Source organism: Methylobacterium sp. NEAU K (genome assembly GCF_030700285.1).
In the GTDB taxonomy this organism is placed as follows: domain Bacteria; phylum Pseudomonadota; class Alphaproteobacteria; order Rhizobiales; family Beijerinckiaceae; genus Methylobacterium.
On sequence record NZ_JAUYZJ010000004.1, the window covers coordinates 1 to 115,343 of the forward strand.

The window sequence follows — 115,343 nt, forward strand, 5'->3', positions numbered from 1 at the left end:
CGCCATCGTCGTCGAGAGTGATGGGCCGGGCACCTCGATCAGCGCGGTGGCACGCCGACACGGACTGAGCGCCTCGCAACTGTTCACGTGGCGGCGCCTGGCGCGTCAGGCTGGGAGGCACGACGACCAGACCCCACTGCAGTTCGTGCCGGCCGTGCTGAGTGTGGGCCGGCAAGAGCCGGCGTCAGCGCAGACGAGCTCCGCGCTGCGTGAGCCGCGCGGCTGTCACGGTATCGAAGTTGAGATCGCAGGCGCCACGGTCCGCATCGCTCAGGGCGCGAGCGCGGCTCAGATCGCCGCGGTGATCCGGGCGCTGAAGGCTCCCCTGTGATCGGGCCCTCCGGCGCGGTGCGCGTGATGCTGGCCACACGGCCGGTGGACTTCCGCAAGGGCATGGACGGACTGGCCGCTCTGGTCCGGGACGCGATGGGCGCGGATCCGTTCTCCGGCACGGTCTACGTGTTCCGCTCGAAGCGGGCCGACCGGGTGAAGCTCCTGGTCTGGGATGGAAGCGGGCTGGTCCTCGCGACCAAGCGTTTGGAGGCTGGTCAGTTCTGCTGGCCGAAGATCGAGGACGGCGTGGTTCGGCTGAGCGCGGCGCAGCTCGCGGCGCTCGTCGAAGGCTTGGACTGGAAGCGCGTCCATGCAGCGCGTCCCGTGAGCACGCCGGCGGTTGCAGGCTGAGCAAAAAGCCCGGCGGACGGGCTTCGTCGCGGTGGTAAGTCACTGGCGGATCTGCTCTAATCCGCTTCATGGTGGCGCCTGCTTCGCCCTCGTCCGACGACCCCGAGACGCTCAAGGCGCTGCTCGCCGAGGAGCGCGCCGAGAACGAGCGGCTGCGACAGATCATCCTGGCCATGCAGCGCCACCGCTTCGGCCGCCGCGCCGAGAGCCTGCCTGAGGATCAACTCCTGCTCGGGCTGGAGGAGGCCGAGCAGGTCGAGGCTGCGGGCTTTGCCGCCGAGGAGGGCGAGCCCGCCAGGAAGGAGGCCCGGAGGGTCAAGCGGCGCACGAACCGTGGGGCGCTGCCCGCCCATCTGCCGCGGGTCGAGTGCCTCGTCGACATCGACCGCACCGCCTGTCCGTGCTGCTCGGGTGCCCTGCACCGGATCGGCGAGGACGTGTCCGAGCGCCTCGACGTGGTGCCGGTGCAGTTCCGGGTGCTGGTGATCCGCCGTCCGCGCTACGCTTGCCGCGCCTGCGGGGACGCGATCGTGCAGGCCCCGGCACCGGCGCGGCTGATCGAGGGCGGTCTACCGACCGACGCTCTCGTCGCGCAGGTCCTCGTCTCCAAATACGCCGACCATCTGCCGCTGTATCGACAGACGCAGATCTTCGCCCGCCAGGGCGTCAGCCTCGACCGCTCGACGCTGGCCGACTGGGTCGGGCGCGCCGCCTTCCTTCTCCGGCCCGTCCACGGGCGGCTGCTGGAGACGCTGAAGCGCTCGGGCAATCTGTTTGCCGACGAGACCACGGCACCGGTGCTCGATCCGGGTCGCGGCCGCACCAAGACCGGCCAGCTCTGGGCGTATGCGCGCGACGACCGGCCCTGGGGCGGGACTGATCCGCCGGGAGTTGCCTACGTCTACGCCCCGGATCGCACGGCCGGACGGCCGATCGCGCATCTCAGTGGGTTTGCAGGCGTGCTCCAGGTTGACGGCTACGCAGCCTACGAGACGCTGGCCAAGGGCGGCGCGGTGCGGCTGGCCTACTGCTGGAGCCATGTGCGTCGGCAATTCTACGACCTAGCCGCGGCCTCGCCGATCGCGACGGAGACGCTGTCGCGCATCGCCATGCTCTACCGGATCGAGGCCGAGATCCGCGGTCGCCCGGCCGAGGAGCGACGGGCGGCCCGGCAGGAACGAAGCCGGCCCGTGGTCGAGGCGCTGGAGCCGTGGCTGCGCGAGAAGCTCGGCCTCCTGAGCCGCAAGAGCAACCTGGCGGATGCGATCCGCTACGCCCTGAGCCGCTGGGCGGGGCTGAGCCTGTTCCTCGACGACGGGCGCGTGGAGATCGACTCCAACACCGTCGAGCGCGCGATCCGGCCCCTGGCCTTGAATCGGAAGAATGCCCTGTTTGCTGGTTCGGACGGCGGGGGCGAGCACTGGGCGGTGATCGCCTCGTTGGTCGAGACCTGCAAACTCGTTGGCGTCGAGCCGCAGGCCTACCTGGCCGACGTCATCACCCGCATCGTCGACGGCCATCCGCAGCGGCGCCTCGACGAGCTTCTGCCCTGGGCCTACCCGAGCACACCCACGCTCCAAGCCGTGGCCTGAGAACGCCACGGCCCTGACGCGTCAGTCAGGGCGTGTGAACAGGCTCCGGAACAGCGCCTCGGATTGGCGCAATCCCTCGTCTGTCAGCACCACCGACTTGGCGCGTCCGACCGGATCGGCGATGAGCCCCTTGGCGTGGAGACGGCCAAGTACAGCCCAGTCGAAGCCCTTCCAGGCCCGACGCCCATCGTGGAGCGTCAGCCACAAAAGGGCGAGCACCGCCTCGTCGATGCGCTCCTCGTCGACCGCCATCTGAGCAGATTAGCACGCCGCGCTCAGACCGGGCGTGGTGCCAGCCGATCGGTTACGAACCACCGCCACGTCTTGCACCAAACGGGCGCGAAGGCCCTCCTGCTCCGACGCCACAGCGAGCAAGATAGTCGGGCAGACGGTGATCACGGCTGCGCTGCGGAGATGGGCCGACGTTCCTCTCGCCGCCATCCGTCACCGATCGTATGAGCAGGGAGCTGTTTGAGCTCATGCAAATTGGCCGACCGTGCGGGCGATTTGGCCCGCATGTATCTCACCGTGAAGAACATCGTTCATCATTTTACAATCCGAATGACTCAAAAGATCATTGGCCACATACCAGTCGCTAAGTGGGACGAGATGCGTCTGCAGCGACATGTCGGAAATATCATGGTACGCGGCGATAAAAGGTTTCGACCGCCCCTGAAAATGCAAAGTACGAACATTTACAGAGTTATCGCTGCCCTTCATGCGGTAGTACAATCCTGCCTCTCCCCGGTGAATTTCTTGTATGAAAGGACAACGTTGGGGAGGAACGACGTTATCTACAAGTGAGAAGCGCTCGCTAAAGCCAAGAAAAGTCCCTACCGCGGATAATGGTGCTACGACGTGCTGATTCAACGCAGCATATTCGAAGAAACAGTGCATATCAGACAGATGTGGTGTCCCATTGATCGCGTACTTCTGAGCTAATTCAACGAAACCTCTTTTGGCGTATAAACGCAAGAGATAATCACAGAACGCCTCTAAAACCGTGTAATTCCGGAAAAAATTAAACCAAGCCGTATCGAACATGACGAATCTGGACTCAAAGTCGGCATCGAATGCACCTGGAAATACGAGCAAGTCTGAGTCTGCGTAGTAGAAATTGGAAAGATTCCTCTCTTTTGCGATCTGAAGTATTACAAACCATCTTTCAAAACAAAATCTTTCATAATCTGGGTGATTAATCGAAGCATGCCTGTAAACTTCTCTGAACGAATTTGTAGCAGATGCATATTGCGCGACGTCAAAGAAAGTTATCCCAGGGACGGAAGCCCAACTTTTATCGCTTACCACATTAACATCGAGCCCTAAGCTCACTGCCTGGAGAACTGCATATCTGGCGACTTCAGACGAGCCTATATGAACGAAAAAGATCGATCTTTTCACTTGCATCTCCACTGTCTTATATTAAATAAAATTCAGCGCCTACTTGCCAGGCCTGACGGGATTTTATTTTCGAAACTGAACCTTGAACGGCCTAACAATGTTTCGTATTATCGACCACACTCTCGTTGAGCCATTGATCAAAGGCGGCATAAATTAAGCCATGGTAGTAGTTTTTATACTCGGCATCTGGCCGATCTACATACGAAATGCCGCCTTCACTGAGGCAGTAATAATCCACCGGATAGTAGCCGGGCAGTCCAGCATAGTTGGCGTCTAGCCCTTTAATAATCTGATCCCATTCCTCGTCGAACTTGACACCAAGCCGGTTCAATGGCTGGCTCGCAATATGACCAAATACGGTTGAGGTAGGGTGATTTTGGGTAAATAGCATCTGCGTATCTCGGTAGGTGTCGATCATATAATTGGCTATTTTTACATCGGTGCTCGCCTCCCTTTCCTTGAGGATAGAAAAGCTCGACCTCGTTCGTTCTAAAATGTCGAAAAACAACTTCCTGCTTTCATATGCCTGGATGGCGTCTAGAGCATTGCCTCCGGCATCATAGATTTCGCGGAAGGCCTGCATATTGTGGAAGCCACCTTCTCGGTAATAAGGCCAAAAACCGTTGTTGTAGACATACGGTATAGATATAGATTGGCAATCTATCGAGAGCTCTTCAGTTAGATTATTTCCGCCCCTCTCGGTGCAAAACCACTCGTGGCTGGTGCCAATGGGTTGGTATACAAACAGATCTGCGCGTCGCAGGTTAATCTTAAATTCGTCGAGATCTCCAGTGCCTGCAATAAGTTTGTAGTTCTCATGAACGCTAAATTCCATTTTGATTCTACCGCCGCAAAGTACCTTTAAAAGTTTGGCAACTCCGATTCCCTGACAGTTGGCATATATACATATGTGCATAGCTAATCCTCTCAACCGCTCCGAAATTGCTAATATGTCGTAAACAGCCGTCTATGAGATCCCGACTGCAACGAGGCTGAGTAGATTTGCGGATCTGCTAAATTGTCATGATCCAGAATATTTCCTCTGACTTACTGGCAGAATCTGGAAATCCTCCTGAGACAGAGGTACAGAGTGCCAGTTTAACATCATATGACCGGCAGCGAAGATTGTGCCGTCGTATCCATGGCAGATTTCCGTCACTATGCTTTCTTCGTGCATTGAGTCTATTGTATTATCAGATATTTCGAATTTATAATAATCATCGCTGGCGACAAAAATTGCATTTGTGATCGTTGTTGCAATTAGCTCGTACCCCTTCAATTTACCTAATTCAATTAAAGCGAGGAGCGAGCAACCCTGATTTATTTCAGGGTTCGCATCTTGGACGAAATACATGGTATTCGACGCGGTTGGATTAAATTCTATCACTACGACTCTCGGCCGGTAATCCTGAAGAGCGTTCCAAACGTGCCAATCATTCCCGTCGATATCTATTGATACCAAATCAAAGTCGTGCGGCGTCGGAGTCCTGGCAAGTATGGCATCAAGCCTCTGGTCCCCCTCCCAACCTACGGTTCCGCATTCAACAAAGACGGACCCAGACCTTGTCATATATTCATTCCGAAGTTCGCTAGATCGTTCCGGATTCGCTTCGATTAAAACCCCAGACCATTGCTCTTCGTTAATTAACGCCCACGTATTTGAAAGATACTTGCCGTCCCATGCGCCAAATTCAACGCACCATTTGTTGCGAGGTTGCATAATTTCAAAGATGCGTTTTATGATGCCGTCTTCGCCAAATTGCGACGTCACGTTTCCCGAGTGCTCGGAAAGATATGTGCTGCTGGGGTTAGTCGACTTCCGAGATTTTCTACTAATTACTGCCATGGCGTGATCCTTCGTTGCTGACGATGATTAGACTAAATAAATATTATAGAACTTGCGTATAACTTAACAGTGGGTATCGCATTCAAAGATCTGGAATATATTGACTCGTGCTTAATGTTTTCTCTAGTTTTACATCACTCAAATTCTCCTCTAAGCCGCTTGATTTCCTGTGTTAATGTGAGCACATCAGAGAGTCGTTGAGCTCGGTCGCGTTCTATTGCCTCAATGTGCCGGTTAAGCTGATTGATTTCTCCGCGAAGAGATCTGATTACCTCCGGGTATGAAAGATTCACTCGCTCTGGCGCATGTATTTCCTGTCTCGAGATTTTTCCGAATGTCTCTTCTCTTTTCTCCAGCCACACGTCTAAGGAAGAGCCGCGCAATTTTAGAGTCTGTATTTTCTGAGCCGGTTGCGGATTAGCGATAACGCAGCATCCGCGACGCGCTCCTGACTCTTGATGCCCTGGCAGTGTAGGGAAAAACAATTCCGTTCCAATCGGTACCTTTCCAGCTAACATTCGGACATCTAAAGATTTTCCCTCCCCATAATCATCCCATCCGTAATCAACATCATCCGGGACCATAAAGTCGTCGATGATTACAACTGATCTATAATGACGACGATAGATGATCTCTAACTCTTCGACCAGGGGGAGATCGTTCTCCCAGTGCGCATCCAAATAGAAAATTACCGAGCTGTCGGGATTTATTCTTTCAAGCACGCTGATGAGAAATTTCCTGGAATCCTCAATGCTGACAGTGACATTTTGGAATTGTTTGGTATTCTGGATCGCTTGCAATGCATGCATTCGCTCAATCTCACATGTGTAAATGGGTTTTTGAAAATTCCTCGCTAGCCAAGCCGTGGAAACTCCTCGAAAGCTCCCCGTCTCTATAATGCAGTCGGGATCAATTTCGTTTATTAAGTCAGAAATGATATCTATTCTTCCTTCTTGACCATTGAACGGACCACCCCAGCATTCCTGGAGCTCGCTTGAAGAAAGCTCTATTTCTGCGGCAAGGAGGGTGTATTTTTCGCTCTGGAAGAAATCGCCGTTCTCATCAAACGCCTTTGCGAGCCGATTTAAACTTTGTGACGCGTCTAGATAGGTTTCCTTGTCGACGTTCATTTGCTTTCTCCGTTCAGTGTTCTGATTTATTTGTGTGTTCGGTCTTGTAACTGATACTGACGTCGGGCACTTCGCCGCAGCATTTTGATATTTTCGGGCTTCTTAGCGGCTTGGCGGAATAAATGAGACATTTTAGATCTGCTTCCCTTCATTTCTGCGGCGGTCTCCGTTGGCGAAGTTGAAGGTGTTCCAAGGTAGTTAGCATTGCGGCAGACTCGCCGGTTTGTCGACGCTCCAATTTTGTCTCCGACACGCGCTAGCTGGTGCAAGAGAGCGAACTGATATGGATAGGGCAGTTTGGGTGCAATCGCAGAAAGTTGCGCCGTCTTCCACCCTGGACGTCAGGACGGCGCGCGGGAGACGCAGCGCTGGCTGGTGATTGTCCGTCGGGGCCTAGTGCGTCGAACGCCCCCGCGGATACGTTTGCGAGGCGCTCGGTGCGCGTTGGCGCGTGACAGCGCTGAGCGAGGTATTCGGTTTTTGGTCTCGCCGGCAATGACCATCTTCTCATCCGCCGACTTCTGGTGTTGGTGACCAGCATCAAGCTGTGGATCGGATGCGACATTCACGTGCGCTCTTCCGTCGTCCTGTGGCCGGACTCGCAATTTGCTCCAGACATCTCCTTCGGGCGCCATTACGATGGGTTGGCAGGCGACAAGCTTGGGCGGCTAGCAAGGAATTTGGCACGGACGAAATGGGCTGGGGTCTACCGCTGAGAAGGCGCCGGCAGCACACAGCCCTCGCGAGGGGCGGTACGATGGATGGACAGAGCCGGTCATGCGCCCACACCGCGCCACGCAGGACGCGAAAAGGCAGACTTCGGGTTATAACCCAAGCCTTTTTACTCAAGGAATCTCTCTGTGCCTTTTCCCGTATGAGTCGAAGTAATCGTGAGCTGCTGAGTCACAAGGAGCAGAACAGACCTGTTCTGCGGTCAAGCTGCTCAGGAAATAGGTGGCCGACCTCGTCAACACTTTCTGTCAGGGATAATAAAGATCGGCGCGAGACAAGTCGGCCGTTGTCAAGTCGGGATACAAGATTCATAGCGGTACGCCAAGCGACAATCCCGATATTGTCGTCGATCACTCTCGCGGCCGGTACTCATGCTGCGGCTGTACCCTGCGCCTAGTTGGACAGTGTCACTGGGGCTGAGGAGCCCCAGCAGATATCGGCGCACATTCAACACGATTTCTGACGTTGTGCTTGAATCTGGATGGAATATCATTTACCTAATAGAGCAAAAATCTTTAAGACCAAGTAAAATTTGTTTGGGTGTCACGCTGTAATTGGCGTGAAACGGGTGTGTTTTTTCGTCCGCGACCGTAGAGCCCCGAATGAAAAGGAGTTTTGTCCCGCTCGACTCGATCATACTGGCGTAGCCACGGAAATTGAATGAGCGGTTCTCGTGGATCAACGCGATAACCCGGGCGTTGGAATTGCAGAAGATACAATTGGTGAGTGCGGAACTCGCCGATCCGACGATCGTGTCCGCCGTATGGTAGAGCTCGACCTGCTCGGCGAACGACAGCTTCTCGGGATAGACCACCTCGAAGCCCTTCCCTGCCAGGACGTCGATGATCTCCGCCTCGTTGAGGAGCTGGCGCTGGACGAAGCCGCGCCGCGACAGGACGATCCTGCGGCCGGTCGGGCGCAGGTCGACGCCGCGCGCGGCGAGGCGCTTCAGCACGAGGCTGCGCATGCCGGCGAGCACGTCCTGGGGCCAGATGGCATCGTAGACCGGCCGGCCCAACTTGCTGTCGAACGGGAAGAAGGTCGGGACGGGAGCGACCCCGAGTTCGCCGAAGCGCGTCGCCTGGGGCGGCAGCGGCACGATCGCCCTGCCGCGCGCGTCGAGCAACTCGACGATCTGCCGGTGGGTCTCCGGCATGTGATCGTCGATACAGATCGGGAAGTCCGACGGACAGGCCTGATCATTGAAGCACAGCATGCGCGGCACGAATTCGAGGAGCCAGTGTCCGTAGTTCTTGCTCTGGAGCCCGAACATCATCAGCCCGGCATCCAGGGTCTGCGTCTCCGCCGGCTCCTCGACTAGGGCCCGCTTCGCCCCGTAGACCGCCGTCATGATCTGATCGGGATTCACGCCGTCCTTGATGTCGGCGATGCCGCTGAGCGGGTGGGCGGCGAGGTCATAGATCAGGCGGCTGCCCTGAAGCACGAGGTTGCTGCGCGGGAAGATCAGGCAATCCTTGAACCGGGCGACGTATTGGGGCGGCGCGTCTAGGCTGCCGCATGTCGAAGTGAGCGCCACCGGGCCTTCGAGGAAGGTGATCTCCGGCTCCGCGATCCGGCGGGGGCCGAGCAGCTCGCGGTACTCGCCCTCCCCCTCCGTCGCGGCCTGGCGGGCGGAAACGATGTCGTAGATCCGCAGCTCTCCGAGCCCGAGGACGAGCCGCGTCCGCTCGTGGAGCGCTTGCGCCTCCTCGTGCCGGCCGTCTTCGGCCAGCGCGTTCATCTGCAGGATGCGCAGGTTCCGGATCTTGCGTTCGAGCGTGTCGCCGTCGATCGTCAGCGCATCACCGCCCAGCTGATCCCGGGCGATCCGAGCGAGCAGGTAGCTGCGCACCGCGCTCTCGGCGTCGCCGGCGAGCTCATACTCCCAGGCGATGTGGATCAGCGACGGGTCGGTTTGCCCGCGGTCCCGGGCCGCCACATTGGCTTGGCGCAGCTCCTCCAGGAGTTCCTCAACGCCGTCGAACGCCTGGCGCCGGCACAGGTCGACGATTCGCGTCCGGATGGCGGCCAGATGGTACTGGGTGGCGCGGGACCGCGAAGTCCGGGCCGCCAGCCCATAGGCGCGGGCGGCGAGGTCGAGGCTGTCCTCCCCTTGAAACTTGAAGCCCAGCGTCGCGAGGTGCTGCGCGGCGGTTTCGGCCCGGTCATCCGCCAGGGTGGCGAGGGCGCCCTCGATCGCGTCGAGCGCGGCCATGCCGTTTGACCGATGGGCCTGCGTAAGGATGCGCCGAAAGTCCGCCTGCATCGTCCTCGACCGTTCCCTCTCGCGCGCCGGAAGGACGCGCGTTCCGAGCCGCCTCAACGGGCAGCCAGCGCCCGCTCCGCGCAGCCGCAGACCTCAGCGATCTGCTCCTGGGTAATTGCCGGGAAGAACGGCAGCCCGATCGCCCCGGCGGCGACGCTCTCGGTCCGCGCGAGGCCGTCGTGCCGGCACGAAGCGAAGGCAGGATGCGCTTGGCAGCCGGTCCCGTACCAGCGCCGCCACTGGATCCCGGCCGCGTCGAAACCGGCCGTCACCGCTCCGGCCGCTGCGGGTTCGAACAGCGCGCTGATCGTCATGGTCAACCACTCCGTCCCGAAGCCCGGCTGCATCCGCACGCCGATCCGGTCGAAGCCCTCGACATAGGCGAGTGACGCCTCACGCAACCGGCGGATGCGCTCTTCAAGGCCGTCGAACACCGCTAGCCCAACGGCGGCCGCGTACTCGGAGATTCGGTAATTCCCACCCCGCACCTCCGAGACGCGGCTGCTCGCCGAGAAGCCGAAGCCGGTCATGGCGGTGGTCTGCGCCACCAGATCGGTGTCGGTGGTGAGGATCGCCCCACCCTCCCCGATCCCGAGCGCCTTGGTGGCGTGCAGGCTGACGCAGATCGGCTGCGCGCCGACGCGGTGCAGGTTCAGCGTCGCGGCCGCTGCGTCGAACACCACCGGGATCCCGTGCGCCGCCTCGAACGCCTCCCAGGCCGCGACGTCGATCGGAGCCCCATAGGGGCTGACGACCACCACGGCGGCGACTTCGCCCTGGGCTACCGACAGGGCCCGCTCGGCGATCGCCGGCGTCAGCGACAACGTCTCGGGATCCACGTCCGCGAAGAACGGCTCCAAGCCGACATTGACCGCCGCGTGCGCCGTGGCGACGAACGTGTAGGCCGGCATCACGCAGAGCCGGCCGGGCCGGCCCGCGATTCGGTAGCGCAGGGCGAGCTCGATGGCCGTCGTCCCGCTGCCGGTGATCGTCGCCGCCACCGACGCGCCGCCGGCGCGCTCCGAGACGAAGCGGCAGAGCCGGTCAGTGAACTCGCGGGAGAGCGGCCCATAATTGCTGTAGATGTGCGTTTGATCGATCCGGCGCAGATACGGGACGATCGCATCCGTCTCCGGCAAACTTGGAATGAGCACGGGGATCATGGTCGAGATACGTCCTGACTGTCGGCCGCCACCATCCTCATCCGCACGCCCGGTGACGGCGTTCGCTATACATGGCCCGGCATGAGCGCAAAAGGCGCCCGCCCGAGCCTCTGCGGCAGCCTTCGGTCCGGCTAGGTCCGCCGCAGAGGCCGCGCCGGATTCCCGAACACCGTCTGGCCTGGCGCCACGTTCCGGATCACCACAGCGCCGGCGCCGACCACGGCGCGCGCGCCGATCCGGATCTTCGGTATCACGCAGGCGCCTGTCCCGAGGAACGCGCCCGCCCCTACAGCAACGTGCCCGGCCAGATGGACCCCGGGGCTCAGCGTGGCGAAATCCCCCAGCACATCGTCATGGGCGACGGTGCAGCCTGGATTGACCAACACGTGCTCTCCCAGCTGCGCATCCGTCGTGATGGAGGAATGGCCGAGGATCACCGCGCCGGTACCGATGCGGCTGCTCGCGCCCACCAGCACCCCCGGATCGATGATCGAGGTGAATCGCGCGCCGATCTCGGTCCGCAGATGCGCGGCCGCCCGGGCCCGGGGCTCGGGCTCGCCGAGGGCGACGACGAAGCGCAGGCTGTCGTCGCCCGCGAAGCTGCGCACATCCCGCACGACCGGCCGCCCGCGGAATGTCTCCGGCGCGTCGATGCCGGGATCGACGATGCTCGCCTGCAGGTCCACCGGGGAGCCGTGCGCATTCAGGCGAACAAGAGCATCCACGATCTCGCGTGCCAGGGCGCCTGCACCGTATAGGACGAGGCGGATCGTCATCGCGGCGGTACCCGTAAGCGGCTCGGAGAGCAGCCCAACCCTGGCGGCCTTTCGCTGGGGTGATCGTCCATGCGCGGGATTCCCTGCCTGTCCGGCGCTCCGCCCTACACGAGTCCCCGCGAGCCCTCCAGCGTCGGCGACCTCGCTGGTCGGCCTGTTCCGGATCCGAAAGGGCCGGGTACCTCGTCACGGAGCGTGCGTTCCAGTACACCGCCCGCGACGGCGCGCCGCCCGACGAGCGCGCCCAGGAGCGAGTGCGTGCCAAGCGCGGGACGGACATGAGGCCGACGGAGACCTTCATCGACCTGATCCGGACGGTCAATCGCGACAACGCCTCGGATGCGGTCGGACGGCTTCGCGCCCTGATCGCGGCCGAGGATCGCGCCGGCGCCGGGAGCGCCGCAATGCGGCGGCAGCTGGAGGCGCTCGCATTCCGCCTTGAAGGCGATGACCAACTTGGCCCGGCCGCCGACACCTACGATCTGATCGGCTCGTTCGTCACGGGCGGTCGTGAGCGCTGGACGAGCGCCGCCGCCGCCGCGCGCTTGCGCGACCTCTGCGGGCGCGGCCGCTTCGACGAGGCCAGCGCCTATGTCGCCCGCCTTCGCGCCGATGGCGACGCCCCCGCGCTGATCCGCGCCGGTGTCGCCACCTTGCTGCGGATCGGATGGGCCTACGAGTGCCGAAACGAGCCTGAGGCCTGCCTCCAAAGCTATCGCCTAGCCTATGAGCTGAATGGCGGCGACGACGGCGTGACGACGGAGGACGGCGACCGGCTCAGCACCAAGGTCAAGAACCTGCGCCGCCTGAGGCTCGACGCCTTGCTGGAGGGCGGACGCTTCGATCAGGCGATCGCCCTTCATGCGGGGACGCGCCACGTCACCGGTTCCGGCCCCCTGGCCGGCTACGACATGGTGTCCGTGAAAACTCTCGCGGAGGCCGGCGGCGCCCGGTACACCGAAGTGCAGCCCGCGCGCCGCATCGCGGCACCCGAACTGCGCTTCTGGGAGCCGCCCCCCGCCCTCCGCTCCGAGGCGGGCGGGCTCGACATGCCGGCCCAGTATCTCGCCTTCCTCGACCGCTGTCGCGCGTTTCCGCGCAGCAACGTCGTCATCGCCGGCGACAAGCTCGTCTACGATCTCGCCGCGCATCCGCGCCGCCCGGACATCCTGCTGCAGGACGGACTCAATCCGGATCAGATCATGACGGCCGCCTTCGGCGCGACGCGCGCCCTCGTGGAGGTGCCCGAAGATATGCACGCGGTGGAAGCCGGGCTGATGATGTTCGGCCTGCAGAGCCGGAACTACGGGCACTGGTTCTGCGAGTTCGTGCCGCGGATGCTCTGCTACAACGACCCGCGCTGCCCGGACGGCATCCCGCTCTGCATCGACGACCACATACCCGCCTCGCACGAGGAGATCCTGCGCCTGCTCGATACGCGCGACCGGCCGGTGATCAAGCTGCCGCCCAAACCGGTCGAGTTCGGGCTCCTCGGCGTGGCGCCGGTTCCAGCCTTCTTCCCCTTCGACATGAAGCCCGGCCGCCCGTTCTACGACACCGTCTGGCCGGCCGATATCTTCGCGGCGGTCCGCCAACAGATCCTCGATCGCGCCCGCGAGCGCGGCATCCTCTCGGGCCGGACCGACCGGCGCCTGTTCATCTCGCGCGAGGCCTTCACCCAGCGCGCCCTCGTGAACGAGGCGGAGATCGCCGAGCGGCTGGGTCCCTTGGGCTTCGAGGTGATCTATCCCGAGACGATGTCGTTCCTCGAACAGGTCGAGGCGTTCCACTCGGCTGCCCTGGTGGTCGGCTCATCGAGCTCGGCCCTGAGCAACGCCCTGTTCTGCAGGCCCAGGTGCCGGATCCTCGGCCTGATCCACGAGGAACTGTCCTTCAACTTCCGGGGCTATACGAGCTTCATCGAGGCTGGGGGTGCGCAGATCCTGTTCCTGCGCGGTCGCACCCTCCCGCGCCCCGGGGTGCATGCCTTCCACGTGAGCTACACGGTCGATCCAAGGAAGGTCGTGGCGGCCGTGGCAGCCCTCGAGGACGAAGTCGCCACCGGGGTACCGGCCGGGTTCCCGGTGGCGGAAGCCGTCGACCGGCCGATCCGGGTGCGGGATCACGGCGCGACCCGGCCTCAGGACACCTCCGAGGCCGCTGAGCCTGCGCGCGTCGACCCCGACCGGCTCGCGCGCGTCCGGACGCTCGCGGCCGGCCCGCATGCGGGCGCGGACGCTGGTCTGTGCGCCATGGAGGCGGTGGCCTACCTCGCCGGCGAACCCCATACGGATCGGCCCGCCTGCGCGTCCCCGAGCCTCGCCGCCTTCCTCCGCACCTGGAGCGACGGCCTGCCGCAGGACGTGCGCGACACCCTGATCCTCCCGCTCGTCCCGCGCTGCGTCGGGACGCGCGGCTCGGAGGCGCTGGAGCGCCGGCGGGTTGGCATGGTCGCCGATTGGCTCGTCCGTACCCACGTGCCGGCGTGGTTCCGCCTGGCCAAGCTGAACGTCGAGGGGGATGAACTCGCCGACTTGCCGGAGCTCGAGGATATCGCCGACCTCGCTTCCCTGTGCGATCACCTGAGGCGCGCGCGGAAGCGTGCCGCGGTGGCGAACCTCACCCTGCGGCAGACCGGTTCCGCGGTCCGAGCCGCGGCCTGGGACGCGGCCCAGCGGGCCGCCTGGATCACCGTCCAAGACGCGCTGGACGCCGAGGGGCCGCCGGTCCTCGCCGCCGGCTGGGACGCCGCCTATGCGGCCGCCTACGCGACGGCCCGCGCCTGTGGCAAGGCCCCCCTCGAGCCGACGCGGCAGGCGCTTCAGCGATCCGCCCTGACTCTGGTCGAGCGCATGATCGAGACCCGCGAGCCGGGTTCGACCGCTCCGGACCGGCTGCCGGAGGACGCCGCGCCGGTCCGCGCACCGGTCCAGGACGGCGCCGAACTCTGCCCATGAGCGAGGGTCCGCAGAGCCCGCAGACGGTCGATCCCGCCGGATCCGGCCAGCCCGCGCCGTCCCTTGCGGGAACTCGCTGCCTCGTGCTGGGCGGCGGCGGCTTCCTCGGGCTGAACCTGTGCAACCGGCTCGCGCGCGCGGGCGCCGAGGTCACCTGTTTCAGCCGCAGCCATCCGCAGCTCGACGTGCTCGACCGGCGTGTCGCTCGGTTGACCGGCCAGTTCGCCGACCGTCTCGCCATCGCCAACGCGGTCGAGCGTCAGGACGTCGTCTTCCACCTGATCGCCGGATCGATCCCGGAGAGCTCGAACCGGGACCCGTCCGCGGAACTCGCCGCCGCGCCGATCGCCACTCTGCACCTGCTCGACATCTGCCGCTCGGCCCGGATCAAGAAGGTCGTGTTCGCGTCCTCCGGCGGCGCGATCTACGGGATCCCGCGCGCCATCCCGATCCCCGAGCAGGCGCCGACCGACCCGATCTCGGCCTACGGCATCAGCAAGCTGATGATCGAGAAGTCATTGCATCTGTACCGGCATCTCCACGGGATCGATTACCAGATCCTCCGGATCGCCAATCCGTACGGCCGGTTTCAGCTCGGCACCAAGCATCAGGGCCTGATCGGGAGCTACATCCACCGGGTCCTGGCGGACCTGCCGCTTGAGGTCTGGGGGACCGGGGAGGTCGTGCGCGACTTCCTGCACGTCGACGATGTCAGCGACGCGTTCCTCGCCGCGGTGGCCTATGACGGGCCCCACAAGCTGATGAACGTCGGCAGCGGCATGGGCCTGAGCGTCAACCAGATCATCGCCGAACTGGAGGTGGCCTTCGGCCGCGAAAGCCTGCGCCGCGTGAACAAGCCGAGCCGCGCGGCCGACGTTCCGGCCAACGTGCTCGATACCGCGCTGGCCCGTGCCGAATTGGGATGGCAGCCGCGCGTGGCCCTGCGCGCGGGGCTCACCAGCACGATCGCCTGGATGCGGGCCCATTTGGCGCAGGCCCAGACGGCGGAAGCCCACGTGGGCGGCGTCGCTCCGCGTCCCACCCGAGACAGGTAAGTCCGTCGTGAACTCAGTCGCTCTGCTCACGATGGCGGGTGCCGCCCTGGGGTGGATCGTCCTGGCAGGAGGCGCCCTCCTCGCCGGGCGTATTCCGACCTTTGTGTTCCTCACGCTGACGGTGGTGGGGCTGTTCCTCTACGTGCCCTGGGTGCGGCTGCGGGCCAGCGGGCTCGACGGCTCCAGTCGTCCTGTGCGGTTCTGGACCAACTTCGCGATGCTCGCCGTCACGATAGCGGCGTTCGTCGCGTTCGGATGGATGGTGGCCCGCCGGACCGGCCTATTCTAGGCGCCCTGTGACTGCTGCAATCCTGTAAGCGGATCCCCGATGCCGGTGCGACCGCGGGAAAATCATGCCGGATCCGATGCCTGCGCCCGCGGCTCGGACCCGCGCGCGGCGGCGGCGTGCGCCGGGCATGTCTTTCGCGCGCCCTGTGTCCCACACCGCCCCTGAGCTGCCACGTTCGTAGTCGACAGGGCGGGTCTCCAATTCGCCAGGGAGACCGCATGTCTTTCCTACACGACCTACCGATTGCCGACCTCATCGCGCATTACGGCTACGTCGCGATCTTCCTGATCATCACCCTGGAAAGCGCCGGCCTGCCGCTGCCCGGTGAGACGGTCCTGTTGACCTCAGCGGCCTATGCCGGCAGCACCGGCAACATCAACATCGCCGTGGTGGTGGCGATCGCCGCGACCGCCGCCATCCTGGGCGACAACGCCGGCTACTGGGTCGGCCGCCGCTGGGGCTTGCCCCTGCTCCTGCGCAAGGGGCACCTGATCGGCCTGGATCACGGCCGGCTCAAGCTCGGCCAGTACCTGTTTCGCCGCCACGGCGGGAAGATCGTGTTCTTCGGCCGCTTCACCGCGATGCTGCGCGCCTACGCGGCGGTCCTAGCCGGCGTCAACAAGCTCGACGCGCGCCGCTTCATGCTCTTTAACGCCGTCGGCGGCATGGCCTGGGCCTCGATCATGGGCTTCGGCGCGTATCTCTGCGGACGCTCGATTGAGAACGTGATGGGGCCGGTCGGCCTCGGGTTGCTGGCCTTCGTCCTGTTCGGCGCCGTCGCCCTGTGGCTGTTCATGCGCCGCCACGAAGCGCGCCTGATGGTCGATGCCGAAGCCGCGATCCCGGGGCCGCTGGTCGAGGTTACGGCGGCTCGCCGCCCGGCCGCGGGGTAGGCACGGCCGCCCCACTATGCGAGAAGCCACGCCGCGCGATGGCTCGGCGGAACTTGAGCGCACCGACCCGGACGGTCGCACGCCCCGCCTGAGCCGAACCGGCGCGGGCGCGCGTCGCGCGACGACGGCTCTGCCCGGGCGCGCCGAGAGGGGCGGACCACGGCATGCATCCGGATCTGGCTGGTTTGTTCGACGCGGGCTACGTCGCCCGGCGCTACGGCGGTTCGCACGGTATCGGCTCGGTAGACGCCTACGCGGCTGAAGGCTGGCTCTCCGACCTCGACCCGAATGCCCTGTTCGACGCCGACTATTACCGGGCGCAAGTCGACCGGGCGCACGGCGCACAGGCGGCCCCGTTCGGGCGCAGCCCGGCCGAGCATTACGTCCTCCACGGCGCCGCGTCCGGCCTCGATCCCGCGCCGCTGTTCAGCACCCGCACCTACCTGACGCTCTACCCCGATATCGCCGAGGCCGGGGTCAATCCCCTCGGCCACTACCTCAATTACGGTGCCGCGGAGGGGCGGCTGCCCAACCTCCTCGAGGGGCGCGCGCTCGCCGAGGCCGCCGCCGCGGCGCTGGCACGCGATCCGGGAAATCCCTACGCGCGGGTCCAGGCGTCGGCGGAGCGGCTGCATGCCAACGCGGCCGACGAGGCCCTCGCAATCCTGGACGGTGGTCCGGTCGCCGGGCTCCAGGCCCTGCTCGTGCGCGTCGGGGCGCTGCTCGCCTCGGGGCGACGCGACGCGGCGATCGAGGCGGCCCACGCCGCCGCGCAACAGGAGGGGGAAGGCCTGATCGCCCGGTGCGGTCTGGCCGCCTATCAGGCTGAGACGCTGGGCCGGCTGGGGACCGCCGCCGCGGCCTACGAGGTCGCCCTGGCGGTCGGGTGCGAGGATCCGGCTTTGTTCCGCTTCCGCCTGGCGGTGATATTCCGGATGTGGGGCCGGCTCGCGGAGTCCGAGGAGCAGGCGCGTCTCGCCCTCGAACTCGGCGATACCAGCCCGCACACCCGGGCCCTGCACAGCTTGCTCGAGCGTGACCGGACGCAGGCCGAGCGGCTCTACGCAGAGAGCCGCGCTGTGGCGGACTTCGCGCCTGAGGCTTGGCTGGCCGCCAACCAGGCTTGGGCCGTCTATCCGCAGGTCACCGGTCCGGCCCGCCCGGCCGTGGTCCGGGGCAGGGGGACCGGGCTGCTGCTGCTCGATTCGAGCTTTCCGTCCCGGTTCTCGGCGTTCCGCTACGGCGAGCTGCTCACCTACCTGTCCGCGATTCCCGACAGCCGGGCCGCCTCGTCGCTGCGCGACATCGACCGCTACCGGCCGGACCGGACATTCCTCGACGAGCTGCGCCAGTTCGAGGCGGAGCATCCGACCCTGGCGGGTCGGGTGCGCGCCCTGAACACGGGTCACGACCTCAGCGCGAAGGTCCTACACACGACCTTCCTGCACGGCGCGGCCGTCCTGCTGGCCTCGAACCCAGATCTGCGCGCCGAGCGGTTCGTCTTCACCCTCTATCCGGGGGGCGGTTTCGCGCCGAACGATCCGGTGTCGGACGCCAAGCTCAGGCGCGTGCTCGGCGATCGCCGCTTCGCCAAGGTGCTCACGACCCACACCCTGCAATATCGCTACCTGCTCGATCGCGGCTGGTGCGATCCGGACCAGATCGCCTTCATCTTCGGTGCCGTCTCGCCCGATTGCTGGGACGTCGCGGGCAGCGCCCGCTGTTCGCGCGTCGGGCGCGCGATCCACGACACGATCCGGATCTGCTTCGTCGCCCAGCGCTACACGGAGCGCGGTGTCGAGAAAGGCTGCGACGTGTTCACCGAACTCGTCCGCCGCTACGCCGACGACCCGCGCTTCGAGTGGCACTATGTCGGCGACTGGACGCCGGAGCTGCTCGGGCTCACGCAGGTCGAGCGGGTGCGCTTCCACGGCGTGCAGCCGGCCTCGTTCTTCCCGGACTTCTACCCCGGCATGGACATCGTCATCTCACCGAACCTGTCCCAGATGGAGAGCGAGGGCGGCCGCGGATCGTTCGACGGGTTCCCCACCACCTCCTGCGTCGAGGCCGGCCTGCGCGGCGTGGCGATGTTCCTCTCCGACTCGCTTGAGCTCAACCGCCGGCTCGACGGGACCCCCGCCCTCGTGCCCGGCGAGGAATTCGAGCTGATCACCCGCGACGTCGACGGGATCGCCGCCAAGATCGCGTTCTACGCAGCTGACCGCGAGGCGCTGCGACGGCTCAGCGAGCGCGGCCGGCTCGCGATCCTGCGGGAATACAGCTTCGAGCGGCAGATGCGGCCGCGCCTCGCCCTGCTTCGGGCGCAGCTCGATGCCGCGTGATGGCGCGTCGCGGCGTGCGAATGGTCGCTGAAAAGGTCATGGATCCAAAAGGTCTTCGACCTTTTGCGGATCCAGCGCGGAGCCCTGCCCTAGGGCAGAGCCCCATGAGTCCCGGGGCTTTGCCCCACACCCCATCGAAGGGCTGCGAGCCCTTCGGAAACCCGCTATCGCCCGGGCACCGATGAAGAACGCGGTCATGCGGTTCGTATCCAGGTCCGCGCCCGCCCGATTCCGGCGGCGCGCAGTTCGGCCGCCTGCCGGGCGGCGGATCTCCGTCGTGATCCCGTCCTACAACCATGCGCCCTACATCGCGCAGGCGATCCGCTCGGTGCTGGAGCAGGACCGCGCCGTCGACGAATTGATCATCGTCGACGATTGCTCGACCGACACATCGCGGGCCGTCATCGGCCGGACCGTCGACGGGTATACCGGGCCGGTCCGGATCCGGTGCGAGATGCTCGACCGCAATGGCGGCGCCCATGCGGCGATCGCGCTCGGCCTGTCCCGGGCGAGCGGCGACGTGCTCAGCATCCTGAACTCGGACGATGCCTACGCGTCCGATCGGTTCCGGGTCATCCGCGATGCGCTGCCCCATACGGGCGATTTCATCGCCTTCACGGGGGTCGATTTCCTCGACGACACCGGCGCCCGGCTCGGCGAGGACGATCCGGTTCGCGCGTGGTACCGGGACGTGCTGGCCCAGGCGAGCGCCTGCCCGACGGTGGGCTTCGCGCTGCTTCGGCACAACATCGCGGTCACCAGCGGCAACCTGGTCTTCTCGCGCGGGCTCTACGAGACGGTCGGGCCGTTCGCGGCCTACCGCATGTGCCACGACTGGGACTTCCTCATCCGCTGCATGGTCCATGTCGAGCCGGTCTTCGTCCCGACGGCGCATCTCCACTACCGGACCCATCCGACCAACACCCTCAAGTCGACCGGCAACCTGATGCACGGCGAGGGATCGGCGGCCCTGAAGACCTACCTCACGCTGATCGCCCGGGGAGCGACCGCCAACAAGCTGGCGCCGACGCCGGAGAACTGGCCGGTCTATTTCCGGTTCTTCACCGAGACCTACGCCCCCTGGTTCACCGGCCAGCCTATCGAGACGGTCGCCCGGCAACTCTTCCCCGACCCCGAGACGCCGCCATCCTGGCTGTCGGCGCCCAAGGATTCGGCGGAAGCGGGCGGCTACCTCACGCAGGCCTCCGGGACGCAGGACGCACTGGCATTGCGCCGGGTGGTGGCGAGGCTGATGCCGCGCTGAGCGTGGGCCGGAGAGCCCAGGGTTGACCGGTCCCGGACCCGATCGTATCACCCCGCCTCACTCGGCGGGCGGTACGATCGCGCCTTATATCTGGCCGATCCCGCCGCATGATCCCGCGCAAGCATCGCAGGACGTCGTGACTGAGACGGAGCCGACCTTGAGCGAGGACGTGGACGCGCTGCGGGCCGAGCTCGCCGAGACGCAGGCGAGGCTCAAGGAAGCACAGGGCGAACTGGCCAGGCTGGTGCGTCTGGCGGAAGCCGATCTCCAGCGCCGGCGGCCCGGCGAGCAGTCGAGCGTCGTCGCCTCCTCGGTGCGCCGGCCCGCCGCCAAGGAGGTCGCGGCCCGGATCGCCAAGCTCGTGCATCTCTACCGGGAGGCGGCTGCGGCAAGCCCCGACCGGGCGCCCGTCATCGCCGAACAGACCATGCTCGACTGGCTGGAGACCTCCGGGCTGTTCGATCGTCAATTCTACCTGGCGTGCAACGACGACGTCGCGAATGCCGGCGCCGACCCGACGCGGCACTATTACAACCACGGCTCCGAGGAAGGACGCCTTCCCGGCACCCTCTGAGGGGCTGGTCGAAGGAAGCGGTCCACTGACGCGCGTTCGAGGAATCTGATCGATGCAGGACGGTGCAGGAGACGCCGCGCCGGGTGCGAACACGGCCATGCCCGCCCTGGAGCCGTGGCAGGACGATTTCTCGACGATCTATCGCAGCGGCCTCTTCGACCACATCTGGTACGCGACGCGCTACCCCGATGTCGGCCTGACCGACCTGTCGCCGCTCGAGCATTACGTGAAGTACGGCGCCCGGCTCGGCCGCCGCCCTCGGGCCGACTTCGCCGCCGAGCCGGACGAGAGCTTCGACGGCACCTTCGTCAATCCGTTCGCGGCCTGGATCCGGGCGCGGGCCGACGCCGAACCGGCGCCCGCGTGGGACCGGCCGGTCGTCTCGGTCCTGTGCATCACGTACAACCAAGCCAAATTCATCCGCGAGACCCTCGACAGCATCCTCGGTCAGCTGACGGATTTCCCCTTCGAGCTCCTGGTCGGTGACGACCGGTCGAGCGACGGCACCGCGGAGATCATCGCCGAGTACGCCGCGCGCCATCCCAACCTCGTGGCGGTCCTGCGCACCGAGAATCTGGGGCCGAACAAGAATTTCGCCGACCTCACGGCGCGTTGCCGCGGCGAGTTCGTGGCGATCTGCGAGGGCGACGATTACTGGACCGATCCGAGCAAGCTCCAGCGCCAAGTCGACTTCCTGCGGGGGCACCCGGAATTCACCCTCTGCTTCCACCCGGTGCGCGTGCTCTACGAGGACATGCCCGGCGTCGAGGAGATCTATCCGAAGCATGCGAGCGCGCAGCCGTCGCTGTCCGACCTCGTCGCCCACAACTTCATCCAGACCAACAGCGTGCTCTACCGCTGGCGCTACCACGGCGAAGAGGCGTTCCGGCTCGACGAGGGCATCGCCCCGGGGGACTGGTATGTCCACCTGATGCACGCGGAGGTCGGGCGCATCGGCTTCCTGCCCCAGGTGATGGCCGTCTACCGCAAGCACGCGGCTGGGATGTGGGCGACCTACGCCACCGAACTCGCCCGGCACAAGAAGCTCGGCAATTCCGAGATCGCGTTCTTCCGCCAGCTGCGCGGCCATTTCGGCGGTCGCTACGCGGCGGGCTACGAAGCCTCGCAGAAGGCGATCTTCCGGCGCCTCGCCGAGGCCTATCTCGACGAGGAGGACGTTCCGAGCCTCGGCGCCCTGATCGACGCCAATCCCGACATCGCCCGGGCGGCCCTGCGCGACATGGGCCTCGACGCGCCGGAGGCCCTCTCCGGCGATCCGGCGGCCCTGCGCGCCTGGCTCGATGAGCAGCTGACGGTCAGCGTCATCGTCACCGCCTACAACCACGCCGGCTATATCCGGCGCTGCCTCGACGCGGTGCTGGCGCAGCGCGGCCTGTTCCGGCTGCAGGTGGTGATCGGGGACGACAGGTCCACCGACGGGACGGCCGAGATCGTCGAATCCTACCGGGCGCGCGACCCGGAGCGGATCGTGGTGCGACCCCGGCCGCGCAACCTCGGCATGCTGCGCAACATGCAGGATTGCATCGCGGCCTGCACCGGCCGCTACATCGCCTTCTGCGAGGCGGATGATTACTGGCTGTCCGACCGCAAGATCGCGATGCAGATGCGCATGCTGCGCAACGACCGCGCGCTCGACATGTGCTTCAACTGGGTCCTGCTCCACTACCCGGCGACGGGCTCCTACGTGCCACACGACGAGCAGGGCCGCTATCCCACCGGCACGATCAGCTTCCCGGTGCTCGCCAACGCGCCGCTGACCGCCAACTTCTCCTGCTGCTTCTACCGCGCCGAGGCCCTGCGCCGGGTACCGGAGGCGTATTACGAGAACGAAGCGGCGGCCGACTGGCTGATGAACCTCTACATCGCCGACAAGGGCCGCATCGCGTTCCTGCGCGAGTTGCTGTCGGTCTATACCATCCAGGCCAAGGGCCAGTGGTCGGGCCTGCCCGAGGACATCAAGAACGCCCGGGTCGCCCAGTACCAGAAGCAGTTCGCGGCGATCTTCGGGGAAGGGCGCGGGTTCGAGAAATACGAGGTCGGCTGCACGGTCGCCGAACTCGACGGGGAGCTGCCGGATTCCTTTGCCCGGGCGAATCTCGAAGCGCCCCAGGATCGGGTCTGGGCCGAGATCCAGGACGGGCAGGTGGTGCTCGCCGGCTGGGTCGTCTCGGCGAGCCGCGCCAGGGCGACGCTCGTCGCCGAGGTCGACGGCGAGGTCCAGCGGATCCCCGTGGACGTCCACCGGCCCGACGTCATCGCGGCGGTGCTCGGCGACATGCCGACCACCATGGAGGAGGCAAGGTGCGGCTTCCGCTTCACCCTCCCCTACGCGCTCCATCTCGAAGTGCTGCTCTCGATCGAGGTCGAGCACGCGGTCGTGCCCTGGCTTTCGATCATCTTCACCCACCGGGTGAAGCGGTCCGCCGAGCCGCGCTGAGGCGGCGTCAGCGCCGTCCGCGGCGGCCGAGGAGGCGCCATGCGCGCCCGAGCGGTGTGCGGGCCCGGGCGCGGTCCAGGGCCTTGCGCACTTCAGCCGCCAGCCGCGCCGCCACGATCTCGCGGGCGGCATCATCGTAGTGGACGATGTCGTAGTAGGTCCCCTCCTCCCGATCACGAAAAATCCCGCTGAGATCCAGCGCCGTGAACGTGCTCCGGTAGGGCCGCCGCTCTGCGAGCTGCGCCGTGAAGGACTCCAGCTTGCCGTACTGGCGGTCGAGATAGGCCAGGAACGCCCCCGAGGCGACGTTACGCTCGGCTTCGGTGAGGTGGCGCTTGCGCAGCACCGTCGGCTGCAGGACGCTCACGATCGGCACGGCGTGGTCGTGGGACAGCTTCGTCAGCCGGTGCGCGGCGCGCTGGTAGTGGTGGACGACCGCGTCCTCCCAGCCGGGCGTCTGCCAGCCCACCTCCGCGCGCAGCCGCTTCAGCTCGTCGTAGATCAGCGTGACCAGCGCCTCGTAGGACAGGCCGTCCTCACGCGCCCGGGGATCGTGCGTGTCGAAGAAGTGGTCGTAGAGTCGCTGTGAGATGAAGGCGTTGTACGGGTAGCCGGGCCGCGGGTCGTAGGTCCAGGGCTGGAACAGGTCGGTGCTGCCGCTGACCACGACGATCGCGTCGGGCGCGTATTCGACGAGCCGCGACCAGATCAGATGCGTCATCTGCGTGAGGCAGCTCGACATCACCCCGAAATTGTAGACTTTCGCGCTCGTGAGCCCGTCCGCCCGCAGGATCCGCTCGATGCGGCCCGGCAGGGTCTTGGCGATGTCGCCGCCGTCGATGGTGGTCGAGTCGCCGACGACCAGGATCCGGGTCTCGCCGGGGGGCTTGCGCTCGACGATCGGGGCGGCATTCAGGAAGCCGTGGGCGTCGAACGGGACGCCGTAATGGCTCGCGCCCGGCTTGCCGGCGAACTGGATGAACGGGCTTGGGAAGCGCGTGTTCGAATCGAGATAGCCGAAATGGTGCAGGAACTTGCGCCGCCGCGCGGCATCCTCGCTCTCCGGCGGTGCCCAGATCTGCTCGACGCCCGGGGCGGTCAGGGCCGCCATCATCGCATCCCGCAGCGCCGCGTAGCCGGCCGCGTTGAGCCGGACGCCGTCGTCGCTGTAGGCGGGCCGGAGCGCGCCCGTTCCGGTCGCCAGGACGGCGTCGTAGTCGATGAACGCTGCCCCATATTCCTGCACGTGATCGCGCAGCCAGGCATTCACTTGCCCGATGAGCGAAAGCGGCAGCGCCGCCGCGGCGGGTGCGGCCGGATCCACCGGCGGGATCGAGCCGACCCAGGTCCGCACGTAGAGGTCGCGGGCATCCCGCAGCATGGCTGTGATGTCGGTCACGATGCCGTCCAGTGACGGTGCTGGATCGCGGGTCAGGATGTCGTCGCGGCCGCCGATCAGGTGCAGACCCTTCGCGCCGTAGAGGGCGATATCGGAGCGAAGCCTCCGCGCCATGTCCCGGGTCGATTGCCCGGCGATCCCCCGCGCGACGGTCTGAGGCCCGGAGAAGAGAGGCGGTGTCTCGGCCGTCAGCTCCGCCGTCACCGAGTCGCCGAAGAACAGGATCGGCCCGAACGGAAACAGCGGTTTGTCGGACACCGGCGCGCTCATGCGATCCTGATCGCTCTGTCGACTCAACGCGCCGCGAAGATCTCGATCCCGTCGAGGTGCAGGTACTGCTCCTCGTCGAGATCGACCTTCAGATACCGGAACCGGGCGTTGTCGAACCGCAGGTGGAGCGGCAGGCCGGGGTGGCAGTGGGCATCCACGGCGTCGAAGACGAGCCGGTATTCACCCTCTGTCTCGCCCAGCCAGACCCGCATGAGCTGCGCCCGCTCGCTGAGCTGCCCCCAGCGGTTGTAGATCCGGATCTCCGAGACCCGCTCGACCGCGCCGAGGTCGAGCACGAACCACGGGTTCCGGTCGAGGCCCGTGTGGACGAAGAACGACGGATCGCCGGTCGTGCGCGCGCCGTATACGCCCGTCGTCCCGGACCAGGGCGAGGCGGAACTCGCCGTCCAGGACTTGCCCAGGGCGAGATTCTCGGACGGGCGCACTGTAACGAGCGTGTCCATCTCGAGCTCGTCGATCAGCGTCCGGATCTGCTTCGACGGCTGCCGCAGCGGCGGGATCTCCAGATCGAGCTTGTAGATCAGGTTCGACAGGATGCTCTGGTCGAAGCGGTGATCGATGAACCCGTCGAGATCGGCCAAGCCCATCTGGTTGGGGCTGTCGGTGACGACCCGGGCATCGCTCGCGTAGCGGAGCCACTCGGCCACCAAGTGGCGGGTCGCGGGGCTCACCATGAAGGCGATCCAGGAGGCCTGGATCTGGTCCGCGTTCCAATAGCGCTCCGTGTCGCACTCCATGAGCACGAAGCAGTCGCGCTTGGTCCAGGCCCGCTGCGGCCGGCCATGCAGCACGCCGACCGCGACCCGGCGCTCGGATCCGTCGAGCCAAGTCAGGAGCGGGGCGACCGGCGGCAGCGGATCGTCGCCGACCGCCTGCATCCCGGTATCGCTGAACACGATGAAGTCGCCGTCGCGACGCTTCTCCAGCGCTTCGGCGATGATGTAGGGCTTCCAGGCCCAGTTCCCCGCGCCCCGGGACCGGTCGAGGATTTCCGTGTGCGCGCGGTAGAACGGCGTCTCGCGCAGCCGGTCGGGGGACCAGCTCTCGATCGTGTCGAAATCGCCCGTGGCGGCCGCCGCGGCCACCAGCCGGCGCTGGCTTTCGACGTAGTGGTACTTGGCGGCGAAGCTGACCAGGGTCTTGTGGCGCGGCCGCAAGCGGCGGCGCTGCATCATCAGGACTTCGGCCCGATGCGTCTCGAAGGCGTTGATGCGCAGGGCCTCCGAGGGCTGGTCAGCGCTGGCCAAATCTGTCCTCCGGCGGGATGGCTGGGCGCTTGTCACCGGTTTTCCCGTCTTCGGCAAGGCGGCGCGGGTCGGCGGGGTCAGGCATCGTCGAAGGCGAGGTTCTCGATCGGGTAGTCGATCATCAGGGCGCGCCGTTCGGGCGAGTTGTCCCACTCGCCGACCTTCGTGTAGCCGCCGGCCACGTCCAGCACCTCGACCACCGTCCGGATGGTCGGGATGCTCCTGAAATGCTGCGGCCAGCCGGAGGCGAAGTAGAACACCTGCTCGATCCGGTCCGAGAGCTGGCAGACGCCCGGGCCGAAGGTGCCGAGGCCGAACACGAGGTAGCGCCCGTTCATCAGCGCCGCGACATCGTCGATGAGGGCGCCGCTCTGGGTCGTCAGCGGTACGCCGCGCTCCGAGATCCAGGCTTCCAGGGCCGGGATCACCGGGTTGAGGCGGTTCTCGAACACCAGCTTGATCGACGCGATGCGGCCCTCCGCCAGGAGCCGGTCGATGACGAGCTTGTAGAAGGCGAGTGGCGGCTGCGGGTATTGCGGCGCCACCCAGGTGCTGAAGATGTCCCCGGAGCGGATATGGATCATCAGCGCGTCGTCGGGCTTCTCGGGAATGGACACCGGCAGCCGGTTGAACAGCGGCCGGATACAGGTCCGCATGATGTCCCGGGTCTCCTCGGGACCGAGCGCGCCGGCCAGCCGCTGGATCCCGAGATCGAAATACATCCCCGACAGGTACGTGCCATCCGGCGGCAGCGGCTCGGATCCGGGGATGAAGGTGATGCCTCCGCAGGTCAACGGGCCCGACAGGCCGATCACCTCGCTGCGGTCGGCCGCCGGGAGCTTGATGGTTTTGAGGTTCAGATGGCGCGCGATGCCGATGGCCAGCAGGCACTGGATCAGGCAATTGCCGAAGGCCCCGGTCTCGTAGATCGCGAGCCCCACGAGGGCGCGGGTCCGCGGCCGCTCGGCGCTGACGAGGCTGTAGGAGACGTATGGGTTCGACCCCGTCCGCTCGCCCGCGATGTCGAAGGGGACGTCGAGCACGCGCCGCAGGGTGATGAGGTCGAACAAGGCGCGCTCGCACCAGACCCGCACCGCCGGGAAATCCGGTCCGGCCGACAGGGTCACCGTCATGCGGACGTAGCGCGCCCAGGTGCCCTCCCCGGGCTCGAGGATCAGCGGCATCCGGGATCCCGCCTCCTCGGAGCCACCCTTGAGGACGGCCTCCGACCAGACCTGCCCGTCATCCGAGAGTGCGAGGTCCGGGCGCGGACCGGGCGCGTCCCCGGCGACCGCGATCGAGACGGCCTGGATCGGGAAGCGCAGGCCGAGATCGACCTGCAGGCGCACCGCCCCAGTCCGTCGCACGAACGTATCCTCGGCATCCAGCCGGTGCCACGGCCGTCCAACGGCCAAGTCGACGAGGTCGGCATCGATCGCTTCGCTTGCACCCGCCCCCATCATGGACATCGCAGGCTACCCAGGCCTTCACGCTGGCGGGGAATGCGAGCCGGACGTGATGCCCAGTTGACTGCGAGAACAAAAAGGGTACGAATAGTCACATGCGTCAGGCCCGTAGCTACAAGTTTCGGCTTCGACCGAGCGCCACGCAAGGTGCAGCGCTCGACGCAATGCTGGCCGATTTCTGCGGCCTGTACAACGCGTGCCTTCAGCAGCGTATTGAGGCATACCGCCGTCGCGGCGTGGCGCTGCGCTACGCGCAGCAGGCCGCCGAACTGTGCGCCGTGCGGGCCGAAGAGCCCGCCCTGGCGCGCTGGTCGTTCACCGCCCTCCAACAAGTCTTGCGGCGCGTCGAGACCACTTACACGGCATTCTTCCGGCGGAAGCGCGGCTTCCCGCGCTTCCGCGCGGCGAGCCGCTATCATGCCGCCGCATTCCGCATCGGCGACGGCCTGCGCCTTCTCAAGACTGGCCGCCTCGCCGTCGTCGGTGTAACGGGCGGGATCAAGGTGGTATGGCACCGGACATTCCCGCCGGGTGCCAAGCTCGGCACCGCCGTGCTCACCCGACAACTCGGCAAGTGGTACGCAGTCTTCTCGGTTGAGGCCGAGTTCGGCGGCGCGCACGGCGTCGGTGATGTCGGCCTCGATCTCGGCCTGAATGCCTTGTTCGCGACCAGCGATGGCCATAGTGAGCCCGCTCCGCAATTCGAGCGGCGCGCGCACAAAGCACAACGTCGTCGCCAGCGGGCGCTCTCGCGTTGCAAACGCGGATCGCGCCGGCGTGACGAGGCCCGCGCCCGGCTCGCGGCGGGCGCCGCCCGCATCTCGCGCCAGCGCCGCAATCACGCCCACAAGCTCTCGCGCGAGCTCGTGTCACGCTACGCTCGCCTCGCCTTCGAGGACCTCAGCGCAGCGGCGCTGGCGCGGTCGCGCCTCGCCCGGTCGATCCATGACGCCGCGTGGCGTACGCTCGTGAATATGACCACGTACAAGGCTGAAAGCGCCGGTGCGGTGGTGCAACTCGTCGATCCTAGGGGCACGTCGCAGACGTGCCCCTCCTGCGGCGCGGTCGCGGCAAAGCCGCTTGCGTTGCGCAGGCACACCTGCGCCTGCGGCAGCGACCTCGACCGCGATGTCGCCGCAGCGCAGGTCGTCCGGGATCGCGCATTCGGGCCGGGATACGGCCTTTGGTCTTTAAGCGTGCGGGTTGCCGCGTAGCTCGACCGAGAAGCCCCATCCTTCAGGGCGGGGAGTTGTCACAGCATCCGTCTACAACGAACACGATGCGGGTGCGGCCGGACCGGCACGCCACCCCGATGGGAGTGATCGGATGCGCACCCTCGCCCTCAGCCTGATGCTCGCCGCCCTGGGGGCGGCCCCGGCGCGCGCCGAGCAGGACCTGTTGCTCGGCGCCGACATGACATCACCCGCGATGACGACGGCCGAGATGAGCCGCGCCGACATCGCGGCGATGATCAAGGCCGCCGACGGCAAGCCCCTCGATCTGCATGACCGAGCGTTGTCCGGGCTCGACCTGTCGGGTCTCGATCTGAAGGGCGCGAACCTGCGCACGGCGCGCCTCAACAAGGCCAACCTGCGCGGTGCCGACCTCAGCGGGGCGAACCTCGAGCAGGCATGGTTGCTGAAGGCCGACCTCACCGGCGCCAAGCTCGTCGGCGCCCGGATGTTCGGCATCACCGCGCGCGAGGCCAACCTCAGCGGCGCCGATCTCAGCGGCTCCATGCCCATCGGCGACTTCAAGGGCGCCAACATGAGCGGGGCGCGGCTCGTCGGCCTCAAGGGCGGGGCCGACATCAGGAATCAGTCCATGGGCCTGATGCGCGCCGTGTTCACCTCGGTGAACCTCTCGGGCGCCGACCTCAAAGGCGCCGACCTCGGTCGGTCCCGGCTGGAATATGCCGACCTCCGGGACGCCGACCTCACCGATGTCGTGCTGATGGGCTCGGACCTGTCCGGCGCGAACCTGACCGGTGCCACGGTCGCGGGCGCCGACTTCAAGAACGTCGATGTCAGCGGCGCGCGTCTCGTCTCCCTCAAGGGTCAGGACAGCGCCAAGGGTTGGTCGGCCCGGGTGAACGCCGATCGCGCCATCACCCGGACCGCCGACTGACCCGGTCTCAGGCGTCGAGCCCGAGCATCAGCCCGAGATTCTGCACGGCCGCCCCGGATGCGCCCTTGCCGAGGTTGTCGAGGCGCGCCACCAGCACCGCCTGCCCGTGTTCGGACGAGCCGAACACCCGCAGTTCCAGCCGGTCGGTGTCGTTGAGATCCTCGGGCTCGAGCTTCTCGCGATGCGCCCCTGTGGCGGCACCCGGCACAACCTGAACCAGGGGCTGGCCGGCATACCAGTCGCGCAGGGCCGCCTCCAGATCGGCGGCCTTGGGCTTGCCCGGCAGCATGTCGAGGTGGAGCGGTACGCTCACCAGCATGCCCTGCCGGAAGTTGCCCACCGACGGCACGAAGATCGGCCGCCGGGTCAGCCCGCTGTAGCGCTGCAGCTCCGGGACGTGCTTGTGCGCGAAACCGAGGCCGTAGAGCTGGAACGGCGGTGCCGTGCCGCGCTCGTAATCCTCGATCATGCTCTTGCCGCCGCCGCTGTAGCCGCTGACCGCGTTGACGCTGACCGGATGATCGGCCGGGATCAGCCCCGCCTCGACCAGCGGCCGCAGGAGCGCGATGCCGCCGGTCGGGTAGCAGCCGGGATTGGCCACGCGCCGCGCGCGGGCGACGGCGGCGCCCTGCTCCCGGGTCATCTCCGGGAAGCCGTAGGTCCAGCCGGCGGCGACCCTGTGGGCGGTGCTGGCGTCGAGGATGCGCGGGCCTCCGCCGGGCAGGCTGTCGGCGAGCGCCACCGTCTCCTTGGCGGCATCGTCGGGCAGGCAGAGCACCGCGAGGTCGACCTCGGCGAGCAGGGCGCGCTTGGCCTCCGGATCCTTCCGGTGCTCGGGGGCGATGCTGCGCAGGATGACGCGCCCGTCACGCTCCAGGCGCTCACGGATGCCGAGGCCGGTTGTGCCGGCCTCGCCATCGATGAACACGGTGGGCCGCGCCGCTGCTTCGCTCGCCATCGTCCGTCTCGCATGCCGGAATCGTGCCCGGCCGTCACGTCCCGCAGGTGAAGGCTGCGGGCGCGACTGTCAACGGCGCCGTGAGCCTCAGACGGGCAGGCGGCCGTCGGGCGAGTAGCGGTCGATCGCCGAGGGCAGCTCGCGGGACAGGCGCGCGAGCAGCGCCGCCCGGCTCAGCCCGGTCTGCCGCGTCAGGTGTTCGAGGGTCTCGGGTCCGATGGCGCGCTCGAGCTCGGTCTCGGGGATGTCGCGGTTGGTGCCGTGGTTGATCCACGAATTCGCGGTCTCGCCGTGGCCGCCCTTGGTGAAGTGGTCGACGAGTTCGCTGAGGCCGTTGGCGAGCAGGCCACCGACGCCGGCCGAGCCGACGCCGCCCAGGATGCCGGAGAGTCCGCCGGACTTGTCGAGTCCGCCGGTGGCGCTCGGGGTCGAGGCCGAGGGGTTCGGCACCGACGGGACGGGCGACGGGCTGGTCCCGTGCCCGTGGCCCTTCAGCAGCTCGGCGAGCTTGTCCCGGTTCTGGTAGCCGGCCACCGCCAGCAATCCCAGCAGCGCGGTCATCGAGGGGTAACCCTTGCTCATGGCGTTTTCGTCCCAGTCTCTGGATCGGGCAGGCGGTAGAGGGCGCTCTCGGCCCTCCGCGGCGTGGGTTCAGCGGGTGCGGCGCGACGGGGTCGCGGCGCGGCCGGCGAAGCGGCGGCTGACATAGGCGATGATCTTCGGCAGCACGAACGCGGTCAGGATCTTGCGGATCATCTTGGATCTCCTTGAGGGGTTTTCAATGCGGGGCTGGATGCCCCAGCCGGCGGATCAGGTCCTGCCGGTCATCGTGTCGATGACGGACTTTCAGGTCCGTGGTGCTGCGCATCATGGCTTCCGCCCGTTGGGGGCGGGCCGGTCCTGTTGCCGATCCGGTGCACCCCCGCGACAGGCGTGGGGCCACCGGGATCAGGGCTACCGGGCGCCGTAGAGGTCGGCGTGCGTCCCGAGCTTCGGGGCGCCGAGGCGACCACCGAAGAAGGCGGCGAGCGCGCCGAGGATCAGCGCGATGGCGGCATAGAAGGCGCCCTGCGTGGCCGCCGACTTGGTCGCCACGGCCGCGGCCTCGGCCTTCTGCTTGGCGGTGGCGACCGCCTGGTCGTACTGCTTCTCGTAGTCCTGGATCTGCGTCTTGGCCTGATCGGCCGGGATGCCCTGCGCCTTGGCGAGTGCGTCCGCCGCCCGGTTCTCCGCCTGCTGCTTCTGCGCCGCGTCGCCCGTCAGGACGGCCCGCACCGCCGCCACGGCCGCGTCGCGTGCCGCCTGCGGATCCTGTCCCTGAGCCTGCTGGCGCACGGTGTTCTCAATCCCGTCCAGGGGGTTCGAAATCTTCGACAGCGACGGCGCCGCCGCCTGGGCCGCCGTCTGCACGGTGTCGCCGACCAGATTGCCGGCCCCGCCCAGAGTGGCCGTCACGCCGTTGAAGGCGCCGCCGACGATCCCGCCCACCGCCGAGGTCAGGAGGTAGAGGACGACCAGCGTGGTCACCGACCAGGACACCAGCCCGTGCAGGCCCGCGGCGCCGCCCACCGGCTTGCCCGAGAGGCGTCCGGCCAGGAAGCCGCCGATCAGAGAGGCGACGATGCCGGAGACCACGAACCAGATTCCGGCGCCCATCGACAGCGTCGAGGCAGCGGGATTGTCGGACGCGTTCATGCCGACGCTGGACAGGCCGACGCCGACGCCGAGCATGTTGAGGATGACCTGGGCCACCAGTGCCGTGGCGGCACCGGCGAAGATCGCGCCCCACGACACCTGATGGAGGAGGACGGTTCGCGTGTCGCCCGCATGGGCGAGCGGCGCGGTCGAGAGGCTGGGGGATACGGACACGGTGTGGCTCCTGGTCGTCTCGTCGGGGCGGTGGCCCGCGCTCAGCGGCGGGAATGCATCAGGAGAGCGAGGCCGTAGCCGACGGCGCCGGCGATCAGCAGCGCGACGAAGGGGCTCTCCTCGACCTGATGCGCCACCGCGCGGGTGCCCCGGCGGGCGTAGTGGCCGGCCTGCGCGTAAGCGTCCTCGGCGTAGTCGGAGGCTTCGCTGGCGGCGTGGCGGGCGGTGTCCTTGGCCTGCCCGTAGAGGTTCTCCGCCGAGCCCTGCGCCTCGCGGAAGCGGCCCTCGACGGAGTCGCTCTTCGAGCCGACGAGGTCGCCGACGGCGCCCTGCGCCTTGCCGATGAACTCCTTCGCGGCGCCCGTCACGCGATCGGTATCGACCATGATGTCTCTCCTGCTTGATGGCTGGTGGGTTTGATGGATGTGCGCCGCTCGATCCGGGCTACGCCGCGCGCGGTCCCGGATTTCGCGTCGGATTTCGAAGACGAAGGTGGAGTCCGGCCCTTCGCGTTTCAGGTCGGCATGGCGACGGCTTCTCCGGTCCAACTGTAGACCCCACCCGAAAGCGGCCCGTCGATCCTGTTCATGAGCGCGCCTCCGAGGTCGAACTCGGTGATCCGGAATTTGGGACCGAAATTCGCCGGTTCAATAGTATAGATTTACCGGTTAGACTGTACTTATGTACTCGCCTCCCGGGTCGAGAAACCGTTGTCCCGGCCCCAGACGATCACCTCGGTGCGCTTGTGAACGCCGAGCTTGCGGTAGAGGGCGGCGGCGTGGTTGCGCACCGTGTTGCGCGACAGGTTCAGCCGCTTGGCGATGGCCTCGTCCGAGAGGCCGGCACAGATCAGCCCGAGGATCTGGCGCTCCCGGACCGTGAGGCTCTGGGCACCCGCTTCGGAACTGTCGCGGCCCGGATGCCGGAGGCCGGCGAGCTTCTCGATCAGGCCGCGGCTGAACCAGGACGTGTCGGCCATCACGGTCTCGATCGCGGTGAACAATTCGCGCTCGGAGCGCTTGCGCTCGGTGATGTCCTGGAGAACCGCCAGCACGTAATCGGCGTCGCCGATGACCACGCGCTCGGCCGAGACGAGGCAGTCGATCTCGGATCCGTCCTCGTGCCGCAGGCACGTCTCCAGGCCGAGCACATAGCCGTTGCGTCGGACCGTGGCCTCGAACTTCATCCGGGCGGCGTCGGAGACCCAGAGGCCCAGCTCCTCCGCCGAGCGGCCGACGGTCCTGTCCTGGCTGTAGCCGAAGGTCCGCGGGAAGGCCTCGTTGACGGCCGTGATGGTGAAGCCGTCGGCGCGGGCGAGGAGGGTCGGCACCGGCGTCATCCGGAAGGCCGTGGCGAAGCGGGCCTCGCTCTGGCGCAGCGACGTCTCGGCTTTCTTGCGCAACTCCAGGTCGGCGAAGGTGAAGAGCATGCACGGCTCCTCGCCCATCTCGATCGGCTGGCCGGCCACGATGACGAAGCGGGTGCCGCCGTCGGGAAGCTGCAGGCAGGCCTCCATCTGGGGGATCGTGCCGCCCTCGTTCAGGCGGGAGACCGCCAGATCGCGCTGCTTGGCGTCGGCCAGCACGTCGACCTCGTAGACGCTGCGGCCGATCACGCCGTCGCGGGTGTGGCCGGTCATCTCCAGGAAGCCGGCATTGACCTTGACGTGGCGCAGGTCGGACAGCCGGGTGATGACCGCCGGCGCCGGGTTGGCGTTGAAGGTCTTCTCGAACCGCTCCTCGGCCTCGAACTGGTCGGAGACGTCCTTGAGGATCAGCGCGAGGCAGCTCGGCTGCCCGTCCCGGTCGGTGGCGACCAGGCTGCGCAGGGAGTGGACGAAGGCGAGGTCCGGGCAATCGGTGCGCGCCACTTCGACGATGACGTCGTGGAACGTTTCGCCCTTGACCACGCGCTCGATCGGATAGTGCTCCGGCGGGCGGTTGTTGCGGTAGCGGAGGGAGAAGCGCTCCCGGTAGGCATCGACGGTCCCGCCGAGTTCCTCCAGATCCTCGACGCCGTGCATGGCCAGCGCCGCGTCGTTCGCCCAGGTGATCGTCTGGTCCGGCTCGACGAGGATCACGCCCTCGGTCAGGCCGGCGATGATCTGCCTCAGCTCGTGTCTGTCGACGCCCGCCGTCACGGTATCTCAGATGCCTCGCCTTCAGCGATCCCGAATGGATCGGCGCGGGCGGTAACAGGCGGCGGGACCGGAGGTTCCCTTGTGCGCAATCGGTCTGCTGGTCTATTTGGCTCAGCGCCGTGATCGAGCGCCGTAGTGCTGGCGTTCCCAGCCGATCGTCTTGGTCCGTGCAGGTTGGAGAGGGACGCGTCGCTCGGCGAAGCGGGTCGGCACGGGCCCTGCCGCCATGGAGCGGCCCCGCGCCGCCCTCGGGCCGCGGCCCGCGGCGCGCTCCCGAACGTCGACGCAGGGGATGCGCGCGCAGTCCGACGATATGCCGGCCATGGGGGCGGCCCGCCAGAGGACGAAGGGTCTGCTCCGACGGTGCGGCCGCGATCCGGATCGCTCGCATCGGGACCGCGGCCCATCGCGGGCCCTGAGTTCCGACGACGATTCGGCTGATCCACAACGAGAAAGGGCGGCCCCCGCAGGAACCGCCCTCCCCCATGATACCGATGATGAAACCGCGGCTCAGCGCTTCGAGAACTGGAAGCTGCGGCGGGCCTTCTTGCGGCCGTACTTCTTGCGCTCGACCACGCGGGCGTCGCGGGTGAGGAAGCCCTCACGCTTGAGCGGGGCGCGCAGCTCCGGCTCGTAGTAGGTCAGCGCCTTCGAGAGGCCGTGGCGCACGGCGCCGGCCTGACCCGAGAGGCCGCCGCCGGCGACCGTGACGGTGATGTCGTACTGGTCGACGCGGTTGGCGATCTCCAGCGGCTGGCGCAGGATCATGCGCAGCACCGGGCGGGCGAAGTAGACCTCCACCGGACGCTTGTTGATCGTGACCGTGCCGTTGCCCGGCTTGATCCAGACGCGGGCGACTGCGTCCTTGCGCTTGCCGGTGGCGTAGGCGCGCCCTTGCGCGTCCAGCTTCTGGACGTGGATCGGGGCCTCGTTGGCGGGGTCGACCGCGCCGGTGTTCGCCCGGTTGAGGTCGGCGAGAGACTGCAGGGTCGCCATGATCAAGCGCTCACGTTCTTGCGGTTGAGGGCGCCGACGTCGAGCGCCTGCGGCTGCTGGGCGACGTGCGGGTGCTCGGTGCCCTTGTAGACGCGGAGGTTGCCGAGGATCTGACGGAAGAGCGGGCCGCGGGGCAGCATGCGCTCGACGGCCTTCTCGACCACGCGCTCGGGGAAGCGCCCCTCGAGGATGAACTTGGCCGTGCGCTCCTTGATACCGCCCGGATAGCCGGTGTGGTAATAGTAGCGCTTCTGTACGTACTTGCGGCCGGTGAACTTCACCTTGTCCGCATTGATGACGATCACGTTGTCGCCGCAGTCGACGTGGGGCGTGTAGGCGGCCTTGTGCTTGCCGCGCAGGCGCAGGGCGACGATCGATGCGAGGCGGCCGACGACGAGGCCCTCCGCGTCGATCACGATCCACTTCTTGTCGACCTCGGCAGGCTTCAGCGAGGTGGTCTTCATGGCGAAATCCCAGGGTTCCGACGAGCCGGGGCACCGACGGATCGGGGCGCCGAAGGCATCGGGGTGCCGAAAAACGAGCCGCCGCGTGGGGGCACGCGGCGGCGACGCCGGGTGCATAGCCGGCCCCGGCTGCCGGGTCAACCGGGAAAATCTGAATCCGGAAAAATCGTTTGCAGTGAATGGGTTGGCCAATGCGGTATCATGATACCGCGCTCCTCACTCGGACCGCTTGCCCCGCTCCGCGATGGTGAGCCTCTGGACGCCCCGGGCGGCGAGCACCGGCTTCTTCGCGGTGAGGATGCGCGAGTTCACCCCGGTCCAGCCGATCTCGCCAGAGAGCCGGCCGTACTCGATCTTCGGGCAGCGGTTCATGATCACCGTGAGCCCGCGCGCCTCGGCTCGGGTGGCGGCCGCGTCGTCGCGCACGCCGAGCTGCATCCAGATCACCTTCGGCAGCGGGTCGAGGGCGAGCGCCTCGTCCACCAGGGGGCCGGCGGCCGCGGCGTTGCGGAAGATCTCGACCATGTCGATCGATTCTGGGATTTCGGCGAGGGACCCCACCACCCGGCGCCCGAGCAGCTCCTGCCCGGCGAGGCCGGGATTGACCGGCATCACCGCGTAGCCCCGGTCGAGCAGGTATTTCAACACGATCCAGCTCGGGCGCGCCGGGTTCGCGGAGGCGCCGACCAGCGCAATCGTGCGGGTCTCGTTCAGGATCGTGCGGATCCGCGCGTCAGGATAGCGCGCGTGTCGGTCGCTCGGCTCGGTCGGGATCATCGATCGGGGTGCTTGGATCAGGGGTGCTTGTGGATGGGGTCGACCCAATGGACGGTCTCGGGGCGCTCGACCGGCTCGACATCGGGGATGTTGACCACCACCGCCTCGTTGTCCGAGCGGACCAGCACGCAGTGCAGGGGCTCCTGCGTGGAGGCGTTGATCTCCTGGTGCGGCACGAACGGAGGCACGAAGATGAAGTCCCCCGGCCCCGCCTCGGCCACGTATTCGAGCCGTTCGCCCCAGCGCATCCGGGCGCGGCCGGAGACGACGTAGATCACGCTCTCCAGGGCGCCGTGGTGGTGCACGCCGGTCTTGGCATCGGGCTGGATCGCCACCGTGCCGGCCCAGATCTTCTGCGCGCCGACCCGGGCCGCATTGATCGCCGCCTGCCGGAACATGCCGGGCGTCTGCGCGGTGTTGGGGTCGAGCCGGTCGCCCGGGATCACCCGCACGCCGTCGTGCTTCCAGCGCTCCGCCGCGGGGGCGCCATCCCCCGGCTCGGACTCGTGATGGTGCGTGTGGTCGTCGCCGGTGTCGTGCATGTCGCGGATCCGCTCCCGTCCCATCATCGCAGGGCCGCCGGCCTTTCGGAAGTGGTCGCCGGCGCCGCCGTCACAGGCGCCAGACCGCGTGGCCCAGCCGCCGGAACGCGGCGGTGTCGTAGAGCGATTTGACGTCCACGATCAGCCCCCCGGGCTTGAGCCTCCCGGCGATCTCCTCCGGGCCGCGCTCGGCATAGTCCCGATGCGGGACCGCCACCACCACCGCGTCGACGTCGCCGGGCAGATCGGCCCAGTCGACGAGCTCGATGCCGTATTCGGACCGGGCCTCGGCCTTGCTGGCCCGGGGATCGTGCACCGACACGGCGCAGCCGAACTCGGCCAGCTCCCGGACGAGGTCGGCCACCTTGGAATTGCGCAGGTCCGAGCAGTTCTCCTTGAAGGTCAGGCCCAGCACGATGACCCGGGCGCCGCTTGCGCGGCCGCCCTGCCGGACGATCAACTTGACGGTCTTCCGGGCGACATGGGCGGCCATGCTGTCGTTGATGCGCCGACCCGCCAGGATGACCTGCGGGTGGTGGCCGATCATCGCGGCCTTGTGGGTCAGATAGTAGGGATCGACCCCGATGCAGTGGCCGCCGACCAGTCCCGGTCGGAACGGCAGGAAGTTCCACTTGGTCCCGGCCGCCTGCAGGACCTCGAGCGTGTCGAGGTCGAGCTTGTCGAAGATCAGCGACAGCTCGTTCATGAGCGCGATGTTCAGGTCGCGCTGGGTGTTCTCGATGACCTTGGCGGCCTCCGCGACCCGGATCGACGAGGTGGCGTGGATGCCGGCCTCGATGATCGTCCCGTAGAGGGCGCTGACGCGCGCCAGGGTCTCCGGGGTATCGCCCGCGACGATCTTCACGACCTTGGCGAGGCTGTGCTCCTTGTCGCCGGGATTGATCCGCTCCGGCGAATAGCCGACGAAAAAATCCGTCTTCCAACGCAGGCCGGACTGCTGCTCCAGAACGGGGACGCAGATCTCCTCCGTGGCCCCGGGATAGACCGTGGATTCGAACACCACGATCGCCCCGCGCGTCATGTGCTGGCCGACCAGGGCGGAGGCCCTGACGAGCAGGTCGAAATCCGGGCTCTGGGCCGCATCGACCGGGGTCGGGACCGTGACGATGACGATGTCGGCCTCCGACAGCCGGGTCGGGTCGTCGGTGATCGACAGCTGCCCGGCGGCCCGGAACGCCGCCGCGTCGATCTCGCCCGCCGGGTCGATCCCGCCCCGGTAGGCCGCCACCTTGGCGGCCGAGTGCTCGTAGCCGATCGTCCGCCGCGTCCGGCCGAACGCCAGGGCGAGCGGGAGTCCGACATAGCCCAGGCCGACGATCGCCACGCACTCCGCCACGCCGGATCCCTCCACGGACTTGGACTTGCATCAGTGGCGGCATGGTGCGCGGGCCGGCCGGCGAAGGACGCCCACGCCGCGCCGCCGCTAGGACCCGCTCATACCCGCTCTCATCGCGATCCGGTATGCGTTCTCCACCGGCTCCGGCTCCGGGCGCGCGTCGCGCCGGAGGGGCTCCGCCGGGAGGTCTTCCTCGACGAGGCTGCCATCACCCGCCTCGTCGGCGCGAGCCCCCCGAACAGAACGACGAGGAAGCCGTCCAGCGCTCACGCGACATGACGCTGGAGCGCATCGCCCCGAGCGGCGTGACCCCCTCGTCAGCCTGCCCGCCCTGGCAGCCTGATGAGGGACCGGCCCTCCCGGTGATCGTGGTGGCTCACTGAAGCGACACCCCGCCAGGGAACACGACCGCGGATCCCGCCTGAAGCAGGGGCGTTCATGCCGCCCTTCGCTTTCCCAAAAGGGAGCGCGCTCAGGTGCGCCTCGCCGAGGACGCGACCGAACTCCTGGTAGGCGAAATAGGGAATCAGCGCGACGAACATCACCCAGGCCAACGAGGCCACGCTCCGCGGGCCGCCGCCCATCTCCGCCAGGACGTCGCGCGGTGCTTTCCCGTGCCAAGCCCCCACCAGCACCTCCTCCACCCCATAGGCGGCGATCAGGAAGGCCGTGAGCAGGAGCGCGTGATACAGAATCACGTAAGCCAGCGGCCCCTGCCGGAGGCGCCGGCCGACGGACCCGGAGCCGATCTTCGCCGCCTCGGCTATCAGCATGAGCTTGGCCATGACGAGCGCGTTGATCAGGCCGAGCGCGTAGAAATGGTAGCTCGGATAGTGCTGAACCTGTTGATCGAGCCGGGCGTAGATATTGAGGCTGAAGAGGATCAAGGTTCCGAAAACCACCAGCAGGTAAGTGGCGAACGCCAGGTAGCGCTTCGCCTCTTTGGCGATCCTTGACGCGAGCGACGGGAGCGCGGCTCCCGCTCCCGCCGCGACCGGCTCCCGAGGAACAGGCAGGACGGGCCCGTCATCGTGGTGAGAGAAGGAGCGCATGGCTGACTCTCCGCGGCTTCCAGTCGACCACGACCCGCGCGGGATCCGGCGTGCATGCGCCACGGCCTCCCGGCAGGCCTCCGGAGCCTCGACCTGACCTGCCTTCCGCATGTGGTGGCCGTTCCAGGCTGGTTATCGGGGCCTCGCAGACGTTTACGAGGCCCCGTACCGGCTCATCGCTGCAGGGCAGCCCGGAATTGGATCAGGCGGCCAACTTCACGGCGTGCCGGCTCTCGATGGTGCGCCGGATCAGGCGGCGGGTCCGCTCGATGAAGGCCAGCTTGTCCGCCAGGCAGCTTTCCAGCAGGACACCCACGCCGAAATGCCCGCTCACGTCGGCCATGGCGACCAACGCCACGTACTCGGCGACGCGCAGGTGCATCATGTGGTTGGCCTTAATCAGGACGAACAAGGCCTTGGCGGCTGGCGCCTGGATCTCGGCCAATTCCCGTCGGAAGTCTTCGAGAAACACCTCCTGGAGGCGACCGTTGGCTGTGATCGGCTTCTCACCGATGAGCTCGAAGCAGCGGTCGAGGGACTGGATGGTCTTCTTCTGCAGGAAGGCGCGCGACTGAAGCGCCTCCTGGATCGCCGGGTCCTGGGCGGCCTGCCCGAGTTCATCATAGACCTTGGTAGCCCGTTCGGCGTGATGTCGGGCATCGCTCAGCATCCGGATGAAGAGTTCCTTCGGCGTCTTCACAGCCATCGCGGCCTCCTTCTCGGTCAAAGCCCGTAGGCTCCGATGCCGGCTTAGACCCTCGAGAAACCGCTCGCTTGACCGCGATTGCCTTTCTTCCGACGGATCCGGACACGCTCCCGCACAGGTGCCCCGGTCCGCCCGGGATCGAACGCAGGCGCCGCCGGGCCGGGCGCTTGAGCGAGATCAATGCTGGGCGGCGGCCCGCATGCCAGACACGGATGAACTCGAAGCCAGGCGCCGGTGACCGAGGGCCGCCGCTTCGCCGATCCGTTGGGCCTGCCTTGCGAAGAAGGCAGGGAGAGCACGGTGCGCCCAGCGCATGGGACTCAGGCCGTCGGCGCGGATGACCATGCGACGGCCGCAGGCGGAAAGGCTGCGCCACGTGTCCAAGCACCCGCCATCCTTCGCCGTTCGGCCCTCCGTCAAGAGCATTCCTCCCCGCCCCCGCGCGGGTTGCACGCTCCCCGCCCCTGAGGCTGGCCGGGTCGGTATGGCGCGGGAGATCCCGGCTGTGCTGCTGGCATTGGGCCTCGACCCGGCTCCGGTCATCGCGGCGGCCGGGCTTGATCCGGCCTTGCTTGAGGACGCCGAAAATCTTCTGCCGGCCTCGTGGCTGGGACGGCTGCTCAGCGCGTGCGGGTCGGCGACCGGCTGCCCGTGTCTGGCGTTGCGAGTCGGTGCGCGCGCGGGCCTCTCCTCGTTGGGGATGGTCGGCCTGCTGATGCAGAACTCCCCGACCGTCGCCGACGCCCTCGGGAGCCTGATCCGGCACGGGCACCTCTACCATCCCGAGATCGTCCCGACGCTGGAGATCACGGACGGCACGGCGGTGCTTCGCTACAGGATCCTCCCGGCCGACCTGGTGGGGTCCGATGAATCTGCGGAATGCGCCCTGGCCGCGGGGTTCCGGATCATGCGCGCCCTGTGCGGCCCGGAATGGCTCCCCGGCGAGATCCTGCTCGCACGCGGCATCGACGGACGTGCGGCCGCCTTCCGGCAGGTCTTCGGGGTTCCCGTCAGATCCAATGAAGAGGCGAGCACCCTGGTATTCCCGGCGCGCTGGCTCGATCAGCCGGTCGCCGGCGCAGATCTGGGCTTCCAGCGGCTGCTGGAACGCCAGGTGGCGCACCTCGAGGACATGAGCGACGAGCCCCTCGTGGACCAGATTCGCCGGTCCTTGCGGCCCTTGTTGCTGGGCGAGGGATGTTCGGCGGCCCGCGCGGCGGGATTGTTCGCCCTCCACAGCCGGACCTTGAGCCGTCGGCTGAAGGCCGAGGGCTTCAGCTTCCAGCGCCTGGTCGATGATGTCCGCTACGAGCTTGCCTGCCATCTCCTGAGGAACGCCAGCATGCCCTTGGCGCGGGCCGCGGCCGCCCTCGGCTATTCCGAGGCCAGCGCCTTCACGCGTGCCTTCCGCCGTTGGTCGGGCACGACGCCCAAGGCCTGGCGGATTCGCACGGCGTCGGCTCTGTCTCGCGAGCGAGACGCGCGGCAGGAACCGGCGCTCGTCCCGCGCCTCGTTCTGAGGCCAGTGCCCGCCCGTGCGGGTCCGTCGGGCGCCTGTACCGTCGGCGTCCCGGTGGCCGACCATCGGATTGTCGAGGAAGCGCCGGGCGCGCCGGGACTTGGCCGCGCCTCGCAACTCTGCGGGGGCGGGATGTTTCGCTGCCAGCCAGCGTGTGCGCAGCGGATTTTCCCGCGCGATTGCCCATGATGGTCGTGCCCCTGTCGTCCCAGGTCCAAAAAGGGTTCGAGCCGGTCAAGCAGCCTCCGAGCGGTTGCGCCAGACAGGGCGCGGGTCGGTTCAGGCCCGCGAACGCAATCCTTGGAGGCGATCATGCGACCCACCCTCTCACGACCGATGACCGGATCCGTGACGCTGGGGCTCGCGGCGGCCGGCATGCTGGCCTGCTCCCTGGCGCTGGCGCAACCACTGGTGCTCCGCGTCAATCCACGCCTTGCCGGCCAGGGCGTGCTCATGTTCGGCAACGAGGCCGGATCGGTCCAGACCTTGTTCGACACCGGGCCGCGCTACACCGATGAGAACGGCCGCGGTCCTCGCGTCGGCAGGGGCAGCGTCGTGCCGGCCTGGATCGAACTCGGCTCGTTCCAGAACGTCTCGGTCCCTGGTCTGAATCCGGCTGGCTACTACGGGTACTTCATCTCGCCCGACGACAAGGCCGTCATCATCGACCTGGATTCGCACAGGATCGTGCGCGTCCTGTCGCCGTGACGTCGGCTGTGGCGTGGAGAACCCATGTCGACCGTGGCCGGCCAAGTTCCAACCCGGTTCGGTCCCCGCTCGGCCGGCCACAGCCTTCGACTGACGGCGAACGACCCGGCCTCGACGACCTCCGGTCGAGACTGTCTTAAATTGTCAAACGCCTACCCGGACCGATCAAGCGACGGCCTCCGCGATACGCGATGGTGCCCGAGGCGCCGAAGGGTACCTCACACCAGCGAAAGGGCATTGCGATGACCGAACTCCGTTTGCGACACGCTCGGAACGCTCTGGCCGCGATGGCCGTGCTCGGGATCGGCTTCATGATCGATCTGACGCCGAGCACGTGGCTCGCCGGCGCACCGGCTGTATCCCAAGCCGAGGCGCGGATCGGACGCCCGGCGACTGCGACCAGCGTCGCCGGGGTCGCGCGTCGAACCACCAGACGCACGGTTCGGCGCGGGTACCGCTATTGACCGTGCTGGGCACCGCGGAAGAGAGTTGACGCAGGGAATCTGCACGGCGGGGTGGCGTCGAGGTCTTGCCCGATCCGCGGCCACGATGGCCGCGGATCAGGTGCGACGATGAGCGGGCGGGCCCGCCGGAACCACCTTCCCGCTAAAGTGGCGAACGTGGCGCGCGCCGCCTGCAGCGTGGGACCCTCACCGGCATCGTCGAGCCGCAGGCCGCATCAAGCGCTACATCGCCGAGCACGACCGAATCCCCGGATCCTTCGGAGCCAGACCCGCGCTGCCATCTCCGACGCGCCGAACCGAGTGCCTGAACGAGACGTTCGAGTCAGTGCACGGGCGAAGTCGGAGGTCGACCGCATGTCGGCCCAGCCCTGCGACGTGCACGCATTCACCAACCGGATTCGACGACGAGGCCCGGTGAGACCGGTGGGCGGGCATCGGGAGCCTCAGACCCCATCGTCAATTTAGAGTTGTCAAGTCGGCTCGGAGGGCGATGTCCTCACGCCGGACTCAGTGTTACATTTCAGCAACAATGCGCACAATCTGTCTCTGATTTGTAATTACTCTAATCAAAATGCCCTCCGAAAAACCTGTCGGATATCAAACCGTTGGAATTCCGGGTTCGTTGAAGTCGAGAATGGTTCTACATCATAGAGGTCGAGGACTAATGATTAAATATTGCCTCGATCAATGTTCCGTGAGTACGCAAAGTCCGGGTCGCAGAAAGAAATCCGGCGCTGGTCGGCTTCAGTTCGACGGACGCGGAGTAAGGCAATGCGTAAAACGTTCGCGGGGCGCTGGGTGGGCGTCCTTTTGGCCGGTACATGCCTGACGTCGACGGCGCACGCACAACAACCTGCAGCACCTGCCATTGATGCGGGCGAAGTGACTCTCGATCAGCTGAGCGTCGAGAGCGAAGGCGGCGTGCGTCCGGAGCCGCAAGGCGGCGTTACGATTGGCTACCTGACCAAGCAGACCCGCAGCGCGACCAAGACCGCCACCCCGCTCATCGACATTCCGCAATCGATCACGGTGATTCCTCGGGAACAATTTCTGGACCAGAATTTTCAGAACCTGACCGATCAGCTGCGCTTCGTACCCGGCTTGGTCCCCGCCCAAGGGGAAAGCAACCGCGATCAGGTGATCATCCGCGGCCAGAACACGAGCGCGGATTTTTATATCAACGGCGTCCGGGACGACGTGCAGTACTTCCGCGATCTGTACAACATCCAGCGTATTGAGGTGTTGAAAGGGCCTGACTCGCTGATCTTCGGCCGCGGCGGCGGCGGCGGCGTTGTCAACCGCGTGCTGAAGGAGGCGGATGGCTATCGCGTGCGCGAGATCGTGGCGGGGGGCGGCCAGTTCGGTGACAAGCGGGTGGCCGTCGATGTCGGAGACCGGATCAGCGACAGCGCGTTCTTCCGCCTCAACGGTGTGTTCGAGGATTCGGGGACCTACCGGCAGTTCGGTGATCTGACGCGGTACGGTATCAATCCCACCGCGACTTTCCTCATCGACCCGCAGACGACGTTGAAGCTCTCCTACGAGTACTTCCACGATAACCGCTTCCCGGACCGGGGCATCCCCTCGCAGTTCGGACGGCCATATCGCTACCGGGACAACATCCGGACCTTTTTCGGCAATCCCAACATAAACTTCACCAATGTCGACGCCAACATCGCCACGGTGCAGCTCGATCACCGGTTTGACTCGGGCGTGGAACTACATAGCCAGCTGCGGTTCGCCGACTATAACAGGTATTATATCAATACTTTGCCTGGGGGCGCCGTCAATTTGGCAGGAAATGCCGTAACCATCACCGGCTACCGCAACGATACACCGCGAACGAACTATTTCAGCCAAAACGACTTCACGTACAAGTTCCTCACCGGCGACATCAAGCACACGCTGCTCGGCGGGTTCGAGCTTGGCTATCAGGAAGGTCTGACCTATCGGCAATCGCTCTTCTTCGGAGACAGTCTCGCGAGTAACGTCGTCGTCAATCCACTTCGCCCACTGACGTTTGCGCCCACGTTCTTGCGGAACAACGGCACGACCGATGCCAACTCACGCTACAACCTCGGCGTGGCGGCGATCTATGCACAGGACCAGATCGACATCACCGACTGGCTGCAGCTCGTGGGTGGTTTGCGCTACGATCATTTCGATTTCTCGTCCACTGATCGGCGCACGCTGCTGACCAACAGCCGCGTCGACGACCCGATCTCCCCGCGCGCCGGCCTCGTGCTGAAGCCGCTGCCCAACCTCGCGCTCTACACGAGCTACAGCGTCTCCTATCTGCCTTCCTCCGGCGATCAGATCGGTGCTTTCACTCCGGGCTTAGTCATCGCCAAACCGGAGCAGTTCGAGAACACCGAGGTCGGCATCAAGTACGATGTCAACCCGCGCTTCCAGCTGACGGCTGCCGCGTACAACCTCGATCGGTACAACCAGCGACTGGCCGACCCGAACAATCCCGGCTTTTTCATCCTGTCTGGCAAGACCAACACGCAAGGAGTCGAGATCGGCGCGAACGGTTACGTCACCGACTGGTGGCAGATCGCGGGCGGCTATGCCTTCACCGACGCGCGGATCGCCAGCGCTACGTCGGCCACCATCGTGGCCGGCAATAAGGTCGGACTCGTTCCGTTCAACGCCTTCACGCTCTGGAACAAATTCGATGTGACGCGCGAATTTTCGGTGGGCGTCGGGGTACTCACCTACTCGCATACGTTCGCAGCCTCGGACAACACGGTGCGCCTGCCCGGATACACACGGTTCGATCTCGGACTGTTCTACCAGATCAACGATTCCGTTCGCGCGCAGGTCAACATTGAGAACCTGTTCGATCGGCGTTACATCGCGACGGCCGACAACAACAACAACATCACGCCGGGCGCCCCACGCACGATCCGCGCGCAGATCATCGCTCGATTCTGACTCTCAGGCGACAGGATGGCAACGCGGCGCTGAAAGTCCCGGTCCAGAACCCGCCCGCTTTTGGACCTCGCGGCCGAGACACCGCCGCTCGGACGCCTCGCCCGCTGCCGGAGCAAGAAGCCGCCGTGGCACGGCGCTGCACGCCGGCCTCGACGCCTTCGGGGCCGGTCGGCGGCCACAATGGGCCCCCCCATCGTGGCTGCGGCGATGGGCGGCCGCCCGGTCACGAGGCCGACACCGGGTCAACGCTCCGACGCCAATTCCCGCAGCAGCCAGTCACGGACAAGGGACATTCCAGCGCTCGCGGGCTTCGACTTGAGCCAGGTCAACCAGTAGGATCCTGCCACGATCTCGGCCGTGAAGGGTCGGGCGAGGCGCCCCTCCGCGATCTCCCGAGCGAACATCGCCACCGGCACCAGTGCGACTCCCGCACCGGTGCGGGCGGCCTCGGCCATGATCACCGAGCTATCGAAGACCGGACCTCGGATGGGCGGGCAAGCCGTCCCCGCGACGGCGAACCAGAGTGGCCATTCCTCGGCGCGGTAGGAGCGCAGGAGCGTCTCGCCGGCGAGGTCGCAGGGGTGTCGCAACCGCGCCGCCAGGGCCGGGACGCAAACCGGGGCCAGGGCAGCGGCCATGAGGTGCACGGCCTCGGTGCCGTGCCAGGAGCCGTCGCCGAAGCGCAACGCCAAGTCGAGGCCGTCACCGGCGAGGTCGACGCGGTTGTTGTTGGTCATGACCCTCAGGTCCACCTGCGGGTGGAGGGCTTGGAAAGCGGGCAGGCGCGGGATCAACCAGCCCGTCGCGAAGGTGCCGACACAGCCGAGGGTCACGACTTCCTGCACGCCGCGCTCGAAGCGCTTCAGGGCGGCGCCGAGGCGGGTGAAGGCGTCGGTCAGCGCAGGCGCCAGCGCCAATCCCTCATCGGTGAGCGCAAGGCCGCGGGGAAGCCTGCGGAACAGCGTCGTACCGAGCATCGCCTCAAGCCCCTTCACCTGGTGGCTGATCGCGGTCTGCGTCACCCGCAGTTCGAGACCGGCGCGCGTGAAGCTGAGGAGCCGGGCCGAGGCCTCGAAGGCCCTCAGCGCATTCAGGGGCATCTGGGAGGGTTCGATGGCCAAGACCAATGTTTCCTCATGTCTTCGCTGAGGAATGAACGTTTGTGCCGTGCCGGTCCATGGGCGACATCGGCGGTCGCCAACGGAGGATCTCGGTTCGATGGTGACAAGACGGCACTGGATGATCGGAGCAGGCGCCGGCCTCGCGATGAGCCTGTCGGGGCGCGCTGGCCGGGCAGCGGCAGCTGAGGCCTGGGGCGAGGACCTTGCCCGGGAGTTCGCGACCCTCGAGGCAGGCATCGGGGCGCGCATGGGCGTCACGGTGATCGACACCGGCACCGGCGCACATGCGTCGCACCGGGGTACCGAGCGGTTCCCGATGTGCAGCACCTTCAAGTGGCTTGCCTCGGCTGCGGTGCTGACACGTGTCGATGCGGGCCGGGAGAGCCTGGAGCGTCGGGTGCACTACACAGCGTCCGATCTCGTGACCTACTCGCCGGCGACCGAGAAGCGGGTCGACCAAGGCATGACGATGGCCGAGATCTGCGAGGCGGCGATCACGCTGAGCGACAACACCGCGGGCAACCTGATCCTGGCGAGCCTCGGCGGCCCGGCCGGTCTGACTGCCTATGCCCGTTCGATCGGCGACGCGGTGAGCCGCCTCGACCGGAACGAGCCGACATTGAACGAGGCGAAGCCCGGGGACCCCCGCGACACCACCACGCCGGACGCGATGGCAGCAAATCTTCAGGCCGTCGTCCTCGGCGCGCGGCTGTCCGCCGGATCGCGTGCGCAGCTCACGGGATGGCTCGTCGCCAATACGACCGGCGGGACCCGGTTGCGCGCAGGCCTGCCCAAGGACTGGCGCGTCGGCGACAAGACGGGAACCGGCGCCGGAGGCACGAACAACGACGTCGCGGTGGTCTGGCCGCCCGGGCGCGCTCCGCTCGTGATCTGCGCCTACAGCACTGAGACGCAGAGCCCTCCCGAGCGCTGCAACGCCGCGATCGCCGGTGCGGCGCGGGCCATTGCGGCCTCCCTGGCTGGCTGAAGACCCATCGTTTCATGCCGCTGCCGGTCACGTGACCCGTGACCGCATCGGTACGGGAGGGGGCTGGTCCCTACCCGCCGGCCATCGCTGAGAGCCGGAAAGGCGGTCTGCTGCCCCGCACGCCGGCCCAATCCGGCACCCGGAATCTGCAGCGGGGGATCGAGAGCGGCCATCTCGGAGCGAAGCACCTGATGCCGAGGGTGGGCGGCCTTACGCTCGCTCGACACGCGCAGCCGGCCTCGGACCGAAGTCGGTGACCCGCGCTCGGCTCGAGCGAGCAGGGGTGCGGGACGCGATTTGTTTGCGCAGATCGCGCAAGAGAGTTGACGAAATATGTGCGACGCGCGCATTTCCGATCAGGCTCGAAGAGGCCGTCCGGCTTGCTGTCCGTTGGAGTTCGGCAAGGCTCGGGCGATATCTGCGTGAATCGCGCAGGGAGGGAACAGGCATGCAGATCCCGATAAAGCGCGCGGTCGAAAGCGTCCCAGGCGGCATGATGGTCGTGCCCCTGATGGTCGGAGCGCTCATCGCGACCTTCTTTCCCGGCACGCCGAAGTTCTTCGGATCGTTCACCGGTGCCCTCTTCTCGGGCGCGCTGACCATCCTCGCGGTGTTCTACGTCTGCATGGGCGCGAGCATCGACTTCCGCGCCACACCCTACATCGTCAAGAAGGGCGGCACGCTGCTGATCGTGAAGATCGGTATCGCGCTGATCCTCGGGCTGGTTTTCGGCCGCGTCCTCGGCGAGGCGCCGGTCGCGGCCGGGATGTTTGCCGGGCTGTCCACCCTGGCCGTCGTCGCCAGCATGAACGACACCAACGGCGGCCTCTACATGGCGCTGATGGGCCAGTACGGACGCCCGCGCGACGTCGGCGCCTACACGGTCATGTCGCTGGAGAGCGGCCCGTTCCTCACCATGGTGACGCTGGGCGTCGCCGGCCTCTCGGCGTTCCCCTGGCAGACGTTGGTCGGCGCCGTCCTGCCGCTCCTCGTCGGCATGGTTATCGGCAATCTCGACCGCGAGATGCGCGCGTTCCTGAGCCGCGCGATCCCGGTGATGATCCCGTTCTTCGCGTTCGCCCTCGGGGCGGGCCTCGATCTGACGAAGGTCTGGCAGGCCGGCCTGCTCGGTCTCGCGATGGGCGTGGCGGTGGTGGTCGCGACCGGCATTCCGCTGTTCCTCGCCGATCGCCTGACCGGCGGTACCGGCGTAGCGGGCGTCGCCGCGGCCTCGACCGCCGGTAACGCGGCGGCCGTCCCGGCGATCGTCGCCGCCGCGAACCCGGCCTATGCCGACGCGGCCGGTCCCGCAACGATCCTGGTCGCCGCCTGCGTCGTCGTCACGGCGATCCTGGTCCCGGTCGTCACCGCTTGGACCGCGCGAGTCGTCGGCCGCGGTGAGGATGCTCCCGACGGGTCCGCGGAAGAGCCCATCGTTCCCGCGCCTGTCAGCCGCGCGTGAGATGGTCGCGCGCTGGCTCATCCTCGCCGACGATCTGACGGGCGCCGCGGACTGCGCGATCGCGTTCCGTCGGCGCGGCAGCGCCGCCGCCGTGATCTGGGGCGAGGCGGCTCCCGACCGACGGATCCCGATCCTGTCCTACGATGCCGACAGCCGTGGCCTGGGCGCCGAGGCCGCCGCCCGGCGCCACACGGCCTTGCTGGAACGGCTGCACACCGCGGATCGCCGATTGTTCAAGAAGATCGACTCGACGGTGCGCGGTCAGCCCGCCGCCGAGAGCGCCGCGACGCTGGCCCACGTGCGAGCCCGGTCCGGTCGGGCCTTCGGCGTGTTGGCGCCGGCCTTTCCCGGGACCGGCCGGACCACCGTGGACGGCCGGATCCGTGTTGGCGGCCGCCCGTTGGAGGAGGCCGAGGTGTGGCGGCGCGATCATACCTATGCGAGCGCCGACCTCGGTGCGGTTCTGGCCTCGGCCGGGATCCGGTCCTGGACGCTCACCCTGCCGGCGGTGCGCGGCGGCAATCTCGCCGGCGCGATGGCGGAGATCGCGGCCGGTGGCGACGGAATTGTCGTTTGCGATGCCGAAACCGACGACGATCTGCGTCGCATCGCCGATGCGGGCCTGGCCGCAACACCATCGGCCTTTTTCATCGGCAGCGCCGGCCTCGCTCACGCCTTGGCCGCGGCCAGGCCTGCCGCCGCCCTCGATCCCGTCCGGATCGCGCCGGTCGGGCGCGGGTCGCTCATCGTCGTCGGCTCGCTCGCTGGAGTCTCGCGCGCGAGCGCGCGACGCCTCCTGGCAGGTGGCGCCGTGGCGCACCTGCCGGTCAAGATCGAGACCCTGCTGGCGGACGGGGGCGGTCTGGCGGACTTGGCCCTGCGCCTCGCGCAGCGGCTGGCCACCGGCGAGGACGCCCTGGTCGAAATCATGGTGGAGCGCCAGCCCGACATGAGCCTCGGGCCTCGCCTCGCGCACGCGCTGGCCGACGCGCTGGCCCCGATCGCCGGCCATATCGGGGCGCTCGCAGCCACCGGCGGCGAGACCGCCGCGGCACTGTTGAAGCGCTTCGGTGTCCACGGAATCCAAGTGGCTGACGAGATCGAGCCGGGCGTTTCGCTCGGCCTCACACTCGGCCGGATATCGATTCCCATCGCCACGAAGGCGGGCGCCTTCGGCGACGCCGACAGCCTTGCGCGCATCCGTGACCGCCTTCACAGGGCGCGAACCGAAGGAAGCCTGACATGACCCGTCCGATCATCGCCGTCACCATGGGCGATCCCGCTGGCATCGGGCCGGAGATCATCATGAAGGCGTTGACGCATCCGGAGGTCCACGCGATCTGCCGGCCGTTGGTGATCGGCGATGCCGGGCGCCTCCGGCAGGCCGGCCGCATCGTCGGTGCCGAGATCCGGGTCGATTCGCTCGCCGACGCTAGGGCGGCCGTGTTCGGCACCGAAGCGGTCCAGTGCGTCGACCTGAAATGCGTGCCCGAGGACCTGCCATTCGGAAAGTTGTCCGCGATCGCCGGCGAGACCGCGTACCGCTGTATCGCGGCCGCGGTGGAGATCGTGCAGGCGGGACAGGCGCAGGGCATCTGCACCGCCCCCCTGTCGAAGGAGGCGCTGCACGCCGCCGGCCACAAGTTTCCCGGGCACACGGAAATGCTCGCCCACCTCACCGGGACGCCGGAAGTGTCGATGATGCTGGTCTCGCCCAAGCTTCGGGTGATCCACGTGACGACACATATCGGCTTGATCGACGCGATCGCTCGGATCGAGCCCGGTCTCGTCGAGCGCGTCATCGCCCGCGGCCACGCCGTGCTGGCGAAGGCCGGCATCGCCAATCCGAAGATCGGGGTGTGTGCCATCAATCCGCATGCCGGCGAGAACGGCTTGTTCGGCCATGGCGAGGAGGCGGAAAAGATCACGCCGGCCGTGGACGCCTGCCGCGCCAAGGGCTGGGACGTTCGCGGACCGTTGCCCGCCGACACGCTGTTCTTCCTCGCCGGCCGGGGCGATTACGACATGGTGGTGGCCATGTACCACGATCAGGGCCACGGCCCGATCAAGGTTCTGGGACTGGAGGCCGGTGTGAACATTACCGTCGGTCTCCCGGTGATCCGCACCTCCGTCGACCACGGCACCGCTTTCGACATCGCCGGCACGGGCGTCGCGGACGAGCGCAGCCTCATCGAGGCGCTGCGACAGGCGGTCGAACTAGCGCCGAAGCCACTGGCGGCCTGACAGGGTCCCCAGTACCGATCGGGGGATTCCCCGTGGTGGATCGATAGAAAGAGCACAGCGATGCGCGGTAGTGAACGCCGGGCTCGGTTGCTGGAAGCGCTCGGCCTGGGCGAGATCGACGTCGACGACCTCGCTCGCCGTTTCGGCGTATCTGCCTCGACCGTCCGGCGCGACCTTCAGCAGCTCTCGGACACCCGGGTGGTGCGACGGACTTACGGCGGCGCCATCCTCGCCGGTGCGTCGGCCGAGACGACGCTCGACCAGAGGCTGGCGGTCAACGGCCCCGAGAAGCAGGCGATCGCGCGTGCCGCGCTCGCGCTCGTCGAGGACGGCCAGACGCTGATCCTCGATGCGGGCTCCACCGTGGCGGCTTTCGGGCGGCTTCTCCTCGACCGGCGCCTGCGCATCATCACCAATAACCTCGCGCTGCTGCCCTTTCTCGCCCGTGCGCCGGGGATCGACCTCGTCGTGCTCGGCGGCAGCCTGAGGGCGACGAGCATGGGCACCGTCGGCCCGCTGGCCATCGAGGCGCTCCAGAGAATGACGGCCGATCGCGCGGTGATGAGTGCGGACGGCGTCGTGGCCGGACGCGGCCTGTGCGAGGCGAGCCTCGATCAAGTGGCTCTCAAATCAGCGATGATTGCGCAGTCGCAGGAGACGATCGTATTGGCCAACGCGGGCAAGCTTGGTCGCGCGGAGCAGATGGCGTGGGCTCCCCTGCCGCGGCGCTGGACCTTGGTCACCGATGCGGCCGTTTCACAGGACCAGCGGCAGCGCCTTGCGGAAGCGGGCGCCTGCCTGGTGGTGGCCAGCGCTTGATGCTGCGGGCGCAGGCGGGCGAGCCGATCGCCATCGATCTGGGAGAGGGCCCGCTGGGAGTCGGGCGGGCCGTGTTTCAGCGCATCCTGGTCGTTCAACGTCGCCCCACCAACGCACGCCTCCGGTGATGGCCGCGCCCGACGGTATCGCGCGGTCTGTCGAGGCCTGACCTAATCAATGCGGGCGGTGAGGTCGGCGGGGCGATGCGGGTCGGGCTACGGGCGGGGGCGGAACGGCGTACCCATCCAGTGCCGGGACCAAACATCGCGTGTCCTGACGCAGAGGAACGCGGCACGCGCTCTTTGCCGAGGCAGTGCAATCACTTCAGAAATCGTCGTTCGCGCCGCGCGTCTTGTTGGCATCCGTGCCGGAAACCTCCGGCTATCCGTGGGCGCCGCCAGTCAGTCGCCTCGCGATCGACCCGTCCCAAAATCCCGGTCCGGTCCGACGATGATTGGGGGAAGAAAAGCCTGGGTGGTTTACGCGCGAGAATTGTCGTTCAATGCGCCATCAGGCAGCTGATGGGAGATGTATCCAGGAGATCGCGGGTCACGCTTCCATAGATGAACTCATGCAGACGGGCATGGCCATAAGCCCCCGTTACCAGAAGGTCTGCACCTTCATCCGCTGCTAATTTCAAGATCTCGGCCGATACACGCAGACGGCCTTTGCTGATCGCCACGATCTTACAGCAGACGCCTTTCTGCGTTAGAGAGGCCGTAATATCCTTCGCGCTGTCCGCCTCGGTATCGGGCCCTACGACGACGAAGAAGACCGCTTCGGCTTTTCTCAGGAATGGCTGGCTGTCTCGCACCGCCCGCCGAGCCTCGCGTGTGTCCTTCCAGGCGACGACTATGCGCCGCCCCGCGACCGCGTCGAGGCCCAATGGCGCAATCAGGAGGGGGCAGCCAAGTCTCATCAACAGGGTGCCCGGCGATAGATCCGAGAACCACGCGTCGATAGTGCCGTCATATGGTCGATTGCAAACGACAAGATCGGCCGTTCGGGTCTGTTCTATGAGAAAGGCTTGAGGACCCATCGCGGCGGAGTAATACTCGGCACGTTCAAGATTCTCTGTCTCCTTGCGGAACATCGCTTCAACACGGGAAAGTTCAAAGATCGTATGATGTCTTTCGCTGTCGATCATTTTCGAGGTGATGAGGCCTCCTTTGCCGTGCCCGTAAGGGCGAGACGCTTCGCGGGCTGCGATACCGGTCAACCGTGCATCAAACCGAACTGCCAAACCGGCAGCAAGCTTCAGCCGAGCAATGGAACTGGCCCCAAGATCGAGGGGAACCACGACATTTTCGTATGACATGAGCCCCATCGCCCCGGCAGACGCTCTTCCGACTTCGAGCACGACCTTATCACACGTCCCGTCAGAGCCGTGCTGGTAATACGGTCCCGTCGGTGCACCGCAGTGCTTTGCTGCCAATGCATCTGCATCTTCAGTAGCATGCACAGAAGACGACGATTTTCCAGATCGGGGGCGTAGGTGGCGGCCGCGTCGTCCGCGTCATCGAAGCGAGGTCGACCGTCGCATCGGCTGCTCGCCCCGCCGCACGCCGCTCAGCAACTCCGCCGACGCCGCGAGCGATCCCGGGCCGAAATAATCTGGTCGGGCCGCGTCGACTTCTCATAGGGAGCAGACACGCCGGTGAAACCGGTTATCTGGCCGGAGCGTGCCCGTTTGCAGGGACCCTTCGGATCGCGAGCCGCTCGGATCTCCAGCGGAGCGTCAACGAACGCATTCAGGAGGGCGATGTCACCGGCGATACGCCGGGTCTCGGTAGCGTGAGATCAGTGAAACGATGACGACGGAGGCCGCCTCCGCGAAACGGCGCGCCCCCCTCATCCGCGCGTCTGACCGTCCCCGCCCGGTGCATCATGAAAGCCGATGGTGTCGATGGGTTAGAGGCTCGACTTGCCCTCACGCCGTCCAGGCAAATCCGACCACGCCCGGTCCAAGCCACGACATCATCTCGGCCTGGAGGTTGGGATGGGGATGGGCTATCCCAAAAAATACAGCCCAAACAGCACGTTACTGTGGTCGATGGCGGAGGGAGCGGGATTCGAACCCGCGATACGGTTTCCCGTATACACACTTTCCAGGCGTGCGCCTTCAACCACTCGGCCACCCCTCCGGCCGCGGACGGGGCGCCCGGGCGCGCCGGGCGCGACCAGGGCCGCGCGGTGGGGTGCTGTTAGCCGGGTGTGCCTCCGGGCGCAAGGCGGACGCGGCCGGGCAGGACGAAAACCGTCCCGCCCGGCTCGGGCTCACGCCTCCGGGTCGAGGTGGAAGTGGACGCTCTCCACGTTCGCGCGCTCGTACGCCTGCATCACGTGCTGGTACGAGCGCTCCATGTCGGTGGCCTCGTCCCCCGGGGTGTCCTCGGGCTTCAGCACGAACATCAGCAGCGAGCGCCCGGTCACGTCGTAGCTAGTGCCGAACTTGAAGCTCTCCACGTCCTGGCTGTCGGGCAGGTTGGTGTCGAGCAGCCGTGTCCAGGCCTCGCCGCCCACCGATTCGGGGAGCGTGAACGACACCACGTCGTGGTAGGCGTTGAACATCAGCAGCAGGGTCGCGTCGCCGCCGCGGCGATGGAGGCCGGTGGCCTGGGCGCGGCCGTCGAGCTGGACCGCGAAGGCCCGCGCCTCAGCCTCGGACCAGTTCTCGCCGGCCATCTCGCCCCCATCCGGGCGCAGCCACATGACGTCCTTGACGCCGAACTCCTCGTCGTACCCGCCGGTGAGGAACCGCCCGCGGCTGAGGATCGGCAGGGCGTTGCGCAGGATGATCAGGCGCTGGGTGAACTCGGCGAGATCTCGCTCCTCGGCGCCGATCGCCCCCCAGTCGAGCCAGGAGACCGCGTTGTCCTGGCAATAGGCGTTGTTGTTGCCGTTCTGGGTACGGGCGAACTCGTCCCCGGCGAGCAGCATCGGGGTGCCGCGCGACAGGAACAGGGTCGCCAGCATGTTGCGCATCTGGCGCAGGCGCACGGCCCGGATCTCCGGGTCGTCGGTAGGGCCCTCGACGCCATAATTGTACGAGAGGTTGTGCGAGTGGCCGTCGCGGTTGCCCTCGCCGTTGGCCTCGTTGTGCTTGTCGTTGTAGGCCACCGTATCGTGCAGGGTGAAGCCGTCATGGGCGGTGAGGAAGTTCACCGACGCCCAGGGCTTGCGCCCGCGCTTGTTGAACTTGTCGGCCGAGCCGGCGATCCGCGCGGCGACGTCCGGCAACAGGCCGGCATCGCCCTTCCAGTAGGCCCGGACATCGTCGCGGAACCGGTCGTTCCACTCGGCCCAGCCGGGCGGGAAGCCGCCGACCTGGTAGCCGCCGGGGCCGCAATCCCACGGTTCGGCGATGAGCTTGACGCCGTTGAGCACCGGATCCTGCCGGCAGGTGTCGAGGAAGCCGCCGCCCTCGTCGAAGCCGTAGGGCTCCCGGCCCAGGATGGTCGCGAGGTCGAACCGGAACCCGTCGACCCGCATCTCGGTGGCCCAGTAGCGCAGCGAGTCGGTCACGAGCTGCAGCACCCGCGGATGCGACAGGTTGAAGGTGTTCCCGGTGCCGGTGTCGTTGATGTAGTAGCGCGGCTCGCCCGGCAGCAGCCGGTAGTAGGAGGCGTTGTCGACGCCCTTGAACGACAGGGTCGGGCCCTTCTCGTTGCCCTCGGCGGTGTGGTTGTAGACCACGTCGAGGATCACCTCGAGGCCGGCGCCGTGGAAGCGCGAGACCATTTCCTTGAACTCGGAGAAGGCGAAGTCCGGCACTGCCGCATAGCGCCGGGCGGGGGTGAAGAACGAGATCGTGTTGTAGCCCCAGTAATTCACCAGGTCCTTCTGCTGCAGGTAGTCGTCCTGCACGAAGGAATGCACCGGCAGTAGCTCAACCGAGGTGACGCCGAGGCTCTTGATGTAGTCGAGCACGTCCGGGGTGCCCAGCCCGGCATAGGTGCCGCGCAGCTTCTCCGGGACCCGCGGGTCGAGCTTGGTCATGCCCTTCACGTGGGCCTCGTAGAAGATGGTCTTGTCCCAGGATACGTTCGGCTTGCGGTGCCGGCCCCAGGTGAAGGCCGGATCGATCACCCGCGAGCGGCGGTTGAACGGGGCGCTGTCGCGCTCGTCGAAGGTCAGGTCGTCGCCCGATTCCATCCTGTAGCCGAACAGCGCGGGGTTCCAGGTGATCGAGCCGACGAGCCCCTTCGCGTAGGGGTCGATCAGCAGCTTGTTGGGGTTGAAGCGGTGGCCGGCCTTGGGCTCGTAGGGGCCGTGGACGCGATAGCCGTAGATCGTGCCGGGGCGCGCGTCCGGCAGGTAGCCGTGCCAGATCTCGTCCGTGTATTCGGGCAGATCGATCCGCTCGATCTCGCGCTCACCCTGGTCGTCGAACAGGCAGAGCTCGACCTTGGTGGCGTGGGCCGAGAACAGGGCGAAGTTGACGCCCAAGCCATCCCAGGTGGCGCCGAGCGGGTAGGGCTGGCCCTCCTGGATGCGCGAGCGGGCCGCGCGGGTGGTGGTCGGGCGGTTCGGGTCGGCCATGGTAACTCCGGTGCTGGCAGCCTGGGACGCCGGCCGGGGCGCCCCGGCCGGCGTCCCGGACCGCAACGCAAACGTGCTCCGAACGGCGAAGCTCCGCCGTCGCCGGCGAATTTTTGCGGCGCACCCCACTCCGCGTCAGGGAGCGCGGGCAGTGCCGGGAGGGAGGGCGGCGGGCGCGAATGCATGTGCGAGATAGGCCCGCACGAAGCCCGGCATCCGGCTCGCGTCGAGGCCGCCGACATCCCGCACGATGTGGATCCCTGCGAGTTCCGGCTCGGCCTCGCGCCGGCGATGGGCCTCGATGCGCGCGTCGAGCGCGGCGGCCGGCTCCGGGAACAGCACCGGCCGCAGGAAGGCGAGCTGGCCCTCCCCTTCGATCAGCACCCAGCCGGCCTCGGCATCCTCCGGCAGCGCCAGCCCGGTCTCCTCGAGCAGCTCGCGGGCTGCGCTGCCGGCGAGGTCGACGCTCGCCCCGCGCACGTCGTCCGGGTCCGGTGTGCCGCACGGGAAATAGAGCTGGCCGGCATTGGCCGTGTGGGCACCCATCTCGCCGAGCAGGACGGCACCGTCCGCGCTCCGGGGCACGATCGCCGCGAAGGCGTTGACGACGCACCCGTCGGCGTGCCGGCCGTCCCGGTACGCGATGAAGCTCGAATAGCGCGTGGCGAACAGGTCGACCCGGGCGATCCCGTCGACGATTGCGCTGGCGCAGCCCAGGAGCACGGTCCCGTCGAACATCCCCGGGCTGCGCGCGACGCGGCCGCGCCAGTGCGCGGCGATCGCCGCCGCGTTCCTCCGGGCGAATGGCCATTCGTAGTCCACGAACCGGGCCGTTACGCCGGAGAGCCGCGTGATCCGGAAGCCGTCAGACACGCAGCGTGCCCTGCGACACGATCACCGCGGCGCCGCCGATTTCCACCGAGCGCAGGGCGCCCGACTCGATGGTGAGCTGGAGCGCGATCTCGCTCGGCCGGCCCATGGCCTGGCCCTGGCGGATCGCCACGTCGTGGGTGCCCTCCCCCAGGGTCTCGAACTGCATCAGCACCCCCGCGAAGGCGGCGGCGGCCGAGCCGGTGGCGGGATCCTCCGATACGCCGAAGTTCGGCGCGAACATCCGAACCCGCCAGCTCTGGCCCGCGCCCTCGGGATCGGGCGCGTAGAGGTAGAGCCCGTCATTCGGGTCGGGCGCCTGGACCGACCGGGCCGCATCGAGGGCCGCCACCGAGCCGACCGGCACGCAGGTGAAGCTCGGGCCGACCCCGTGGCGGCTCGGGCCGTGCCGGCCGGTGCCGATGTCGCCGGGCTTCAGGCCGATCAGCGGCGCCAGGATCTCGGGCTCCGGGCCGGGGCCGAGATATTCCGGCATCGCCGGCAGCTTGAACCGCGCCCGCCCGCCGCTCCCGTCCGCCAGGGTCTCGACCACGCAGGGCACGATCCCGATCCCCTCCTCCAGGCCGAAGGCGCGGGCATCGCCTCGGGAGGGATTCTCAAGGGCCAGCAGCACCGCGGCCCCCACCGTCGGGTGGCCGGCGAAGGGCAACTCCCGCCCGGGGGTGAAGATCCGCAGCCGTGCCCGGTGCCGGGCCTCGCTGGGGGGCAGCACGAACACCGTCTCGGAGAGGTTGAACTCCGCAGCGATGGCCTGCATCGCGGCCGTATCGAGGCCGTCCGCATCGAGCACGACAGCAAGCGGATTGCCGGCGAGCTTCTGCTCGGTGAACACGTCGAGGGTGACGAAGCGGCGCGCCATCGTGTCGGACCTTCCTGCTTGCCTCTGAACGGGCCTCTCGCCCGGCGGCTTCGGCCGGGGTCCGAAATCCGCCCCTTGGTACACGTTGCTGCGGGCTCGATCGACCCACCACGGGTCGCCGAGCAGAGCGTGTCGAAGGGCCTCGATGAACCGGACCTCCATCGGCCTGCCGCCCGGGGCTTGCGCGGTCTGCGCCGGGCTGGAAGGCTTGTTGAAAGCCCGCGATGGGCGCCGGGTCCTGGGACGGATGGCGGGGCGGGATCGAGGGCTTGGCGTGACCCATGCCCGCAGGATCCGGCTGAGCGTCTGCTCGGAGACCAGACTGGAGCCGCCACATCACCCGCCTCGGGCTTCGAACCTGAGGACAGAATTGCACCGTCGCCTTCCGCGCTACGGCGCGCGAGGCCGGCTCAACGCGGGCTTGCATGATCCGGCAAAGTCTTGAGCGAGATCAAGGAGTGGCGCAACCGGATCGGCCAGAGTGTGCGGGTGCCATCCGACTCGGTAACTCCACGCCGAAGCCTTGGGCACGGGAGGCCTGTCATGAACAAGACCCTGCTCGTCACCGCCGGGCTGATCGGTGCATTGGCCATGCTTCCTGCGACAGCCGACGCGCGCGGAGGCTTCCGAGGCGGGGGCGGGCGCATGGCGGGCGGGTTCCACGGGGGCGGCTTTCGAGCCGGTGGCGCGCATGTCGGAGGGGGCTTCCGCGGTGGCGGATTCCATAGAGGCGCTGTCGCCGGAGGGGTCGGCCGCTATCCCGGCGTGCGGCCAGGCTATGGCTACGGGCGCCGCTATGGCTACGGCCTCGGCGCGGCTGCCGCAGGGGTCGGCCTCGGCTTGGCGGTGACCAATCCTGCCTACGGCTATCCTGGAGCCTACGGCTATCCTGGATACGATGACAATTATGCGCCGACGACTTACGCTTATCCCGAGGCTCCGATAGCCGGGGCGGGTCCGGCCACGAGCGAAGCGGTCGCCTATTGTCAGCAGCGCTATCGCTCATACGATCCGGCGTCGGGGACGTATCTCGGCTACGACGGCCAGCGGCATCCTTGTCCTTGAGCGGCCTGGTCGATAGACCCCCATGGTAACTGCGACGATGCGCTGAGTGCGCTCGACGGCGCTGGGACTGGGGGCTACAGCCGGGATCGGTCAGGGCGGCTTCGACTTCGAGGCGCGGGATCGTCTCGGGCGACAGGCCTTCCAGCGCGCGCCGGCGACGGCGCTCGGAGGCCGCATCGAGGTCGCGCAGCACGATCTCCGGATCGCCGTGGCTTTGCGCACTATGCTCGGCACCTCCCGCGGCGCACGACCGTCGAAGATGGGCAGGCTTGAGGAGAACCTGACGTCGCGGGGTGCCGCCGTTTCCGCGCCGTTTCCAGTCTGGGCGCAAGGAGCAGCACAGGCGGCCGTAAAAAGGGGTGCGTTTCATCCACCCGCGATCGCCCACGCCGCGCCGCAGCTCACACTGCCTCCACCGGAAAGGTCTCGCTTGGGTTCACGAACTCGTCCTGCGCCGCCACCGTGAGGATCTCCCGGGATCCCGCCTGCGCGGTGCGCTTCAGGAGTCCGTAGACCGAGGCCGCGGCCGCGCCGAGGGCCGCCGCGGCCGAGCCGCCGCGGGCGTAATGCACCAGGAACAAAGCCGCGACGCAGTCACCCGCCCCGTTGACCGCGATGTCGAGGCGGGGCGTGCGCACGCGGAATACCTGGCCCTCCGCCCCGGCCAGGAGGTCGATGCCGTCATCCGGCGTATCCGCGCAGAGCGCCGAGGTGACCAGCACCACCCGGGGCCCGCGCGCCTGCAGCGCCGCGATGGCGGCCCCGGCCTCCTGCAGGGTCCGGCTCGGCAGGCCGGTGAGCAGGTCGAGTTCGAACTGGTTGGGGGTGAGGATGTCGGCGGCCGGGACGACCCGCTCGCGCAGGAACGCTTCGATTCCCGGCCGCACGTAGACGCCGCGGTCGACATCGCCGATCACCGGGTCGCAGCAATAGAGCGCCCGCGGGTTGGCCGCGCGCACGGCCGCCACCGCCTCCAGGATCGCGGATCCGATCTCGGCCGAGCCCATATAGCCCGACAGCACGGCGTCGCAGTTGCCCAGCACCCCACGCTCGCCGATGCCGCGCACCACCTCGCGGATCATATCCGCCTCGAAGACCGGGCCCCGCCAAGCCCCGTAGCCGGTGTGGTTGGAGAACTGGACCGTGTTCACGGGCCAGACCTCGACCCCGAGGCGCTGCATCGGGAACACCGCCGAGGCGTTGCCGACATGGCCGTAGGCGACGTGGGACTGGATCGACAGGACGTTCAACGCGGGACTCGCTGTTGGTCATGACACGGTTAGCCGGTTCCGGCCTCGCCCGCATCCCCCGTCCCTTGCCGCCCTGCCCCGCCCACCTCAGATGGGGCCGATCCCCCGTTCGCCCCCCGAGCCCGATGGACATCGAAGCCCTGCGTACCTCGACCCTCGCCTTCGTCGAGGCGCACAAGGCCTGGACGCCTCTGATCGCGGGGGTGCTGGCCTTCTGCGAATCGATCGCGATCCTGTCGCTGTTCGTGCCGGCGACCGTGATCCTGATCGGCATCGGTGCCCTGGTCGGCGGCGCCGACATCGCGCTCTGGCCGGTGGTGGCCGGGGCCGCGTTCGGCGCCGCGATCGGGGACTGGGTCTCCTACGAGGCCGGGCGCTGGGCCGGACCGGGGGCTCGGACTCAATGGCCGCTGCGGCGCTATCCCGACCTCGTCGCGAAGGCCGAGCGCTTCATCGGCCGCTGGGGCGTGGCGGCGGTGGCGCTGGGGCGGTTCTTCGGGCCGGCCCGGGCCCTGGTGCCGCTGCTGGCCGGGACGCTCGGCCTCTCCCGGGTGCCGTTCCAGGCGGCCAACCTCGCCTCGGCGCTGGTCTGGGCCTTCGTGCTGCTGGCGCCGGGGGCCGGCCTGCTGGCCTGGCTCGACCGCTGATGCGGCGCTTCCCGCCCGAGCGCATCGTCTGCCTCACCGAGGAGACCGTCGAGACCCTGTACCTGCTCGGCCAGGAGGACCGGATCGTCGGCGTCTCCGGCTACGCCGTGCGGCCGCCCCGGGTCCGCCGGGAGAAGCCGCGGGTTTCCGCCTTCACCAGCGCGGACATCCCGAAGATCCTGGCGCTGGCGCCGGATCTCGTCCTGGCGTTCTCCGACCTCCAGGCCGACATCGTCGCCGACCTCGCCCGCGCGGGTATCGCCGTCCACCTTTTCAACCAGCGCGACGTAGCGGGGTGCCTCGCGATGGTGCGGACCCTGGGGGCCCTGGTGGGCGTCCCGGAGCGCGCCGAAGCCCTGGCGGCAGGCTTCGAAGAGGATCTCGCGCGGGCGGGCGAGAACGCGAAGACGCGCCCGCCCCTGCGCGTCTACTTCGAGGAATGGGACGCGCCGATGATCTCGGGCATCGGCTGGGTCTCGGACCTGATCGCGTATGCCGGCGGGTGCGACGTCTTCCCGGACTTGAGCCGACAACAGGCCGCCCGGGACCGGATCGTCACCGCCGAGCAGGTGATTGCGGCCGCCCCCGACGTGATCCTGGCCTCTTGGTGCGGCAAGCGGGTCAACATCGACCGCATCCGGGCCCGGCCGGGCTGGGACGCGATCCCGGCGGTGCGCGACGGGCGCATCCACGAGATCAAGGCGCCGCTGATCCTCCAGCCCGGGCCGGCGGCGCTCACCGACGGATTTGCGGCGCTCCGCGCCTGCCTGCGGTGATCGCGCCGCAGGTGACAGGCCGGGCCCCGGCTTGGCAGGATGTCCCGATTCGATACAGGCGCATCTCCCAAGGTCAATGTCCGCTTCCATCGGCCTTCCTGAATCCGCGCTCCCGGCCTCCCCGGTCGGCGACGCGCGTCTGCCCCCGGACCGGCGCCAGTCGCCCACCGCTCTGAGGATCCAGCGTGGGGTGCGCCGGCTGTTTGCCGAGATGGGCTGCGTCACCCTGCCGGAATTCTCCCTGGTGAGCGGGCGCCGGGCCGACGTCATCGCCCTGTGCGGCGCGGGCCGGATCACCATCGTGGAGATCAAGTCGAGCGTGGCCGATTTCCGCGCCGACCGGAAATGGCCGGATTACCGCGATTTCTGCGACCGCTTCTTCTTCGCGATCCCGGAGGACGTGCCGGAATCCCTGATCCCGGAGGAGTGCGGGCTGATCGTCGCCGACGGCTACGGCGCCGGGATCCTGCGGGACGCTCCGGAGCACGCGCTGAGCGGCCCCCGCCGCAAGGCCGTGACCCTGCGCTTCGCCCACAGCGCCGCCCGCATCCTGCACGCCCTGGCGGATCCGGGGGCGGTGCGCGAAGGGGCGCTCTAGGTCGGTCGGGATCGTCATTCAGAGCCGCGAAGGCCGGTCGTCCGAAGCCGGAGTCCGAGATTCGGATCCCGGACAGGCTGTCGGTTCCGCGATGCGGTCGGCTGTTCTAGAAGGGCCGCGCTCGCGCGCCGCCCGCGCGTCCCGTGCCGACCGACCCGATGTATCCGCCCCGATGACGCCCGTCGCCCTGTTCGAGTTGATCCTCGCCCTTTTGGGCGCGGCCCTGCTGCTCTCGCTGGCGGCCGGGCGGCTCGGGTTCCCGCCCGCCGCCGCCCTGGTGCTCGGTGGCATGGCGCTGGCGGTGGCGCCGGGCCTGCCGGCCTTCGATCTCGATCCGGACCTGATCATGGTCCTGTTCCTGCCGCCGCTGCTGCTCGAATCGGCCTACTTCACCGTCTGGCGCGACTTCCGGGCGAGCCTGGGCCCGATCCTCTCGCTGTCGCTCGGGGCGGTGCTGTTCACGACCCTGGTGGTCGGGCTCGTCGCCCACGCGGTGGTGCCCGCCCTGCCCTGGGCCGCGTGCTTCGCGCTGGGCGCCATCGTCTCGCCGCCGGACGCGGTGGCCGCCAAGGCGGTGCTGGCCCGCGTCGCCCTGCCTCGCCGGATGGTCACGGTCCTGGAGGGCGAGAGTCTCGTCAACGACGCGTCCGGCCTCGTGCTCTACCGGTTCGCCGTGGCGGCGGCGCTGACCGGCAGCTTCAGCGCCTGGGCGGCGGCGGGCAGCTTCGCGTGGCTGGCGGTGGCGGGCGTCGCGGTCGGGCTCGCCTGCGGCCTCGCCGTGAACGCCCTGGTGCGCCGGCTGCACGACGCCAACGCCGCCACGGTGCTGAGCTTCCTGGCCTCCTACGTCGCCTACCTCGCCGCCGAGGAGGTCCACGCCTCCGGCGTGCTCGCAGTCGTGGCCTGCGGCCTGATGATGGGCGGGCAGGAGCACGAGACCTTCGACGCCCATGTCCGCCGCCACGCCGTGGCGGTGTGGGAATTCGTCGTCTTCGTGCTGGAGGCGCTGGTCTTCGTGCTGATCGGGCTGGCCCTGCGCGGCGTGCTGGCCCGGACCGGTGGCGATTTCGACGCACTCGCGACGGGGCTGCCGCTGGCGCTCACCGTCACCGTGGCCTGCGTGGTCGCCCGGCTGCTCTGGGTGTTCCCCGCCGTTTACCTGCGGCAGGTCCTGTCGGCCCGGGTGCGGGCGCATGAGCCCCGTCCGGACCCGCGGGTACCGCTGATCATCGGCTGGGCCGGCATGCGCGGGGTGGTGACGCTCGCCGCCGCGCTGGCGCTGCCGGTCGATTTCCCCGGCCGCGACGCGATCCTGGTGGCGGCCTTCGCGGTGATCCTGTTCACCGTCCTGGTCCAGGGAACCACGCTGGGCCCGCTGATCCGCCGGCTCCGGCTCGAGCCCGACCAGAGCCTGCCCGAGGGCCATCTCGATGCCGCGATGGCACGCGTGGTGATGAACGAGGCGGGGCTCGCCGCCCTGGAGCGGCTGGTGGTGGCCGAATCCGGCGCGCTGCAGCACCCGCGCCTCGTGGAGGAGTATCGCCGCCGGGTGCGGGCCACGTCCCGCGTGCGTGACGAGCGTAGCGCCATGGATGCCGAGCGGACCGAGCACTTCGCGGCCGCGCTCCTGGCGGTGCGGTCCGGCCGGTCGGCGCTGATCGGCCTGCACCGGGAGAACCGCATCCACAGCTCGGTGCTGCGGGCGCTGGAGGGCGAGATCGACCTCGAGGAACTCCACTTGAAGCGCTTGGCCGGCCACGCCTCCGCGTACGGTGCGGCCTGACGGGTCGCCGTTCTCAAAGGCGTTCTCCGTCGAATGACGGTGACGTCAGGTGGATATCCAGATCTCTCCATCAGCCCGAAGCGCGTTCGCGAAGCGGACGCCGCGAAGGCGTCCTCCGAACATCTCGGCGATCCCCGGAAGCGTCCCTCGAGGCTGCCGCGCAGGACCTCGGGATCAGGGGCGAAATTGGACATACAAATCTGAACCCTGAACTCGGAGCGGATCGCGCTTGCGGCGCGATCGGCCGTAGCGCTCCGGCCCCGGAGCGCCGCCGGAGTCTCCGATCAGTGGGCGGCGCAGCCCGCCGCCGGGGTGCCGTAGCCGCTGTAGACCACACGCACCTTGCGCAGGCATGATTCCGCCGCCTTGGGGGCGGCCGCCACGGGGGCGACCTCCACCGGTTCGACCCGCAGGGTCGTCGTGACCGCCTGCTCCTCCGGGGTGGCCAGAGCGCGGCTGGCGCTCATCACGAACGGCGTGGCGACCATGGCCGAGACGGCGAGCGCGGCGAGGACGGCGATGTTCTTGCGGCCGAAGTCGTTTACGATGCGAGCGTTACGCATGACTGGTCTTCCGTCGTGTTCGGCAGCGCTGAGGTGCCGCTATCCCCTGTTGTGCCGATTAACTTGGCCGTCAGCTCGGCGGTTCCGTGTATCGCGCGAAAACGGCCGCGCTTGCGTGCTCCGCCACACGCGCGACGGGGAGGTTCAGAAGATCTTGCGGTACTGCACGAAGCCCGATTTCTCGGCGACGCGGTCGTAGAGCAGCATCGCGTCGGTATTCGTCTCGTGCGTCAGCCAGTGGACGCGGGAGCAACCGGCGGCCTTCGCGGCCTCGCAGACATGCGCGATGAGCCGGCGCCCGATCCCCGCCCCGCGGGCGCCGTCCGCCACGAACAGGTCCTGGAGGTAGCAGTAATCACCGATCGTCCAGGCCGAGCGGTGGCGGATGTGATGGACGAGCCCGACCGCCGCGGCCCCCCGCCACGCCAGGGCGCCGTCGACCGGCTCGCCCGGATCGTTGAGGCGCCCCCAGGTGCAGTCCGTGACCGCCTCGGACAAATCGACCCGGTAGAAGGCCTGATAGCCCCGCCAGAGCGGCAGCCACGCCGCCCGGTCCTCCGGGCCGATCGCCCGGATCGCGATGGGGTCCGTCCCGATATCCACGATTCGCTCCGTGCCCCTTGGGTCGCACGTCACCATCGCCGACCCGCGCGTGCAAGCCGGGCTCGCGCTCCCGCGGCTTCCCGGCGGCGCGGAGCCTTTCCCGATCGCGTTCGGCTTCCCCTTCGGCGGCGCGCGCACTAAACCGGCCCGCCTGCGGCCCGACCGGCCGCGCGATGCCGAGCCTCCGACACCCATGTCCCAAAAGAAATCGTTCCAGGGGCTGATCCTGACGCTGCAGGAATTCTGGGCGGCGCAGGGCTGCGTGATCCTCCAGCCCTACGACATGGAGGTCGGCGCCGGCACCTTCCATCCGGCCACCACCCTGCGGGCGCTGGGCCCGAAGCCCTGGAAGGCCGCCTACGTCCAGCCCTCGCGCCGGCCCAAGGACGGCCGATACGGCGAGAACCCCAACCGGCTCCAGCACTATTACCAGTTCCAGGTGATCCTGAAGCCGAACCCGCCGAACCTGCAGGAACTCTACCTCGCCTCGCTCGATGCCATCGGGGTCGACCTGAAGCTCCACGACATCCGCTTCGTCGAGGATGATTGGGAAAGCCCGACACTCGGCGCCTGGGGCCTCGGTTGGGAATGCTGGTGCGACGGGATGGAGGTCAGCCAGTTCACCTATTTCCAGCAGGTGGCCGGGTTCGAATGCGCCCCCGTGGCGGGGGAGCTGACCTACGGGTTGGAGCGGCTCGCCATGTACGTGCAGGGCGTCGAGAACGTCTACGACCTCGACTTCAACGGCGCCGAGGGTGCGGACCGGATCACCTACGGCGACGTGTTCCTGCAGGCGGAGCAGGAATATTCCCGCCACAACTTCGAGTCCGCCGATACCGCGATGCTGTTCCGTCAGTTCACCGACGCGGAGGCCGCCTGCCGCTCCTACCTCGACGCCGGTGCGCCCGCCGCGGAGGGCGAGCGCCACCGGATGGCGCAGCCGGCCTACGACCAGTGCATCAAGGCGAGCCACGTCTTCAACCTGCTCGACGCGCGCGGGGTGATCTCGGTCACCGAGCGCCAGAGCTACATCCTGCGGGTGCGGGAACTGGCCAAGGCCTGCGGCGCGGCGTGGCTCAGGACGGCGGCCGGCGGAGCCCCTTGAGCCCTCGCGCGTTGCAACCCCCGCCAACCGGCGCGCTCCGGCGCGTCCGCAGACGCGGGAATCCTGTAATGAAAAAGACCGTCTTCGCCTTCGGTGTCCTCCTGCTCGGCCTCGCGCCCGCGCTGGCGGCCGATCCCGGCCCCGAGGCGGTGGTCAAGAAGCTCTACGCCGAGCCGCACCCGAATCACTCCGCCGTCTACACGAAGCGCCTCCAGGGGCTGTTCGACGCCGACGCCAAGCAGGCCAACGGCGCCACCGGCAACCTCGACTTCGACTACCGCCTCAACGGCGAGCCCCTGAAGCCCGACACCGTGAAGAGCCTGACCTTCAAGGAAGCCACAGAGGGGCAGGACCAGGCGAAGGTCACGGTGGAGCGCAAGGGCGGGGACGGCTCGAAGTCCATCGTCTACGACCTCGTGCGCGAGGACGGCAGCTGGCGGGTGTCGGACGCCCACGCGATCGGCGATCGCAAGTGGCAGCTCTCGACCATCCTGAAGGGCGAAGCGCACTGAGGAGAGTCGGGACCCGGCCTCTCCACCCTCGACAGGGTTGCGGCGCGGCGATATGGCCGCGCCATGCCCGACCTCCTGCTCGAACTCCGCTCGGAAGAGATCCCCGCCCGCATGCAGCGGCGCGCCGCGGAGGATCTCAAGAAGCTCGTCACCGACGCCCTCGTCGAGCGCGGCTTCCTGTACGAGGGCGCCAAGGCGTTCTCCACGCCGCGCCGGCTGGCGCTGCACGTCGCCGGCCTGCCCGCCCGGGGCGAGGCGGTGCGGGAGGAGCGCCGCGGCCCGCGGGTCGGGGCTCCCGAGGCGGCGGTCCAGGGCTTCCTGAAGGGTGCCGGCCTCGCGAGCCTGGACCAGGCCCAGACCATCACCGACCCGAAGAAGGGCGCGTTCTACCTCGCGGTGATCGAGCGCCCCGGCCGCGAGACGCTGGACGTGCTGGCCGAACTCCTGCCCGAGATCATCCGGACCTTCCCGTGGCCGAAGGCGATGCGCTGGGGCGCGGCCTCGGCCCAGCCCGGCGCCTTGCGCTGGGTGCGCCCGCTGCAATCGATCGTCGCGACCTTCGGGCCCGAGACCGAGACCCCCGAGGTCGTGCCGTTCTCGGTGGGCGGCATCGCGGCCGGCACCGTGACCTACGGCCACCGCTTCCTGGCGCCCGAGCCGATCGAGGTGCGCCGGTTCGACGACTACATCCAGGCCCTGGAGCGCGGAAAGGTCATCCTCGACGCGGACCGGCGCAAGGACGTGATCCTGCACGACGCCCGTGACCTCGCCTTCGCGCGCGGCCTCGACCTCGTGGAGGACGAGGGGCTGCTGGAGGAGGTGGCCGGCCTCGTGGAATGGCCGGTGGTGCTCCTGGGCTCCTTCGACGAATCCTTCCTCGACATCCCCGCCGAGGCGATCCGGGCGACCATCCGGGCGAACCAGAAGTGCTTCGTCCTGCGCAAGGGCGGCTCGGAGGATCTGGCCCCGGCCTTCATCCTGGTCTCGAATCTTTTGGCATCGGACGGCGGGCTGGCGATCACCGCCGGCAACGAGCGGGTGGTCCGCGCGCGCCTGTCCGACGCAAAATTCTTCTGGGAGACCGACAAGGCGATCCGCCTGGAAGACCGTCTGCCCAAGCTCGACAGCATCGTCTTCCACGAGAAGCTTGGGACGCAGGGCGAGCGGATCGCCCGCATCGCCGCGCTGGCCAAGGAGCTGGCGCCGCTGGTCGGCGCCGATGCAGGCCTGGCCGAGCGCGCCGCCCGCCTCGCCAAGGCCGATCTCGTCACCGAGATGGTCGGCGAGTTTCCGGAGCTCCAGGGGGTGATGGGCCGTAAGTATGCGGCTCTCCAGGGCGAGCACCCGAGCGTCTGCGCGGCCATCGAGGAGCATTATAAGCCGGTCGGTCCCTCCGACCGGGTGCCGAGCGATCCGGTCTCCATCGCCGTGGCGCTCGCCGACAAGCTCGACACGCTGGTGGGGTTCTGGGCGATCGATGAGAAGCCGACGGGGAGCAAGGATCCGTATGCGCTGCGGCGGGCGGCTTTGGGGGTGATCCGGCTCATCCTCGACCGGTCCCTGCGTCTGCGCCTGCTGGACCAGATCGGCGCGGCGGATCGCGGCCTCGCGGCGCGGGCCGGCGCGGATCCGGCGGACCTCCTCGCCTTCTTCGCCGACCGCCTGAAGGTCTACCTCCGCGACCAGGGCGCCCGGCACGATCTGATCGATGCCGTCTTCGCCCTGCCCGGCCAGGACGACCTGCTGATGGTCCTGCGCCGGGTCGAGGCCTTGGGCAAATTCCTCGATACGGAAGACGGGAAGAACCTGCTCGCGGGCTACAAGCGCGCGGCCAACATCCTGCGCATCGAGGAGAAGAAGGACGGCCGCGCCTACGATGCCGCGCCCGAAGCGGCGCTGGCCGCCGCGGGCGAGCCGGCCGAGCAGGCGCTCGCGACGGCCTTGGCCGAGGCGCGGGAGACGGCCTCGGCGGCGGTCGCCCGGGAGGATTTCGCCGGCGCTATGCAGGCGCTCTCGACGCTCCGCGCGCCGGTGGACGCCTTCTTCCAGGACGTGACCGTCAACGCGCCCGACCCGAAGCTGCGCGAGAACCGCCTGCTGCTGCTCAACGCGCTCCGCGCCGCGACGCGGGAAGTGGCGGAGTTCTCGAAGATCGAGGGATGAGAGATGCATCTCCCTCCCCCGCACAGGGCGAGGGATGGGGCGCGTCATCTCTGGACTGGGCGTGCGGTCGCGGTGCGGGCCATCCGAAACCCCACGCGCGAATCCGCCAGCCTGAGCGGAAGTGCCCCCCTCACCCGTGGTCGTGCCCCGCATGCTCGTCCGGCTCGGGCAGGGTCAGCCCGAAATGGCTCACGAGGTCGGCCACCTGCCCCGGGCTGAGCTGCCGCGGGTTGAGGTTGCGCAGGAGCAAGTAAAGCTTGGCGGTCTCCTCCAGCTCCTCCGTGGCGAAGACCGCCCCCTCCAGGCTGTCCCCGGCCACCACCGGGCCGTGATTGGCGAGCAGCACCGAGCTGTACCGGCCGGCGAGCCCCCGGATCGCGTCCGCCACCGCGGGGTCGCCGGGGCGGTGATAGGGCACGAGCGCCGTGCCGCCGGTGCGCATCAGGTAGTAGGGCGTCAGCGGCGGCAGGACCTGCCGCGGGTCGATCTCCGGCAGCATCGACACCGCCACCGCGTGGGTCGAGTGCAGGTGGACGATGGCCTTCGCGCCGCTCCGGCTCTCGTAGAGCGCCGCATGCAGCGGGATCTCCTTCGTGGGCTTGTCCCCCGAGACGAGGCGCCCCGTACCGTCGAGCCGGGAGATCCGGGCCGGGTCCAGGAAACCGAGCGACGCGTTGGTCGGCGTCACCAGCCAGCCGCCGTCGGGCAGGCGCAGCGAGATGTTGCCGGACGAGCCCGGCGTCAGGCCGCGCTCGAACAGCGAGCGGCCGTAGCGGCAGATCTCCTCGCGCAGCCGGCTCTCGTCGCTCATGCGGTGGCTCCCTCGATCAGCTCGAACCCGAGATCGATTGTTGTCGGACCTTCGCCGGACAGGCAGGCGGCGGCCTGCCGGCCGATCTCCAGGCGCGGCGTGCGCACCGTCGACAGGGGCTGGGGCATCGCCGCCGCGATATCGAGCCCGTTGAAGCCGAACAGCGCGAGCCGCCCCGGTACGGCCAAGCCCGCCGACAGGCAGGCGAAATAGCCGCCCAGCGCCATGTCGTCGTTGGAGAAATAGACCGCGTCGAGGTCGGGATGGCGCGCCAGCAGCGCCTCCAGGCCCGCCCGCCCGGAGGCTGGCGAGGATGGGCCGGACCGGATCTCCCGCCCGTGGAGCGCCAGCCCGGCCTCCGCCAGGGCGGATTCGAACCCGGCGAGCCGCTTGGCCGCGCGCAGGTCGACCTGGAGGTCGTGGCCCAGATAGGCGATGCGGCGGTAGCCCCGGGCCAGGAGGTGCCGGGCGCTCGCCGCCCCCACGGCCCGGTTGGAGAAGCCGACCACGGCGTCGATCCCCGCCCCGTCCGTGTCGATCATCTCGACCACGCGCACGCCCCCGGCCCGCGCCAACGCGATGGTGCCGGGATTGTGCTCCAGCCCGGTGAGCAGGAGCGCGGCCGGGCGCCACGACAGTAAGGCGGCCACCAGAGCCTCCTCCCGGTCGGGGTCGTAGTCGCTGACCCCGATCACGCACTGGACGCCCTCGGCGTCGAGGGCGGTGGTCAGCCCGCGCAGCAGGTCGGGGAAGACCACGTTGGCGAGCGACGGGATCACGATCCCGGCGAGCTGCGCGCTCGCCCCCTGTCCCGCGAGGCTCCCGGCGAGGCGGTTCGGCACGTAGCCGAGCCGGGCCACGGCCTCCGCGACCCGCTCCCCGGCGCGCTTCGAATAGGAGCCGTGGTTGCGCAGGACCCGCGAGACCGTGCTCTCGCCGACCCCCGCCGCCCGGGCGACGTCGGTGAGCGTCACGAGCCGCCCCGGCGGCTGAAATGCGTCCATGGCCCCGCTTCTCCCGGCGCGGTTTTCTTTTTCGAGGCCCCCGCGCCTCCCATCCACGCCCTCACCGAGGTGCCCGCGCCATCGGGCCTCGAAGGAGCCGCCGGTGGTCGCGCGCTTCCTGGAGCCCGCCTGCGAGGCGGCTTTGCCACGCCTCAGGACGAGGGGGTTGTATGGGATGCAAGTCTCGCTCTCGGAGGCTTCATCCCCCCGACATAGCGGCCTGCATTATTCCGCACAACCGGATTGGCAGCGCTGCCAAAAGTCGCTATGGCTCCGCGCCAGCGCCGCCACACGAGCGGTGAAGACCACTATCCGCCCGTCTTTCGGATCGTACGGGCGAGGGAGAACGCCCATGCCGGCCCAAGCCGCCCCGCTGGGGAGCGCCGCCGAATCCGCGGACGAAAAGTCCTTCGTCGACCGGACCTACGCGAAGGTGTTCTGGCGCCTCGTGCCGTTCCTGATGCTCTGCTACGTGGTCGCCTATCTCGACAGGGTGAATGTCGGCTTCGCCAAGCTGCAGATGTCGCAGGAGCTGAAGTTCTCCGAGACGGTCTACGGGCTCGGCGCCGGCATTTTCTTTCTGGGCTACTTCCTGTTCGAGGTTCCCTCGAACGTGATCCTGCACCGGGTCGGCGCCCGGATCTGGATCGCGCGGATCATGATCACCTGGGGGGTGATCTCCGGCGCCTTCATGTTCGTGAACTCGGAGGCGACCTTCTACGGAATGCGCTTCCTGCTCGGCCTCGCCGAGGCCGGGTTCTACCCGGGGGTGATCCTCTACACGACGCAGTGGTTCCCGGCCCATCGCCGGGCCAAGGTCATCGCGGTGTTCATGGCGGCGATTCCGATCTCGGGCATCTTCGGCAACCCGCTTTCCGGCTTGATCATGGACGGGTTCAACGGCGCCCACGGCCTGTCCGGCTGGCAGTGGATGTTCCTGATCGAGGCGGTGCCGGCGGTTCTGATCGGTGTGGCCGTGTTCCTCTACCTCGACAACCGCCCGGCCGAGGCGAAGTGGCTGAGCGAGGCGGAGAAGCAGGTCCTCGAGCGCGACATCGCGGCCGACAACCACGGCAAGGAATCGAGCCCCCACTCCATCGCGACCGTGTTCCGCAATGGCCGCGTGTGGTTCATGAGCCTGATCTACTTCGCCTTCGTCACCGGCCAGTACGGATTGACCTTCTGGCTGCCGACGATCGTCAAGGCGTCCGGGGTGCAGGGCAACCTCAACATCGGCCTGATCAGCGCGATCCCGTTCCTGTCCGCCGCCATCGTGATGGTCCTGCTCGGCCTCAGCGCCGACCGGATGCGCGAGCGCCGCTGGCACCTCATCATCCCGGCCCTGCTGGGCGCCGTCGGCTTCGTGGTCTCGGCCAGTGCGGGCTCGACGACGATCGCCGTGGCGGCGCTCTCGGTGGCGGCCGCCGGCGTGCTGACCTGCTCGCCTCTGTTCTGGTCGCTGCCCACCGCCTTCCTGAGCGGCGCGGGCGCGGCGGCCGGCATCGCGCTGATCAACTCGGTGGGGAACCTTGCGGGCTTTGCCAGCCCCTACGTGATCGGCGCGCTGCGCGACGCCACCGGCAGCACCGCCGCCGGCATGTACGCGCTCGCCGTCATGCTGGTGGTCGGCGCGGTCTGCGTGTTCGTGACCCCGGCCAGGATGGTCAACCGCTGACGAGCACCGTCTCCTCCCCACGGTGGGGAGGAGAGCGCGGCGCTCCCGAGGAGGCCGCATCCGCCGTCCCTTCCCAGGATCAAAGGACCTTCCCCCGATGACCACCGACACGCAGACACTCCGCGCCGCGGTGATCGGCCTGGGCTCCATGGGCTCCGGCATGGCCGGCTCGCTGCTGCGGGCGGGTTTTGCCGTCGCCGCCTGCGACGTGAACCCGGACGCGGTGGCGCGCTTCGCGGCCGCCGGGGGCTGTGGCGCCGAGACCCCGGCTGAGGCCGCCGCGGGCGCCGACGTGGTGGTGAGCGTCGTCGTCAACGCCGCACAGACCGAGGCGGTGCTGTTCGGTCCGGACGGGGCCGCCGGGGCAATGCCGGAGGGCGCCGTGTTCGTCTCCTCGGCGACCATGGATCCGGCCGTCGCCCGGGCGCTGGCTTCCCGGCTGGAGGCGACCGGCCGCCACTATCTCGACGCCCCGATGAGCGGCGGCGCCGCCCGCGCGGCGGAAGGCGGCCTGACCTTCCTGGCCTCGGGCTCGCCGGCGGCGTTCGCGAAGGCCCGGCCCGCGCTCGATGCCATGGCCGGCACCCTCTACGAACTGGGCGACGAAGCCGGCCAGGGCGCGGCCTTCAAGATGATCAACCAGCTGCTGGCCGGGGTGCACATCGCCGCCGCCTGCGAGGCGATGAGCTTCGCCGCCAAGCAGGGCCTCGACCTGCGCCGGGTCTACGAGGTGATCACCAAGTCGGCGGGCAATTCCTGGATGTTCGAGAACCGGGTCCCCCACATCCTCGACGCCGATTACGCCCCGAAGAGCGCGGTCGACATCTTCGTCAAGGATCTCGGCATCGTGCAGGACATGGCCCGGGCGGAGAAGTACCCGGTGCCTGTGGCTGCGGCGGCGCTGCAGATGTTCCTGATGGCGTCGGGCGCCGGCATGGGCCGGGACGACGACGCCTCCGTGGCCCGTTTGTACGCGCAGGTCTCGGGCACCAAGCTTCCCGGTCAGGCGTAGGGAGCTCCAAACCAATGCCGCGCTTTGCCGCCAATCTCAGCCTGATGTTCAACGAGGTGCCGTTCCTCGACCGCTTCGACGCGGCGGCCCGCGCCGGGTTCGACGCCGTCGAGTTCCTGTTCCCCTACGAGCATCCGGCGGACGCCATCCGCGAGCGGCTCCGGGCCAATGGTCTGACCCAGGCGCTGTTCAACCTCCCGCCGGGGGATTTCGCCAAGGGTGAGCGCGGCTTGGCGGCCTTGCCCGAGCGCTTCGACGAGCTGAAGGCCGGCATCGACACGGCGCTGCGCTACGCCGAGGCGACGGGCGTCGCTCGGCTCCACCTGATGGCCGGGCTCGCCGAGGCGAACGACGCGCGCGCCGCGGAGGCCTACCGCCGTGCGGTCGCCTGGACGGCGGAGCGCCTCGCATCCGCCGGCCTCGACCTCGTGCTCGAGCCGATCAACACCCGCAACATGCCGGGCTACTTCCTGAACGATTTCGGCCGGGCCGCGGACCTCATCCGCGAACTGGCGCTGCCGAACCTGAAGCTGCAGTTCGACCTCTACCATTGCCAGATCCTGCACGGCGACGTGACCATGCGGCTGCGGGCGCTGATGCCGATCGTCGGCCATGTCCAGACCGCGAGCGTGCCCGAGCGGCACGAGCCCGGCACCGGCGAGATGAACGACGCCTTCCTGTTCGACGAGCTGGACCGGCTCGGCTACGCCGGATTCGTCGGCTGCGAGTACATCCCGGCCGCCGACACGGTCGCGGGCCTCGGCTGGCTCGCCGCCTACAAGGGGAGCGCCCGATGAGCCTCGCGCTGGGATGCGTCGCCGACGACTACACGGGCGCCTCGGACCTCGCCAACACCCTGACCAAGGCGGGGCTGCGCACGATCCAGACCATCGGGGTGCCGGAGGATGACCGCGCCCTGCCGGAGGCGGACGCGGTGGTGGTGGCGCTCAAGAGCCGCTCGATCCCGGCCGAACAGGCCGTGGCGCGGTCCCGCGAGGCGGAAGCCTGGCTGCGGGCCCGGGGCGCGGCCCACGTGATGTTCAAGATCTGCTCGACCTTCGATTCGACGGAGGCGGGCAATATCGGCCCTGTCATGGACGCCCTGCGGGCGGATGCGGGCGAGGCCATCGCGCTGGTCACCCCGGCCTTCCCGGAGACGGGACGGAGCGTCTACCAGGGCAACCTGTTCGTCGGCTCGGTGCCGCTGAACGAGAGCCCGCTCAAGGACCACCCGCTCAACCCCATGCGCGACGCCAACCTCGTTCGGGTGCTCGGGCGCCAGAGCGCGGGCGCGGTCGGGCTCGTCGACACCGCCACGGTCGCCCGCGGCGCCGAGGCTGTGGCGGCCCGGCTCGACGCCCTCGCGGCCGAGGGCAAGCAGGCCGCCATCGCGGACGCGATCTTCGACAGCGACCTCGAAGTGCTGGGGCGGGCGATCATCGACCGGAAATTCTCCGTGGGGGCCTCGGGGCTCGGGCTCGGCCTTGCCCGGGCGCTCGTCGCCGCCGGGCGCGGGACCCGCGACGCCGCCGGCGCGGCGGTCGGCGAGCCGGTCGGCGGGGCTGCGGCCTGCCTCGCCGGCAGCTGCTCGCAGGCGACGCTCCAGCAGGTCGCCGCCGCGGAGGCGCTGATGCCGGTGCTGCGCCTCGACCCGGCGCGGCTGCTCTCGGGCGTCGACGTGGTGGCCGAGGCCCTGGCCTTCGCGGAGGCGCGACTGGCCACCGGCCCGGTGCTGATCGCCTCCTCGGCGCCCCCCGAGGCGGTGCGGGCGCTCCAGGCCGCCCACGGGGTCGACGCGGCCGGCCACGCCATCGAGGCGGCCCTTGCCGCCATCGCGGAAGGGCTCGTCGCCCGCGGCGTCCGCCGGCTCGTGGTCGCCGGGGGCGAGACCTCGGGCGCCGTGGTCGACCGGCTCGGTCTCCGGGCCTTCCTGCTCGGCCCCGAGATCGCCGCGGGCGTCCCGGTCCTGCGCACCGCCGGCCGGGACGAGCCGATGCTGCTCGCCCTGAAATCCGGCAATTTCGGCGGCCCGGACTTCTTCGGGCGCGCCCTGGACATGATGGCCTGACTCGGCACACCACTGGACGAAGAGATCTCCCATGCACGCCCTGATTCTCGGCGCCGCCGGCATGATCGGCCGCCGCCTCGTCGAAGCCCTGGTGCCCGATGGCCGAGTCGGCGGGCAGCCACTCACCGCCCTCACCCTCCTCGACGTGGTGCCCCCGGCGGCGCCGGAGGCGTTCTCCGGCCCTGTTCGGGCCGAGGCCGCGGATCTGACCGCCCCCGGTGCCGCCGAGGCCGCTATCGCCGAGCGACCGGAGGTGATTTTCCACCTCGCCGCGGTGGTCTCGGGCGAGGCCGAGGCCAACCTGGAGCTCGGCTACCGGGTCAATCTCGACGGCACGCGGCTGCTGCTCGACGCGATCCGGCATGCCAACGCGGCGGACGGCTACCGGCCGAAGCTGATCTTCACCTCCTCGCTCGCCGTGTTCGGGCCGCCCTTCCCCAAGGTCATCCCGGACGACCACATCCTGCGCCCCGCCTCCTCGTACGGGGTCCAGAAGGCGATGGGCGAGCTGATGCTCGCCGACTACGCGCGGCGCGGCTTCCTCGACGGGATCGGCCTGCGCCTGCCGACCATCTGCGTGCGGCCGGGCAAGCCCAACAAGGCGGCCTCGGGCTTCTTCTCCGGGATCATCCGCGAGCCGCTCGCCGGCCAGGAGGCCATCCTGCCGGTGCCCGACACGGTGCGGCACTGGTTCGCCAGCCCCGCCGCGGCGGTGGGCTTCCTCGTCCACGCCGCCGGGCTCGACCTCGCGGCGATCGGCCCGCGGATCAGCCTGACCATGCCGGGCGTCTCGGCGACGGTGGCCGAGGAGATCGAGGCCCTGCGCCGCGCGGCCGGCGACAAAGCCGTGGCGCTGATCCGGCGCGCGCCCGACGCCACCATCGCGCGGATCGTCGGCTCCTGGCCGGAGGCGTTCGAGCCGGAGGCGGCCCTGGCCCTGGGCTTCCGGGCGGACGACTCCTTCGACGCCATCGTGGCCCAGCACGTGGCAGAATTCCACGGCGGTTGAGGCTTAGCCCAAGGCGGGACGGATGTCGGTCTGCGGAAAATCGTCGCCGACGAACAGCAGCGGCACGCCGTGGGCCTGCGCGCAGGCATAGGCGAAGCAATCGCCGAGGTTCAGCCGGGCGGGGTGGCGGCCTTTTCCGAAACGGGCATGGGCCGCCGTCGCGAGCCGTCCCTCAGTGCCGGTGATCGGGACCAGCGTGAGGCTCGTCGCGTCGAAGAAGCTGTCCACGACGGCTTGGGCGATGTTCGGCTCGATCTTCTGAATGCGAGCGATGGCAAGCACCGCCTCGTAGATGGCCAAACCGCTCGTCAACCGCACGGGTGATTCACGGAGTCGATCGAGCAGCCTCCTGTGCCCCGGCTCCCGGACCAGGATCGCAACGATGGCCGAAGCGTCGATAAACATCACTCGTCGTTCAGGCTGTCGTAAAACGCCTTGTCCGCCGCGAGACCAGTCTTCGGATAGGCGGCGAGCGCGTCCTGGATCTGCTTGATTCGCTCCATGAACGCATCGCTCTCGCGGTTCTGGCGCTCCAGCTCGTTCGAGAGCGCGAGTCGCACCGCCTCGGTCTTGCTCACGCCCGCCCGCGATGCCAGCTTCTCGGCGAGCTGATTCACCTCTTCGCTGCGGATGTTGAGCGGCATGGCAGCCTCCGTGTAGACGCAGGGAGGTTAGTGTCTACACACCCGGGCCGCAAGCGCGGCGCGTACCCCGAACAAGGATCCCGATGACCCGCCTCGACGAGGCCCGCGCCGCGCTGAAGAAGACGTTCGGCTACGAGGATTTCCGGCCCGGGCAGGACGAGGTGATCGGCGCGGTGCTGGACGGCGCCGACGTGTTCGCCGTGATGCCCACGGGCTCGGGCAAGTCCATGACCTACCAGCTCCCGGCCCTGGTCGATCCAGGGCTGACCGTGGTGGTATCGCCTCTGATCGCCCTGATGCACGACCAAGTGCAGCAGATGCGCAGCGTCGGCGTCGAGGCCGCCACCCTCAACTCCACCGTGACGGAGTCGGAGTCGCGCGAGACCTGGCGCAGCCTGCGGTCCGGAGAGCTACGCTTGCTGTTCGTCTCCCCCGAGCGCCTTCTGATGGACGGGTGCATCGAGGCCCTGCGCGGGGCCGGGGTCCGGCGCCTGGCTGTGGACGAGGCGCATTGCGTCTCGCAATGGGGCCACGATTTCCGGCCCGAATACCGGGAGATCGCCCGCGCCCGGACGGCGCTCGGCAACGTCCAGACCCTGGCGCTGACCGCGACGGCGGATGCCGCGACCCGCGCCGAGATCGCCGAGCGCCTGTTCCCGCAGGGGCGGCCCCCGAAGATCTTCGTCCATTCCTTCGATCGGCCGAACATCCGCCTGACGTTCCAGCCCAAGGACAACCCGGCCCGCCAGATCGAGCGCTTCCTGAAGCACCGCCGTGCGGAGAGCGGGATCATCTACTGCTCCTCGCGCAAGCGCACCGAGCAGCTCGCCGAGACCCTCCGGAAGGACGGGTTCGACGCCCTGCCCTACCATGCCGGCCTCGACCAGGGGACGCGGATGCGCAACCAGGACCGGTTCCTCCAGGAGGACGGGGTGGTGATGACCGCGACCGTGGCGTTCGGCATGGGCATCAACAAGCCCGACGTGCGCTTCGTCTGCCACGCCGACATGCCCAACAACGTCGAGGGCTACTACCAGGAGATCGGCCGCGCCGGCCGCGACGGGCTGCCGGCCGACACGCTCACCCTCTACGGCCTCGACGACATGGCGCTGCGCCGCCGCCAGATCGACGAGAAGGAGATCTCCGACGAGCGCCGCCGGGTGGAGCGGCGCAAGCTCGAGGCGATGATTACCCTGTGCGAGGGCGCCACCTGCCGGCGCCAGTCGCTGCTCGGCTATTTCGGCGAGGCGAGCGAGCCCTGCGGGCGGTGCGACCTCTGCCGCGGCGGCGTCACCCTGGTGGACGGGACTGTGGCGGCGCAGAAGATCCTCTCGGCGATCGTGCGCACCGGCCAGCGCTTCGGCGCCGCGTACATCTGCGACGTGGTCTACGGCAAGGAGAGCGACCAGGTCCGCCGGAACGGGCATGCGAGCCTCAAGACCTTCGGGGTCGGCGCCGACAAGCCGGTCTCGGCGTGGCGGGCGATCCTGCGCCAGCTCTTTGCGGCCGGGGCGATCGCCGAGAACGCCGACGGCTATGGCGGCCTCTCGATGACCGAGAAGGGCGAGGCGATCCTGTTCGGACGGGAGACGGTCCAGCTCCGTCCCGATGCGGAGCCGAAGGCGGACTCGCGCGAGCGCCGCCGCACCGCACCGCGCGAGGATGGGGAGATCGTGCTCTCCGAGACGGACGAGGCCCTGTTCCAGCACCTCCGGGGCCTGCGCGCCACCCTCGCCCGGGCCGAGGGCATCGCGGCCTTCATGGTGTTCCCAGACCGGACGCTGATCGAGATGGCCCGCCAGAAGCCCGTCGATCTCTGGGCCCTGCGGACGGTCCACGGCGTCGGCGAGCGCAAGCGCGAGGCCTACGGCGAGCGATTCGTGACGGCGATTTCCGAGTTCCTGGCCCAGCCCCCGGCCGCCTGAGCGCGGCGGGTCCGGCGAATTTTTCCTCGGCGTGTCAGGCAGGTTCGTGTAGGCAAGCCGCCCACCCGAACCGATCGGATCCATCATTTCGACACCCGCCTCCGTCGCCGGCGCACCGGCCCAGGAAAGCCCAGAGGACACCGCAGGGGAACCGGTCCGGAACGTATCGCGGACGCTGACCTCCCGCATCGTGTTCTATCTGCCGGGGTTCGACCCGCGCGATCCCGAGACCTACTGGGGCCTGTTCCGCCGCGAGGCCCGGCTCACCGCCGCGCGCCGCGGCACCGCGATCGCGGTCGGCACGCCGGTCCGCTCGGCGGACGGACTCGACCTCGCCTGGACGGTGCATTCGCGTGAGGTCTCCACCCGCTATGTCCTCCTGCGTTGGGAGGACATCGTGCGCGCCCGCTTCCCGCAAGCCGACTGGGCGCGGCTCAGGGGCGTCCCGGCGCTGCTTTGGCGGCTCTGGCGGTCGGGCTACATGGCTGACCTGCGCCGGGAGGGGCGGCGCTTCTCCACGGTGATCTTCGGCGTCCACGCCATCTATCTTGCGCTCGCGCTCTTCAGCCTCGCCGTGGCGGGGAGCCTCGCCGCCCTGGCGCCGGCCGTGCTTCGGCCCTGGACCTTGCTGGCGGTGCCGCCGTTGGCCTACGCGATCCTCGCCGGGCTGATGCGGGCGACCCGCGGCAAGCCGCTCTACGTCCCCCACCTCGTGGACGACACCGCCTTCACGCATGCCTACGCGGCGGGTGAGGCCCCTGAGATGGGCCCCCGCCTCGACGCCTTCGCGGAGCGCATCCGCACGGCCGAGGGAGAGGCCGACGAGGTCGTGGTGGTCGGCCATTCCTCGTCGAGCTTTCTCGGCATCGAGGTGCTGGACCGGGTGCTCGCCCAGGATCCCGGCTTCGGCAGCCGCGGCACGCCGGTCTCGTTCGTGAGCATCGGCAGCGTCATCCCCTGGCTCGGCCTCGACCCGGCCGCCGAGAGCTTTCGCGACAGGCTCCTGCGCTTCGGGCGGGCGGCGCAGATCCCCTGGCTCGACGTGCGCGCGCCCTGGGACTGGCTGTCGATCCACCGGGGCAACCCGCTCGCCGCCTGCGGACTCACCCCGACCGACCCCGGCCGCCCGTCCGTGCTCAGGGTGATGATACGCGACCTGATCACGGGCGACGACGTGAGACGGCGCCAGTGGAACCTGTTCCAGATGCACTTCCAGCTGCTCATGGCGAGCCAGGGCGACAGCGGGTTCGATTATCTCGACCTGGTCACCGGGCCGGAGCCGGTGCACGTCCTCGTGACGCGCTGCCGGCAGGACAGGCTGCCCCCGGGATCACCCAGCGAATCAGAGTTTTAGACCGTGTTATTGGGCGCCGGACTGTAAAATAGTACGCAGCGTTCGATCGATCATTGAGCACCATGGCTTCGTAAGGTCCTGGACCTTTTACCGGCGCGGGGCGGAGTCCTGCGGCAGGGGGGACTGTGCACCTCGCGATGCAGTCCCGAACCCTGCCTAGGGGCTCACGCCCTCTGGAAACCGGCTTCCGCCGTTGCCCAGATCGATGTCCGGATCATCACGGAATAACCGGCACCGGGGAACCGCGCGATTGCGGACATCGACCCTTGCCTGCGGCCCCTCCGGGCTGCCCCGCACCCCGCGGATGTTGCCAGCGCGGGCGCTTCCGCTTTAGAGCCGGGGCTGCTTGAGATCTCAACCCGGTTCGGGTTCGCCGCGGCCGTCGTCTCCCGGGACGGGCCGCTCTCTGCTGAGACCCTTCGCATGTTCCGCAACGACGTTCCGATCACCCCCGAGCTCGTGGCCCAGCACGGTCTGACGCCGGAGGAATACGAACGCTTCCGCGGCCTGATCGGGCGCGACCCGACGCTGACCGAACTCGGCATCGTCTCGGCGATGTGGAACGAGCACTGCTCGTACAAGTCGTCGCGCAAGCATCTGCGCGGGTTGCCGACCTCGGCACCCTGGGTGATCCAGGGCCCGGGCGAGAATGCCGGCGTCATCGATATCGGCGACGGGCTGGCCTGCGTCTTCAAGATGGAGAGCCACAACCACCCGAGCTACATCGAGCCCTACCAGGGCGCGGCCACCGGCGTCGGCGGCATCCTCCGGGACGTGTTCACCATGGGCGCCAGGCCGATCGCGGCGCTCAACGCCCTGCGCTTCGGCTCCCCCGACCACCCGCGCACCCGCGGCTTGGTCTCGGGGGTGGTGGCGGGGGTCGGCGGCTACGGCAATTCCTTCGGCGTGCCCACGGTCGGCGGCCTGACCGGGTTCCATCGCCGCTACGACGGCAACATCCTGGTCAACGCCATGGCGGTGGGGCTCGCCCGCACCGACGCGATCTTCTACGCGGCGGCCACCGGGGTCGGGAACCCGATCGTCTATCTCGGCTCCAAGACCGGCCGCGACGGCATCCACGGCGCCACCATGGCGTCCGCCGAGTTCGACGAGGCCTCCGAGTCGAAGCGCCCGACCGTGCAGGTCGGCGACCCCTTCGCCGAGAAGCTGCTGCTGGAGGCCTGCCTGGAGCTGATGGCGTCCGGCGCCGTCATCGCCATCCAGGACATGGGCGCGGCGGGTCTCACCTGCTCGGCCGTCGAGATGGGTGCCAAGGGCGACCTCGGCGTCGAGCTCGACATCGAGAAGGTGCCGGCCCGCGAGGCCGGCATGACCCCCTACGAGATGATGCTCTCCGAAAGCCAGGAGCGGATGCTCATGGTGCTCAAGCCCGGCATGGAGGCGGAGGCGGAAGCCATCTTCGTGAAGTGGGGCCTGGACTTCGCCGTCATCGGCCGCACCACCGACACGCTCCGCTTCGTCATCAAGTGGCACGGGGAGACCGTGGCCGACCTGCCGATCAAGGAACTCGGCGACGAGGCCCCGCTCTACGACCGGCCGCACCTTGCCAACACGCACCTGCCGGTGATCCCGGCCTCCGCGGTGCCGGCGCCGGCCTCGCTGACCGACGCGCTCAAGCGGCTCGTGAGCTCGCCCGACCTCGCCTCCAAGCGCTGGGTCTGGGAGCAGTACGACCACTTCATCCTCGGCAACACCGTGCAGAAACCCGGCGGCGATGCCGCGATCGTGCGGGTCGAGGACGGGCCGAAGGCGCTGGCGCTGACCTGCGACGTGACCCCGCGCTACTGCGAAGCCGACCCGGTCGAGGGCGGCCGGCAGGCGGTGGCCGAGGCTTGGCGCAACATCACCGCGGTGGGGGCGAAGCCGCTGGCCATCACCGACAACCTGAACTTCGGCAACCCGGAGAAGCCCGAGGTCATGGGCCAGCTCGTGGGTTGCCTCCAGGGAATCGGTGAGGCCTGCCGGGCCCTCGACTTCCCGGTCGTATCGGGCAACGTCTCCCTCTACAACGAGACCAACGGCGTCGGCATCCTGCCGACCCCGACCATCGGCGGCGTCGGCGTGCTCGACGACGTGGAGCGCCACGCCACCCTCGCGCTCAAGCGCGAGGGCGACGTGCTGGTGCTGGTGGGCTCGGGCGAGGGCTGGCTCGGCCAGTCGGCCTATCTCGCGGTGATCGAGGGCCGGGAAGAGGGCGCGCCGCCGCCGGTGGATCTTTCGATCGAGCGTCGCAACGGCGATTTCGTGCGCGGGCTGATCGCCTCCGGCACGGTCGACACCGTCCACGACCTGTCGGATGGCGGCCTCGCCGTGGCGCTGGCCGATATGGCGATGGCGGGCGGTATCGGCGCGGCCCTGCCGGAAGTGCCGGTGGACTTGGCCCCGCACGCCTATCTGTTCGGCGAGGACCAGGGCCGCTACCTGCTGGCGGTCGATCCGGAGGCGGCCTCCGACCTCCTTTACAGTGCCTCGGCCCAGGGCATCGACGCGGCCGTTGTCGGCGTCACCGGCTCCGACCGTTTGACCCTGCCGGGCGGCGAGACCATATCGCTGTCCGAGCTGAGCGCGGCGCATGAGGGCTGGCTACCCGCCTACATGGCGAGCCAGCCGGCCGCTCCGGCCGCCTGAACCCCTTACGCCCTAGGAGTTTTCCGATGCCGATGGATGCGGGCGAGATCGAGCGCATGATCCGCGAGGCGCTGCCCGACGCGACCGTGGAGATCCGCGACCTCGCCGGGGACGGCGACCATTACGCGGCGACCGTCCTGTCCGCTGCCTTCAAGGGCAAGACCCGGGTCGCCCAGCATCAGATGGTCTACGGCGCGCTCCAGGGCCGGATGGGCGGCGTGCTGCACGCCCTTGCGCTGACCACGGGCGTCCCGCAGGATTAGCGCCCGTCCGCGAGAGTCCTCCCGATGGACCGACCGAGTCTCTACGACGACGACATCGTCACCTGGGCCGAGGAGCAGGCGGCCGCGATGCGCGCGCTCGCCGCCCGCAGCGATCTGTCGAATGCGATCGACTGGGAGAACGTGATCGAAGAGATCGAGAGTGTGGGCCGGGCCGATATCGAGCGGGTCGAGAGCGCCTTCCTCCAACTTCTGATCCACGTCCTCAAATATGCCTCGGCGCCTGGGGCACAATCGACGATATCCTGGCGAAAGGAAGTGCTCGTTTTCCAAGCCTCCGCGCGGCGCAATTACCGGCGGTCGATGAGACAGCGCATCGATTGGATCGAGCTATGGGCGTCAGCCAAGAAGATTTCGGATTCCTCCTTGAAGATGTTCGGTGACACGCTGCTCGGTGGATTGCCGGACCGCATGCCGTTCACACCCGAGGAGATGACGGCGCCCGGCTTTGACATGGACGCGGCGCTGGAGCGTCTCGCCACGGTGTTGAATTCCGACCCCGGTCACACCTAAATCACGCTATCGAACAAGGATCGACCCGATGACCGACGCCAACACGACCATCCAGAACGAGATCGCCTCCCAGGACGTGGTGGTGTTCATGAAGGGCACGCCCTCGATGCCGCAATGCGGCTTCTCGGGCCAGGTGGTGCAGATCCTCAACTACCTCGGCGTGCCGTTCAAGGGCGTGAACGTGCTGGCCGACCAGGGCATTCGCGAGGGCATCAAGGCGTTCTCGAACTGGCCGACTATCCCGCAGGTCTACGTGAAGGGCGAGTTCGTCGGCGGCTGCGACATCACCCGGGAGATGTTCCAGTCGGGCGAGCTGCAGACCTTCCTCGCCGAGAAGGGCGTGCCGGTGAAGACCGCCGCCGCCTGATTTTTGGGATTCCGCCGGACGGATCAGGGCGCCCGCGGGCGCCCTTTTTCGTGCTGGGTCAGGCCCGCATAGCAATGGCCATCGCGCCCCGTCGGGACAGCCGTGGGCGGGGCGCATTCGCGTTCGCCGGCGCGATCGCCTATATCGGAATCGTTCCACAGCTATGGATAGACCGATCATCATGGCGACGCCGTCGCTCGACAGCGCCCGCGCGGCCGAACCCGCGATCGAGAAGGCGCCCGATTTCCAGCCTGCGCTGTTGCCTGGCCGGCCCCCGTCGCTGGTCGGGCTCACCCGCGACGCGCTCAAGGCGCAGCTCATCGGCATGGGCGTGCCCGAGCGCGAGAGCCGGATGCGGGCGGGCCAGATCTGGCACTGGGTCAATTTTCGCGGGGCGACCGATTTCGCCGAGATGACCAATGTCGGCAAGGGGTTGAAGGCGGAGCTCGCGCAGCACTTCACCCTGGAGCGGCCCGAGGTCGCCAGCCGGCAGGTGTCGCGCGACGGCACCCGCAAGTGGCTGTTGCGCATGGCGCCGACCAACCCTCAGGAGCACAATCGCGGCGCCGAGATCGAGTGCGTCTACATCCCGGGCCCGGACCGGGGCACGCTCTGCGTGTCGAGCCAGGTCGGCTGCACCCTCACCTGCTCGTTCTGCCACACCGGCACGCAGCGCCTCGTGCGCAACCTCTCGGCCGCCGAGATCGTGCAGCAGCTCGTGGTCGCACGCGACGAGCTGGGCGACTGGCCCGGCCAGATGCCGAGCCGCGATGCCTCCGGGGCCGGCGAGCCCGGCCGGCTTGTGACCAACATCGTGTTCATGGGCATGGGCGAGCCCCTGTACAATCTCGACGCCGTGATCGACGCTGTGTGCGTGATGTCGGACCAGGAAGGGCTCGGCCTCTCCCGGCGGCGGATCACGGTCTCGACCTCCGGGGTGGTCCCGCAGATCCCACGGCTCGGCGAGGCGGCCAATGCCATGCTGGCGATCTCGCTCCACGCCGTGCGCGACGCGCTGCGCGACGAGCTGGTGCCGCTCAACCGCAAATACCCGATCGCCCAGCTGCTCGAGGCGTGCCGCAATTACCCGGGGCTGAGCAACGCGCGCCGGATCACATTCGAGTACGTGATGCTGAAGGGTGTCAACGATTCGGACGCGGATGCGCGCGAGCTGGTCCGCCTGCTCAAGGGCATTCCGGCCAAGATCAACCTGATCCCGTTCAACCCCTGGCCCGGCAGCCGCTATGAATGCTCGGACTGGGACCGGATCGAGCGCTTCTCCGAGATCGTGTTCAATGCCGGCTACGCCTCGCCGGTGCGAACCCCCCGGGGCCGGGACATCCTGGCGGCCTGCGGCCAGCTCAAGAGCGAGACCGAGAAGCTGCGCGCCCGGGCCCGGATGATGCAGGAAGAGGGCATCGGCGCCGAGGGGTTCTACGCCGGCATCGACGACTGAGGTACCCCCTCACGCTGCGATCCGGCGCCCCTCCGCACGGCGCAGGGGCTGCTCCTCGGCCCCGACCCATTCCGAGCGGTGCCGCGGCAGGGCCTCCGGGTGATTGGCCTGGAGCCACGTGATCATCGCCTCGCGCACGGCGCAGCGCAGGTCCCAGGCCTGCGGCGCGTTGCGGGCGCTCACCAGCATCCGGATCTCGATGGTCGCTTCCTTGGCGTCCGAGACCTGGAGGTTCACCACCCTGCCGTCCCACAGGGGCGTGGCGGCGGCGATCTCGGAGAGTTTCTCCCGCATTCGCGCCACCGGGGCCCGGTGGTCGACGTAGAGGAAGACGCTGCCGATCAGCGAGGCCCCGTCGCGGGTCCAATTCTGGAATGGCTTCTGGATGAAGTAGGTCAGCGGCAGCACCAGCCTGCGCCAATCCCAGAGGCGCACCACCACGTAGGTGGCGGTGATCTCCTCGACCCAGCCCCACTCGTTCTCGACGATGATCGCATCCTCGATCCGGATCGGCTGGGTGATGGCGATCTGGATGCCGGCCACGAGGTTCGACAGGACCGGCTGCATCGCGAGGCCCAGGATCAGGCCCGCGGCGCCCGCCGACGCCAGAAGGCTCACCCCGTATTGGCGCACCGGCTCGAAGGTCATCAGCGCCACCGAGACGGTGATGAGCGCCACCAGGGTCACGGCGGCGCGCTCCAGGATGCGCATCTGGGTGAAGTGCTTGCGCGCCAGCAGGTTGTCCTCGGCGTCGAGCTTGAACCGGCGCAGGTAGATCACCGTGGCGATGTGGAGCGCGGTGGCGCAGCACCAGCCGGTCAGGGTCACGAAGGCGACCAGCAGGATCTGGTTGAGGGCGATCCGCACCTCCCAGGACAGGTGCACCGTGGTCGAGGCGAGGCTGATCGCCACGACGATCAGGCCCAGCCGGCTCGGACCGTGGGTGCGCGACACGAGCGAGCGCCAGAACAGGCTCTTGCCCGCCACGGCCCGCTTCATCGCCCGGTAGACCACCCCGTGCAGGGGCATCACCACGGCGCAGCAGGCGGCAATCAGGATCAGGCTCTCGGCCCACCACGGCAGGTAGGCCAGCACGGAGGCGGCACGGCCGGTCAGGGCATTCAGGTCCGGCATCGGGCATCACCTCCACGGGTTCCGAACGGGACCTGTGGGAATGGGATGACGACCGGAGCGGTTCCGCATCGCACCATGTCCACGCCGCAACGCAGCGACATGGTGAGGGCGCGGCCGGACAGTTGCCTTTCGGTGCACAGCTCCGGCACCATCGCGTGCGTGTCCGCGATGCGCGGACGCGGTCTCGGCCGCCCCGCAATCCGGGCTGCCGCCCTACCGCGCCGCGCCGATCTCCACGCGCCCGGAGGCGGTCCGGCCGAAGCGCGCCGGCCGGTACATGTCCTCCACGGAGGCGCCCGGATGCACATAGGTGCCCGGTGAGACCGCCCGGACCGTATAGGCCACGGTGAAGAACGCCGACTGACTCGGGTCGCGCTCGTAGGCGGCGACGAAGCGGTCGTCGCGGAACTCGGTATGGACCGGCTGCACGTCTGACTTGGCGAAGGCGAGCCCCTGGAGCGCGTCGGCGTCGAGCAACTTCGGGTTGTCGATCTCCAACCCCGCCGGCAGGGGATCGACCAGCAGGAGGCGCGCGGCCTGGGCCTTGTCCTCGGTGACCTTGAGCACCACCACGAGCCGGTCGTTCTGGCGCAGGCCCTGGGCTGGGTCGACCGCGCTGCCGTCGAGTCGATGGAAACTGCGCTCGACCGTGTAGCCCTGCGACGCGGCGGGCTCGGGCACCAGCGGGCTGCCGTTCACCCCCAGGACCACCTGCACCGGCGCCCGGCCGGTATTGACGAGTTCGACGCTGTGCCCCTCCAGCGCCGCTCCCCGGTAGACCCGGGCCAGCGCCCCGGACTGCGGCGCCCCGTCGAGGCTGAAGGCCATGGCCTCGGCCTCCTTGGACAGGCTCTCGGCGGCCAGCACCATCCAGGCATTCTCCTGTGTGCTGGTCGGCCGCGCATCCTGCTGCTCCTCGCCAATCACCGCGGCGACCGGGCCCAGCGCAGCCTGGGTCAGCCCGCTCTCGGCCGCGAGTGCGATCAGGCCGGCGCCGTCGCGCAGGCGGGAGCCATAATCCGCCCGGTAGAGGCCCGCATTCCGGCCGGACTTCAGCGCGGCGAGCGCCGAGTCCATCGCCTTGGCGGCGCGCCCCCGGTCGCCCAGCAGCGCCAGCGCCGCGGCGAGCTGCGCCCGGGCGAGCCCTGAGGCGAACGCGTCGAGCTTGGTGTCGGCGAGGTAGCGCAGGTCGCCCATCACCGGCCGGCCGTTGCGGGCCAGCACGTAGGCCGCGTAGGCGAGGTCCGCGCCGCCGTCGCGCACCTCGGTGGCGTTGGCCACCGCGTTGCGCAGGCGGTCGAGCGCCTGGGCGAAGGCCCCCTGCGGCACCGCGAAGCCGCGCTCCCGGGCGCGGGTGAGGAAGTCGGTCACGTAGGCGTCGAGCCAGACGTCGCCCGACCCTTGCGCCGACCACAGGCCGAAATCGCCGCTCGAATCCTGGCGGGCGAGAAGCCTCTCGATCGCCTCGCGCACCCTTTCGTCCACCCCGGCATCGAGGGCGAGCTTGTCCAGCGCCGCCAGGCGGTTGACGTAGAGCAGCGGCATCGCCCGGCTCACGACCTGCTCTGAACAGCCGTAGGGATAACGGTCGAGCGCCTGGAGCAGGGCCGGCACGTCGAGCCCCGGCAGGGCCGAGGCCGCGAGCGTGACGCTGCCGGTGCCGGGCAGCAGGTCTGCCAGCAGGTCGGCGCTGACCGTAAGGCCGGCCCCTGGCGGCAGCGTGCGCACCGAGCGGCGCAGCATCGCCCCGGTCCCCGGCAGCACGCCGAGGGAAAAGCTCTGGCCCAGGCTCCCGTCGAGGCCGGGGCCCGACAGGGTGAGGTCGAGCCGCGCCGTACCCGGTCCCGCGGCGGTGATGGGGATCGCGACCTGGCCCTTGGCCCCGGCCTCCAGCCGGATCGTCTGCCGCAGGGCACTGGCGCCGACCAGGACCGGGCCGGCCGGGTCGAGGCCGATCGTGTAGTCGCCCGCCTGTCCCTCGACGTTGTCCAGCGCCACGAACAGGCGCGAGCGGTCGCCGGTGTCGAGGAAGCGCGGCAGCGTCGCGGTCAGCACCACGGGGTCGCGGATGGTCACGTCCGCCTGCGCTTGGCCCACCCGGTCGCCGCTCCAGGCGGTGACCATCACCCGCCCGGTGCCGTTGAAGGCCGGGAGCGGGAAGGTGATTTTGGCCGCCCCGTCCGGTCCCACGGTCACGACGCCGGAGAACAGGGCCAGCGGCGCCTGCGTCGGCGGCGCATCGGCGAGTTCGCCGCCCCCCGCGTCGCCCCCGGAGCGGATCGCCCCGGCCGAGCCCTGCATGCCGTCGATCAGGTAGCCGTAGAGGTCGCGGAATTCCGGCCCCAGGGCCTTCTGGCCGAGAAAGTACTTGGTCGGGTCCGGCGCCTCGTAGCGGGTCAGGTTGAGGATGCCGACATCGACCAGCGCCACGGTGATCCGCGCCGGCTCGCCGGCCTTGAGCCCCGTGAGCTGCACCGGCAGGGTCAGGTCCTGGCGGGGGCGGGCGCGCTCCGGCGCCGTCACGGCGACGCCGAGGCTGCGCCGCTCGCGGTCCACCGAGAACCAGGCCAGCCCGAGTGCCCGCCCGGGCAGGCGCTTGGCCGCCTGGTCCAGGGGCCGGTAGGCGGTGGCCACGAGATAGGCGCCCGCGCCCCACTCGGCCTTCACCGGCAAGCTCACGGTGGTGCCGCCCTCCGGCACGCTCACCTCGACGGTCTCGTGCACCCGGTCGCCGACGACCATGAGGCTCGCTTGGCCCTTGAATGTCGGGCTGAGTCTCGCCCGCATCGTGTCGCCCGCCGTGTAGGCGGCCTTGTCGAGGGTCAGGTCGAGGAGGTCCGGTGCCTCCGCGGTCTCCGAGCCGCCCCAGCCTACTGCGAAGCCGAGGCTCGCGGTGGCGTCGGGTGCGCCCGGTGCCGAGACCTCCAGCCGGTACCGGCCGAGGCCGACCGGGGCCTCGATCCGGCTCGGGCCCCCGGCCTTGAGATCGAGGCTGCCGCTGGCGACCCGACGGGCGGTCTTGACCGGCTCGAACGACCAGCGCCCATCCGCGCGGTACCACTGGTAGGTCTGCTCCACCCGCGAAAGGGTCCAGGTCACTCCCGGCTTGGCCAGCAGCGTACCGTCCGGGGCGGCGAACACCGCCTCGAAGGTCGCGAGACCGCCCTCCTTCAGATCGGTGAACCCCTTGCGGAGGGCGAGCACTGGCGCGGACGGCAGGATCGGCAGGGTCAGGCTGCGCGACAGAGCCCGGCCGCCGGGCTCGCCGACCGCGAGTGTGATCTTCGCCTCGAGGGGCCGTGGTGCCGCCACCTCGGGCACGGGCACCGAGACGGTGGCGTGGCCCTGCGCGTCCGTGGTCGCGTGGGCCGGGATTTCCTGGGCGGTCGGCTCCACCGCCTCGTCGTCGAGGCCGGTGGCGTAGCCGTCCAGCCCCTTGATGCCGCTGCCCGAGGCCGCCTGCACGACGACGCTGCCGGACACGTCGAGCCCCGCGCCCGGGGCGCCGTAGAGGTAGCGCGCGGCCACGTCGATCTGCGCCGGCTCTGCCCGGCGCAGGCCGGCCTGCCGAGCCTTGAGGCTCACCTCCAGCCGCTCCGGGACGTAATCCTCCACGAGGAAGCTGGTCTCGCCGACCGGGGGCGCCTTCGGGTCGGTATAGGCGGCGACGCGCCACGTGCCGTGCATCGCGCCCGACAGCAGCGGCAGCGGCAGCGCCCGGCCGCCGAGTCCCTGGTCGGGCACGGAGACGCGGCGGTACTCGACCCCGTCCGGGCGCTTCGCCACCAGGGTCAGCGGCAGGTCCGGGACCGCCGCGCCCCGGGGATCGCGCAGGAGCGCCGTGATCTGCACGGTCTCGCCGGAGCGGTAGACCCCGCGCTCGGTAAACAGGTAGGCGTCGAGGCCGCCGCTCTCGGGCCGGCCCTTCACGCCACGGTCGGTCAGGTCGAAGGCGCCGAGGTTCAGATCGAGGAAGCCGTAATCGTCGCCCGACTGGGCCACCACGATGCTCGGCGCGGTGCCGCCCTCCCCGCGGGCGAGGCCGGGATCGAAGGCGGCATGCCCCTGCGCGTCGGTCTTGCGGGTGCCCAGCACCTCGTTGTTGCGGGCGACCAGCCGGATCTCGGCGCCCGGCAGCACCTGCGCGGAGGCGAGGGAGCGCAGGACCACGTGCACCCCGTCCCGCCCCTTCGTGGCGGTGAGGCCGAGGTCCGAGACCACGAACCACTGGGTCGCCTGGCTCTCGTAGCCGTCTTCGTCGGACGCGGCGACGCCGGAGGGCCGGGCCAGCATCACGTAAATGCCGGGCTCCAGCTTGCCCACCGCCTGCAGGACCGGGAAGGCGGTGACCGCCTCCTGATTCAGCTCGGCCTTGGCGGTGTCGAGGGTGCCTTTCCAGACGCGCACGCCCTTCTCGGCGGCGATCGTCCGCGCGGTCGCGCCGCTGAGCTGGCTCAGAAAATCCTCCGAGCGCAGGGTCGGCAGCAGGCCGCGGTCGCCGATGCGCAAAACCTCCACGTCGAGCTTGGCGGCGTTCACCGAGACCAGCGGCACGCCCGCCTGCCCGGTGCGCGGCAGGACGTAGTTGCGGCCGGTGAAGCGCACCTGCGGGGCGCGATCGCGGACGTAGATCTCGTAATCGGCGGATTTGAGCAGGCTCTCGCCGACACCGGAGGGCAGGCCCTCACGCACGACGACGGCGTAGCGGCTGCCGTGCTTCAGTCCGTCGACGCAGACTTGCGAGCCCTCGGCGGTCACCGCGGCTGCGCTGCTGCCCGAGACCGCGACGTAGGGGGCGTAGTCGGTCTTCGGGAGCACCGCTTCCGAGAGGGTGAAGCACAGGCGCGGGGCGGCGGCATCCGAATCCACCTTGTAGTCGAGGATGCGGAAACCGTGCTCGGCTCGGAGGGGCTCATAAGTCCGGCGGACCGCCGGCACGTCGTCGAGCGCGAGGCTGGCCGCGTAGGCGTCCAGCGCAGGGCGCCAGGAAGACTGCCCGGCCTCCAGGGCCCCCAGCAGTGCCAGGGATGCCGCCGCGTCGGCCGGCGTGCCGGCGCGCTCGTAGGCCCGGTAGGCCGCCGCTTCCGCCCGGTCCCGCAGGCGTGCACGGCCCTGGTAGTCGTTGTCCTCCAGGGTGCCGATCGCCGCCGATGCGGCCCGGGAGAAGACCTGCCAATTGCGGATATCCGCCGGGTCTGCCGCGACCGCCGCGGTGAGCGGCCCGAGGGCTTCGTCCGGCTTGTCGGCGGCGAGCAGCGCCTGTCCGCCGGCGCGGGACTGGCCGGCGGGCCTCAGCGGTCCCCCTGCCTCGGCCCTGAGGGCCGCTTCGAGCCGCACCGCGGCGCTGGCGAGATCGTCCCGGACGAAGCTTTTTGCGAACGCCGCCGCTTGCCGCGGCGCGGCCCGGGACGTCGGCGCCGTCTGTGCGGAGGCCGGCCCACAGGCCAGGCATCCCAGAAGCGCCAGGGCGCCCGCGAGCCGGTCGAGCCACGACATGCGCTTGCCCCCCTCGGTCCGGCATCCCGACGATTCGACCCGGGATCGGTCGGGCGGGAGCCTAGCACCTGCGAGTCCCGCCGCAACGCCCGGGCCCGCCGTGATCGTGTCTGCGAAACCGCTCCGGTGTGCGGAGCCGCTGCGCGATACGTGCCCTGCGGGGACGGGCGTCGCGCTTAACGCCGCACCATCCGGTTTCAGGACGGTTCGCTCGGCTGATCGTCCGGCGCCGGCGTGATCGCGCGCGCAGCGAAGACGGTAGCCGGCCCTTCGACCGAAACCGTATCAAAACGCCTTGAGCACCTGCTCGGTGTGCTCGACGGAGACCGGCCCGGCGAAGCAGTGGGAGACCAGGGCGCGGTAATCCTGCCACGGCTGCGATCCGGTGAAGTCCTTGGTGTGGGCCTCCAGCGTGTCCCAGTGGATCAGCAGCCGGTAGCGCTGCGGGTGCTCGATAGAGCGCCGCACCTCGAAGGCGCGGCAGCCCTTGGCCGCCTTGAAGATCGCCGAAGCCTCATTGATACCGGCCTCGAACGCAGCCTCCATGCCGGGCTTGATCTCGATCTGCGCGATCTCGAGGATCATCGTTTCGGTCCCTTCTCTCTCTCTCACGTGTATCGGTTCAAACCCGGAGGGGGCGGCCGAGCTTGGCCGCCAGGATGCGCTGCGGGCTCAAGCTCGGATCGGCCTGCGCCGAGACCGGCAGGTAGGCGGTCTGTTCCAGCATGTACCGGCCGCCCATCGCCCCGTGCATCACGAGGTCCGAGAAGGTCACCCAGGTGGCGCCGGGCTGGAACGCGACGTCGGCCTGGGGTGCGCTCGCCTGATAGGTCTCGTCCTGCTTCAGGGCGTCGTGCAGGTGCAGCATCAGGTGGTCGTATTCGGAGCGCCTGGCCTTGGTGATCCGCAGGGCGGCGAGCAGGCGCGCCGAGAGCGGCGAATAGCCCGGTAGCCGTGGCAGGAATGTTTCCGCCATCGACCCGAAATCCTCGCCGACCCGCCAGCGGCGCGGCTCGCCCGCCGGGTTGATGTTGCGGAACACCCGCAGGATCCGCTTCTCGCCGATCGGGTTCGACGGAAAGGCATCGACATGCAGCCGCGTGTCGTCGCGCCGCCAGCTGAGCTTGCGCCGGTCCACGTCGAACGGGCGATAGGAGGTGCCCGCCAGGGTCACCCGGTCGGCGTAGTTCGGCAGGTACGTCCCGATCAGGTCCCGGGCGAAGGCGCGATAGCGGATCAGGAGCTGGCGCAGGGATTCCCGCTCCTCCGTGGTCCCGGCCGCGCCGCGCAGTTCCGCGGCCTCGCCCCGGATGCTGACGTTCTTGGCCTTGCCGTCCGCGAAGGGCCGCTCGGTGAACCGGCGCTCGAAGTCGCTGAACGGGAACGGCAGGTCCGGGAACAGCAGCACCGCCCCGCCCTCGAGTTCCCGGGCCAGGGAGCCGGGCATCTCGCCGGGGGCGACGGTGCGGATCGGGCTGATCATCGTTCGCGGGCCGAGCCTGCCATGGCGTATGCGCGCAACCCTGTATCCGAGCCGCCGCCGGGAGGCCAGGGCCGTGCATTTCCGGTGGATGACAGCATCCGTCCACCGACACCGCCATGGGGCCCGGCCCGGGGCGCTTGCGCAACCGCGGCGTTCCCGGCACGTTCTCCGGCTAGTACCGGCCCACGAGCCCGGCGGAGGATGGCGCCGATGGCGACCCTGAAGGAATTCGAGGAAGCCCTGCGCGAGCACGGCATGAACATGGCGCTGGCGCTCCTGGAGCGCCTGCGCGAGCGCGACCGCGCAACCCGCACGGTCAAGCCCGCCCGCCGGCTCACGGGGCAGAAGATGACGCCGGAACTCGCCCGGGCGATCCTGGATCTGCACGCCTCCACGGGCATGACCCAGCAGGAGATCGCCTTCAAGGTCGGGGTGAATCAGGGCCGGGTCAACGAGGTGATCAAGCGCGGCAAGTGGCTGTCGGACGATCCCAGCGCCCCCGAGGCGGTGGCCCGCGACAAGGCGCTCGCCCGCCTGCGCGGCGACCCGAAGCCGAAGAAGCCGGCCCTGGCCACGGCGCGGCCCAAGGAGCGCAAGGCCGCGCCCCCCAGGGCCTCCGCCAAGGCGCGTAACCAAGGGCAACTGGCGCTCGGCGATCTGTAACGGAAGGACCTTTTCGGGATCCCGACGGTCGCTAGGGACGATGTGTGGATACCGCACCGGCCCGGAATGCGACGGAACCCCCTCTAGCGAGGTCTCCGGCCGGCTCAGCCGGCTGGAGCGAAATGCCCGCGGTAGCGCGCGCCGATCGCCTCGACCGGGAGCGCCACGAACACGTCGGTGGTGCCGAACTGGCGGTCAATCACCGCGCCGTCGCCGAACGTCGCGCCGAGCCGCAGGTACCCCTTGATCAGGGGCGGCAGCGCCTGCAGGGCGGCCTTGGTGTCGAGCGACTCGCGCGGCAGCCGATCCATGGTGACCGCGCGCTCCGGCAGGGCGCGGGCCCGCCAGGCCTCCGGGGCGCGGGCATGGTGATGGAGGAACGACAGCGGCAGCGCCAGCCGGTCCGGATCGGTGCCCTCCAGGCTGGCGCAGCCGATCAGCGCGTCGATCCGGTGGTGCAGCACGTAGGCGTAGATCCCCTGCCACAGGAGCTCGACGGTGCGCTTGCTCCGATAGGGCTTGAGGACGCACGAACGGCCGAGTTCGAGGAGCCGCCGATGTCCCTGGGCGGCCAGAATCGGCTCCAGGTCGTATTCACCTTCCGAGTAGAAGCCGGCATGGCGCTCCGCCACCTCGCCGCGCAGGAGCCGATAGGTCCCGACCACCTTCGGCCGGTTCTCGACGAACGGCTTCTTTCGCCGGTGCGCGGAATGGTCGAGGACGAGGAGGTGGTCGCAGACCGCGTCGTAGGCGTCGGCGTCGCGCCGGGACAGGGCCGCGAGCCCGGTGGGGACTGCCGACATCTCCTCGTAGAACACCTTGAAGCGCAGGCGCTGCGCCCGTCGGATCTCCGATCTCTTCGTCGCCAGCCGCACTTCCAGGCTGCCGATGCGGCCGAGGCTGCGCCCCTCGAACGGCTCGGGCACGCGGATCGCGCGCTCAGCCGAGAGGATGTCAGCGATGCCCGCGGGGCCGGCCTCGCCGGTGGGAAGCAGCGATTGACGGCGGCGCAGCTTCGCGATCGGCGCGCCGACGCCCCATTGCATGCCCCTGTGCCAGCCGGCTCCGAACGCGCTGTAGGCTCCGCGGGCGAGATTGGCGACCATCGTCGGGTTCACTCCGGGTGCGCGACCGTGCACCGTCCAGAGGAACGGAGAGCACGAAGCCCACACGCCTTTATGACAGCCGCGACAAGAAAGCGCCCCGGCCGGGGCCGGGGCGCTCCACGATGCGTTCAGGGATCGCGACGGCGACCGGATCAGGCGGCCTGCTGAACCTCCTCCTTGTGCACGTCGCCTTCGATCACCGGGGCGCCGGAGCGCGTGGCCGTGGCGATCTGGATGCGGCGTGGCTTCTTCGCCTCCGGCACCTCGCGGACAAGGTCGATGTGGAGAAGCCCGTTCTCCAGAGCCGCGCCCGTCACCTGGACGTGGTCGGCGATCTGGAAGCGGCGCTCGAAGGCTCGGGCCGCGATGCCCTGGTGCAGGAACTCCGCCTTTGCCTCGGCCTTGCGCTCGCCCTTGAGCGTAAGCGCGTTCTCACGGACCTCGATCGCGAGGTCGGCCTCGGTGAAGCCGGCGACCGCGACGGTGATGCGGTAGGCGTTCTCGCCGGTCCGCTCGATGTTGTAGGGCGGGTAGGTCGGGGCCGTCTCGGCGGTCGCGAACTGGTCCAGCGCGGAAAACAGCCGGTCGAAGCCGACGGTGGAGCGATAGAGGGGGGCAAGATCGAACTGACGCATGACATATCCTCGTAAGAGCAACATGCTGATGTGGTCCGCCCGATGGGCCGGACCCGTCTTTCGTGCCGCCTGACGGCCGACACAGACGAGATATCGGGGGACAAAAATCGGGCTTCAAGACCCCCGGCAAGGTCCAGGTTCGAGATTTTTCGGTAGGCTCGCGCGCAGGCGCGGACATGCGTTGAGGTGAGGCCCGTGAAACGGTTCGACGGCGAGAACGGACGGGAGCCGCCGCTCCTGACCCTGCGAAGCACCCCGGACAATCCGGTTCCGTCCGGGGGCACGCTGATCGCGGTCGGCACCCGCGACGACTGCACGCTCCGCGCGGCCTACTGGCAGACGACGGCGCGCACCTGCCGGGGCACCGTCTGCCTGCTCCAGGGACGGGCCGAGTTCATCGAGAAGTATTACGAGACCATCCAGGAACTCCGGGGCCGTGGCTTCGCGGTGGTCGCGTTCGATTGGCGCGGCCAGGGCGAGTCGGACCGGCGGGTGGGCGATCCACACAAGGGCCACGTTGCCCGCTTCGACGAGTACCGGCTCGACCTGAGGGCGGTGGCCGAGACGGTGCTGGTGCCGATGATGCCGGAGCCGCATGTCTGCCTGGCGCACTCGATGGGCGGCTGCGTCGCCCTGATCGGCGCGCTCGACGGCTGGCTGCCGTTCCGGCGCCTGGTGGCGATGGCGCCGATGCTGTCGATTCGGATGGTGCGCTGGCCGGCGGCGGCGGGCCTGCTGTCGCGGGGGCTGCACCGGCTCGGGCTGGGCGACCGCTACATTCCGCTGGGCAAGCCGGTCTCGATCGCCACCAAGCCCTACGTCGGCAACCGTCTCGCACGCGATCCCGTGCGCTACGCCCGCAACGCGGCAGCGGCCCGGCAGGTCGGCGCCGGCGCGGTCGGCGACCCGACGATCGCGTGGCTCGCCGAGGCGTTCCGGGCGATGGCACGCCTGCGCGACCCGCGCGCCGCGCCGCGCATCACCGTGCCGACCCTGATCGTCGCGGCAGGCGCCGACCCGGTCTGCGGGACCCTCGACACCGAGCGCTTCGCGGCGCGGCTCAAGGCCGGCCACATCCTGGTCCTGCCGGATTCCCGGCACGAGATCCTGACCGAGCGCGACGCGATCCGGCAGGATTTCTGGGCGGCCTTCGACGCCTTCGTGCCGGGCTCGCCCCTACCCTCGCAGACCGAGGTGGAGGCGCACGCCGCCGTGCCGGTGGCGTGACCCGTCAGCCCCCCAGATCCGGGTCGATGTCCCGTGGGCGCACGAACCGCTCCAGCCGCCCCTGCCCCGGGCCGATCGCCCCCCAACCCTCGGCCTCGAACGCGATCACCGCGTAAGCGGCGGTCGGAAACTCCGTAGCGAGGCGCGCGAGGTCCTTGCGCGCCCCCTCCCCGGCGAGGCTCGCCGCGAGGTCGCCGAGGCCCGGATTGTGGCCGACGACGATCACCGTGGCCGCCGCGTCCGGCGCGCCCCGGACCACGTCGAGGATCCGCTGCGCCGGTGCCTCGTAGATCTCGCGCTGCCAGCGCGTCTCGGGATTGCCGAGCGCGGCCGCGATCGCCTCCCAGGTCTCCCGGGTGCGCGCGGCCGTCGACACGAGGGCGAGGTCGGGCCGAAAACCCTGCTCGGCGACGTGGGCGCCCACCGCCGGCGCGGCCCGGCGCCCGCGGGGATTGAGCGGCCGCTCGTGGTCGGCGACGCCCGCCGGGCGGTCCGACTTGGCGTGCCGCAACAGGATCAGCCTTCGCATGGAGCGGGCCCTTCTCGGCATGGGGTGTCGATCGGCGCCGGATCCGCGCCGCGGGTATGCCGGGGTCCGGTTAGCCCAAAGCGCGGCACGCGGGAACCTCGGCGGTCTTCGCCTGCCGATGCCCTGATGCCGCTCAGGCAGATCCCCGACATCCATGCCGGCCCGTGAGCCGAAGTGGCGGCCCGAGGGTCAGCCGCCCCGCTGCTCGCGGCGCATCATGAACGCGAGCTTCTCGAACAGGCTCACGTCCTGCTCGTTCTTCAGGAGCGCACCGTGGAGCGGCGGGATCAGCTTGCGGCCGTCACGCTCGCGCAACGTCTCGGGCGCGATGTCCTCGGAGACGAGGAGCTTCAGCCAGTCGAGGAGTTCCGAGGTCGAGGGCTTCTTCTTGAGGCCCGGCACCTCGCGGGTCTCCAGGAAGACCCGGAGCGCCTCCTCGACCAGGCGGTGCTTGATGCCGGGATAATGCACGTCGACGATGCGCAGCAGCGTCTCGGCGTCCGGGAACTTGATGTAGTGGAAGAAACAGCGGCGCAGGAACGCGTCCGGCAGCTCCTTCTCGTTGTTCGACGTGATGATCACGATCGGCCGGCGCACGGCCGCGACCGTCTCGCCGGTCTCGTAGACGTGGAACTCCATCCGGTCGAGTTCAGTCAGGAGGTCGTTGGGGAACTCGATATCGGCCTTGTCGATCTCGTCGATGAGCAGCACCGGGCGTTCGGGCGCCGTGAACGCCTCCCAGAGCTTCCCGCGCCGGATGTAGTTGCCGATGTCGGAAACCCGCGGGTCGCCGAGTTGCGAATCGCGCAGCCGCGAGACCGCGTCGTACTCGTAGAGGCCCTGCTGGGCCTTGGTGGTCGACTTGATGTTCCAGACGATGAGCGGCGCGCCCAGTCCCTTGGCGATCTCCTCGGCCAGCACGGTCTTGCCGGTGCCGGGCTCGCCCTTCACCAGGAGCGGACGCTCCAGGACCACCGCGGCGTTGACCGCGGCCGTCAGATCGGGGGTCGCGACGTAGGACTCGGTTCCGGAAAATCGCATCGCGGTCTCGGAGATGTTGGCGGAGAGGCAACGGGTAGCGCGCTCCGCCGCCGCCCTGCAAGCGCCGCGCCTTGCGAGCCGGGTTCAATCGCGCGTTGGGAGAATGTTCTAAATGAGGTCGTATTGTCTCGAATTCAGTCTTCGCCCCATGGCCGGCTTGTCGGCGATACAAAGCGCCCCGTCACTCCGGAGTCGCCGACGGTGCAATGTTCTGTCACTCGTTGAAAATCCGGATCCCGGGCTCCGCTTTGCGGGCCCGCGATGACCGGGTGGATGATCGGACCGCGGTCGAATCTCGAGCTTCTGGAAAAAACGATAGTCTTGTCTGCGTTCACGTTGCCGCGGGCAAACCGAGCTATCCCTTCTCGTGCCAGACGCAGTTCCGGGCCAGGATCTCCAGGTTCACGTCGGATTTCTGCGGCTGGGGCAGCGTCTTGCCGTCCATGGCGAGGTCGATCTTGATCTCGACCTGACCCTTCGACTCGTTGGAGCGACGGGAGAAGTAGCAGTATTGCTGGTAGGGCTGGTCGGCGTTGTCCTTGAAGTTCCAGCCGGTGACGATCTGCCCGTCGAGATAGGGAACCTGCTTGAACACCGTGAAGGTCGTGTTCACCGCCGCCTTGGAGGCGGGGGCGGCGTCGCTGCCGAGCTGCGCCTTGGTCGGCGTCGGCGTGCCGACGGCCTTGGGCAGGCCCTCGAGCCGCAGCACGTTGTCGGTCAGCGTGACCTCGCCCTTCGTCTTGAGGGTCACGTCCGCGAGTGCGGCCTGCATGGCGGCGGCGATCTTCTCGGCGGCGGTGTCGAACTGGTTGAGCGTCGCCCAACCATAGGCCGCCGCCCCGACGCCGATGCCCGCGAGGCACGCGAAGGCGCCGAAGCCGAGAGCGCGGAACAGGAAGGCCCGCGCGGCGACGTAGCTCGAATCCGCCCGCAGCCTGGAATTCACCTGCTGGGCGAGGGCAACGTTCTCGGGCGTTCCGCCTGCGACGTAGTTCATGCCCCGGCTCCCGCGGCAGGTAGTGTCTGGCCCGGATGGGTCTGGCCGACGAGGCTCTGACCGGGAAGGCTCTGCTGGCCCTGGGCGGGCCGGTTCATGGGAATCACCGCGCCCGTGGCGTTGGCTGCACGCGGCAGGATCGGCTCAGGATTCGAGCGCAGCGCATCCGCGATCGCGTCCAGCATGTAGGGTGCTGCCTCCGGGTTGACGGCGGCGCCGAGGTCGTCTTCGTCCATGAAGGTCCGGCGGGTCGAGACCGCGCAGAGCGCCAGGATCGTCGACGCGAAGGCGGCGCAGACCGCGGGCAGGAACACGAAGATGCGCAGGAAGGCGTGGACTTGGCTCTCGCTCACGTCGATCGGGTCCACGCCGTAGACCATCGCAGTGAAGGAATGCAGCTGCGAGCGGTTGACCGCATTGCGATAGGCCTGCTCGGCATCGGCCACGCGCCGGTCGGCGGCGCCGGGATCCAGCGCCGCGCGGGCCTTGCGTGCCTCCTCGAGGTTCTTGATCAGCGCCGCGCGGTCGGCGGACGCCTTGGTGACGCCTGCCGAGAGGGCGGCCACGCGCGGGTCGGCCACGCATTTCAGGTTCTGGTACTTCCGCCCCTTGCTGTTGGTGCCGAACACCCGCTCGCAGCGCTGGGCCGGAAGGCCGGCGAGCTGCTGGGCGTTGTCGGAGGACCGCTTCTCGATCTGGTCGAGCTCGGCCGTGTACTGCGCCACGCGCTCGTCCGCCGCCTTGATGCGGTCGCCGATCGTGGCGCGGTCGGCCTGCGCGTCCTTCAGGGCGGTCTTGGTCCGGGCGGCCTCCATCAGGCGGGGATGGAACATCATCTCCCCGAGCTGCGACACCGACTTGGTGGTCACGCCCGCGGCGAAGATGATGCCGAGCACCGCCAGCGCGCGCACGAAGTGCGACCGCTGGGTGCGGGCCAGGATGCCGAGCGGCACCCGGCACAGCTCGACGGCGGCGTAGACCAGCGGCGCCAGCAACATGAAGTAAAAGGCATGCCAGTCGCCGTCGCTGTAGACGCCCGCGAACAGCCACGCGCCCCAGAGCGAGGCGCCGATCACCATGAACTCGACCAGATAGGCGATCGCGACGTAGCCCCACTTGATGCGGTAGCCCCGGTCGACGTGGCGCTGGTGGCGCCACCGGTCCGATTCGAGCCTCCACTCGCGGCGCTCGCGCTGGAGGTCGCGACTCGGCGGGGCTTTCGGACCGGAGAAGATCGACTTGATGGAGTTCATCGGCCTCGTCATATCCATCCGGTCCAGTCGCGGGTGCGGCCCTGCCCGAGCTTAACCCCCAGTTAACCGGTACGTGTATGCGCGCATTGTGCCGATTTTAGGCCCCGCTGCACGCGTTCCCTGTTCAATCCCCGGCGACGGCCGCCCGGGTGGCTGAAATGTCTCACCCGCGACGTGTATCCGGCTTGTGTCGAAGCGCACCTGCGCGGCCCCTTCGCAGGGCCGAAAGCGGTTGCTCGCTCCTCCCCGCCGACCCATGATCGCGCTGTCGTGATCGGCACCGTCACCGGTCGGGAAACACGAGGTTCGATCCGCCGCCGATGCCAGAGGTCCATGCCGGCTCCTACAAGGAAGCGATCCTGTTCCTCGTCACGGCGGGCATCGTGGTGCCGCTGTTCCATCGGCTGCGGATCTCTCCGGTGCTCGGCTTCATCGGCGCCGGCGCCCTGCTGGGACCCTTCGGCCTCGGGCGGTTGGCCGATACCCATCCCTACGTCCACCTCTTCACCATCGGCAACCGCACCGAAATCTCGCACCTCGCCGAGTTCGGCGTGATCTTCCTGATGTTCATGATCGGGGTCGAACTGTCGTGGGAGCGCCTGCGGATCCTGCGCCGGCTCGTCTTCGGCCTCGGCTCGCTTCAGGTCGGCTGCTCGGCGCTGATCCTCGGGGCGATCCTCTACGGGCTGCAGGTGCCCCTCGCCGGTGCCGTCATCGTCGGCATCGGGCTCGCCCTCTCGTCGACCGCCGTGGTGCTGCCGGTCCTGGCGGAGCAGAAGCGGCTGAATGCCCCCGCCGGCCGCGCGAGCTTCGCGGTCCTTCTGTTCCAGGATCTCGCGGTGGCGCCGGTCCTGTTCGCCATCGCGGTGCTGGGCCGCGGCGACGACGGCGACAAGGGCTGGGCGCTGGCCATGGCCCTGGGGCAGGCGGCCATCGCGCTGGTTCTGATCGTGGGGGCCGGCCGCCTCGCCCTGCGGCCGCTGTTCCACCTCGTGGCGCGCACGCGCTCCACCGAGCTGTTCATGGCGGCCTGCCTGTTGGTCATCGTCGGCACCGCGCTTACGGCGGCGGCGAGCGGCCTGTCGATGACGCTTGGCGCCTTCGTGGCCGGGCTGCTGCTGGCCGAGACCGAGTACCGCCGGGCGATCGAGGCGACGATCGACCCGTTCAAGGGCCTGCTGCTCGGCGTCTTCTTCGTCTCCGTGGGCATGAACCTGGATCCGGCCCAGCTCATGGCGACGCCGGGCGCGATCGTCGGCCTGTCTCTGGCCCTGGTGCTGATCAAGGCCGCCGTGGTGATGATGGCGGCGCCCGTCCTCAAGATCCCCCGGCCTGTTGCGCTGGAGGCGGCGCTCCTGCTCGGGCCGGGCGGTGAGTTCGCCTACGTGCTGATCGGGGGGGCGGTCGCCACAGGGCTGGTGCCGGAGGACGTGGGCGCGGCCGCCCTGGTGGTGACCACCGTCACGATGATTATGATCCCCGCGCTCGCGGCCCTCGGGAGGCGGCTGAGCCGGCGCGCGACGCGCGCCGCCCAGGCTGCCTTCAAGGCGGAGCCGCTGCCGGACCGGATCGAGAACCGGGTGATCATCGCGGGTTTCGGCCGCGTCGGCCGGCAGGTGGCCGAGATGCTGGACCGGCACGCGATCCCGTATCTCGCGCTCGATTCCGACGCCACACGGGTCGCCGAGCAGCGCCGTACCGGCGCACCGGTCTATTTCGGGGATTCCGGCAATACCGAGATCCTGCGCCGCTGCGATATCGCCACGGCCCGCGCCCTGGTGGTCACCCTCGATAATCCGCGGGCCGTCGAGGCGGCGGTCACCGCGGCCCGGGCCGAGCGGCCGGACCTGACGATCGTCGCCCGGGCCCGCGATGCCCGCCACGCCTCCGCCCTGTACGAACTCGGTGTCGACGACGCGGTGCCCGAGACCATCGAGGCCTCGCTGCAACTGTCGGAGGCGGTGCTGGTCGATGTCGGCGTACCGATGGGACTCGTGATCGCGTCGATCCACGAGCGGCGGGACGAGTACCGCGCGATGCTCAAGAAGCGCGAGAACGAGGCTAAGCCGGTCTTCCGCGCCCGGCGCACCGTCGGTAAGGCCCTCGGCAAGCCGCCGGCCAAGAGAGAGCCCGGACGCCAGGAGGAAGCCGCCGGCCAGGAAGCGTGAGCCGCCGGCTCAGGCCGGTGCGGGATGCACGTCGCCGAGCTTGGGTCGCCGGGTCACCCGCGTGCGCGGCACAGGCTCGAACCCATCGGCGAAGCTGCACCGGTAGACGATCTCGTCCGCCGGCCCGAGGCCCGTCACCAGGGGCACCGTCACGGTGTCCCCCGAAAAGCGCCACCCGCGCGCGCCCTTGTCCCAGTACAGCCAGACGGTTCCGGGGAATCCCCGCAGGGTGAACACCGCGGCCTTGCGCGACAGGGCCTGCACGGCGCGCGGCGCGTACATGCCCTTGTTGCGGTAGGCCTCCCGGGTCGCCTCGGGCTGGCGATCCATGAAGGTGTTGTGCACCAGCTGAATCGTCGCCCCCGGCTTCCCGAGAAACCGCTTGAACTCCGTCAAATTCCGCAGGATGACCGCCATCGCAGGTCTCCTCGCTTCCCCGGTGCGGCACGCGTCGTCGCGGCCGGACACACCTGATGAAGTGAGTTGAGCGAATCCCGTGACAGTTTCAGTGACCGCCAGAGGCTTGGTCGGGCACATATCAACAGATTCTCCGAGTTATGCCCAGCTTATGCGTCGCATGAGCCGCTGGAGACTCTCCGAGGGCCCTGGATGAGGGGTCTGTGTGCCGCTGAATCTTGTCGACCTTCTGAGACGACTCGGAAAGAAGGCCAAGAAGACCTGCCGTGCTCACGGGAAGCTTGTCCGATTCGCGGGGGGTTGACCTGGGCGTTCTGCTGGCGCGTTCTTCGGGGATGCTGCTGCAGTTCTTCACGGCGCTCCGGGACGCCAAGGTGCCCGTTTCCCTGAATGAGTACCTGACCCTGCTCGGCGCCCTCGACCGGGGCCTCGCGGATCGGGATGTCGAGGCGTTCTACTTCCTCTCGCGCACGGCGCTGGTGAAGGACGAGGCGCATCTCGACCGCTTCGACCGGGTGTTCGGCACCGTGTTCAGGGGGCTGGAGACGCTCGGCGAGGCGGTGGACCCCGTGGCCGTCCCCGAGGAATGGCTGCGCAAGCTCGCGGAGAAGTACCTGACCGAGGCCGAGAAGGCCGAGTTGCAGGCGCTGGGATGGGACAAGCTGTTCGAGACGCTCAAGCAGCGCCTGGCCGAGCAGAAGGGGCGCCACCAGGGCGGCTCGAAGTGGATCGGCACCGGCGGGACCTCGCCGTTCGGCGCCTACGGCTACAATCCCGAGGGCATCCGCATCGGCCAGGACGGGAACCGCAACTTCCGGGCGGTGAAGGTCTGGGACAAGCGCGAGTTCAAGGATCTCGACGACGACCGCGAAATCGGCGCCCGCAACATGCGGCTGGCGTTGCGGCGGCTGCGCCGCTTCGCCCGGACGGGGGCCGCCGAGGAACTCGACCTCGACGGCACGATCCGCGAGAGCGCCCGGCAGGGCTACATCGACGTGCGGCTGCGGCCGGAGCGTCGCAACGCCGTCAAGGTGCTGCTGTTTCTCGACGTGGGCGGCTCGATGGACTGGCACATCGAACAGGCGGAAGCGCTGTTCTCGGCGGCGCGCTCGGAGTTCAAGCACCTCGCGCACTATTACTTCCACAACTGCCCCTACGAGGCGGTCTGGACCGAGAACCGGCGTCGGCACGAGGCCAGGACCCCCCTGCTGGAGGTGATCCGCACCTACGGGAGCGACTACCGGGTGGTGTTCGTGGGCGACGCCTCGATGAGCCCCTACGAGATCGCCACGCCCGGGGGCTCGGTGGAGCACTGGAACGAGGAGGCCGGCGCCGTTTGGATGCAGCGGCTGCTCGACCACTTCCCGAAGGCGGCGTGGCTGAACCCGGTGCCCGAGACGCACTGGGGCTACACCCAGTCGATCGGGATGATGCAGCGGCTCGTCGCCGGCCGCATGTTCCCCCTCACCCTGGACGGGCTCGACGCCGCGGCGCGAGCCCTCGTCCGGTAGGCGCGTCTAACCCTGCTGGGCGGGGGTCGTGACCACGAGACCGTCGAGCGCCGGCGAGATCTTGATCTGGCAGGACAGGCGGGAGTTCTCGCGCACGTCGGTGGCGAAATCGAGCATGTCCTGCTCCATGTCCTGAGCCTTGCCCACGACCTCGAGCCACGCGTCGGCGACGTAGACGTGGCAGGTGGCGCAGGCGCAGGCGCCGCCGCATTCTGCGTCGATGCCCGGGACGTTGTTGCGCAGCGCCGTCTCCATCACGGTCGCGCCGACGCTGCCTTCGACGGTCCTTTCCGTCCCGGCGTGGTCGACGTAGGTGATCTTGGGCATGCTCGGCTCCGGGCTCGCGTCGCGCGGTCTCGCTTCGACGGGCGGGGTGACTGCTTGGCGGCTGGGGCCGCGGAATGCAAGCGCGGCGGCGGTGGCCCGTCCCGGATCGATCGCCGCATCGGCGCGCGGGCTACCGCCCCTGCGCCGGGCTCTACGGTACGCGCGCGATCTCGGCCAGCGCGGCCGCGACCGCCTGCGAGAGCTCGGCGAGGTCGAGGTCTTCGGCGCCCGCCCGCAGCCGCGCCTCGGCGGCGTCCGCGAGCGCGCGGACCCGCACGGCGCCGACGCCCGCGGCCGAGCCCTTCAGGGTATGGGCGAGGTCGGCGCGCTGCGCTTGCGGCTGGGACGGGTCGGCGAGCCGCGGCAGGATCGACCGGCATTGCCCCGCGAACAGGGCCAGCACCTCGCGGGCGAGGTCGGCGTCGCCGCCCGTCTGCGCGTCGAGCTCCGCGCGGTCGATGGGGTGCATGGCCGGGCTCCCGAAATCCGCATTCTTCTGGGGGTTGCCGAACCGATCCCCATGATTCACCCCCCGATTCGCCGAACGGGGATCGCGCAGAAGCCCTCGTCTGCGGCAAGGTGGTGGAGCCGGAAGGCGGCGGGCCCGGTAACCATTCCGTTAACGTTTCCTGGGGCCGGGCGGCGGCTCGGGTATCGGCAATCGGTGCCCGCGTCTAATCTTCAATGGTAAACGGGGTGTTGCGTCTCTGGCATCAGCCTCCCCAGGTGCCGGTGAACCCGTGTGACGAGGCGTTGAATGGCGACCGAAAAGAAGCTGAAGGACCCGGCCGAGGCCGCGCTCTCCGCGATCGAGCAGGCGCTGAACCTCGACGCCCTGACGCCGAACGGTGCCGAAGGGCGCGCCGAGCCGCGCCTGCCCGATGTCGGCGACGCCGATCCCCTGCTCAACGGTGTCGCCGAACCGGCGGGACGCCTGACGCCGCCGCGCCTCGATCTCGACCCGCCCCTGGCCTCCGACCTGCCCCCGCCCGGCCGCGAGCGCCCGCGCCGCGAGGGCGGCCTGCTGCCGCCCGACCGCTCGCTGGTGGCCAACGACGACCGGCGCAACATCGGCATCCTGCAGCAGACCCTGCGGGTCCGGTCCTCGCCCAAACCCTACCTGTTCGCGCTGCTGGCCGGCCTCGCCTGGATCGCCGGCCTCGCGTTGGTCGCTTGGCTTCAGTCGGGGGGAGACCTGCGCGGTGTCGTCTCGGGCCTCACCGCCCTGCAGGCTACGGTGGGCGCAGCGGCCCTGCTGGGACCGGTCGTCCTGTTCGTGATCGCCGCCATGCTGGCGGCCCGCGCCCAGGAGATGCGCCTCGTCGCCCGGGCTGTCGGCGAGGTCGCGGTGCGCCTCGCCGAGCCCGAGAGTTTCTCCACGGATGCCGTCCTGACCATGTCGCAGACGGTGCGCCGGGAAGTCGCCGCGGTCGGCGACGGGGTCGAGCGTGCTCTCGCCCGGGCCGGTGAGCTCGAGACGCTGGTGCGCGGCGAGATCGCCACCCTGGAGCGGGCCTATTCCGACAACGAGATCCGCATTCGCTCCCTCGTCGAGGAGCTGGTGGCGCAGCGGGAATCCATCGTCACCAACGCCGAGCGGGTGCGCGGCGCGATCACCGGCTCGCATCAGAGCCTGAGCCAGGAGCTGGAGGGCGCGTCCGAGCGGATCGTCATGGCGCTGACCGGCGCGGGTGAGCGCGTGACTGGGGCGCTCGACGCGAGGGGCGCCGCGATCACAACCTCCCTGGGCGAGGCCGGCGACCGGGTCGTCAGCCTGATGACCGGGCGCGGCGACGAGCTGATCGACCGCCTCGTGGATACCAGCGACAGCGTGCGCGGAAGCCTGCTCGAGGTCGGCGAGACCCTCACCCGCGGCTTCGAGAGCCGTGCCGGCGACGTGACCGGTGCCTTCGAGGCGGCCGGTGTCGCCCTCACCGGGCGGCTCGCCGAGAGCGCGGAATCCATCGCCCACAGCCTCGCCGAGACCGGCGCGCGGGTGAGCGAGGCCCTGGATCGCCAGGGCAGCACCGTGCGCGAGAGCTTCGAGCGCTCCGTCGCAGGCCTGGAAGGCGCCTTCCTGTCGCGGGGCTCCGAGCTGACCGAGCGCTTCAGCGCGATGGGCACCGAGGTCACCGCGCGCTTCGCCGAGACCGGCTCGGCCCTGACCCAGGACATCGCCGGCCGCGGCATGGCGCTGCGCACCGAGATCGAGAGCGCGGGCCTGTCCGTCGCCGAGGCGATCGAGGGCCGCGGGCGCGATATGCAGGCCGCCCTGGCGCTGGCCGTCGGCGGCGTCGGCGAGACGCTGGCGCACCATGCCGGTACGGTGCGCGACGACCTGATCGGCACCGCCGAGCGGATTGCCGAGACGATCGCGGACCGCGGCGGCACGCTCGCCGAGCGCATGGACGGCATCGCCGCGCGCCTGCACGACACGGTGACGGTGCAGGCCGCGGATCTCGAGAGCCGCGTCGAGGCTGCGGCCGAGCGCGCCGGCGGCCGCATCACCGACCAAACGCAGGTGGCCACGGAGACCCTGGAATCCGCCTTCTCGGCGCTGGGCCATGGTTTCGAATCCGGCGCCGCCGCCGCCGTCAAGTCCCTGCGCGGCACCGTCGAGAGCCTGTCCGGCGACATCGGCGGCCGGACCGCCGAGGCCGTCGAGGCGCTTCGGCGCGGAGCCGAAGAGGCGACCTCCGCCCTGCGTGGCTCGGCAAGCGCCGCCACCGGCGAGGTCGAGGCCCGCACCCTCGAGGTCGTGCAGGTCTTCGAGCGCCGGGTCGCGGATTCCGCCGCCACGCTCGCCGCGCGCACCGAAGAGGCGGCGGAGGCGCTCCGCGCCGCCGCCGATCAGGCGGGCAGCGCCGCCGAGACCCAGACCCGGGACGCGTCCGCCCGGCTGGTCGAGACCCTCGAAACGCTGCGCAACGCGTCCGCCGAGGTGACCGGCGCAGTCGAGGCCGAGACGGCGATCCTGCTGACCCGCTTCCAAGACGCCGCCGACCGGGCCGGCACGGAACTCGGCGCGCGCGGCTCCGCCGCGGTGTCGGCCGTGCGCGCCGCCCTCGACGAGCTCAACCGCGAACTCGCCGCACGCACCGACGACGCGACGGGCAGCCTCGCGCAGGCCGCACGCGCCATCTCCGAGGATCTCTCCGCCCGCGTCGGCGAGATCGAGGCGGCGTTCGGCGAGCACGGCCGAGGCGTCGCCCACCTCCTGACCAGCCACGCCGAGGAGACCCAGGCCCGCATCAGCGGCACCGGCCGCGACATCGTGCTCGCGGTGGCGAGCCAGGGCGCGCGCATCGCCGACACGCTCAGCCAGACCGGCGCGAGCTTCGCCGAGACCGCCGACGGGCGTGTCCGGGCGATCGACGAGACCTTGGGCAATCGCCTGACCGCCCTGCAGGAGACCATCGCCCGCGGCGACATCCTGGCCGACCGCATCGGCCGCGACACAGCGGCGCTCGGCGAGAGCGTCGGGACGCGGCTGGAGGAGATGGACCGCCTCATCACCGTCAAGGGCCAGGCGGTGGCCGACACCATCGCGAACCGCGCCCGGGAGGCGGGCAGCCTGATCGAGGATCATCTCGGGAACCTGGAGGAACGGTCCGCCAAGCGCGCTGCGGAGATCGGCGAGGCGGTCGCGAGCCTCGTCGAGCACATCGACGGCCGGATCGGAAACCGCACCACGTTCCTCAACGACGCGCTGCGCGCCCGGACCGTGGAGATGGCGCGGATCATGGACGAGGGCGGCCGCAAGCTGGTCGAGGTGCTCGACGGTCGCGCCGAAGGGCTCGGGCAGGAGATCGAGCGGCACACGGGCGCGATCGCCCGCCGTATCGACGAGAGCGCCGGCCGCTTCGACACGGGCGCGATCAGCCGGCTGCAGGAGATCGCCGCATCGCTGGAGGAGCGTGCCCGCTTGGTGGACGAGAGCTTCGGCGTGCAGGCCTTCGAGGCGATCCGCCTGATCGAGGCTCGCACCCGCGCGGTGGACGCCGAGCTGACCGGCCGCACCCGCGACCTCGTCGCGACGATCACCGACCGGACTGGCGGGATCGACAAGGCGATGGCCGAGCGCATCGGCGCGCTGATCGGTGCCGTCGAGGAATCCACGCGCGCCCTCGAAGCCTCGCTGTCGACGCGCATCCAGGACATCGTCGGGCTCGTGGACGAGCGCGCCCGGAGTGCCGACGCGGCGCTCTCCGCCCGCACCGAAGCCGTGCGCACGGCCTTCGCCGAGCGCTCGGAGCTGCTCGCGCAGCTGATCGACGAGCGCATCGCCGTCATGTCGAGCGAACTCGACGAGAAGGGCCGGACGGTGTTCGGAGCGATCGGCGGCCGCATCACCGAACTCGCCCGCCTGTTCGATCGCGGCGGCACGTCGCTGGCCGAGCTGATCGACCAGCGCGGCGAGAGCGTCCTGTCCAAGCTGCAGCAGACCATCGCGGACGCCGAGCGCATGCTGGAGGCCGGCGAGGGCCGCCTCGGCCACACCCTGTCGAGCCGCACCGCGGATATCAGCGGCCTGCTCGACGAGGGCGTGCGCACGGTCCACGGGCTGCTCGACGACCGCACCAACCAGATCCGCGTGATGCTGGATGGCCATGCCGGAACGCTCGCCAGCACCCTCGACGGCCGCATGGGACCGCTCAACGAGGGACTGGATGGCCGTGGCCGCGAGCTGATCGCCGCCGTGGAGGGCGCGTTCGGCAGTGCCGCCGGGGCCCTGGAGGCCCGCACGCAGGCTCTCGGCAGCCTGTTCGACGAGCGCCTGGGACACCTGGAGAGCTTGGTCGAGGGGCGCGGCAACCGTCTCGCCGATACCCTCGACGCCCGCGCCAAGGGGCTGCGGACCCTGTTCGAGGAGGCCCAAGCCGCGCTCGACGCGGTGGTGGAGGGCGGGGGCGGTCGCTTCGCCGCCTCGGTCGACGCCAGGATCCAATCCCTGCGGGCGATGCTGGAGGAAGCGCCCGCCGCCGTTTCCGCGCTGGTCGAGACCCGCGAGCGCCAGCTCGCCGCCACCCTGGATGCCCGCACCCAGCGCCTGCGCGGCCTGTTCGAGGAGGCCCAGGCCGGCCTGCGTGACCTCGTGGAGGTTCGCGGCCAGGAGCTCGCCGAGGCGATCACGGCCCGGACCGAGTGGCTGCGCCAGACCCTCGACGCGGCACCCGCCGACATGGCGGACCTGCTGGACGCCCGCTTCACGGATCTGCGCGCCCTGCTCGAGCGGGCGCAGGCCGGCCTCGGCGAGGTGGTCGCGGGCAGCGGCCGCGAACTGGCCGGAACGGTCGAGACGCGCACCGAGGCCCTGCGGGCGACCTTCGCGGAGGCGCGCAACGCGATCGAAACGCTCCTCAGCGATCGCAGCCAGGCGCTGATCGAGGCCGCCGAAGGCCGCACGGGTTCGCTGGTCGAGGCCTTCGACGCTCGGCTCCGCGACCTCGACGGGATCGTGCAGGGCCGTACCGAGGCCCTGGCGCAGACCGTCGAGGCCCAGAGCGAGGCGCTGGCTCGCGGCGTCGACGCCCGCGCCGACGCGTTCACGCAGCGCATCGACAGCCGCATGCGGTTGTTCGCCACCCTTGTCGCCCAGCGCGCCGAGACGCTGGCCAACGCCTTCGACGACCGGCATGAGGCCTTCGCGGGGCTCATGGACGAGCGCACGGCCAGCCTCGTCGCCGCCCTGGACGAGCGGGCGCGGGCGCACGCCGAGCAGGTCGACGCGCACAACGCGGCCCTGGCCGAGACGCTCAGCCGGCGCGAGGCCGCGCTGGCGGGCTTGATCGACGCGCGCACCGAGGCGCTGGGGAACGGGTTCGAGCGGCGCGCCACTGCGCTGGGCGCCCTGGTCGACGCCCGCGGCGAGGCCCTGTCCCGCCGCCTCGCGGAGGGTGCGGAGATGCTGGTCCGCGCCATAGAGGAAAAGGGCGGGACGCTGCTCGCCAGCGTCGACGGCAGCGGACGGGCGATCGGCGACAATCTGGACGGGCACGTCGAGCGCCTGCGCACGGCCATCGACGGTCCGATGCTCGACCTGTCCCGGTCCCTGGCCGACCGGGCCGATGCGATCGAGCGGGCGCTGACCGAGACCGGCATGCCGCTGGCCGAGACCCTGCGGGTGCGGACGGAGGAACTCGCGGCGCAGTCGCGGGCCTCGGCGGAGCTGCTGCGCGCTGCCGTCGACGACGGGGCGGGCCACGCCCTCACGGAGCTGTCCGAGACCAACGACCGGCTGGGCCGGGAGCTGGGCGCGGTGCTCCAGCGTATCGAGGGCGCTAACGCCGCCCTCGGCGAGCTGGTCACTGGAGCCGACACGAATCTCGGTGCGATCGAACAGGGCCTCGCGGGCCGTGTCGAGCAGGTCCAGGCGGCGCTGCAGCGCATTGCCTCCGAGACCGGCCGTGCCACTGCGGGCGTCTCGGAGCAGGTCGAGGCTCTGCGTCGCGTCGCCGAAGGGGCGCTGCGCGAGGCGTCCAGCCTGGCCGAGACCCTCGACGTCCGGGGGCATACCCTCGGCGAGCAGACCACCGCGCATGTCGCGGCGCTCGATCGGGCAGCCTCCTCGCTCGCCGCGATCGAGGAGCGGCTGGGCGCGACGCTGTCGGGCCGCGAGGCGGCCCTGGCGGAGGCGCTGGCCGGCTTCGAGGCGCGCGCCAGCGCCCTGGAGCAGCACGGCGGCACGCTCGCGGAGACGATCGAGCGCACCCTGCGGGCTGCCGAGGAGCGTGCCCGCAGCATCGGCGAGGCGTTGACCCGCTCGGCGGAGGGCGCCGGAGCCTCGGTCACGAGCGCCTTCGAGGGCCTGAAGGACAGCGCGGGCGCCGAGAGCGAGAAGGCGGCCCAGGGCGTGCGCCGGGCCATCGAGGAGGCGGCCCAAGACATGCGCAGCGGGCTCGAGGCGGCGCAGGCCAAGTTCGGCGACTCCGTGTCGGCACTGCGGGAGATGGCGGCCTCGATCCGCGGCGAACTCGACGCGACCCGCGCCGAGCTGGCCCGGGGCGTCCTCGATCTGCCGCGTGAGACGCAGGATGCCACCGGCGAGATGCGCCGGGTGGTGGCCGACCAGATCAAGGCGCTCAACGAGCTCTCGGCCCTGGTCTCGCGCACCACGCGCTCGGTCGACGTCGCGCAGCCGCAGGCCCAGCGGCGGATCGCGGAGGGCGGCGCACGCGCCGTCGCCGCACCGCAGGCCAGTGCGGCGGCTCCGGCCTCGCAGGCCCCGGCGCTGCCGCCCCCCGCGGCACCGGCGCGGTCCGCGCCCAGCCAGGTCCGGATCGAGGCGCCGCGGCCGTCCGCGACCGCCCGTCCCGACGTTCCGACGGCCGGCGGGGCCAAGCGCGGCTGGCTGTCCGACCTGCTGACCCGCGCCTCCCTGGATGACGACGGCGACGACGCGGAGCCGGCGGCGACCAACGCGGCCGCTCCGACGCCGTCGGGTCGTCAGCCTCAGGCTCAGGCGCCGGCCGAGACCGGACGGATCGCCCTCGACACGATCTCCACCGACATCGCCCGGATGATCGAGCACCGGACCGCCGTGGATCTGTGGGAGCGCTACCGCCGCGGCGAGCCGAACCTGTTCGATCCGCGCATCTACACGCAGCAGGGCCGGACGACCTTTGCGGAGATCCAGCGCCGCTACCGGTCGGATGCGGAGTTCCGCCGCAGCGTCGACCGGTACGTGGGTGAGTTCGAGCGGCTGCTGGGAGACGTGGTCAAGAACGACAGCGACGCCAAGCGGACCGACGCCTACCTCACCTCGGAGACGGGCAAGGTCTACACCATGCTGGCCCATGCCAGCGGGCGCTTCGACGGCGCATGATCCCCACCGAGACCCTGACCAGGAGCGCCGTCGGCGGGTTCTGGTCAGGACGAACGGGCGAGGACGGCACTGCCCTCGGTGCGGGGACGGAACGTCACAGCAGGCCCAGGCCGGCGAGTTCGCGGCGTAGGGCCTCGGGCATCTCGGCGAGGTCTCCGGACTCCCCGGCCCCGAGGTCGCCCGGCGCGTCCCGGGCCGTGAGGTAGCGCCAGCCCTGGAACGGGCGGCAGGGCCGGGGCGTCACCGGAACGAGACGCGGGTCGAACACCAGCCGGCAGCGCGGGATGCCGTCCTCGCCCGTCAGCGGCTCGATCGCCGTGATCGCCTGCCG

General features: G+C 69.0%; 96 protein-coding genes, 1 tRNA gene and 1 pseudogene (1 of these 98 running past the window's edge). 47 read left to right on the forward strand and 51 right to left on the reverse strand.

Annotated elements, in window-relative coordinates; translation table 11 throughout:
* The 3 genes from Q8W67_RS26760 to Q8W67_RS04420 form a co-directional block, all read left to right on the forward strand.
* A partial coding sequence (locus Q8W67_RS26760; protein ID WP_370693814.1) for a transposase occupies positions 1-331 on the forward strand: 331 nt, incomplete at its 5' end.
* Positions 328-684 carry an IS66 family insertion sequence element accessory protein TnpB gene (gene tnpB, locus Q8W67_RS04415; protein WP_305541299.1) on the forward strand — a complete coding sequence of 119 codons (357 nt, stop codon included), beginning with the start codon at positions 328-330 and terminating at the stop codon, positions 682-684. The genes Q8W67_RS26760 and tnpB, both read left to right, overlap by 4 nt.
* A 68-nt stretch (positions 685-752) precedes the next feature.
* The gene (locus tag Q8W67_RS04420; protein WP_305541302.1) at positions 753-2,276 is read left to right on the forward strand and encodes an IS66 family transposase; all 1,524 of its coding nucleotides are present in this window, start codon (positions 753-755) and stop codon (positions 2,274-2,276) included.
* A 21-nt stretch (positions 2,277-2,297) separates the two neighbouring features.
* Here Q8W67_RS04420 and Q8W67_RS04425 read toward each other — a convergent pair whose 3' ends face one another.
* From Q8W67_RS04425 to Q8W67_RS04460, 8 genes are all read right to left on the reverse strand, one after another.
* Positions 2,298-2,528, reverse strand: coding sequence for a DUF6429 family protein (locus tag Q8W67_RS04425; RefSeq protein ID WP_305541305.1), 231 nt, complete (start codon positions 2,526-2,528; stop codon positions 2,298-2,300).
* A 225-nt stretch (positions 2,529-2,753) separates the two neighbouring features.
* On the reverse strand, positions 2,754-3,677 hold the full coding sequence (locus Q8W67_RS04430; RefSeq protein WP_305541308.1) for a hypothetical protein: 924 nt from the start codon (positions 3,675-3,677) through the stop codon (positions 2,754-2,756).
* 91 nt (positions 3,678-3,768) lie between these two features.
* Positions 3,769-4,593 carry a WcbI family polysaccharide biosynthesis putative acetyltransferase gene (locus Q8W67_RS04435; RefSeq protein WP_305541838.1) on the reverse strand — a complete coding sequence of 275 codons (825 nt, stop codon included), beginning with the start codon at positions 4,591-4,593 and terminating at the stop codon, positions 3,769-3,771.
* A 105-nt stretch (positions 4,594-4,698) separates the two neighbouring features.
* A complete protein-coding gene (locus Q8W67_RS04440; protein WP_305541311.1) occupies positions 4,699-5,448 on the reverse strand; it encodes a hypothetical protein in 750 nt (249 codons plus the stop codon).
* Between the two features lie 209 nt (positions 5,449-5,657).
* Entirely contained in the window at positions 5,658-6,653 is a 996-nt protein-coding gene (locus Q8W67_RS04445) for a hypothetical protein (protein WP_305541314.1), read from the reverse strand.
* 1,225 nt (positions 6,654-7,878) lie between these two features.
* Positions 7,879-9,600, reverse strand: a complete 1,722-nt coding sequence (locus Q8W67_RS04450) for a glycosyltransferase 61 family protein (protein ID WP_305541317.1) — start codon at positions 9,598-9,600, stop codon at positions 7,879-7,881.
* Positions 9,601-9,704: 104 nt separating this feature from the next.
* A complete protein-coding gene (locus tag Q8W67_RS04455; protein WP_305541320.1) occupies positions 9,705-10,814 on the reverse strand; it encodes a DegT/DnrJ/EryC1/StrS aminotransferase family protein in 1,110 nt (369 codons plus the stop codon).
* Positions 10,815-10,945: 131 nt separating this feature from the next.
* On the reverse strand, positions 10,946-11,590 hold the full coding sequence (locus tag Q8W67_RS04460) for a NeuD/PglB/VioB family sugar acetyltransferase (RefSeq protein WP_305541324.1): 645 nt from the start codon (positions 11,588-11,590) through the stop codon (positions 10,946-10,948).
* A gap of 278 nt (positions 11,591-11,868) precedes the next feature.
* Between Q8W67_RS04460 and Q8W67_RS04465 the strand changes: the two genes are divergently transcribed.
* From Q8W67_RS04465 to Q8W67_RS04500, 8 genes are all read left to right on the forward strand, one after another.
* Positions 11,869-14,547: a DUF563 domain-containing protein gene (locus Q8W67_RS04465; protein ID WP_305541327.1), complete on the forward strand. Its 2,679-nt coding sequence runs from the start codon at positions 11,869-11,871 to the stop codon at positions 14,545-14,547.
* Positions 14,544-15,602 carry an NAD-dependent epimerase/dehydratase family protein gene (locus tag Q8W67_RS04470; RefSeq protein WP_305541330.1) on the forward strand — a complete coding sequence of 353 codons (1,059 nt, stop codon included), beginning with the start codon at positions 14,544-14,546 and terminating at the stop codon, positions 15,600-15,602. The genes Q8W67_RS04465 and Q8W67_RS04470 overlap by 4 nt, the downstream gene beginning before the upstream one ends.
* Before the next feature lie 7 nt (positions 15,603-15,609).
* Positions 15,610-15,891, forward strand: coding sequence for a hypothetical protein (locus Q8W67_RS04475; RefSeq protein ID WP_305541333.1), 282 nt, complete (start codon positions 15,610-15,612; stop codon positions 15,889-15,891).
* Positions 15,892-16,109: 218 nt separating this feature from the next.
* Positions 16,110-16,784, forward strand: coding sequence for a DedA family protein (locus tag Q8W67_RS04480; protein WP_305541336.1), 675 nt, complete (start codon positions 16,110-16,112; stop codon positions 16,782-16,784).
* Between the two features lie 164 nt (positions 16,785-16,948).
* Positions 16,949-19,126: a hypothetical protein gene (locus tag Q8W67_RS04485; protein ID WP_305541339.1), complete on the forward strand. Its 2,178-nt coding sequence runs from the start codon at positions 16,949-16,951 to the stop codon at positions 19,124-19,126.
* Between the two features lie 277 nt (positions 19,127-19,403).
* Positions 19,404-20,390: a glycosyltransferase gene (locus tag Q8W67_RS04490; RefSeq protein WP_305541342.1), complete on the forward strand. Its 987-nt coding sequence runs from the start codon at positions 19,404-19,406 to the stop codon at positions 20,388-20,390.
* 136 nt (positions 20,391-20,526) lie between these two features.
* A complete protein-coding gene (locus tag Q8W67_RS04495; RefSeq protein ID WP_305541345.1) occupies positions 20,527-20,964 on the forward strand; it encodes a hypothetical protein in 438 nt (145 codons plus the stop codon).
* 52 nt (positions 20,965-21,016) lie between these two features.
* Positions 21,017-23,422, forward strand: a complete 2,406-nt coding sequence (locus tag Q8W67_RS04500) for a glycosyltransferase (protein ID WP_305541347.1) — start codon at positions 21,017-21,019, stop codon at positions 23,420-23,422.
* Positions 23,423-23,429: 7 nt separating this feature from the next.
* Here the strand turns inward: Q8W67_RS04500 and Q8W67_RS04505 are convergent, their stop codons facing one another.
* The 3 genes from Q8W67_RS04505 to Q8W67_RS04515 all read right to left on the reverse strand — a co-directional run bounded on the left by Q8W67_RS04505 (position 23,430) and on the right by Q8W67_RS04515 (position 27,726).
* Positions 23,430-25,091 (reverse strand): GDSL-type esterase/lipase family protein, encoded by a 1,662-nt coding sequence (locus Q8W67_RS04505; protein ID WP_305541350.1) that lies wholly within the window; start codon positions 25,089-25,091, stop codon positions 23,430-23,432.
* Between the two features lie 23 nt (positions 25,092-25,114).
* Positions 25,115-26,359 (reverse strand): hypothetical protein, encoded by a 1,245-nt coding sequence (locus tag Q8W67_RS04510; protein ID WP_305541352.1) that lies wholly within the window; start codon positions 26,357-26,359, stop codon positions 25,115-25,117.
* A 77-nt stretch (positions 26,360-26,436) separates the two neighbouring features.
* The gene (locus Q8W67_RS04515; protein WP_305541355.1) at positions 26,437-27,726 is read right to left on the reverse strand and encodes a discoidin domain-containing protein; all 1,290 of its coding nucleotides are present in this window, start codon (positions 27,724-27,726) and stop codon (positions 26,437-26,439) included.
* A gap of 194 nt (positions 27,727-27,920) precedes the next feature.
* On the opposite strand from Q8W67_RS04515, the gene Q8W67_RS04520 reads away from it, so the two are divergent.
* A complete protein-coding gene (locus tag Q8W67_RS04520; protein ID WP_305541357.1) occupies positions 27,921-29,039 on the forward strand; it encodes a transposase in 1,119 nt (372 codons plus the stop codon).
* A 112-nt stretch (positions 29,040-29,151) separates the two neighbouring features.
* Positions 29,152-29,952 (forward strand): pentapeptide repeat-containing protein, encoded by an 801-nt coding sequence (locus tag Q8W67_RS04525; protein ID WP_305541360.1) that lies wholly within the window; start codon positions 29,152-29,154, stop codon positions 29,950-29,952.
* A 7-nt stretch (positions 29,953-29,959) separates the two neighbouring features.
* Here Q8W67_RS04525 and argC read toward each other — a convergent pair whose 3' ends face one another.
* From argC to Q8W67_RS04585, 12 genes are all read right to left on the reverse strand, one after another.
* A complete protein-coding gene (gene argC, locus Q8W67_RS04530; protein WP_305541362.1) occupies positions 29,960-30,910 on the reverse strand; it encodes an N-acetyl-gamma-glutamyl-phosphate reductase in 951 nt (316 codons plus the stop codon).
* Positions 30,911-30,997: 87 nt separating this feature from the next.
* Positions 30,998-31,492, reverse strand: a complete 495-nt coding sequence (locus Q8W67_RS04535; RefSeq protein ID WP_305541364.1) for a YidB family protein — start codon at positions 31,490-31,492, stop codon at positions 30,998-31,000.
* Positions 31,493-31,864: 372 nt separating this feature from the next.
* Positions 31,865-32,779: a PhnA-like protein gene (locus tag Q8W67_RS04540; protein ID WP_305541367.1), complete on the reverse strand. Its 915-nt coding sequence runs from the start codon at positions 32,777-32,779 to the stop codon at positions 31,865-31,867.
* 41 nt (positions 32,780-32,820) lie between these two features.
* Entirely contained in the window at positions 32,821-33,165 is a 345-nt protein-coding gene (locus Q8W67_RS04545) for a CsbD family protein (RefSeq protein WP_305541370.1), read from the reverse strand.
* A 293-nt stretch (positions 33,166-33,458) separates the two neighbouring features.
* On the reverse strand, positions 33,459-34,919 hold the full coding sequence (locus tag Q8W67_RS04550) for a helix-turn-helix transcriptional regulator (protein WP_305541373.1): 1,461 nt from the start codon (positions 34,917-34,919) through the stop codon (positions 33,459-33,461).
* 510 nt (positions 34,920-35,429) lie between these two features.
* Positions 35,430-35,915 (reverse strand): 30S ribosomal protein S9, encoded by a 486-nt coding sequence (gene rpsI / locus Q8W67_RS04555; RefSeq protein ID WP_305541375.1) that lies wholly within the window; start codon positions 35,913-35,915, stop codon positions 35,430-35,432.
* 2 nt (positions 35,916-35,917) lie between these two features.
* Positions 35,918-36,379, reverse strand: a complete 462-nt coding sequence (rplM, locus tag Q8W67_RS04560) for a 50S ribosomal protein L13 (protein WP_305541378.1) — start codon at positions 36,377-36,379, stop codon at positions 35,918-35,920.
* Between the two features lie 216 nt (positions 36,380-36,595).
* Positions 36,596-37,156 carry a CoA-binding protein gene (locus Q8W67_RS04565; protein WP_305541381.1) on the reverse strand — a complete coding sequence of 187 codons (561 nt, stop codon included), beginning with the start codon at positions 37,154-37,156 and terminating at the stop codon, positions 36,596-36,598.
* 17 nt (positions 37,157-37,173) lie between these two features.
* On the reverse strand, positions 37,174-37,698 hold the full coding sequence (locus tag Q8W67_RS04570) for a cupin domain-containing protein (protein ID WP_305541384.1): 525 nt from the start codon (positions 37,696-37,698) through the stop codon (positions 37,174-37,176).
* Between the two features lie 70 nt (positions 37,699-37,768).
* Positions 37,769-39,055 carry a nucleotide sugar dehydrogenase gene (locus tag Q8W67_RS04575; RefSeq protein WP_305541387.1) on the reverse strand — a complete coding sequence of 429 codons (1,287 nt, stop codon included), beginning with the start codon at positions 39,053-39,055 and terminating at the stop codon, positions 37,769-37,771.
* Positions 39,056-39,372: 317 nt separating this feature from the next.
* Complete coding sequence (locus Q8W67_RS04580; RefSeq protein WP_305541400.1) at positions 39,373-40,107, reverse strand: hypothetical protein; 735 nt, start codon at positions 40,105-40,107, stop codon at positions 39,373-39,375.
* A gap of 202 nt (positions 40,108-40,309) precedes the next feature.
* Positions 40,310-40,813 carry a DUF892 family protein gene (locus tag Q8W67_RS04585; protein ID WP_305541403.1) on the reverse strand — a complete coding sequence of 168 codons (504 nt, stop codon included), beginning with the start codon at positions 40,811-40,813 and terminating at the stop codon, positions 40,310-40,312.
* Positions 40,814-41,318: 505 nt separating this feature from the next.
* Between Q8W67_RS04585 and Q8W67_RS04590 the strand changes: the two genes are divergently transcribed.
* From Q8W67_RS04590 to Q8W67_RS04600, 3 genes are all read left to right on the forward strand, one after another.
* Positions 41,319-42,521 (forward strand): AraC family transcriptional regulator, encoded by a 1,203-nt coding sequence (locus Q8W67_RS04590; RefSeq protein WP_305541406.1) that lies wholly within the window; start codon positions 41,319-41,321, stop codon positions 42,519-42,521.
* A 123-nt stretch (positions 42,522-42,644) separates the two neighbouring features.
* Complete coding sequence (locus tag Q8W67_RS04595; protein ID WP_305541410.1) at positions 42,645-43,040, forward strand: hypothetical protein; 396 nt, start codon at positions 42,645-42,647, stop codon at positions 43,038-43,040.
* Positions 43,041-44,275: 1,235 nt separating this feature from the next.
* Positions 44,276-46,441 carry a TonB-dependent siderophore receptor gene (locus Q8W67_RS04600; RefSeq protein WP_305541413.1) on the forward strand — a complete coding sequence of 722 codons (2,166 nt, stop codon included), beginning with the start codon at positions 44,276-44,278 and terminating at the stop codon, positions 46,439-46,441.
* A gap of 242 nt (positions 46,442-46,683) precedes the next feature.
* Here the strand turns inward: Q8W67_RS04600 and Q8W67_RS04605 are convergent, their stop codons facing one another.
* Positions 46,684-47,556 (reverse strand): LysR family transcriptional regulator, encoded by an 873-nt coding sequence (locus Q8W67_RS04605; protein WP_305541842.1) that lies wholly within the window; start codon positions 47,554-47,556, stop codon positions 46,684-46,686.
* A 103-nt stretch (positions 47,557-47,659) separates the two neighbouring features.
* Here Q8W67_RS04605 and bla point away from each other — a divergent pair, with 103 nt between their 5' ends.
* The 6 genes and pseudogenes from bla to Q8W67_RS04635 all read left to right on the forward strand — a co-directional run bounded on the left by bla (position 47,660) and on the right by Q8W67_RS04635 (position 53,075).
* On the forward strand, positions 47,660-48,550 hold the full coding sequence (bla, locus tag Q8W67_RS04610) for a class A beta-lactamase (protein ID WP_305541415.1): 891 nt from the start codon (positions 47,660-47,662) through the stop codon (positions 48,548-48,550).
* 40 nt (positions 48,551-48,590) lie between these two features.
* Positions 48,591-48,759: pseudogene (locus Q8W67_RS04615) on the forward strand (IS6 family transposase); the annotation flags it as partial.
* A gap of 239 nt (positions 48,760-48,998) precedes the next feature.
* Complete coding sequence (locus Q8W67_RS04620; protein ID WP_305541419.1) at positions 48,999-50,012, forward strand: 2-keto-3-deoxygluconate permease; 1,014 nt, start codon at positions 48,999-49,001, stop codon at positions 50,010-50,012.
* A gap of 1 nt (position 50,013) precedes the next feature.
* On the forward strand, positions 50,014-51,258 hold the full coding sequence (locus Q8W67_RS04625) for a four-carbon acid sugar kinase family protein (protein ID WP_305541422.1): 1,245 nt from the start codon (positions 50,014-50,016) through the stop codon (positions 51,256-51,258).
* Complete coding sequence (gene pdxA / locus Q8W67_RS04630) at positions 51,255-52,256, forward strand: 4-hydroxythreonine-4-phosphate dehydrogenase PdxA (RefSeq protein WP_305541425.1); 1,002 nt, start codon at positions 51,255-51,257, stop codon at positions 52,254-52,256. The genes Q8W67_RS04625 and pdxA overlap by 4 nt, the downstream gene beginning before the upstream one ends.
* Before the next feature lie 60 nt (positions 52,257-52,316).
* Positions 52,317-53,075 (forward strand): DeoR/GlpR family DNA-binding transcription regulator, encoded by a 759-nt coding sequence (locus Q8W67_RS04635; RefSeq protein WP_305541427.1) that lies wholly within the window; start codon positions 52,317-52,319, stop codon positions 53,073-53,075.
* Between the two features lie 499 nt (positions 53,076-53,574).
* Here Q8W67_RS04635 and Q8W67_RS04640 read toward each other — a convergent pair whose 3' ends face one another.
* The 6 genes from Q8W67_RS04640 to Q8W67_RS04665 all read right to left on the reverse strand — a co-directional run bounded on the left by Q8W67_RS04640 (position 53,575) and on the right by Q8W67_RS04665 (position 59,367).
* Entirely contained in the window at positions 53,575-54,393 is an 819-nt protein-coding gene (locus Q8W67_RS04640; RefSeq protein ID WP_305541430.1) for a universal stress protein, read from the reverse strand.
* Positions 54,394-54,644: 251 nt separating this feature from the next.
* Complete coding sequence (locus tag Q8W67_RS04645) at positions 54,645-54,851, reverse strand: adenylyl-sulfate kinase (protein WP_370693817.1); 207 nt, start codon at positions 54,849-54,851, stop codon at positions 54,645-54,647.
* A 278-nt stretch (positions 54,852-55,129) separates the two neighbouring features.
* Positions 55,130-55,219, reverse strand: a tRNA-Ser gene (locus tag Q8W67_RS04650).
* Between the two features lie 133 nt (positions 55,220-55,352).
* Positions 55,353-57,617 carry a glycogen debranching protein GlgX gene (gene glgX / locus Q8W67_RS04655; RefSeq protein WP_305541432.1) on the reverse strand — a complete coding sequence of 755 codons (2,265 nt, stop codon included), beginning with the start codon at positions 57,615-57,617 and terminating at the stop codon, positions 55,353-55,355.
* 135 nt (positions 57,618-57,752) lie between these two features.
* Positions 57,753-58,490: an NUDIX hydrolase gene (locus Q8W67_RS04660; protein WP_305541435.1), complete on the reverse strand. Its 738-nt coding sequence runs from the start codon at positions 58,488-58,490 to the stop codon at positions 57,753-57,755.
* Positions 58,483-59,367, reverse strand: a complete 885-nt coding sequence (locus tag Q8W67_RS04665) for a PhzF family phenazine biosynthesis protein (protein WP_305541438.1) — start codon at positions 59,365-59,367, stop codon at positions 58,483-58,485. The genes Q8W67_RS04660 and Q8W67_RS04665 overlap by 8 nt, the downstream gene beginning before the upstream one ends.
* Positions 59,368-59,910: 543 nt before the next feature.
* On the opposite strand from Q8W67_RS04665, the gene Q8W67_RS04670 reads away from it, so the two are divergent.
* Positions 59,911-60,432 carry a BA14K family protein gene (locus Q8W67_RS04670; RefSeq protein ID WP_305541440.1) on the forward strand — a complete coding sequence of 174 codons (522 nt, stop codon included), beginning with the start codon at positions 59,911-59,913 and terminating at the stop codon, positions 60,430-60,432.
* A gap of 401 nt (positions 60,433-60,833) precedes the next feature.
* On the opposite strand, the gene pdxY is transcribed toward Q8W67_RS04670, so the two are convergent.
* Positions 60,834-61,682 carry a pyridoxal kinase PdxY gene (gene pdxY / locus Q8W67_RS04675; protein WP_305541443.1) on the reverse strand — a complete coding sequence of 283 codons (849 nt, stop codon included), beginning with the start codon at positions 61,680-61,682 and terminating at the stop codon, positions 60,834-60,836.
* A gap of 125 nt (positions 61,683-61,807) precedes the next feature.
* On the opposite strand from pdxY, the gene Q8W67_RS04680 reads away from it, so the two are divergent.
* From Q8W67_RS04680 to Q8W67_RS04695, 4 genes are all read left to right on the forward strand, one after another.
* The gene (locus Q8W67_RS04680) at positions 61,808-62,329 is read left to right on the forward strand and encodes a DedA family protein (protein ID WP_305541445.1); all 522 of its coding nucleotides are present in this window, start codon (positions 61,808-61,810) and stop codon (positions 62,327-62,329) included.
* On the forward strand, positions 62,329-63,105 hold the full coding sequence (locus Q8W67_RS04685) for a cobalamin-binding protein (RefSeq protein ID WP_305541448.1): 777 nt from the start codon (positions 62,329-62,331) through the stop codon (positions 63,103-63,105). The genes Q8W67_RS04680 and Q8W67_RS04685 overlap by 1 nt, the downstream gene beginning before the upstream one ends.
* Positions 63,106-63,181: 76 nt before the next feature.
* Complete coding sequence (locus tag Q8W67_RS04690; RefSeq protein ID WP_305541450.1) at positions 63,182-63,703, forward strand: MmcB family DNA repair protein; 522 nt, start codon at positions 63,182-63,184, stop codon at positions 63,701-63,703.
* 172 nt (positions 63,704-63,875) lie between these two features.
* The gene (locus tag Q8W67_RS04695; RefSeq protein ID WP_305541453.1) at positions 63,876-65,486 is read left to right on the forward strand and encodes a Na+/H+ antiporter; all 1,611 of its coding nucleotides are present in this window, start codon (positions 63,876-63,878) and stop codon (positions 65,484-65,486) included.
* A 284-nt stretch (positions 65,487-65,770) separates the two neighbouring features.
* Here the strand turns inward: Q8W67_RS04695 and Q8W67_RS04700 are convergent, their stop codons facing one another.
* A complete protein-coding gene (locus Q8W67_RS04700; protein ID WP_305541456.1) occupies positions 65,771-66,049 on the reverse strand; it encodes a hypothetical protein in 279 nt (92 codons plus the stop codon).
* Between the two features lie 144 nt (positions 66,050-66,193).
* Entirely contained in the window at positions 66,194-66,652 is a 459-nt protein-coding gene (locus tag Q8W67_RS04705; protein ID WP_305541459.1) for a GNAT family N-acetyltransferase, read from the reverse strand.
* A gap of 193 nt (positions 66,653-66,845) precedes the next feature.
* Between Q8W67_RS04705 and Q8W67_RS04710 the strand changes: the two genes are divergently transcribed.
* The 3 genes from Q8W67_RS04710 to glyS all read left to right on the forward strand — a co-directional run bounded on the left by Q8W67_RS04710 (position 66,846) and on the right by glyS (position 70,432).
* On the forward strand, positions 66,846-67,757 hold the full coding sequence (locus Q8W67_RS04710; protein WP_305541848.1) for a glycine--tRNA ligase subunit alpha: 912 nt from the start codon (positions 66,846-66,848) through the stop codon (positions 67,755-67,757).
* Positions 67,758-67,825: 68 nt separating this feature from the next.
* Positions 67,826-68,269, forward strand: coding sequence for a DUF3828 domain-containing protein (locus tag Q8W67_RS04715; protein ID WP_305541461.1), 444 nt, complete (start codon positions 67,826-67,828; stop codon positions 68,267-68,269).
* Positions 68,270-68,332: 63 nt separating this feature from the next.
* Positions 68,333-70,432: a glycine--tRNA ligase subunit beta gene (glyS, locus tag Q8W67_RS04720; protein ID WP_305541464.1), complete on the forward strand. Its 2,100-nt coding sequence runs from the start codon at positions 68,333-68,335 to the stop codon at positions 70,430-70,432.
* A 130-nt stretch (positions 70,433-70,562) separates the two neighbouring features.
* Here glyS and Q8W67_RS04725 read toward each other — a convergent pair whose 3' ends face one another.
* Positions 70,563-71,243 (reverse strand): aldolase, encoded by a 681-nt coding sequence (locus tag Q8W67_RS04725; protein WP_305541467.1) that lies wholly within the window; start codon positions 71,241-71,243, stop codon positions 70,563-70,565.
* Positions 71,240-72,247, reverse strand: coding sequence for a LacI family DNA-binding transcriptional regulator (locus Q8W67_RS04730; protein ID WP_305541470.1), 1,008 nt, complete (start codon positions 72,245-72,247; stop codon positions 71,240-71,242). Before Q8W67_RS04730 ends, Q8W67_RS04725 begins: the two co-directional genes overlap by 4 nt.
* 352 nt (positions 72,248-72,599) lie before the next feature.
* Here Q8W67_RS04730 and Q8W67_RS04735 point away from each other — a divergent pair, with 352 nt between their 5' ends.
* The 5 genes from Q8W67_RS04735 to denD all read left to right on the forward strand — a co-directional run bounded on the left by Q8W67_RS04735 (position 72,600) and on the right by denD (position 78,011).
* On the forward strand, positions 72,600-73,922 hold the full coding sequence (locus Q8W67_RS04735; protein WP_305541473.1) for an MFS transporter: 1,323 nt from the start codon (positions 72,600-72,602) through the stop codon (positions 73,920-73,922).
* A gap of 97 nt (positions 73,923-74,019) precedes the next feature.
* Complete coding sequence (gene ltnD, locus Q8W67_RS04740; RefSeq protein WP_305541476.1) at positions 74,020-74,934, forward strand: L-threonate dehydrogenase; 915 nt, start codon at positions 74,020-74,022, stop codon at positions 74,932-74,934.
* Between the two features lie 14 nt (positions 74,935-74,948).
* Positions 74,949-75,731 (forward strand): 2-oxo-tetronate isomerase, encoded by a 783-nt coding sequence (gene otnI, locus Q8W67_RS04745; protein ID WP_305541478.1) that lies wholly within the window; start codon positions 74,949-74,951, stop codon positions 75,729-75,731.
* A complete protein-coding gene (gene otnK / locus Q8W67_RS04750) occupies positions 75,728-77,002 on the forward strand; it encodes a 3-oxo-tetronate kinase (protein ID WP_305541481.1) in 1,275 nt (424 codons plus the stop codon). The genes otnI and otnK overlap by 4 nt, the downstream gene beginning before the upstream one ends.
* Positions 77,003-77,033: 31 nt before the next feature.
* Positions 77,034-78,011, forward strand: a complete 978-nt coding sequence (denD, locus tag Q8W67_RS04755; protein ID WP_305541484.1) for a D-erythronate dehydrogenase — start codon at positions 77,034-77,036, stop codon at positions 78,009-78,011.
* Positions 78,012-78,014: 3 nt separating this feature from the next.
* Here the strand turns inward: denD and Q8W67_RS04760 are convergent, their stop codons facing one another.
* Together Q8W67_RS04760 and Q8W67_RS04765 are read right to left on the reverse strand one after the other, a co-directional pair.
* On the reverse strand, positions 78,015-78,416 hold the full coding sequence (locus Q8W67_RS04760) for a type II toxin-antitoxin system VapC family toxin (RefSeq protein WP_305541487.1): 402 nt from the start codon (positions 78,414-78,416) through the stop codon (positions 78,015-78,017).
* Entirely contained in the window at positions 78,416-78,655 is a 240-nt protein-coding gene (locus Q8W67_RS04765) for a type II toxin-antitoxin system VapB family antitoxin (RefSeq protein WP_305541490.1), read from the reverse strand. Before Q8W67_RS04765 ends, Q8W67_RS04760 begins: the two co-directional genes overlap by 1 nt.
* A gap of 83 nt (positions 78,656-78,738) precedes the next feature.
* On the opposite strand from Q8W67_RS04765, the gene recQ reads away from it, so the two are divergent.
* The 7 genes from recQ to rlmN all read left to right on the forward strand — a co-directional run bounded on the left by recQ (position 78,739) and on the right by rlmN (position 87,200).
* Positions 78,739-80,580, forward strand: coding sequence for a DNA helicase RecQ (recQ, locus tag Q8W67_RS04770; RefSeq protein WP_305541493.1), 1,842 nt, complete (start codon positions 78,739-78,741; stop codon positions 80,578-80,580).
* Positions 80,581-80,770: 190 nt separating this feature from the next.
* Positions 80,771-81,934, forward strand: coding sequence for a hydrolase (locus Q8W67_RS04775; RefSeq protein ID WP_305541497.1), 1,164 nt, complete (start codon positions 80,771-80,773; stop codon positions 81,932-81,934).
* A gap of 423 nt (positions 81,935-82,357) precedes the next feature.
* The gene (gene purL / locus Q8W67_RS04780) at positions 82,358-84,583 is read left to right on the forward strand and encodes a phosphoribosylformylglycinamidine synthase subunit PurL (RefSeq protein WP_305541500.1); all 2,226 of its coding nucleotides are present in this window, start codon (positions 82,358-82,360) and stop codon (positions 84,581-84,583) included.
* 26 nt (positions 84,584-84,609) lie between these two features.
* The gene (locus Q8W67_RS04785) at positions 84,610-84,846 is read left to right on the forward strand and encodes a BolA family protein (RefSeq protein ID WP_243939718.1); all 237 of its coding nucleotides are present in this window, start codon (positions 84,610-84,612) and stop codon (positions 84,844-84,846) included.
* 24 nt (positions 84,847-84,870) lie between these two features.
* On the forward strand, positions 84,871-85,377 hold the full coding sequence (locus Q8W67_RS04790; RefSeq protein ID WP_305541507.1) for a DUF29 family protein: 507 nt from the start codon (positions 84,871-84,873) through the stop codon (positions 85,375-85,377).
* 28 nt (positions 85,378-85,405) lie between these two features.
* Positions 85,406-85,744: a Grx4 family monothiol glutaredoxin gene (grxD, locus tag Q8W67_RS04795; protein WP_305541510.1), complete on the forward strand. Its 339-nt coding sequence runs from the start codon at positions 85,406-85,408 to the stop codon at positions 85,742-85,744.
* Positions 85,745-85,925: 181 nt separating this feature from the next.
* Complete coding sequence (gene rlmN / locus Q8W67_RS04800; RefSeq protein ID WP_305541513.1) at positions 85,926-87,200, forward strand: 23S rRNA (adenine(2503)-C(2))-methyltransferase RlmN; 1,275 nt, start codon at positions 85,926-85,928, stop codon at positions 87,198-87,200.
* Positions 87,201-87,209: 9 nt separating this feature from the next.
* On the opposite strand, the gene Q8W67_RS04805 is transcribed toward rlmN, so the two are convergent.
* The 4 genes from Q8W67_RS04805 to Q8W67_RS04820 all read right to left on the reverse strand — a co-directional run bounded on the left by Q8W67_RS04805 (position 87,210) and on the right by Q8W67_RS04820 (position 95,313).
* Positions 87,210-88,334 (reverse strand): mechanosensitive ion channel domain-containing protein, encoded by a 1,125-nt coding sequence (locus tag Q8W67_RS04805; protein WP_305541516.1) that lies wholly within the window; start codon positions 88,332-88,334, stop codon positions 87,210-87,212.
* A gap of 213 nt (positions 88,335-88,547) precedes the next feature.
* Positions 88,548-93,830 carry an alpha-2-macroglobulin gene (locus Q8W67_RS04810; RefSeq protein ID WP_305541519.1) on the reverse strand — a complete coding sequence of 1,761 codons (5,283 nt, stop codon included), beginning with the start codon at positions 93,828-93,830 and terminating at the stop codon, positions 88,548-88,550.
* Between the two features lie 285 nt (positions 93,831-94,115).
* Positions 94,116-94,415: an antibiotic biosynthesis monooxygenase gene (locus tag Q8W67_RS04815; protein WP_305541522.1), complete on the reverse strand. Its 300-nt coding sequence runs from the start codon at positions 94,413-94,415 to the stop codon at positions 94,116-94,118.
* Positions 94,416-94,452: 37 nt separating this feature from the next.
* The gene (locus Q8W67_RS04820; RefSeq protein ID WP_305541525.1) at positions 94,453-95,313 is read right to left on the reverse strand and encodes a Kdo hydroxylase family protein; all 861 of its coding nucleotides are present in this window, start codon (positions 95,311-95,313) and stop codon (positions 94,453-94,455) included.
* A 210-nt stretch (positions 95,314-95,523) separates the two neighbouring features.
* On the opposite strand from Q8W67_RS04820, the gene Q8W67_RS04825 reads away from it, so the two are divergent.
* Entirely contained in the window at positions 95,524-95,976 is a 453-nt protein-coding gene (locus Q8W67_RS04825; RefSeq protein WP_305541528.1) for an RNA polymerase subunit sigma-70, read from the forward strand.
* Between the two features lie 104 nt (positions 95,977-96,080).
* Here Q8W67_RS04825 and Q8W67_RS04830 read toward each other — a convergent pair whose 3' ends face one another.
* Together Q8W67_RS04830 and Q8W67_RS04835 are read right to left on the reverse strand one after the other, a co-directional pair.
* On the reverse strand, positions 96,081-97,082 hold the full coding sequence (locus tag Q8W67_RS04830) for a GNAT family N-acetyltransferase (RefSeq protein WP_305541531.1): 1,002 nt from the start codon (positions 97,080-97,082) through the stop codon (positions 96,081-96,083).
* 152 nt (positions 97,083-97,234) lie between these two features.
* Entirely contained in the window at positions 97,235-97,717 is a 483-nt protein-coding gene (locus tag Q8W67_RS04835) for an Hsp20 family protein (RefSeq protein ID WP_305541534.1), read from the reverse strand.
* 195 nt (positions 97,718-97,912) lie between these two features.
* Between Q8W67_RS04835 and Q8W67_RS04840 the strand changes: the two genes are divergently transcribed.
* Entirely contained in the window at positions 97,913-98,944 is a 1,032-nt protein-coding gene (locus tag Q8W67_RS04840) for an alpha/beta fold hydrolase (RefSeq protein ID WP_305541537.1), read from the forward strand.
* A 4-nt stretch (positions 98,945-98,948) separates the two neighbouring features.
* Here the strand turns inward: Q8W67_RS04840 and Q8W67_RS04845 are convergent, their stop codons facing one another.
* The 4 genes from Q8W67_RS04845 to Q8W67_RS04860 all read right to left on the reverse strand — a co-directional run bounded on the left by Q8W67_RS04845 (position 98,949) and on the right by Q8W67_RS04860 (position 102,782).
* Positions 98,949-99,473 carry a histidine phosphatase family protein gene (locus Q8W67_RS04845; protein ID WP_305541540.1) on the reverse strand — a complete coding sequence of 175 codons (525 nt, stop codon included), beginning with the start codon at positions 99,471-99,473 and terminating at the stop codon, positions 98,949-98,951.
* Positions 99,474-99,662: 189 nt separating this feature from the next.
* The gene (locus tag Q8W67_RS04850; RefSeq protein WP_305541543.1) at positions 99,663-100,514 is read right to left on the reverse strand and encodes a MoxR family ATPase; all 852 of its coding nucleotides are present in this window, start codon (positions 100,512-100,514) and stop codon (positions 99,663-99,665) included.
* A 355-nt stretch (positions 100,515-100,869) separates the two neighbouring features.
* Positions 100,870-101,511 carry a hypothetical protein gene (locus Q8W67_RS04855; protein ID WP_305541546.1) on the reverse strand — a complete coding sequence of 214 codons (642 nt, stop codon included), beginning with the start codon at positions 101,509-101,511 and terminating at the stop codon, positions 100,870-100,872.
* Positions 101,508-102,782 carry an ATPase gene (locus tag Q8W67_RS04860; protein ID WP_305541549.1) on the reverse strand — a complete coding sequence of 425 codons (1,275 nt, stop codon included), beginning with the start codon at positions 102,780-102,782 and terminating at the stop codon, positions 101,508-101,510. The genes Q8W67_RS04855 and Q8W67_RS04860 overlap by 4 nt, the downstream gene beginning before the upstream one ends.
* Before the next feature lie 302 nt (positions 102,783-103,084).
* Between Q8W67_RS04860 and Q8W67_RS04865 the strand changes: the two genes are divergently transcribed.
* Positions 103,085-104,932 carry a cation:proton antiporter gene (locus tag Q8W67_RS04865; protein ID WP_305541552.1) on the forward strand — a complete coding sequence of 616 codons (1,848 nt, stop codon included), beginning with the start codon at positions 103,085-103,087 and terminating at the stop codon, positions 104,930-104,932.
* A 9-nt stretch (positions 104,933-104,941) separates the two neighbouring features.
* On the opposite strand, the gene Q8W67_RS04870 is transcribed toward Q8W67_RS04865, so the two are convergent.
* Positions 104,942-105,349, reverse strand: a complete 408-nt coding sequence (locus tag Q8W67_RS04870; protein WP_305541554.1) for a hypothetical protein — start codon at positions 105,347-105,349, stop codon at positions 104,942-104,944.
* 335 nt (positions 105,350-105,684) lie between these two features.
* Between Q8W67_RS04870 and Q8W67_RS04875 the strand changes: the two genes are divergently transcribed.
* Positions 105,685-106,860, forward strand: coding sequence for a VWA domain-containing protein (locus Q8W67_RS04875; RefSeq protein WP_305541851.1), 1,176 nt, complete (start codon positions 105,685-105,687; stop codon positions 106,858-106,860).
* Between the two features lie 6 nt (positions 106,861-106,866).
* Here the strand turns inward: Q8W67_RS04875 and Q8W67_RS04880 are convergent, their stop codons facing one another.
* Positions 106,867-107,187: a 2Fe-2S iron-sulfur cluster-binding protein gene (locus Q8W67_RS04880; RefSeq protein WP_305541556.1), complete on the reverse strand. Its 321-nt coding sequence runs from the start codon at positions 107,185-107,187 to the stop codon at positions 106,867-106,869.
* A 151-nt stretch (positions 107,188-107,338) separates the two neighbouring features.
* Entirely contained in the window at positions 107,339-107,656 is a 318-nt protein-coding gene (locus Q8W67_RS04885) for an Hpt domain-containing protein (protein ID WP_305541559.1), read from the reverse strand.
* A gap of 288 nt (positions 107,657-107,944) precedes the next feature.
* Here Q8W67_RS04885 and Q8W67_RS04890 point away from each other — a divergent pair, with 288 nt between their 5' ends.
* Complete coding sequence (locus Q8W67_RS04890; protein WP_305541561.1) at positions 107,945-115,012, forward strand: hypothetical protein; 7,068 nt, start codon at positions 107,945-107,947, stop codon at positions 115,010-115,012.
* Between the two features lie 94 nt (positions 115,013-115,106).
* On the opposite strand, the gene Q8W67_RS04895 is transcribed toward Q8W67_RS04890, so the two are convergent.
* On the reverse strand, positions 115,107-115,343 hold the 3' portion of the coding sequence (locus Q8W67_RS04895) for a DUF1489 family protein (RefSeq protein WP_305541564.1). Its footprint extends 204 nt past the window's final position; 237 of the gene's 441 nt are visible here — the last part of the coding sequence; its start codon lies beyond the right edge, outside the window; the stop codon is at positions 115,107-115,109.

Bases quoted from the DNA above. Each gene is read 5' to 3' on its own strand.
- Q8W67_RS04600 (WP_305541413.1), top strand. From the start codon at position 44,276: ATGCGTAAAACGTTCGCGGGGCGCTGGGTGGGCGTCCTTTTGGCCGGT.
- Q8W67_RS04485 (WP_305541339.1), top strand. From the start codon at position 16,949: ATGCATCCGGATCTGGCTGGTTTGTTCGACGCGGGCTACGTCGCCCGG.
- Q8W67_RS04765 (WP_305541490.1), bottom strand. From the start codon at position 78,655: ATGCCGCTCAACATCCGCAGCGAAGAGGTGAATCAGCTCGCCGAGAAG.
- Q8W67_RS04820 (WP_305541525.1), bottom strand. From the start codon at position 95,313: ATGATCAGCCCGATCCGCACCGTCGCCCCCGGCGAGATGCCCGGCTCC.
- Q8W67_RS04635 (WP_305541427.1), top strand. From the start codon at position 52,317: ATGCGCGGTAGTGAACGCCGGGCTCGGTTGCTGGAAGCGCTCGGCCTG.
- Q8W67_RS04805 (WP_305541516.1), bottom strand. From the start codon at position 88,334: ATGCCGGACCTGAATGCCCTGACCGGCCGTGCCGCCTCCGTGCTGGCC.
- Q8W67_RS04500 (WP_305541347.1), top strand. From the start codon at position 21,017: ATGCAGGACGGTGCAGGAGACGCCGCGCCGGGTGCGAACACGGCCATG.
- Q8W67_RS04585 (WP_305541403.1), bottom strand. From the start codon at position 40,813: ATGGCTGTGAAGACGCCGAAGGAACTCTTCATCCGGATGCTGAGCGAT.
- Q8W67_RS04690 (WP_305541450.1), top strand. From the start codon at position 63,182: ATGTCCGCTTCCATCGGCCTTCCTGAATCCGCGCTCCCGGCCTCCCCG.
- Q8W67_RS04715 (WP_305541461.1), top strand. From the start codon at position 67,826: ATGAAAAAGACCGTCTTCGCCTTCGGTGTCCTCCTGCTCGGCCTCGCG.
- Q8W67_RS04520 (WP_305541357.1), top strand. From the start codon at position 27,921: ATGCGTCAGGCCCGTAGCTACAAGTTTCGGCTTCGACCGAGCGCCACG.
- glgX (WP_305541432.1), bottom strand. From the start codon at position 57,617: ATGGCCGACCCGAACCGCCCGACCACCACCCGCGCGGCCCGCTCGCGC.
- Q8W67_RS04845 (WP_305541540.1), bottom strand. From the start codon at position 99,473: ATGCGAAGGCTGATCCTGTTGCGGCACGCCAAGTCGGACCGCCCGGCG.
- Q8W67_RS04710 (WP_305541848.1), top strand. From the start codon at position 66,846: ATGTCCCAAAAGAAATCGTTCCAGGGGCTGATCCTGACGCTGCAGGAA.
- Q8W67_RS04885 (WP_305541559.1), bottom strand. From the start codon at position 107,656: ATGCACCCCATCGACCGCGCGGAGCTCGACGCGCAGACGGGCGGCGAC.
- recQ (WP_305541493.1), top strand. From the start codon at position 78,739: ATGACCCGCCTCGACGAGGCCCGCGCCGCGCTGAAGAAGACGTTCGGC.
- Q8W67_RS04545 (WP_305541370.1), bottom strand. From the start codon at position 33,165: ATGGTCGATACCGATCGCGTGACGGGCGCCGCGAAGGAGTTCATCGGC.
- Q8W67_RS04570 (WP_305541384.1), bottom strand. From the start codon at position 37,698: ATGCACGACACCGGCGACGACCACACGCACCATCACGAGTCCGAGCCG.
- Q8W67_RS04670 (WP_305541440.1), top strand. From the start codon at position 59,911: ATGAACAAGACCCTGCTCGTCACCGCCGGGCTGATCGGTGCATTGGCC.
- Q8W67_RS04595 (WP_305541410.1), top strand. From the start codon at position 42,645: ATGCGACCCACCCTCTCACGACCGATGACCGGATCCGTGACGCTGGGG.
- Q8W67_RS04420 (WP_305541302.1), top strand. From the start codon at position 753: ATGGTGGCGCCTGCTTCGCCCTCGTCCGACGACCCCGAGACGCTCAAG.
- Q8W67_RS04525 (WP_305541360.1), top strand. From the start codon at position 29,152: ATGCGCACCCTCGCCCTCAGCCTGATGCTCGCCGCCCTGGGGGCGGCC.
- Q8W67_RS04850 (WP_305541543.1), bottom strand. From the start codon at position 100,514: ATGCGATTTTCCGGAACCGAGTCCTACGTCGCGACCCCCGATCTGACG.
- otnK (WP_305541481.1), top strand. From the start codon at position 75,728: ATGAGCCTCGCGCTGGGATGCGTCGCCGACGACTACACGGGCGCCTCG.
- Q8W67_RS04785 (WP_243939718.1), top strand. From the start codon at position 84,610: ATGCCGATGGATGCGGGCGAGATCGAGCGCATGATCCGCGAGGCGCTG.
- Q8W67_RS04685 (WP_305541448.1), top strand. From the start codon at position 62,329: ATGCGGCGCTTCCCGCCCGAGCGCATCGTCTGCCTCACCGAGGAGACC.
- Q8W67_RS04825 (WP_305541528.1), top strand. From the start codon at position 95,524: ATGGCGACCCTGAAGGAATTCGAGGAAGCCCTGCGCGAGCACGGCATG.
- Q8W67_RS04620 (WP_305541419.1), top strand. From the start codon at position 48,999: ATGCAGATCCCGATAAAGCGCGCGGTCGAAAGCGTCCCAGGCGGCATG.
- purL (WP_305541500.1), top strand. From the start codon at position 82,358: ATGTTCCGCAACGACGTTCCGATCACCCCCGAGCTCGTGGCCCAGCAC.
- otnI (WP_305541478.1), top strand. From the start codon at position 74,949: ATGCCGCGCTTTGCCGCCAATCTCAGCCTGATGTTCAACGAGGTGCCG.
- Q8W67_RS04865 (WP_305541552.1), top strand. From the start codon at position 103,085: ATGCCAGAGGTCCATGCCGGCTCCTACAAGGAAGCGATCCTGTTCCTC.
- Q8W67_RS04680 (WP_305541445.1), top strand. From the start codon at position 61,808: ATGGACATCGAAGCCCTGCGTACCTCGACCCTCGCCTTCGTCGAGGCG.
- Q8W67_RS04480 (WP_305541336.1), top strand. From the start codon at position 16,110: ATGTCTTTCCTACACGACCTACCGATTGCCGACCTCATCGCGCATTAC.
- ltnD (WP_305541476.1), top strand. From the start codon at position 74,020: ATGACCACCGACACGCAGACACTCCGCGCCGCGGTGATCGGCCTGGGC.
- Q8W67_RS04880 (WP_305541556.1), bottom strand. From the start codon at position 107,187: ATGCCCAAGATCACCTACGTCGACCACGCCGGGACGGAAAGGACCGTC.
- Q8W67_RS04505 (WP_305541350.1), bottom strand. From the start codon at position 25,091: ATGAGCGCGCCGGTGTCCGACAAACCGCTGTTTCCGTTCGGGCCGATC.
- Q8W67_RS04640 (WP_305541430.1), bottom strand. From the start codon at position 54,393: ATGTCATACGAAAATGTCGTGGTTCCCCTCGATCTTGGGGCCAGTTCC.
- Q8W67_RS04435 (WP_305541838.1), bottom strand. From the start codon at position 4,593: ATGCACATATGTATATATGCCAACTGTCAGGGAATCGGAGTTGCCAAA.
- Q8W67_RS04460 (WP_305541324.1), bottom strand. From the start codon at position 11,590: ATGACGATCCGCCTCGTCCTATACGGTGCAGGCGCCCTGGCACGCGAG.
- Q8W67_RS04725 (WP_305541467.1), bottom strand. From the start codon at position 71,243: ATGAGCGACGAGAGCCGGCTGCGCGAGGAGATCTGCCGCTACGGCCGC.
- Q8W67_RS04890 (WP_305541561.1), top strand. From the start codon at position 107,945: ATGGCGACCGAAAAGAAGCTGAAGGACCCGGCCGAGGCCGCGCTCTCC.
- glyS (WP_305541464.1), top strand. From the start codon at position 68,333: ATGCCCGACCTCCTGCTCGAACTCCGCTCGGAAGAGATCCCCGCCCGC.
- Q8W67_RS04870 (WP_305541554.1), bottom strand. From the start codon at position 105,349: ATGGCGGTCATCCTGCGGAATTTGACGGAGTTCAAGCGGTTTCTCGGG.
- Q8W67_RS04625 (WP_305541422.1), top strand. From the start codon at position 50,014: ATGGTCGCGCGCTGGCTCATCCTCGCCGACGATCTGACGGGCGCCGCG.
- Q8W67_RS04760 (WP_305541487.1), bottom strand. From the start codon at position 78,416: ATGTTTATCGACGCTTCGGCCATCGTTGCGATCCTGGTCCGGGAGCCG.
- Q8W67_RS04735 (WP_305541473.1), top strand. From the start codon at position 72,600: ATGCCGGCCCAAGCCGCCCCGCTGGGGAGCGCCGCCGAATCCGCGGAC.
- pdxA (WP_305541425.1), top strand. From the start codon at position 51,255: ATGACCCGTCCGATCATCGCCGTCACCATGGGCGATCCCGCTGGCATC.
- Q8W67_RS04445 (WP_305541314.1), bottom strand. From the start codon at position 6,653: ATGAACGTCGACAAGGAAACCTATCTAGACGCGTCACAAAGTTTAAAT.
- Q8W67_RS04860 (WP_305541549.1), bottom strand. From the start codon at position 102,782: ATGGATATGACGAGGCCGATGAACTCCATCAAGTCGATCTTCTCCGGT.
- argC (WP_305541362.1), bottom strand. From the start codon at position 30,910: ATGGCGAGCGAAGCAGCGGCGCGGCCCACCGTGTTCATCGATGGCGAG.
- Q8W67_RS04450 (WP_305541317.1), bottom strand. From the start codon at position 9,600: ATGGCCGCGCTCGACGCGATCGAGGGCGCCCTCGCCACCCTGGCGGAT.
- Q8W67_RS04700 (WP_305541456.1), bottom strand. From the start codon at position 66,049: ATGCGTAACGCTCGCATCGTAAACGACTTCGGCCGCAAGAACATCGCC.
- Q8W67_RS04565 (WP_305541381.1), bottom strand. From the start codon at position 37,156: ATGATCCCGACCGAGCCGAGCGACCGACACGCGCGCTATCCTGACGCG.
- Q8W67_RS04835 (WP_305541534.1), bottom strand. From the start codon at position 97,717: ATGCGTCAGTTCGATCTTGCCCCCCTCTATCGCTCCACCGTCGGCTTC.
- denD (WP_305541484.1), top strand. From the start codon at position 77,034: ATGCACGCCCTGATTCTCGGCGCCGCCGGCATGATCGGCCGCCGCCTC.
- Q8W67_RS04730 (WP_305541470.1), bottom strand. From the start codon at position 72,247: ATGGACGCATTTCAGCCGCCGGGGCGGCTCGTGACGCTCACCGACGTC.
- Q8W67_RS04465 (WP_305541327.1), top strand. From the start codon at position 11,869: ATGAGGCCGACGGAGACCTTCATCGACCTGATCCGGACGGTCAATCGC.
- Q8W67_RS04665 (WP_305541438.1), bottom strand. From the start codon at position 59,367: ATGGCGCGCCGCTTCGTCACCCTCGACGTGTTCACCGAGCAGAAGCTC.
- Q8W67_RS04875 (WP_305541851.1), top strand. From the start codon at position 105,685: ATGCTGCTGCAGTTCTTCACGGCGCTCCGGGACGCCAAGGTGCCCGTT.
- Q8W67_RS04580 (WP_305541400.1), bottom strand. From the start codon at position 40,107: ATGCGCTCCTTCTCTCACCACGATGACGGGCCCGTCCTGCCTGTTCCT.
- Q8W67_RS04830 (WP_305541531.1), bottom strand. From the start codon at position 97,082: ATGGTCGCCAATCTCGCCCGCGGAGCCTACAGCGCGTTCGGAGCCGGC.
- Q8W67_RS04535 (WP_305541364.1), bottom strand. From the start codon at position 31,492: ATGAGCAAGGGTTACCCCTCGATGACCGCGCTGCTGGGATTGCTGGCG.
- rplM (WP_305541378.1), bottom strand. From the start codon at position 36,379: ATGAAGACCACCTCGCTGAAGCCTGCCGAGGTCGACAAGAAGTGGATC.
- Q8W67_RS04810 (WP_305541519.1), bottom strand. From the start codon at position 93,830: ATGTCGTGGCTCGACCGGCTCGCGGGCGCCCTGGCGCTTCTGGGATGC.
- Q8W67_RS04455 (WP_305541320.1), bottom strand. From the start codon at position 10,814: ATGATCCCCGTGCTCATTCCAAGTTTGCCGGAGACGGATGCGATCGTC.
- bla (WP_305541415.1), top strand. From the start codon at position 47,660: ATGGTGACAAGACGGCACTGGATGATCGGAGCAGGCGCCGGCCTCGCG.
- Q8W67_RS04470 (WP_305541330.1), top strand. From the start codon at position 14,544: ATGAGCGAGGGTCCGCAGAGCCCGCAGACGGTCGATCCCGCCGGATCC.
- grxD (WP_305541510.1), top strand. From the start codon at position 85,406: ATGACCGACGCCAACACGACCATCCAGAACGAGATCGCCTCCCAGGAC.
- Q8W67_RS04855 (WP_305541546.1), bottom strand. From the start codon at position 101,511: ATGAACTACGTCGCAGGCGGAACGCCCGAGAACGTTGCCCTCGCCCAG.
- rpsI (WP_305541375.1), bottom strand. From the start codon at position 35,915: ATGGCGACCCTGCAGTCTCTCGCCGACCTCAACCGGGCGAACACCGGC.
- Q8W67_RS04815 (WP_305541522.1), bottom strand. From the start codon at position 94,415: ATGATCCTCGAGATCGCGCAGATCGAGATCAAGCCCGGCATGGAGGCT.
- Q8W67_RS04695 (WP_305541453.1), top strand. From the start codon at position 63,876: ATGACGCCCGTCGCCCTGTTCGAGTTGATCCTCGCCCTTTTGGGCGCG.
- Q8W67_RS04790 (WP_305541507.1), top strand. From the start codon at position 84,871: ATGGACCGACCGAGTCTCTACGACGACGACATCGTCACCTGGGCCGAG.
- rlmN (WP_305541513.1), top strand. From the start codon at position 85,926: ATGGCGACGCCGTCGCTCGACAGCGCCCGCGCGGCCGAACCCGCGATC.
- Q8W67_RS04425 (WP_305541305.1), bottom strand. From the start codon at position 2,528: ATGGCGGTCGACGAGGAGCGCATCGACGAGGCGGTGCTCGCCCTTTTG.